The following is a 115,343-nucleotide window of genomic DNA, read 5'->3' as shown; positions in this document are numbered from 1 at the left end:
CAAGACTTTTCCAGACGCGGTATTTTTAGATGGTAAAAAGGCTGGCAATGTGATCACTGTAGGAGCATCTACCCCAGATGCAAAGACTGCTTCATTCAGCAATTATGGAAAAACTACCGTGGATCTGTTCGCGCCCGGAACGGAAATCTATTCTACTATACCAGGTAGTGAATATAAGAACATGCAGGGGACCAGTATGGCATGTCCTGTCGTGAGCGGGGTTGTAGCATTGGTTTGGTCTCGCTTTCCAAACCTAACTTACCTTCAGCTGAAGGAGATTTTACTTAAATCAGTTACCAAAGTATCAGGTACTACTTTATTGCCTGGCGCACAAAATCCAACTGAAGTGTCTTTTTCTACACTTTCGGTTACAGGTGGAATTGTAAATGCCTACGAAGCCTTAAAACTGGCTAAAACCTATAAATAATTTATGAAAAACAAAATTTACCTGGCAGCATTTTTTATGCTGTTGGGTTTTTCATGCGCTTATGCGCAGGGTGCGACAGTTAAGCCAGATACTATCCCTTTTCAATATCAGAACAATATGATCATTGTTAAAGCAGAAGTTAATGGTAAGCCCCGTAATTTCTTCTTTGATACAGGAGCTCCCACCTTGATTTCTAAAGAATTACAGCAGGAACTGAATGTTGAGCTTGGGGCAGGCAGGATAGTTACAGATGCCAGTAGTAAAAACATTGAAATGAGTGGTGTGGTGCTTCCGTCTTTAAAAATAGGCGGTTTAAAACTGAATGATGTATCTGTTACTGTCTTTGATATGCGGAGCAGCATTCCGCAATTGGCTTGCATGGACATAGAAGGCTTTTTAGGAGTGGATGTGTTTAAGCAAAAGGTTTTACAAATAGATCTGCAAAATAAAAGGTTGATTGTCTCGACCAGTTCAGCCGAATTAAAAGTGAATGAGCTGTTCGTAAGTAAAATGACTTTACTCAAAGTGCAGAACTCGCCATTAGTAGAAGTGAAGTTTGGGAAAGTTTTTGTTGAAAATGCATTGTTTGATACAGGTATGACGGGAGACTTATACAGTATTGCGAATCAAACCTATAAATATGTAAATCAGTCTAGCTCTTTAAATGAGTACATTGTGGCCAGGGGTTATGGCGGAGTTTCGAAAGTTGCTTCGGGTACCGAGACTGAAAGCGAAAAAATCAAACTGAAGTTTGATGAACTCAGCATTGGAAAGGCAATAATTAAAAATCCTGTCACCAATACAGGAAATCATCCTTATTCTTTGCTTGGAGTAAAACTGTTAAAATATGGTAAAGTGACTTTAGATTTTACCCATGAAAGATTTTACTTTGAGCCACTTGCCCAAAATAATGTCGCCTTAACCGAAAAAATAGCGGGTTTTGAGCTTAAAATAGAAGATAGTAAGTTTTTAGTCGGCATTGTCTGGAAAAACTCTCCTGCGGAAAAAGCGGGGCTCAAAACAGGCTATAAAATTATTGAATATGGCAGCAAAAACGTCGAAAATTTAAGTCAGGAAGATATGTGTAAGGTTTTGCTGGGCGATGCTAAGGATGAGCCTGTCAAGGAGAAGAAGGCATTAAAGCTAAAATTTATAGATGATAAGGGCGAGGTAAGGTCTCTTGCTTTACCAATGGTTGATATTACCAGTTTAAAGTTGTAATGTCTTATTTGCATCAAAGTTGCAATTAGTATTTGTATTGTCTTTGTAAATACGCAACTTCGTTGCAAAACAATATTGCAATGGAAAAGAATCAAAATTATGATGTAGTTATCATCGGCGGAAGTTATGCCGGGCTGTCGGCGGCTTTAGCGCTCGGGAGAGCAATAAGAAATGTACTGGTTATTGATAATGGAAATCCTTGTAACCGTCAGACACCGCATTCCCATAACTTTCTTACCCAGGATGGTAAGACTCCGGCAAATATAACCGCATTAGGGAAGGCCGAAGTTATGCGGTACCCGACAATAGAATTTTTAACGGATCTGGTGACTGCCGTAAAAGGCGAGAACAATAACTTTGATGTTATTACGAACTCCGGTAAAGCTATAAAAGCACGCAAGTTGCTATTCAGCACAGGTGTAAAAGATCTGATGCCAGATATTCCTGGTTTTGCGGATTGCTGGGGGATATCTGTGATTCACTGTCCTTATTGCCATGGTTATGAGTTTAAAGATCAGGCTACAGGTATTCTAGCCAATGGAGATACGGCCTATGAAATGGCATTAATGATTAATAATTGGACAAAGAAATTAACTGTTTTTACCAATGGGAAAGCAGAATTAACTGAAGCGCAGCAGCAACAGTTAACCAGTTTGAAAATAGATGTGATTGAAAAAAACTTGGAGGAGATTGAGCATCAAGCTGGTTCAATGAATCGAATCATGTTCACTGATGGCAGCAACCAGATCCTAAACGCACTATATGCTAGGCCACCATTTGAACAACATTGTCTCGTCCCAAAAGAAATTGGCTGCGAAATCAATAAAATGGGTTACATACAAATAGACGATCTTCAGAAAACAACTATTGCAGGTGTATTTGCTGCAGGTGATAACACCAGCAAGTTTCGTGCGGTTTCGGCTGCGGTAGCAGCGGGTGGTAAAGCCGGAGCTGTTATTAATCATGAGCTTGTAGCGGGTCTATGAAAAATGTTGTGGAGAGATATGCTAAATGCTCATCAAAGGCTGTTAACTATTAATTAAAGTCAACAACGGTGTCTGAGCCTATGTCAAGCGATTACCTCATAGGTACATGGTTGGTACATCAGCCCTACCTTGTAGGTGTAGACACCTAGCAGGTACCTAGCATGTACCTAGAAGGTACCTAGAAAGTACCTAGAAAGTACCTGTTTGTTATAGACCCCGAACGAAGCACAGGCAGAGCTTTACCGAAGCCGAATTTTAGTGATTGTGATTAGTTATTTTGTTGATTATTAGCTGTTTGAATTTTGTTTTTTGATGTGTGTCACAAAAAATAATGGAGTATATCGTAAAATGGTGTTTTACGTCGTAGTATGATGTTTTTGTTGTGTTTTTTTTACAATTTTATCTGATTTTTATCAAAAAACACATACAATATCTTAATAAAAATTCTTTTATACGATGAGTGAAATGACTGTTGTGATATTTAATTACAGAAAATGGTGTAAGTGTTCTACTTTAAAAGTATTTCGCTTTGTACTTTGGCTAGTTTACTCAATCTGGCAATCCCTTGTTTTATTGATACTGTGATATTTTTTCGGATATTGCTGCGGGAAATATAGTTAGCAAAGAATGCTTTTGACGGAAACCTTTGATGAACAATACTGGATAATCGCTTTTCGAAAGGGTAATGATCATGCGCTATCGCATTTCTTTGAATTGCATTATAGATCACTTTGTTATTTTGCCGGAAGGTTATTGCAGGATGATATGGAGGCCGAAGAGGTAGTTTCTGATTGTTTTTACAAGTTATGGGAGCGCCATCAAGATTTTGAAACTGCCCAAAATATCAAAGCATTTTTGTACATCAGCTGCCGCAATGCTTGTTTGAACCATCTTAAAAAGACGAAACGTAAAACGGCTATACAGCAGGAGTATATTAAGCACCTAGAAGAAGGTGAAGAAACCATCTTCTATGAGGTGATTGAAACGGAAATCTTGACCATACTGAGTCAGGAGATTGAAGGATTACCAGATAAATGTCGTGAGGTTTTTAAATTGATCTATCTGGAGAACCGTAAAACAGATGAAATAGCTGCAATGCTAGGCCTCTCGGTACAAACCGTAAGAAATCATAAAACAAGAGCTATAGAACTCCTTAAAACATCATTTTTGAAGAAAGGCGTGTCCGCCGCAATGACATTAGCATTCCTGTTATTTATAGATCGATAAAAAAAACAAAATTCTTTTGGTTGTTTTTTTAATATTGTTGTTTCTATAACAAAATAGGAATATAGATGATCCCTCAGCAAAAATTTGAAGTAGCATATGAAATCTCCATCCTTGTTGCGGGATATCTTAGAGGAGATTTAACCAAGGAGCAAGAAACTAAACTAAAGGAATGGCAACAGGCTTCAAATGACCATTTAAACTGGTTTAATGATTTTTGCCAGCAGGAAAAGATAGATCAGCAGTTAAAAATGTACCATGCCACAAATAAAGCCTCGGTATGGAATAAAACTCAGGATAAAATATTGGCTGCTGCCAAGGTTCGGACTAAGGGAAGAATGGGTTTATGGCAGAGAATAGCCGTAGCAGCTTCAATATTGCTTTGCTTAAGTATTGGTCTTCATTTTTATCTAACTAAGTATACCAGTTTCTTTTTGGAACAACAGGCATCCCGAAGTGGGATTACTGCAGGTGGAAATAAAGCATTTTTGACCTTAAGCGACGGAAAAAAGATCGTGCTGAGTGAGACTAAAAATGGAGTAACTATAGATGCAACCAAATTAGCCTACAGTGATGGTACTGAAATCCAGGCCATTTCTGCATCAGGAGATACTTCGCACTACGCTAAAGTAAGTACCCCACGAGGAGGAACTTATGAGGTTGTATTGCCTGATGGGACTAGAGTTTGGCTAAATGCCGCTTCGGGACTGAGCTTCCCTACTAAATTTATCGGGACATCGCGCAAGGTGGAATTGAGTGGCGAGGCTTACTTTGAGGTAGCAAAGGATAAAATGCACCCATTTATTGTGGAGAGTAAGGGACAGCAGGTAGAAGTATTAGGTACACACTTTAACATAAATGCCTATCAGGAAGAAGTAAATGTGAAAACTACTTTGCTGGAGGGTGCTGTAAAAATAACAACAAGTGGTGGAGCAAAATTACTGAAACCTGGGCAGCAGTCTGATTTGATCAACGGAGAAATAAGCATAAGGGAAGTAAATGTTGAAAATACTGTCGCTTGGAAAAATGGAGAATTTTCATTTAAGAACGAAGAGTTGGGAAGCATTATGAGAAAAATTGCAAGATGGTATAATGTTGAGGTTGTCTTTAATAATAAAGAACTCAGCAAAAAGACACTTAGTGGCAATATTTCCCGATTTGAACAAGTTTCTAAAGTACTTCGGATTTTAGAAATGACAGGAGATATAAAATTTAAAATTCAAGGAAAAACTGTAACTGTATACTAGCGCAATATAACCTAAACCAATAAAAACAAAACATGAAGAACCTTCAGATAGACCATTAGCAAAATCTAGAAAAGTTTTACAGAGAAAAAAGGACCCCGATCTTGCCATCGAAGCCCTTAATTACCTGGTAAAACCTAAAATCGTTGTAGAACACAAAATTTATCAACTTAACCAGACAAACAAATGTATAAAATTTATACTAAGATATTGTGTTGGCCGGAACGCCATATGCCTAAAATTCTGCAAATTATTGATTCGGTTTTTGACCAAATCGATGAGGACAGTAAAAATAAATGGATCATGCGAATTAACCTTATTACTGTTTTAATGATTGCAACTTTTTTACAAGTTAGTGCTGCGGGTTTTGCACAGCAGCTTACTTTAGCTAAAAAGAATGTTTCATTAGAGCAGGTATTCCAGGAAATTAAAAAACAAACGGGGTACAATGTCATTTACTTTGATAGCCAGTTGAATGATCAAAAAAAACTGGATGTTAACTTCAAGAGAACGGCGCTTAAAGATGTGCTGGAATATTGTCTTAAAAATCAATCCCTGGTTTTTGCAATTGATGAAAAAACGATAGTGATCAAAAAAGAAGACAAATCACTTTTTGATAGAGTGATTGATAAATTCAAATCTTTTGATGCGTACGGAACTGTCTTTGATGATGAAGGGAATGTCCTGCCTGGCGCAACGGTGCGCATAAAAGGTTCTTCCAAATCTATAGTTACACCTTCGGATGGTGTATTTGCCTTTTCGGAGGTAGATGAAAGCACTGTTTTAGTTTTTTCTTACGTTGGGTATAGGACTCAGGAAATTGCGGTAAAGGGGAAAAGGATGCCTTTAAAAGTAGTGCTTGTTTCGACAAAGAGTGATCTGGAAGAGGTGAATGTGACCTTTAGTACAGGTTATCAAAGTATTCCAAAAGATAGGGCAACAGGGGCTTATACTGTTATTTCTGGAGAGGAGATCGGGAAAAAGGTTGCACCAAATATGTTGGAGCGTCTGGAAGGAGCTGGTTCCGGTTTATTGGTTAATGTGGGCACGCCAGATCGTAGCCTTACTCAAGGCCGTGATAATTTTACGATACGGGGTACATCTACCATCAATTCTGAAAAGAAACCACTAATTGTTTTGGATGGTTTTCCTACAGAATTGGATCTGGTAAATATAAATCCTGATAATGTCGAAAACATCACGATCTTAAAGGATGCAGCTGCGGCGAGTATTTGGGGGGTAAGAGCCGCAAATGGTGTTATTGTTATTGAATCGAAAAAGGGGACTTATTCCAATAAACCACAGGTGAGTTTTTCTAGTGTTTTTTCGCTAACAGGCAGACCTCGATTAGATTACAGGAAAGTACTCAATTCTGCTCAATATTTAGATCTTGAAAAGGAGTTGGTAGACAAAGGGATTCTTCCTGGTCAAAAATTAGCGTTCTCTATTTATCCACTACCAGTAACCACCGGGGCAAACCTATACATGCAATTTAAGCGAGGAACTATTCCTCAGCAACAGTATAATGATGAGGTGGGGCGGCTTAGCAAAATTGATGTGAACGATCAGTATCAGCAATATCTTTTGCAGTCTCCATTTTCTCAGCAATATAATGTAAGCGTTAGTGGCGGATCGTCCATCACACGTAATTATCTCTCTGCTTCCTATACCGATGAACAGACCAATAATAAAGGTGATTATGGCAGCAGGATGGTTGTTAACTTTAGTAATGAGACCAAAATAACGCCAAAGCTTACTTTTTCTGCCGAAACCTTTGTTACACTAATGAAACAGGAAAATAACGGTATTGGATTGAGTGCCAATCAACCAGGAACAAATGCATTGTTGCCTTATGATCAGATTGTTGATGCAAATGGGAATGCAACCAATTTCTCTTATAAAGCAAAGGCACAAACACTGGATTCCTTGGAGAAACGTGATTATTTACCCTGGAAATATAATTATATAGATGAGCTAGCTAATGCTGATAATACCTTTAGATCTTTAGCTTATAGACTAACTGCGGGGTTAAATTATAAAATTATGCCTTGGATGAGTGCGGATTTGAAGTATATGACCGAGCGGGAATTTGATAAGACAAGGAATTATTACAGTCCCGACACTTATATGGCAAGAAATACCATTAACACCTATACGGTTGCAACTACGCATGTAAGAGGAGTTCCGATTGGTGGGATTCTTGACCTTAATGATGTAGAACAAAATAATTACAACATCAGGGGGCAATTGAATTTTAATCCTGATCTGGGAGCGGCAGGCCGTCTTGATGCCATCATAGGAGCCGAGTTTAGAGAAACCTTGCGCTCCGGCTATGGAAATCGTGCTTATGGTTATGATAACCGCTTGCTTAGCTCAATTCCTGTGAATTATACACAGGTTTATAAAACTGTTGATGGTGATGCGAAAGTTCCATACGGCCTTAACGTTATTAATCGAAAAGATAGATATGCTTCGATCTTTGGGAACTTTACCTATACCTATAAATCTAAATATTCGTTGTCTGGAAGTTTCCGTAAAGACGATTCTAATTTATTTGGTGCTTCAAAGGAGTTTCGTACAGTTCCTTTATGGTCGATTGGTGGAATGTGGCGGGCAAAAGATGAGGGTTTTATGGCTCCGGTAGAATGGCTTTCTAAATTGAATTTAAGGGCCACTGCGGGATACAATGGGAATCTAAATAAGGACACTTCCCCTTACCTGGTGATGCAGCAATCGGGCAATAACCTGATTAACAATGATCCTTATGGAAGTATTTATAACCCTGCAAACCCTCAACTACGATGGGAAAGGGTTCAAACCTATAATATTGGAACAGACTTTTCCTTATTTAATTCCAGAATTAGCGGAAGTGTGGATGCTTACTGGCGCAAAAGTCTGGATTTGCTTGGAAATGTAGACATCAATCCTACGTATGGTTTTACCTCACTATTGGCTAATAGGCTGGAAATGAAAAGCCGTGGAGTAGATGTTGAGCTGAGTGCCAGGGCAATCAATAATACAGGATTCAGTTGGACTCCATCTGTAAATGTTTCATTCAATACGAATAAGGTAACGAAGGCTTATTTTCAACAAGAAACCACTAGTTACTACACCAACACGAATAGCCCTAAACAGGGCCAAGAGCTAGGGAGTTTGTATACCTATAAGTATGCTGGACTTAATGAAAAGGGGAATGCAATGATTTACAATGGTAAGGGTGAAAAGGTTCTTGCCGATCTGGTGACTTTTGATGAGAAGGATCTAGGTGCTTTGCAATTTCAAGGAAATGTTACACCTCATTATTTTGGTGGAATATCAAACACATTTACTTATAAAGATTTTGAACTGTTTACGTTATTTACTTTTAAAGCAGGGCACAAATTTATGCGCCCAACTGCAAATGAGGTTTTTAAACTACCTTATACTAGGCTTGCGCAGGCTGATCTGGCAAATAGATGGAGGGTGCCTGGAGATGAGTCGAAGACGAATATCCCCGCTATAGATCCTCAACATACTGGAACTTTCCGCTACATTGATAGCGACTATTTCGTGGAAGATGCCAGCTATATCAGGTGGCGTGATGTTACTTTAACCTACCATATTCCAGTAAAGAAAATGAAGTGGAATGCCTTTCAAATGTTAAGCATTAGTGCAACTGGTAGAAATCTGGCACTTTGGACAGCTAACAAAGAACGAATAGACCCTGATTATCTTGATAATTTGAGTTTGACAACTTTACCACCGTCTAAATCCATTGTCTTTAGTGTAAAAGCGACTTTTTAAACTTTAATCCTGAAACTATGTACACTCAAAAATATTACTATATATTATTAATTGTCTTCTCAATTTCTGCCAGTTCGTGTAGGAAGTATGTGGAGCTTGAACCTCAAGGCAAAATTATACCCAGTACGGTAAATGATTATCAGTTGTTGTTAAACAACAGTGGGGTATTCAATTTGTCTTATGGAAGTGTGGATTATCCAACAGATGATATCGCTTTATTAAATGATGATTTCATCAATAGTTTTGATGTGCGATCTTTACAGATTTATAAATGGGCTGACTTGTTTTATCAGGCCAATGAAGATGATCCGGAATGGAACTTGTTTTACAAGCAAGTATACAATGCCAATGTGGCCATTCAGGGATTGCCGGAAGCAAAATCTGGCGATGCAAATTTAAAAACACAGCTAATTGCAGAAGCTAAAGTGCATCGCGCATATGCTTATTTGTGTCTGGTTAATCTATATGCAAAGGAATATCATGCAAGTAGTGCAGCAACCGATCTGGGCGTGCCTTTACTTACTGAGCCTGGTTATACACAGAGTCTGAAACGCGCTACTGTCAAAGCTGTTTATGATTTGATCTTAAGTGACCTAAATGCTGGAGTGGAAACACTTCCATCATTGTCTACAAGTAAAACTGCACCATCAAAATCTGCAGCATATGCATTATTGGCTCGTACTTATCTGTATATGGGTGAGTATCAGAAAGCTTTAGATAATGCCAATTTATCACTCGGTATACAGTCGGCTCTTTTTAATCTTAATCCTTATGTGAATATGGGAGCTGGGTCTGGTTATCCAGACGGTTTCTTTCTTCCAACTAGTCAGGATAATCCGGAAGTGATATGGATGAAAGCAAGTAGTGATGGTGGGGGTAATTTTCCGCTGAGTGATGAATTGATAACCTTGCTGGGCACAAAAGACCTGAGGACTCATTTCTTTACCTATTATGTTGGCCCAGATGGAGATCCTATTGGGATTTTTAACTATCCGGGTACCTATCACACCTACTTCGCTCCATTTGAAACGGTTCCTGGGAGTACTCAAATTGGCCCAACTGTGCCTGAAATGATGCTGATTAAGGCCGAATGTCTAGCAAGGACGCAGAAAGGGCAGGCAGGGTTAACTGTGGTGAATGAACTACGCAAATTCAGATTTAAGCCAGCCGAGTATACCAGTTTAACTGCAGCTAATGATGATGCAGCTTTGCTATTAATTTTACAGGAAAGAAGAAGAGAGCTTTTTTGCAAAGGGTTTCGTCTTTTCGATCTGAAAAGATTTAATACTGATCCAAAGTTGGCAAAGACAATCACACATCCGCTTAAAACACAACAGCTGACATTGGTACCAGGGAGTAACCGTTATGTATACCCGATTCCAACTAAAGTGATCAATGCTAATCAGGAAATAGATCAGAATCCAAGGTAATCCGGGCATTAAATAATTAGAGAAACATGAAAAAGTATATCACAATGTTGTTCCTGTTGACAGGAACAACACTTTCAGTTTGTGCACAAGGAATTGAGTTTAACCATGGGAATTGGACTGAAATTAAAGCACAAGCTAAAAAAGAAAATAAAATGGTTTTTTTAGACTTCTATACCGTTTGGTGTGCCCCCTGCAAAAAGATGGCTATGGAGGTTTTTCCATTACCCGAAGCGGGGGAGTTCTTTAACAAGCATTTTATCAATGTAAAGGTTGATGCAGAGAAAGGCGAGGGCGTAGATCTTGCGAAAACATATCGTCCGTCTGGTTATCCAACGTTGGTTTTTACGGATGCGGAAGGAAAGCAGCTTTATCGTACTGGCGGGGCCGAAAATGTATCGGAACTGATTAAGTATGCGAAAATTGCACTTAATCCACAGGGAAATTATGAGCGTTTAAAGGAACAGTATGTTAAAAATGAATTGAGTAAGGAGGAGCTGTACAATTACATGATCATCGTTAAAGCAAAAGGAAAGGACGCTGAAGTAAACGGAGTTTTTGATAGATATTTCGGATTGTTTAACCAGACCAGCAAGCAGGCTTTTGAAATGATAGAAGAATATGTGAGCTCGAGCGATTCCAAATCCTTTAAATACCTACAAGCACATCGGAATGATTTTTATCGTGCAGCAGGAAAAAAACAGGTCGATGATTTTATGAAAAAAGTACTGATCAGGGAATTGGGTGCACAGTTTTTTTATTACAACAAAAATGAGCCTTTAGCTCGCTATCTCGCAGCCAAGGAAGTACTAAAATTGAAGGTCAGTCTGACTGAAAAGGAGGAGCTACAGCTCGATAAATCCTATTATCAGCAGGTAAAGGATGAAGATAACTTTATTAAGACAGCTGCTGTTTTGGTGAAAAAGTATATCTATAAAAATGATGAAGAGATCAGCATGATCCTCGGTGGAGCCTATATGGTGAAAAAAGAAGAGAATTTGCTATTGCTTAAAAAATGGGCAGAAATGGCTGTGGCTATTAAAGATAATTCCTTAAACTATTTGTCGCTGGCCATGATTTGCGACAGCTTAAATGATAAAACCAATGCATTGAAATACATTGATCTCTGTATCGCTGTTTCTAAGCGGGATGACGATGGGAAAGCTGAGATGATCGGACAGTTTAAACAGCGGATCATACAACACAATTAATTCAAAAATATTCAAACCATAAATTATGAAAAAGCACTTATTTATTGCTCTAACTATAGTATTGACCGGAGTTGCGTCAATATCAGCCTTTGCACAAGGAATGACTTTTAACCATGGTACTTGGGCTGAGGTCAAAGCACTGGCAAAAGCACAAAACAAGCTGATATTTGTTGATTTTTATACGGTATGGTGTGCACCCTGTAAACAAATGACGATGAATGTATTTCCTCAAAAGGAAGCTGGAGATTTTTACAACAAGAACTTTATAGCTTATAAAGTTGATGCAGAGAAAGGTGAGGGGCCTGCGTTGGCCAAAGAATACAAAGTCTCCGGTTATCCGACTTTGGCATACATCAATTACAATGGAGAAGTAATTCACAGATTAACAAGTTCTACTGATGTTAAGGAACTGATTGAGCACGGTAAACTGGCGCTGACACCTCGCAATGATTATGAGCAGTTGAAAGGAAAGTTTGCTAAAAATGAGCTTAACAAAGAAGAATTGTATCATTACTTTGTTATTGTTAAAACTAAGGGCGATGACAAAGAAACCAATATGGTTTTCGATCGTTACTTTGATGCAGTTGCAAATGTTAGTGCCGAAACATTCAGTTTAATAACGGACAATGTAAGTTCAACAGATAGTAAACATTTTAAATATCTAGAAGCCCATACCAAAGAATTTGCCGCCCAGGTTGGAAAAGAAAAAGTGGAGAACTTTATCAGGAAGGAGTATCTACAGGAATTTCAAGCAAAGGTTTGGTATAAGTCTTTTCCAACATTTGCAGCATATCAGGATGCAAAAGCGATATTACAAAAACAGATCAATTTAACGGAGAAAGAAGCATTGGCTTTTGATACCGATTATTACTTGCGTGCAGAGGATGAAGAAAACTATATGGTTAATGCAAATAAGTTGGTTGAAAAGTTTTATTATAATGACGATCTGCAGATCAGTAATGTTCTTGGTGGAGGATCCAGGTTGGTTAAAAAGGAAAAGAATCTGCTGATTACAAAGGCCTGGGCGGAACGGGCATTGGCCATAAAAGATAATTTTATCAATAATGCAACATTGGCGATGATTTATAAAATCCTAAAAAATAAACCTATGGCCATAAAATATATTGATATATCTATTGAACAGTGCAAGAAAGAAAAAAATGGTTATGAGGATAGAGCGGGTATGCTTAAAAAAGAAATAGAAGACGCTACCTATTAATCGCCCCCCTGTTCCATACTACGGCAGTAAGTAGTAAAATTGGTTACTCCGAAAAGACCTTCTGAGCTTTGCTCCCTTTTTCAGGGAGCCTAAGATCAGGGAGTCTTAGGGGAGTATACCTATTTTACCTTTTACAGTGTTAATACCCCAATCCGCTCTTCAATCTTCTTCGCGCATTTAATCGCCTCAGCCAAAATATCTTCATTGTCCATATCCTTATTCACATTTAAAGCGGTAAGACTGGAAACGGTCAAACAAGCAATAATTCCGGTGCTTCCGCGACCAATAGGAACCGATACATCTACTACCCCTGCGGCCAGATCACTGGTTCTGATGTAAGCCCCCTTGTTTTGGATCCCCTGCAAAGAGTTTAAGAACTTTTTTTTATCCTTATCAGCATAGGTCTGGTATATCTCATTACCACTTAAGATAATTTCCTGCTCAGTTTCCGGCATGTAAGCGAGTAATACTTTTCCAGAAGCAGTTAAAGGCAAAGGGAAAAGGTTTCCTTCTTCAATAGACAGTGCTATTGGCCCTGGACTTTTAGCATGAATGATGACCATCACCTGGTTCATATATAATATACTAAGGTGACAGGATTGCATCACCGCATTGGCTAGTTCTTCTAGTGGATATTGTGCAGCCTTACGCAATTCATCAACAGGTGAGTGGCGATGCGAAAGGTAAAATAGCTTTAAAGAAAGTCTGTATTTTCCAGAAACCTCGTCCCTCAAAATATAACCTCTACTTTCCAAACTCATCAACATTCTGTAAATTTCATTTGGGCTTTTGTCTATACCAGTAGCAATCTCGGTCTGAGAAAGCGGTATAGATTGTGCAGAGAGATATTCAAGAATATCTAAACCTTTATCTAATGCTGGTGCCTGATATTTAATTTCCTTTTCCTTCATAGAAACAAGCGTGTAACTTTTTAATTGACAAACATACTAAATGCTTTTTAATCATTCTTCTATAGTGGGATGAGTAAAAAGATACCTAAATATATACTTTCATATTTGAAATAAATATTTATATTTGAATTAACAACCATTTGTAAACCCAATACCTTGTTAATCTTTAAACTAAAGAACTAATTTAGTTATAGCAGGTGTTAATCTTATCAACTGAATGAGCAAGCTACTATATTTCCTTGGTTTATTTCTTTTCACATTGCCTGTATTTTCGCAAGGTTTAACTGCGAATGATTTGCGGTGTGAGTATAGAGTGAATCCAATGGGGGTTGAAGCAGCTTCGCCTTCATTGAGCTGGAAAATAGGAGCTTCTGAAAGGAATGTTCAACAGTCAGCCTATCATATAATTGTAGCCGATGATGCTACTTTGTTAACTAAAAATATCGGAAACATATGGGACTCTAAAAAAGTCGGTTCAGGCAAATCTTTGCAAGTAAGTTATAAGGGGAAGCCTTTAGCTTCCGGGAAAACCTACTATTGGAAAGTAAAGGTTTGGGCCAATAAAGGCAATGCTTCAAGCTGGACTAATACAGCAAAATGGCAAATGGGACTTTTATCTGTCGCTGATTGGAAGAATGCCTCTTGGATTGCTTACGAGAAACTGGCAGATTCTAATGTAAGCGTGCTGCCGAAGGACAATAAAAAGGATACCTATTTTGGAAGTAATGTATTGCCGCTTTTAAGAAAGGATTTTGTCGTTAAAAAGCCGATAGCGAAAGCCAGCTTGTTTATCAGTGGTCTGGGGCATTTCGATCTGAGTTTGAACGGTAAAAAGCAGGGCGATCACTTTTTGGATGCCGGTTGGGTAAAATATGATAAGGAAGCTTTATATGTAACTTTTGATGTGACTAGCGACTTGCGTAAAGGAGCAAACACAATTGGTGTGATGCTGGGCAATGGTTTTTATTACGTACCACCTGTAAAAGGAAGGTTCAGGAAATCAAAACCAGCATTTGGCTATCCAAAAATGATATGCAGGTTGTTGCTTGAATATAAAGATGGTACTACAGAAAACATCATCAGCGATAAAAGCTGGAAAACAGCTTCGGGACCAATTACTTTTTCAAGTATATACGGCGGAGAGGATTATGATGCACGTTTAGAACAGCAAGGCTGGGATTCTTCATCTTTTAAAGATAGAGACTGGAAAAACGTGTTAATTGTAGATGGACCGCCCGCGATTAGATCGCAACAGGCAGAGCCACTTAAAATATTTGAAAACTTTACTGCACAAAAAATTACTAAAATCTCAGCAGGAGAATGGATCTACGATCTGGGACAAAATGCTTCTGGTATCATAAGTTTAAAAGTAAAGGGGAATAAGGGCGATACCATCAGAGTTTATCCTGCTGAATTACTTAAAGATGGAAGGGCTAACCAGAAGCCTACCGGAAGTCCGTTTTATTTCGAGTACGTATTAAAAGGTATTGGGGAAGAAATCTGGCAGCCACGTTTTACCTATTATGGTTTCAGGTATTTGGAAGTAAGAGGAGCTACGCCCACAGGAAATAAAAAAGAAAATAACTTGCCAGAAATATTGGAATTAAAAGGCTTGCATACCCGTAATGCAGCAGGCCGAGTGGGCGAGTTTGCCTCTTCAAATCAACTGTTCAATCAAACAGATAAACTGATCGATTGGGCTATAAAAAGCAATATGGCTAGCGTATTTACAGACTGCCCACATCGCGAGAAGCTGGGTTGGTTGGAAGAATCACATTTGATGGCTTCATCGGTTATGTATAATTATGATGTGACGACGTTGGCTACTAAAGTCGTAAATGACGTGATTACCTCACAATTGGATAATGGCCTGATTCCAGAAATTGCGCCTGAATATATCCAGTTCACCTGGGGTGGTGAGATGTTCCGAGATTCTCCGGAGTGGGGCAGTACAGGAATTATCCTTCCTTGGTATTTGTACGAATGGTATGGTAATACTGAAGTGATGAAAAATGCTTATCCAACCATGCAACGTTACTTGGCTTACTTACAAACTAAAGCAGAAAATAACATTTTAAAACAAGGCCTGGGGGATTGGTATGATATCGGTCCTAAACGTCCTGGCGTTTCACAGCAAACTCCAATGGGCGTAACCGGAACAGCTATTTACTATTATGATTTATGCTTGATGCAAAAAATGGCGACGCTAATGGGCAAACCTACAGATGCAGCAAAGTATGCTGCTTTGGCGACTGCGGTTAAACAAGCTTTCAATACTACCTTCTTTAAGAAGGAAACCAAGCAATATGCTACCGGCAGTCAAACTGCTAATGCTATGGCGATCTATATGCAATTGGTTGAGCCGCACTATAAGGATGCCGTTTTGGCTAACCTGATCAAAGATATCCGAGATAGGAACAATGCTTTAACCGCTGGTGATATTGGCTATCGCTATGTTTTGAGGGTTTTGGAACAGGAAAATCGTTCGGATGTGATCTTTGACATGAACAGCAGGAGCGATGTGCCGGGCTATGGTTATCAGTTGGCACATGGTGCAACAGCGCTAACAGAGTCTTGGGCAGCATTGCCCGAGGTTTCCAATAACCACTTTATGCTTGGACATATTATGGAGTGGTTTTATAGTGGGGTAGCGGGGATAAGGCAGGAAGCCGGATCGGTAGCCTTTAATCATATCCGTATTTATCCGGAACCTGTGGGAGATCTGACCTCAGCAAAAGGCAGTTATTTGTCGCCTTATGGACTGATTGCTACAGATTGGAAGAAATCTCCGAATGTATTTGAGCTTTCTGTTGTGGTTCCTGCAAACTCAAAAGCAACGGTATATCTTCCTGCAAAGGCAAATCAATTGATCAGCGAAAGTGGTATTGCTATAAAAAATAATACAGTGGTTAAGTTGGCTGGTTTTGAAAAGGACAGAGCTATTATTCATATCGGTTCCGGCATTTACAAATTTAAAGTACAATAGATTTTAGTCATGAAGCTTATACAGTTATCTATCCTTACTTTTTTTATTTCATCAACAGCTTTAGCGCAGTCGGGAAAACATGCGATCTCTACAGCTAAAATGCAGCAGATTTATGAGGAGGTTAAAACACCTTATAAATATGGATTGGTGATGGTGCCGGAGGATGAGCAGCATAAGATGGATTGTCCTACCGTTTTTCATGAAGGAAAGTTTTGGTACATGACCTACCTGATTTACAGCGGTCGTGGTTATGAGACCTGGTTGTCTAAAAGCAGCGATCTTTTGCATTGGGAAAATATGGGGCGTTTAATGTCTTTTGGTGATGCCGGTAAATGGGATGATAATCAGAAAGCAGGCTACAATGCTTTAACAAGTACCAAATGGGGCGGCGACTACAAGCTCGGCAAGTTTAATGGCAAATACTGGATGTCATATTTTGGAGGCAAAGAGAAAGGTTACGAAGTAGAACCATTGAGTATTGGAATGGCATATACCGATAAAAGTCCGGCTGTAGTTCAGGAATGGCAGCGCTTAGAAAACCCTGTTTTAAGTGCTACTGATGCAGAAGTAAGGTGGTGGGAAAACCGTCATAAGCTTTTTAAAAGTACGGTAATTGAAGATAAAAAGAGGTTGACCGGACATCCATTTGTGATGTATTACAACGCTGTTGGTGATTCATTGGAAAACAATAAAAAAACGAGGTGGTACGAGCGGATTGGAATGGCGGTGTCCGAAGATATGTTGCATTGGAAGAGGTTTGGTAAAGACCCTGTAGTGCATCAGCCTGTCGGGATTACCGGTGATGGCGTAATTCAGAAGATTAAAAATACTTGGGTGATGTTTTATTTCGGTGCGTTTTGGCAAGATAGAAAAGGAGCCTTTAATCGCTTTGCAGCTTCAGATGATTTGGTAAACTGGACGGATTGGACGGGAGATAATTTGATCCAATCCTCGGAACCTTATGATGCGTTGTATGCTCATAAATCATTCGTTTTAAAACATAAAGGGGTGGTTTATCATTTCTATTGTGCTGTAAATAAAAAAGATCAGCGTGGTATCGCTGTGGCAATTTCTAAAGATTTAGGAAAAAGTAAGCTTGACTTTGTTTCGGGTAATAATAAATAAAGAATATTAAAGTATGATGTTAAGAAAGAACCTGGTATTGCTTTTATTGATGCTGATTGTTGGTGTTAGGGCCAATAGCCAGTCTCGTATACACCAAAGTTTTAATCAGGACTGGAAGTTTTTTTTAGGTGATGTTACTGCGGCTAAATCGTCGGATTTTAGCGATTTAAGTTGGAGGAAGCTAAGCTTACCTCACGATTGGAGCATTGAAGGGAAGTTTGATCTAAAGAACCCAGCAAAGCCAGAAGGTGGAGGTTTGCCTACCGGAGTTGCCTGGTATAGAAAAACGTTTACATTACCTGCTAATTTGCAACAGAAAAACATATTCATCGAGTTTGATGGCGTATATAAGAATAGTGAGATATGGATAAATGGTCATTTATTGGGTAAACGTCCTTATGGCTATTCTTCATTTAACTACGAACTAACTAAGTATTTAAAGCCAGGTGAAAATGTGATTGCTGTACGGGTAGATAATTCTGCTCAGCCAGATTCCCGCTGGTATTCAGGATCGGGTATTTATCGTAACGTTTGGTTAACCGCAACAGAGAATATAGCTATTGATCATTGGGGGACATTTGTAAGCACATCTGCTGTAAGTAAAACTACTGCAAAGCTGAATTTTAAAACAGAGATCAGGAATAAAGCCGGATTAAAAGGGGAGATCGATGTGCAATCGCAGGTTTACGATGCAAAGGGCAAATTGGTAGCTGCGGTTAGAACTGACCATATCACATTGAATGATACATTGGTAACAGTAGCGCAATCTAGTACTGTCGATCAACCGGAACTGTGGTCTGTAAATAATCCTCATCTCTATAAAGTAGTAACGAAGGTTTTTTCGGGTAAGAGATTGGTAGACAACTATGAAACACCGCTTGGGATCCGCTATTTTAACTTTGATGCGGCAAAAGGCTTTACGCTTAATGGCGAATACCTAAAAATATTGGGTGTTTGTATGCACCATGATTTGGGAGCTTTAGGTGCCGCTGTTAATGTTAGGGCAATGGAACGCCAGCTGGAGATCATGAAAGATATGGGGGCGAACGCCATCCGTACTGCACATAATCCGCCTGCGCCTGAATTGCTTGATCTATGCGATAAAATGGGTTTCCTTGTAATGGATGAGGCTTTTGATATGTGGGCCAAAAAGAAGAACAAACAAGATTATCACCTGAACTGGAACGAATGGCATGTGAGGGATTTGCAGGATATGGTAAAACGCGATAGAAACCATCCCTCGATTATTGTATGGAGCATTGGAAACGAAATCCGTGAGCAGTTTGACAGTACTGGTGTTGCTATGACTAAAGAATTGGTGAAGTTTGTTAAGGATTTAGATACGACTCGTTTGGTTACCTCTGCATTGACAGAAACTGATGCTAAAAAGAATTTTATATACCAGTCGGGTGCATTAGATATCTATGGATTAAATTACAACCATAAGTTGTATAAGGATTTTCCTAAAAATTACCCCGGACAAAAGTTTATTGCTACAGAAACTACCTCTTCATTAGATACCCGAGGTTTTTATGAAATGCCATCTGATAGTATTCGTCGCTGGCCAAAAGATGGCAAAACGAAGTTTACAGAAGGTAATGCTGAGTTTGCCGCTTCGTCCTATGATAATGTTTCTGCTTACTGGGGTTCTACACACGAAGAAACCTGGAGAGAAGCTAAAAAATATGATCATGTTTCTGGCTTATTTGTATGGACAGGATTTGATTATTTAGGTGAGCCATTGCCTTACCCATGGCCTGCGAGAAGCTCTTATTTCGGTATCGTGGATCTGGCCGGATTCCCTAAGGATGCTTATTATATGTACCAAAGTGAGTGGACAAACAAGCCGGTATTACACCTCTTTCCACACTGGAATTGGACAGTAGGTAAAATGGTTGATGTTTGGGCTTATTACAACAATGCAGATGAGGTAGAGCTATTCTTGAATGGGAAATCATTAGGGAAAAGAACCAAACAAGGGGAGGACTTGCATGTGGTATGGTCGGTAAAATACGAACCAGGTACCTTAAAGGCTATTTCTAAAAAGAATGGGCAGGTGGTATTGGTTAAGGAGATTAACACTGCCGGTAAGCCGGCCAAAATAGAATTGCTTGCAGATAGAACTCAAATTGGAGCAGATGGAAAGGATCTTTCCTTTGTAACGGTAAGGATTTTGGATGCTCAGGGGAATTTAGTGCCCGATGCAGATAATCTGGTTCAGTTTAAACTGGAAGGTGAAGCTACAATTGCAGGTGTGGATAATGGTTTTCAGGCAAGTCTGGAACCTTTTAAAGCAGATTACCGCAAGGCGTATCGCGGCTTATGTCTGGCTATTGTACAGGCAAAAAACAAAGCAGGTAAATTAAAATTAACAGCAACATCTGCAGGACTAAAGTCCGCATTAGTATCGATTAGTGTAAAAGGAATAAAGTAAAAAGAGGTCATGAGTGACAAGATTAATTTAAAAGGAATAACGTGGAATCACAGTCGGGGCTTTGTACCCATGGTGGCTACGGCACAGCGGTTTTCGGAATTAAACCCATCAGTAGAAATTACCTGGGAAAAGAGAAGTTTGCAACAATTTGCTGATTTTTCAATACAAGAGTTGGCACAGCGTTTTGATCTGTTGGTAATCGATCACCCATGGGCAGGTTTTGCAGCTAAAACTGAATCTATCTTGCCGTTGGATACCTATCTGACGAAAGCTTACTTAGATGATCAGCGTGTAAATACAGTTGGACATTCGTTTGAGAGCTATTCGTATGACGGTCACCAATGGGCTTTGCCTATAGATGCGGCTACACCAGTGGCTTCGAGCAGACCTGATCTGTTGGAGAAACATGGCTTTGAATTGCCTGAGTCTTTTGCCGATTTGCTGAAATTGGCCGATAAAGGTCTAGTCGCTTTTGCGGGGATCCCTATTGATGTGTTGATGAATTTTTATACTTTCTGCTGTTCTCTGGGTGAAGACCCTTGTCAGCTAGAAGATTTGATTGTCTCCCGTTATATCGGTGTAAAAGCATTGCAAATGTACCGTGAACTGGCTTCAAAAATTCATCCGGATAACTTTAAAAGAAACCCGATACAAGTATATGAAGCGATGACCTTGGGCGATGACCTAGCTTACTGTCCATTTGCTTATGGTTACTCTAACTATTCAAGAAATGGTTATGCGCGTAAGCCGCTGCATTTTCATGATATGATTAGCTTGGATGGAGAGACTAATTTACGCAGCACACTAGGCGGTACAGGGTTAGCGGTATCATCTGGTTCGAAAAATATAGAAATGGCAGTGAAATATGCAGCTTATGTAGCTTCGCCAGCCTGTCAGCAAAGCGTTTTCTTTGAGAACGGTGGTCAACCCGGACATTTGAGTGCCTGGACAGCTCCTGATGTGAATGCCAAATCAAACAATTTCTTTGCGAATACATTACCTGCTTTGCAGCGTGCGTTTCTTCGTCCACGGTATCACGGACACATGTTTTTTCAGGATCATGCGGGAGATATCGTAAGAGATTACCTCATGAATGGAGGATCGGAATTACTGGTGTTGGAGCAGATGAATAAATTGTATGTGGAATCAAGAAGCTTAATATTATCATGAGAAGGCCACTTGAAGGAATACTAGTCTTAGAGTTTTGCCAGTTTTTAGCAGGACCTTCCGCTGGATTAAAACTGGCCGATTTAGGGGCTCGTGTGATTAAGATTGAGCGCCCGGTAAAAGGGGATGCTTGTAGACAACTGGCTATCAAAAACCTATTTGTTGATGAGGATAGCTTGCTTTTTCATACCATCAATAGAAATAAAGAATCATACGCGGCAGATTTGAAGAATCCTGAAGATCTGGATGTCATCAGGAAACTGATTGCCAGAGCTGATGTGATGACGCATAATTTCAGGCCCGGGGTAATGGAGAAAATCGGATTGGATTATCAGTCAGTACAAGCCCTTAACCCTAAAATTATATATGCTGCGGTAACAGGATATGGCAATGAGGGCCCTTGGGCAAATAAACCAGGACAGGATCTACTCGTGCAATCCGTTTCGGGATTAACCCATTTATCGGGTAGTAGTGAAGAAGGACCTGTGCCTTTCGGCTTATCGGTAACGGACATTATGTGCGGTAACCACCTTACGCAGGGGATTATTGCTGCTTTAATTAAGCGAGCCAAAACAAATAAAAGTGTGCTGGTAGAAGTGAGTTTGCTGGAATCGGCATTGGATGTGCAGTTTGAAGTACTGACGACCTACTTGAGCGATGGTGGTCAATTACCAAAAAGAAGTAAGGTGAAAGGAAGCGGACATGCTTATCTAAGTGCACCTTATGGAACTTATGAGACCAGTGATGGTTACATCGCATTAGCGATGGGCGATTTAGGTAAAATTAGTGAGCTGATTGGTTGTGATATTTCAGCTGTTTATATGAACGCTGGTGATTCTTTTGAAAATAGAGATGCATTGTTAGCGTTGCTAGGACAGACTTTTAAAACCAATACCAACCAACATTGGTTGAGTATATTGGAACCTCAGGATATCTGGTGTGCAAGTGTACTAAACTATAAAGAAGCGACAGAGTTGGAAGTGTTTAAAAAGATGGAAATCAGACAACTGCTAGATCTTGGGAATGGCAGAACACTGGATACCACAAGAGCACCGATGCAGATTGATGGGCGTAAATTATTTGCCAGTAAAGCGGCGCCTAAAATTGGTGCCGATAACGAAAAGATTAACAAAGAATTTGATTTGAAATAGTATATGAAACCCCTTGAAGAATATTTAGTAGTTGATTTTAGCCAGTTTCTGTCGGGCCCTTCTGCAAGTCTGCGATTGGCCGATATGGGTGCAAGGGTAATTAAAATAGAGCGGTTAGGTGTTGGCGATATTTGTCGTACTTTATATACGTCTAATGTGATCATGAACGGAGAATCTTCCGTATTTCATGCCATCAACCGCAATAAAGAAAGTTTTGAAGTAAACTTAAAGGACGAACAAGATTGCCAAATGGTACGTGAACTGTTGGCAAAGGCTGATGTGATGATCCATAACTTTCGTCCGGGTGTGATGGAAAGATTGGGCTTTGATTACGGATCTGTACAAGAAATTAACCCCGAAATTATTTATGCAGAACTTTCTGGCTATGGGGCAGAAGTTGACGGTAAAGGGAAACCTGGGCAAGACTTGTTGTTGCAATCTGTTACCGGCTTAACCTGGTTAAGTGGTAATGCAGATAGTGGGCCTGTCGCAATGGGCTTATCTATTGTAGATATGCTCGCCGGTTCGCACTTGGCACAGGGTATTTTAGCCTGTTTGTTCCGCAAAATAACGAGTAAAGTAGGGGCCTTGGTACAGGTGAGTATGATCGAGTCGGCTTATGATTTTCAGTTTGAAACCATTACCACTTTTATGAATGAAGGAGAGATCCTTCCAGAACGGACAGCGAAGAACAATGCAAATGCCTATTTGGGTGCTCCGTACGGTATTTATAAAACTGAGGGTGGATACATCGCACTGGCGATGGGCTCGATACCGGTTTTAGCTGATTTATTGGGTTGTGACGAATTAAAGAAATATACAGATCCAGCAGAAGCTTTTGATAAACGTGATGAGATTAAACCTATTCTCGCAGATCACTTGCTAACTGGGACTACGGAAAAATGGTTGGCGATTTTAGAGCCTGCAGACATATGGTGTGCAGATGTACTGAACTGGAAGCAACTGATAGATCATGAGGGTTTTAAAGCCTTAAATATGATTCAGGAGGTGAAAATGAACGATGGTTATCAGTATCAAACTACAAGATGTCCGATTAGGATTGATGGAGAATTGCTAACTTCCGCCAAAGGTTCACCTAAATTGGGACAGGATAATGAACAGATCATCCGCCAGTTTATTAATGTAAAATCAAGTATCCATGAGTAAAAATGAAGTATTCAGAATAGCCGTACGCAAGTTTGGCCCCTTTGAATCTGCCATGCAAAAAGTATGGGATCAATATTGTCTTAATTCCGGTTGTGAATTGAAGGCTGAACTGGTACCCCTGGATTTGCATGAACTTCATGAAACTACACTAGTGCAAAATGGCCTTAAAAATGGAGATTGGGATGTTGCACACATCAATACGGATTGGCTTTATGAAGGATATACCAGTGGTGCTTTTGAGGATTTGAAACCTTTTATAGCCGCAAAATCTCCTTCAGCATTTCCACAAGGATGGAGCAATTCCTTATTGGCTTCACAGCAATTTGAAGAGGCTATTGTTGGATTGCCATTTCATGATGGGCCAGAATGTCTGATCTATAGAAAGGACCTGTTTGATGATCCAGATGCACAAAAAAACTATTTAGAACAATATGGGAGGGCGTTAGTCGTGCCCCAAACATGGGCTGATTTCCAACAGGTAGCCCAGTTCTTTAACCGTCCGGAGCAAAACTTATATGGAAGCGTATTTGCCTGTTATCCTGACGGACACAATACTGTATTTGATTTTTGTCTGCAATTGTGGAGCCGAGGCGGAACGCTTGTGGACGAGCAAGACAGGGTTAACGTAAATACTCCGCAAGCTATCGAAGGACTTGAATTTTACCGAGAAATCATTAAAGATAAAAACGCAGTACATCCTGGCTCAGTAAGTTTTGACTCTGTGCAAGCAGGTGCGGCATTTGCAAGGGGTGAGGTGGCGATGATGATCAACTGGTTTGGCTTTGCCTCTGTTTGTGAGGTAGATTCGGCCTCTGCGGTAAAAGGGAAGGTAGAAGTTGGCTTGTTACCAGTTTCTTCGGGTAGCAAATCAGCATCTTTAAATGTTTACTGGTTGTATACTGTAGGGGCTGGTAGTAAGCATAAACAAACAGCTTACGATTTTATCCGGTTTGCTGTAAATGAAGAAAATGATAAACTGCTAACCCTTGAGGGCTGGATTGGTTGTCGGATTTCGACCTGGAAAGACGAAGAAGTAAACCAGATTGTTCCTTATTACCATAAACTGGAACAATTGCACGAATCTGCTAAAACACTACCGCAGAAGCACAATTGGGCAGACATCGCATCTTTAATTGATGAAATGGTACTGAGCACTGTAAATTCAGAACTACCTGTTGCTGAAATTGTAAAAAAGGCTCAGGATAAAATTAATTTAATAGACAAGTAGACCTATATGGACATCATATATCAACCTCAGCTACCTGAAACCAACCAACCCATTATTATTATTGGTGCTGGTGGTATTGTGGCTGATGCCCATCTTCCTGCTTATAGGAAGGCAGGTTTTACAGTTCATGGAATTGTAAACCGGACGAGAGCAAAAGCGGAGAAATTGGCTGAGGATTTTCAAATTCCTCATGTTTATGATTCGGTGGCAGAAGCAGTAGCAAATGCACCTGAAAATACGGTGTACGACCTGACCATTATGCCTGAACAGTATCTGGAGGTTTTAGCACAATTACCAGATGGAGTGGCAGTGCTGATCCAGAAGCCGATGGGCGACAATTTTGATCAGGCTAAAGAGATACTGGAGTTATGTAGGAAGAAAAAATTGATAGCAGCCATTAACTTCCAGCTTCGTTTTGCACCTTTTGTAAGTGCAGCGAGATATATGATAGAGCAGGGCATGATTGGCGAGCTTTATGATATGGAAGTTCGTGTGACCATTAAAACACCTTGGGAGATTTTTCCGCATGTGATGGTCCATCCTCGCCTGGAAATTCTTTACCATAGTATCCATTATGTTGACATGCTCCGTTCTTTTTTAGGGGATCCGGAAACAGTAATGGCGAAGACTTTAAAGCATCCTGCTAAAGCACTTTCATCTTCACGTTCTACCATTTTAATGGATTACGGAGATACCATGCACGCAGTGATTAATACCAATCATGACCATGATTTTGGTCCCCATAATCAGGAGTGTTTCATCAAATGGGAGGGGACAAAGGGTGCGATTAAGGCAAACGTAGGTTTACTCATGGATTATCCGCACGGCATTCCTGATGTGTTTGAATATTGCCTGATTGAAGCGGGTAAAGCCCCAGAATGGAAGCAGGTAGAACTGGAAGGTTCCTGGTTTCCAGAGGCATTTATAGGGACGATGGCAAGTTTAATGCGATATAAGGAAGGCTCATCTGATATTCTCCATACCAGTGTGGAAGATGTGATCAATACGATGGCAGTAGTAGAAAGTGCTTACCTATCCAGCGACAAAGGTGGGGTAAAGGTAAGCGAGCAGTTGAAAAATTAATAAAAGAGCAATGTATTTTAAATCAATATTTTTTGAAGATTACCAGTTAGGAGAGAAAAGGGTAACATTGGGACGTACCATTACAGAAACAGATTTTGTAGTTCATGCAGGCCATACAGGAGACTTTTTTCCGCACCATATGGACGAAGAATGGTGTAAAACTCAACCTTTTAAACATAGAATTGCCCATGGAACAATGATATTTAGCATCGGCATTGGGTTAACGGCATCGGAGATTAACCCTGAAGCTTTTTCTAAAGGTTACGACCGCCTTCGCTTTGTAAAACCGGTATTTATTGGAGATACCATTCATTCAGAGATTACTATCTCGGAGAAAGCCGAAGCTAAAAAACCGGAATACGGAACAATAACAGAGCATGTAGAAATTAAAAACCAGCATGGAGAAGTGGTACTAGTCTGTGATCACCTACTGCTCGTGAAAAAGAAATAACCCTATCAAGAACCAACCTAAAATTAACATATGAACCACATTACAGAAGCGGAAGCAATTGTCTTAATAGATCCGGCAGCGGGTAACAAAGGAGATACAGCCACAGGTAAAAAGTATCTAGTGCCATTTATTCTTGTTGTAAGCTTATTCTTCTTGTGGGGAATGGCACATAACCTCGATTCGATACTCATCCCGCATTTAAAAAAAGCCTGTAATCTCAACAATAGAGAATCCACCTTAATTGATACGTCAGTTTTCCTGGCTTACTTCTTAATGGCCATTCCGGCAGGCATGATCCTTAAAAAATGGGGGTATAAATCCACTATGATTACAGGTTTATTAGCCTTTGCTTTTGGTGCATTTCTATTTGTTCCGGCAGCAAACAACCTATCATACCTCACTTTTCTAACTGCACTTTTTATTATTGGCTGTGGCTTAACCCTACTGGAAACGTCAGCGAACCCTTATGCCGCTATATTGGGAAGTCCAGATAAGGCGGCCTGGAGGCTTAATCTTGCTGCTACATTCAATGGTTTGGCGGCACCATTAGCTACCATTGTTGGGCGATTTATCCTTTCAGGAAAATCCCATACACAAGATGAACTGGCAGCAATGACAGATACTGTTAGAAACAATTACTTCCTGACGGAAGCTGCAACTGTAAAGACTCCATACATTATCTTAGGAACTGTTTTGGTTTCTGTAGCCTTACTATTTTATTTTATGAAGCTGCCTGAAGTGAAAACCATAAGTAAAGATGGTATTTCAAAAGGTAGTTTCTTAGGCGCCTTAAAACACAAGCATTTAAGATGGGCAGTGATTGCTCAGTTTTTTTATGTAGGCGCTCAAGTATGTGTAACAAGTTTTTTTATTCGGGCTGCACAACAAGCAGGTGGATTTGACGAATATACTGCACTCTATTATTTAGGCCTTTATGGTACATTATTTCTAGTTGGACGTTTTGTTGGAACGTTATTACTTCGCTATATCTCATCAAACAAACTATTGGCAATTTATGCCGTAATCTCAGCTCTACTTAGCATTGTTGCCATTTTTGGAGACGGAGCATATGTAGTATATGCATTGGGTGGTCTTGGTTTCTTTATGTCTATTATGTTCCCGACTATATTCGCCCTAGGGATTGATGGTATTGGTGACGATACCAAACCTGGTTCTTCCTGGCTGATCATGTCGATAGTGGGGGGCGCAATCCTTCCTTATGCTATGGGGACGCTGATTGATTTTAACGGAGATAATATTCAGATCGGTTACAGTATTCCATTGGTTTGCTATCTGATCATCTTATATTTTGGATTAAAGGGGTACAAAATTGCCCATAAATAGAAATTAAGATATGAGTTTTAAAAGAAAAGGGATCTTGTTTGTTTTTATAATCTGGTGTATCCTGGCAGTAATGCCTGTTTATGCCCAGCAAAAAGAAACAACTAAACCCTGGGTGTTCTGGTACTGGATGCAGGCAGGTGTTTCTAAACCTGGTATTACCGCAGATTTGGAGGCTATGAAAGCCGCTGGAATAGGTGGTGCATACCTGATGCCAATTAAAGGTGCAGCTAATCCACCAATATTTACGCCTCCAGCAGAACAACTGAGTCCGCAATGGTGGACCATGGTAAAGTTTGCTATGGATGAAGCTAAACGCCTAGATCTAAAGCTGGGGATGCATGTGAGTGACGGTTTTGCCCTGGCAGGTGGACCATGGATTACACCTGAGTTATCTATGCAGAAAGTTGTGTCTACTCAATTGAATATCAAGGGAGCAACTTCTGGTCAGATTAAGTTAGCACAGCCCGAAACTATTGCGGGTTATTATAAAGACATTGCGGTGTATGCTTATCGTTCACCAGAAGGCGCAGGTATATCTACACAAACTATTGTTCCAATTGTTACGACAAGTAATGGTATTGATGCGAGTGGATTGGTAGTGCCTGGTAATAAAAAGAGCTTTGGCAGTAATGAACCTTGTTGGATTCAGTATGCCTTTGCGCAACCCTTTACCACACGTACTATTACAGTTCGAACTAGTGGGAATAACTATCAGGCAGAGCGACTGGAAGTTCAGGTGAGTGATGATGGAAAGGTGTTTAGGTCTGTAGGGCGATTAGAGCCGCCACGTCATGGCTGGCAAGATACAGATGCCGACGTAACGCATACCCTAGTTCCGGTTACGGCAAAGTATTATCGCTTTGTATATGATAAAAAAGGATCTGAGCCGGGGGCAGAAGACCTTGATGCAGCGAAATGGAAACCATCTTTAAAACTGGTTAATTTGGAACTTTCTGCCGAACCAAGAATCAATCAATACGAGGGAAAGGCTGCTGAGGTATGGAGAATCAGTAAACGTAGTACTGCAGCTCAGCTCCCAGATCGGCTTTGTGTGCCTTTAAATAAGATCATAGATCTGACCAGTAAATTAAATGCGGATGGTAGTTTAAACTGGAAAGCGCCTAAAGGAAATTGGACGATACTGAGAATCGGGCATACCTCTACTGGGCATAAAAATGCCACAGGTGGCGGAGGAATAGGTTTGGAGAGTGATAAGTTTAACCCAGTAGCGGTGAAATTACAGTTTGACAGCTGGTATGGAGAAGCTTTAAAGCATGGTGGTCCTGAGATTGCCTCGAAAGTTTTGAGCGTATTTCATGTAGATAGCTGGGAATGCGGCAGCCAAAACTGGTCGCCTTTATTTGCCGCAGAATTTAAGAAACGGAGAGGGTACGATATGATGCCTTATCTACCCGTAATGGCTGGCATTCCAGTGCAAAATGCAGCTGTTTCTGAAGGTTTTCTTTACGATTTACGTAGAACAATTGCTGAACTGGTAGTAGATCAGTTCTATAAAACACTGGCTGCGCTGGCTAAGGAAAAGAAAGTAGCCTTTACAGCAGAGAGTGTTGCACCAACCATGGTTAGCGATGGCCTAATGCATTATAAAACTGTGGATGTGCCAATGGGTGAGTTCTGGTTAAATAGCCCGACTCATGATAAGCCCAATGACATGATGGATGCGATTTCTGGTGCTCATATTTATGGTAAAAATATTATTCAGGCAGAAGCATTTACTACGGTACGTATGGACTGGAGTGAGCATCCCGGTAATATGAAAACTTTACAAGACAGGAATTATGCGCTGGGCATCAATAAGATGGTTTACCACGTGTTTACCCATAATCCATGGATGGATCGGAAACCGGGGATGACACTGGATGGTGTGGGTTTATACTTTCAACGTGATCAGACTTGGTGGAAGCCAGGCAAAGCATGGGTAGATTATGCAGAACGTGCTCAGACATTATTACAACAGGGAAATCCGGTAATAGATATCGCAGTTTTTACTGGCGATGAGATTCCTCGTAGATCAGTATTACCTGATCGATTGGTGTCCGTTTTACCAGGTGTTTTTGGAAAAGACGTAGTAGATAATGAGCAAAAACGGTTGATGAATGTTGGTGAGCCTTTGAGGATAAAACCGATGGGAGTAAGCCATTCCGCAAATATGGCTGATCCTGAAAACTGGGTTAACCCTTTACGGGGATATGCTTACGATTCTTTTAATCCTGATGTGCTAAGTACCGCAGTAGTTAAAAATAATAAAGTAGTTTTTGCATCTGGGGCAAGTTATGCCATATTGGTTATCCCTGGTAAAACGGCTATGAATCCAAACTACCAGTACATGAATTTTGAAACTGTAAAGCAATTGCTGGTTTTGGTAAAAGCAGGTGCAACGGTTCTGTTGAATGAAAAGCCACTTTATCAGTCGGGCTTAAGACAGGTTGCAGAAATTGAATTTAAAAAGGTAGTTGATGAATTATGGAAGCCAGGAAAAAATGGCGATGGTCAGGTGATTATCGGCCCTTATCAGGGAGAGACATTTAAACAATTAGGACTTGATCGTGATTTGCATATTGTAGAGGCAGGACAAAATGTTTATGCAAAATACATAGCATATGCCCACAGAAATACTGTTGATAAAGATATTTATTTTATTGCAAATCAGTTGGATAAAGAACGTTTGCTAGATCTTTCATTTCGTATTGCTGATCTGAAAACTGCACCCGAGTTTTATGATGCGGTTTCGGGTGAAACCTGGAAAGTGAAGAACTGGTCTGTTGTGGATGGAAGATTGGAATTACAGGTTAAACTGGAGCCTAATGCATCGGTATTTGTAATTTTTGATCGCAATGCTAACCCGGCTCATTCTGTTGAAGGGAAAAACAATTGGTCGGAATTTACGACCACTCAGGTATTGGATAAGGATTGGCAAGTGACCTTTGATCCTCAATATGGTGGCCCTTCGAAACCCGTGCTTTTTAAGGATTTAACCGATTGGAGTTTGAATCAAGATTCCTTAATCCGTTATTATTCGGGTACAGCAACCTATAACAAAAACATAAATATCAAGTCAAAGAAAACTGATCAAGTATGGCTTGATTTAGGCGCAGTTGCTAATATTGCTGATGTGAAAGTCAACAATATTTCTTGTGGGATAGTTTGGACGCCGCCATATCGTGTGGAGATCAGTAAAGCGCTTCGTAACGGCAACAACCAGATCAGTATCGAACTGAGTAATACCTGGGCAAACCGTTTAATTGGCGATCAACGCTTGCCTGAAAATAAACGGATTACAAAAACTACGGCGCCTTACCGCCTGGAAGGTAAACCTTTGCTAAAAGCTGGATTACTGGGGCCGGTAACGATCCAGACTATTAAGTAGATACTATTAACCGAATCATAAAAACCAAAATATAAACCATGAAAAGGATATTTATCATCTCTGCGTTGCTTTTTTCGGTACAGATGAGTTATGCACAGGACAAAAGCCTGGTTAACACAAAACAAAGTAGTCACGCTAAACTGCACAGTCCGAATATGAAGGATGTGAATTGGACAAAAGGTTTCTGGGCTGACCGATTTAAGGTAGCCAGGGAAACTATGGTGCCAAATATGTGGGACATCTATAACGATGAGCACATCAGTCATGCTTTTAAGAATTTTGAAATTGCTGCCGGACTGGATACCGGGTCACATAAAGGTCCTTCTTTTCATGATGGTGATTACTATAAAACACTAGAAGCCATGGCTAGTATGTATGCTTCAACTCATGATAAGAAATTGGAAGCTAAGATGGATAAGGCCATTGCCGTAATTGCAAAATCACAGCGGGAAGATGGCTATATCTACACAAAGGCAATGATTGAACAGCGTAAAACGGGCTCAAACAATCAGTTTCAGGATAGGTTGAGTTTTGAAGCTTACAATATTGGCCATTTAATGACTGCTGCTTGCGTGCATTATCGAGCCACGGGGAAAACCAATTTATTGGAAGTCGCTAAAAAAGCAACAGAATATCTGTACAATTTTTACCAAAAGGCATCCCCAGCATTGGCCAGAAATGCCATCTGTCCCTCTCATTACATGGGGGTAATTGAAATGTACCGAACTACTAAAGAACCACGATATCTGGAATTGGCTAAACACCTGATTGCCATTAAAGGTAAAATTGAAGATGGTACAGATGACAATCAAGATCGGATACCTTTTTTACAACAAACTAAAGCAATGGGACATGCGGTAAGAGCAAATTATCTCTACGCCGGTGTAGCTGATTTATATGCGGAAACTGGTAACGATTCCCTGATGCATACCTTGAATTTGATGTGGGATGATGTAAACCAGCACAAGATGTACATCACAGGAGGCTGTGGCTCTTTATATGATGGTACTTCTCCAGATGGGACATCCTACAACCCCGCCGAGGTTCAAAAGATCCACCAGGCTTTCGGTAGGGATTATCAGTTGCCAAACTTCACGGCTCATAATGAAACTTGTGCCAATATTGGTAATGTATTATGGAACTGGAGAATGCTGCAAATCAGTGGTGATGCAAAATATGCTGATGTAATGGAGCTGGCTTTACACAATAGTGTACTTTCAGGTATTAGTCTGGACGGTAAGAAATTTTTATACACCAATCCTTTAAGCTACTCTGATGATCTGCCTTTTAAACAACGTTGGTCAAAAGAGCGAGTGCCTTACATTGGTTTGTCAAATTGTTGCCCGCCAAATGTAGTCCGTACCATTGCAGAGGTTAGTGATTATGCCTATAGTATTTCTGATAAAGGTTTGTGGTTCAATCTTTATGGTGGTAATACCATTCAGACCAGCTTAAGTGATGGATCGAAAGTTAGCCTTGTTCAGGAAACTAATTACCCATGGGATGGCAACATCAAGATTAGTGTTAAAGCAACTGGTAATAAGCCTTATTCCATGTTTTTCCGTATTCCGGGCTGGACATCTAATGCGACTTTAAAGGTAAATGGACAAACTGAAAACCTGGTATTAACACCAGGGACTTATGCGGAATTGAACCGTAGATGGAAAGCCGGTGATCAGGTAGAACTGGTATTGCCTATGGAAGCGCAATTGGTAGAGTCAAATCCGCTTGTGGAAGAAACAAGGAACCAGGTAGCAGTTAAAAGGGGACCTGTAGTTTATTGCCTGGAATCTCAGGATTTGCCTGGTAAAAGAATCTTTAATGTCTTTATACCAGCTAAAATTGATTTAAAGGCCAGCCCTATTCAAATTGATGGAGCAAACATGATGAGTCTGGAAGGTAATGCGCAGCTTATTGAGAATAAAGACTGGAAAAATGTGTTATATCGTCCACTCAATGAATCAAATACCACTACGCCGATTAGGTTGGTGCCTTACTTCGCCTGGGGCAACCGTGGGCGTTCGGAAATGTCAGTTTGGTTACCCGTAAGTAGATAAGAACAAGAGAAATGGAAAGAGTAACTGCAAAATATTATATAGAAACACCACTTGATCTTGAAAAATCAGCTCAGGTATTGGCCGGAGAGCAGTCGTCGGGAACTTTTATTGCCGTTCCTGGTGAGACCGAGGAATTGAAACAACGTTTCGCCGCTAGAGTAGAAAATATCACTCTTATGGATGTGGCAGATAGCCCTGCTATTCCGGGTGTGCTTTCCTCGGGAGGAAAATACCAGCGAGCCATGATAGAGGTATCCTGGTCCGTAGAGAATTTTGGTTATAACCTGCCTGTTTTGGTATCAACTTTACAGGGGAATCTTTACGAACTAACCCAGTTTACCGGTCTAAAACTTATGGATCTAGAACTGCCGGCCTCTTATGCCAATGCTTATAAAGGACCAAAGTTTGGCATTGAGGGGTGTAGGAAGCTGACAGGAGTTTATGGTAGACCATTGATTGGTACGATCATTAAGCCGAGTATCGGTATGACACCCGAACAAACAGCTGAGCTGGTTAACACATTGGCAAAGGCTGGTATTGACTTTGTGAAGGATGATGAATTATTAGGCTCTTCTGCCAATTCTCCATTCGATATGCGTGTGGATGCGGTAATGGATGTGATCAATAGACATGCGGATCAAACTGGTAAAAAGGTGATGTATGCCTTTAATATCAGTGATGATATCGACCGGATGCAGCGCAATTATGAAAAGGTACTCCAATCTGGAGGAACTTCTGTAATGATTAGCCTGAATAGTGTGGGGCTGTCTGGCGTAAAGAAAATAGGAGATATGGGAGAACTAGCGATACATGGTCACCGCAATGGCTGGGGCATGCTCAATCGTCATCCTTTACTGGGGATCGAATTTCCGGCTTACCAGAAATTATGGAGATTGGCAGGTGTAGATCAGATTCATGTCAATGGGATTCAGAATAAGTTCTGGGAATCAGATGATTCAGTAGTTAAATCTATTGAAGCTTGTCTGACGCCCTTGTTAGGTGGCTATTCGGTATTGCCGGTGGTGTCTTCCGGACAATGGGGAGGCCAGGCACCTGAAACTTATCGACGCACTAAAACTGTCGATTTGCTGTATATGGCTGGCGGCGGTATTATGGCTCATCCTGATGGACCAGCTGGTGGAGTCGTTGCCTTGCAACAAGCCTGGCAGGCAGCAGTTGATGGTTTGTCTGTAGCCGAAGCTGCGTCAAAATACCTGGAGTTTGGTCATTCCGTATCTGTATTTGGTAAAAAATAACCGTAAGGGAAACATGGAAAATAACCGCTTACTTATTGCTTTTTACGGGGATGATTTTACCGGATCAACGGATGCACTGGAATTTTTAAGTAGAGCTGGTATCAAAACAGTCTTGTTTATTGAAGCCCCCTCCACAGCGCAACTATCGCGTTACCCAGGATTGCAAGCTATTGGTGTAGCAGGTAAGAGTCGTACACTTTCGCCAGTTGAAATGGAAGTAGTGCTAAGGCCTGCTTTTACCGCATTGCAGAAACTCAACCCGCGTCACGTGCACTATAAAGTTTGCTCAACCTTCGATTCATCGCCAGCTATTGGTAGCATTGGTAAGGCAATTGATATTGGTGCATCTGTATTTAAAACGGCGGTTGTTCCATTGCTGGCAGCAGCACCACATCTGGGACGGTATGGCTTATTTGGCAACCTTTTCGCCCGCATGGGCATAGGAACTGAAGGGGAAATTTATCGTCTGGATAGGCATCCCTCTATGCGAAATCATCCAACAACGCCGGCCGATGAAAGCGATATTCGTTTACATCTTGGCAAACAAACAGATAAAAATATAGGGTTGTTTAACATTCTTGAGCTCCATAAATACCAGGAACAGGCTTTCAATCCGGATTTTTCGACATATGAAATCGTATTATTTGATGCGCTCATAGAAGAAGATCTTAAAAGTGTCGGACAGCTGATAGACGGACAAGCGGGCGATGAACAAATTGTTTTCTCTGCAGGATCGTCAGCTATAGAAATGGCTCTGGGAAATCACTGGCAGGAGAGGGGGGTATTACAGGAACAGAAAGAATGGAAACTTATTAAAGCCGATGGGCCTATATTGGTTGTCTCAGGAAGTTGTTCTTCGGTAACTTCCGAACAGATCCGTTACGCCTTGAATCATGGTTTTACAGAATTGCCGATTGATACAGTAACGTTAGCAAGCCAGGCGACTGAGGCTGATCTTTTTATGGAAACAGGCTTTATCAAGGCTGCAGCTGAAAAGTATGCGCAGAAAGCTATCGGATTAATCAATGAAGGGAAAAAACCTTTGGTTCATACTAGTCTGGGTAATGATGATCCCCGTGTGGGCGATACTGATAAAATATTTAAAGAGAAAGGCTTTGGTAAGACTGCCACAGCACAATTGTATGGTCAGCTGCTTGGTCAGATTGCAAGGTTAACGGCAGAAAAAACTGAGCTTAAAAGAATCATTATTGCCGGTGGGGATACTTCAAGTTATGCGGCCAGGGCAATGGGGATAGAAGCCGTTGAGATGATTGCCCCACTCTCGCCCGGAGCGCCTTTGTGCCTTGCTTATGCCCCCGGATCTGCTGTTGACCACTTACAGCTAGTCTTTAAAGGGGGACAGGTCGGAAAAGAAGATTTTTTAACATTAACCTAATATAACCTAAAATATGAAAACTAAAACACTCGGACTTGTTCATACCTCAGCTACGTTGGTTCCTGTTTTTCAGAAACTTTGCAGTGATTATCTACCTGGCGTAAATGTATTTAATATAGTAGATGATAGTCTGATTAAAGATGTCATTAGTCGCAATGAACTGACAAAATTAACTTCCAGAAGGGTAGTAGATCATGTCGCCTCAGCAGAAGCTGCCGGGGCAGATTTTATTCTGGTTACTTGCTCTTCTATAGGTGCAGCCATCGAAGCCGCTGCTGGTTTAACTAGTGTTCCAGTTTTAAGAGTAGATCAACCTATGGCCGATCTTGCCGTGAAAACAGGTAAAAGAATTGGAGTGATCGCAACATTGCCTACTACACTTGGCCCAACAAGTGACCTTGTTAAACGCCGTGCAGCAATTGCAGGTAAAGAAATAGAGTTAACGTCTATATTATGTGAAGGCGCATTTGAAGCTTTAATGGGCGGACAGCCTGAAAAGCATGATGAAATGGTGGCTAAAGCATTGATCGAACTTTCTGCAAAAGTTGATGTAATTGTACTTGCACAAGCTTCTATGTCGCGCGTGGTTGATGGATTGCCTGATGCGGAAAAACGTATTCCAATACTTGCAAGTCCGGCTCTTGCCATTCAACACATTGCAGGTTTATTTAAATAGGACATCATGTATAATTTTCGCAGATTATGCCTGCTGTTTGCGCTGATTGCATTCGTAGTGCTGTTGGTTGGTCTTTTTAGATCAGATCCTGCACTATGGCAACCCGCTGCAGTCGTGATGGCAGTAACAGTCGCTATAGGAATTGGCGCGCTGGAAACCTTAAAAAATTACCAGTATACCGCCTGGATCATTACTGCTGTAGTTGCAGGAATGATTTATCCTGCTGCTTTTCTGAAATGGGGCGAGTTTGACCTCCGTAACAAATGGCTCATCCTCGTGGTGGTACAAATGGTGATGTTTGGTATGGGAATACACATGAGCCTTCGCGATTTTACTGGCTTGGGTAGCACAGGAAAAGGGGTGGTAATTGGCTTGTTGTGTCATTTTACCATTATGCCATTAATGGGGTATATGTTGACACGTGTGTTTCATTTTGAAACTGAAATTGCAGCGGGAATCATCTTAATCGGTTCCTGTTCTAGTGGCTTAGCCTCTAATGTGATGGTTTATATTGCTCGTGCAAATCTCGTATTATCGGTTGCTGTTACCGCAATGGCCACGCTGATCGCGCCATTTCTGACGCCGTTGCTGATGAAATTACTGGCGGGTACGCTGATTGAGATTAAATTCTTCAATATGATGATGGAGATCATTAAGATTGTGATCGTTCCTATCGGTGCGGCACTGGTTCATGATTATTTGAAACGGGCAACGCCAAAAGGTTGGAAGCGGATTAAACTGATTGCTGCGGTATGTGTGCTTTGGTTGCTGACTTTACCTTTGGGAATGTGGAGCGGGCTTGAACGTGTCTTTTCTACTGAGTGTATGGAATCTGTTGAGATCCTGAGCTTTTTTGCAGGCGCATTTCTTGTAGGATTGATTTATCACTTATTTACATTGAAATTTAATAATCTGGATCAGCTGATGCCTTATATTTCTATGTTCGGTATCGTTTATTTTACAACAGTTACAACTGCAGCCGGTAGAGATAACCTGTTAAAAGTCGGTTTTATTTTGTTTCTTGCATCTGTGATCCATAATGGAGCTGGTTACCTTTTTGGTTATTTGTTAAGCCGGATATTTGGTCTGGATAAGAGATCATCAAGGACCGTCGCCTTCGAAGTAGGTTTGCAGAATGGAGGTATGGCTTCAGGTTTAGCAGGTTCCATGGGTAAATTGGGAACCGTTGGACTTGCGGCAGCCGTATTTAGTCCATGGATGAACATTTCCGGGTCAATCCTAGCTAATTACTGGAGAAGACAGGCGCTAAAAGAAGAAGAACTAGAAAAATCAATTCAAAAAATATATGAAGAAGCTTAAAACCATTATTTCAAGATCAGGAACAACGGTTTTGTTCCTTGCCTTTTTTGTAGGTTCATCTTTTGCAGCCATAAAACCGGCCTCTATTTTTACGGACCACATGGTACTTCAGCAGAAAGCTGATGTTGCGATATGGGGTTGGGCTAATGCAGGTAGTGGTGTTACTTTAATTCCATCATGGGATAAAAAGAAATATACAATAAAAGCGGATGCCAACGGCAAATGGAAGCTGAAAATAGCGACTCCAAAAGCAGGTGGCCCTTATGAAATAAGTATAAGTGATGGTATTGCGCTTACCTTAAAAGATATTTTGATTGGTGAGGTTTGGTTTTGCGGCGGACAATCGAATATGGAGATGCCGATGAAAGGGTTTAAAAGTCAGCCTATTTTAGGATCAAATGAAGCCATTTTAAAATCTTCCAATTCTCAGATTCGATTGTATACTGTGCCAAGATCATCTATAACGGAAAGGCAAGACAATAGTAAACCGTCCGACTGGAAGCTTGCTGGACCAGAAGCTGTGTCTAACTTTAGTGCTACCGCTTATTATTTTGGTAAATTATTGAGTGAAATGCTTAACGTTCCAGTTGGACTGATTAACGATAGTTATGGCGGTTCAACAATAGAAGCATGGATGTCACCCGAATTGTTAAAGTCTTTTCCTGAAGTTAAAATTCCATCAAAAGGAGATGCGATTAAAGAGGTAAGTCGCACACCAACTACGCTATACAATGGAATGTTGTATCCTGCTATTGGTTACGGTATCCGTGGGGCGATTTGGTACCAGGGAGAATCTAATCAGACCCGACCGGATAGATATGGAGATTTATTTCCTGCAATGGTTAAGGAATGGCGAAATGTATGGGGAATGGGCGAGTTTCCATTTTACTATGCACAAATTGCACCTTTTAAATATGTAAAAGACCCGGCAACTCAGATGGGTAAGGAATTTAACTCAGCATTTATCAGAGATGTACAACGGAAATCCATTTCCAAAATATCCAATTCGGGGATGGCAGTGCTAATGGACATTGGTGAAGAACGTAATATTCATCCGGCAGATAAAGAAAAGGGAGGAGTACGATTAGCTTACCTGGCATTGGGCAATACTTATGGCGTTAAAGGTTTTAGTTATGCCAGTCCTGATTATGAATCTATGACTGTTATAGATGGTTCGGCAATCCTAAAATTTCAGAATGCATCAAATGGACTTACCTCATTTGGAAAGCCTTTGTCGGAGTTTGAAATTGCTGGGGAGGATAAGGTGTTTTATCCGGCAAAGGCAGTGCTTTCGGGAAGCAGCGTAACGGTTTCATCTGACGCTGTTAAAGCTCCGGTAGCGGTGCGTTATGCTTTTAAAGATTTTGTAATTGGCGATTTGTATGGAAATGAAGGTTTACCAGTTTCCTCATTTAGAACGGATGACTGGGAAAAGTAAACTTCTTTTTATTTGGATAATATTATCCAGCTGTTTATGGACTGCGCAAGCACAAAATAAGCAAGTTGAGGCTAATCTGGTATGGAACAGTCAGAGTGAAAACGCTGCTGGTTCTATGCCTTGCGGCGGCGGTGATATTGGGATGAATATCTGGGTGGAAAAAGGAGAACTACTTTTTTACATCTCCAGAAGCGGAACCTTCGACGAAAACAATACTTTGTTAAAAATGGGACGAGTAAGATTGAAGTTAAGCCCAAATCCTTTCGACGCAGGCAGTACTTTTAAGCAAGAGTTGGTTTTAAAAGAAGGCTATGTAAAAGTGACTGGTACAAAAGCAGGATTGCAGACGGAAGTAAAAATTTGGGTTGATGTTTTTAAACCCATCGTTCATCTTGAATTGAAAAGTAACCAGAAGACTTTTGCTGAGGCGGGTTTTGAAAGCTGGAGAAATGAAGATCGCTTGACCAAAGGAAAAGAAAACAACCAAAACTCTTATAAATGGGCACCGCAAGGAGAGGTGAAAACCTTTAAAGACAGCATTGCATTTAAAAATAATGGATTGCTGTTTTTCCATCAGAACAAAGACTTTTCTGTTTTTGATGTTACGGTGAAGCAGCAAGGAATGGACAGTGTTAAGGGTAAGTTGTTTAATCCGCTAAAGCACCTGGTATTTGGAGGCTCAATGCAAGGAGATGGCTTGATGCCCTCGGGAACTTATACTGGCAGTTATTCGGGAGTAGCCTTTAAAGGCTGGAAACTAAAAAATGCCAAGGCTTTAAATGCCATCAATATTACGATCACATTGCATACCGCTGAAGCCCAGCATATCAACAATTGGGAAAGTGAATTAAGAAAGACAGCAACCATTAAAAATAAACAAGCATTTGAAGCTACTAAAAACTGGTGGAAGAGCTACTGGGAACGCAGCTTTATAGAAATGAGTAGCCAACAGCAGCCCTTAGTTGCACAAGCAGGAAAGAACTATCAGTTATTTCGTTATATGTTGGGCTGTAATGCTTTTGGAACTTATCCCACTAAATTTAACGGCGGTCTGTTTACCTACGACCCAGGATTGATAGATTCAACGTTAAAATATACACCTGATTTTAGAAACTGGGGTGGAGGAACACATACTGCACAAAACCAACGATTGGTATACTGGCCAATGCTGAAAAGTGGGGATGCCGAAATGATGAAGCCGCAATTTGATTTCTATACTAATCTATTGCGCAATGCAGAGCTGCGAAGCGAATTTTATTGGGGTCATAAAGGGGCTGGTTTTACGGAGCAATTAGAGAACTTTGGCTTGCCAAATCCAGCTGAGTATGGCTGGAAGAGACCTGCAGGGTATGATAAAGGTATGGAATACAATGCCTGGCTGGAATACGAATGGGATACTGTACTTGAGTTTTGTATGATGATGCTGGAGACGGAAAGCTATGCGGGAAAAGATGTAAAACCATACCTTCCATTTATAGAAAGTTGTCTTAATTTTTTTGATACCCATTACAGCTATTTGGCTAGACAAAGGGGTAGCAAAGCACTGGATGGCAATGGCCATTTGGTTTTGTACCCCGGATCTGCAGCAGAGACCTATAAGATGGCTTACAATGCCACATCAACCATTGCCGCATTGAAAACCGTATTGGGGCGTTTACTGGAGCTCAAAGGTGGCTCTGAAGCACAAAGGGAAACATGGGCCGCAATGTTAAAACGTATTCCACCAATTAGCTTTAGGGAGTTTGATGGACATCCGACGATTGCTCCGGCGAAAGTATGGGAACGAGTAAATAATACGGAAAGTCCTCAATTATACCCTGTTTATCCATGGGGGATTTATGGAGTTGGCAAACCCGGATTGGATACCGCTATCAACACTTTTAAATACGATACCGATGTGCTGAAATTTAAGAGCCATGTGGGTTGGAAGCAGGATAATATTTTTGCAGCAAGGCTAGGGCTCGTAAAAGAAGCCGCGGAATTCACCCTGTTAAAATTAAAAGATTCGGGCAGAAGGTTTCCTGCATTTTGGGGACCTGGATTTGATTGGGTGCCCGACCATAACTGGGGCGGATCAGGAATGATTGGTTTACAGGAAATGCTATTGCAAACCCATAAGGAAAAGATTTTCTTATTCCCGGCATGGCCTAAAGAATGGGATGTCCATTTTAAATTGCATGCCCCTCATCAAACCACAGTAGAGGCCGTATGGAAGAATGGAAAGGTAGAATTGTTAAAAGTAATCCCCGAATCGAGAAGGAAAGATATCGTGATTTTAGTAAAATAAGGTTTTGGCAACGATTGCGTATTTATTTTGCAGACTTTACTAAAATCACTGTTTAAAACTATGTAGACTTGTATTGAAACCATTTATAACACACATGTATGAAAATGAGACCTCTTATATTTAGCTTAATAGCCTTTGTCATGTTGGCACCACAGGCTAATGCACAAAATGCCAATACAAAGGCTAAGCCTTTATCTGATCAGATGGCAGCTACGGTAATGGAAGTATGGAAGGAAAGATCCAAAAAATGGTCGTATGATGATGGAGTTGTTCAAGATGGAATGAACGAGATCTGGAGAAGAACCGGTAATGCGGTATACTTCAAATACGTTCAAGATAAAATGGATCAGTTTATTTCTGCAGAAGGAGTTATAGATACTTATAGCCAGGATCATTTTAACATTGACAACGTAAAAAACGGTACGGTTTTACTCGATCTTTATAAAGTAACCGGACAACAGAAATATTTTAAGGCAGCAACTACACTATGGGAGCAATTGCAAAAACACCCGAGAACAAAAGAAGGCGGTTTCTGGCACAAAAAAATATATCCTAACCAGATGTGGCTGGATGGCTTGTACATGGGACAGCCTTTTTATGCGGAGTATGCAGCATTAATTAATAATAAAGCGGCCTTTGATGACATTGCGAACCAATTCATCTTTATGGAGAAAAATGCCAGGGATGCAAAGACTGGATTGTTGTACCATGGCTGGGATGAATCAAAAGTAGAGCGTTGGGCCGATCCAAAAACGGGTTTATCGCCACATATTTGGGCCAGAGCAATGGGCTGGTATGCGATGGCACTGGTAGATGCATTGGATAATTTCCCTAAGGATCATCCGCAAAGAAAGGAATTGATTAATATTTTGAACCGATTGGCTGTTGCCATCAAAAGTGTACAAAACAATAAAACGGGTGTATGGTACGATATTTTAGACCGTCCAAATGATAAAGGTAATTACTTTGAGTCCTCAGCTTCCGCTATGTTTGTGTATGCTATTGCTAAAGGTGTAAGAATGCAATACTTACCACAATCGTACTTTGCAGTGGCTGATAAAGGTTACAAAGGGATGCAACAGGAATTTGTTGAACAACGTGCGGAGAACATGGTGAACCTTAAAGGTACAGTTACTGTATCTGGTTTGGGTGGTAAACCTTATCGTGATGGTAGTTATGCTTATTATTTAAGCGAAAAAGTAATCACCAATGATCCAAAAGGTGTTGGCGCTTTTTTAAAGGCGATCAACGAAATGGAGATTGCAGCTATGCCTAAACCAGGTTTAGGGAAAACAGTCATGTTGGATTCGTATTTTAATCATGAAACGAAGAAAGATCAAAGCGGTAATGTGGTTTCATGGCATTACAAATGGGAAGAAATGTCCAACGGAGGTTTTTCTATGTGGGGAGAGCAATTTAACAATGCAGGTTTTAAAACTTCAGCCTTGTACAATGCGCCTACAGCTACAAATCTTAAAAAGGCTTCAGTATACATCATCGTAGATCCCGATACGGAAAAAGAAACAGCTAAGCCGAATTTTATTGCTGCCAATGACATTAAGAATATTACGGACTGGGTTAAAGCAGGTGGTATCTTGATATTGATGGGGAACGATACCGGAAATGTAGAATTTGATCATTTTAACCAGCTGGCTAAGAACTTCGGTGTTCAATTCAACAAAGACAGCAAGGGCAGAGTAGTTGGCAATAAGTTCGAAATGGGCAAGGCAATTGTTCCTGCTGGCAATGAGCTTTTTAAAACTTCGCAACAATTGTACATAAAGGAGTATAGTACGTTAAAACTAGTGGCGCCGGCTAAACCCGTGCTTAAAGATAAGGATGGAAATAATATGATGGCTGTGGCCAAACTAGGTAAAGGTGCTGTATTTGTTATTGGCGATCCATGGTTGTACAATGAGTATGTAGATGGAAGAAAATTGCCTGCTGAATACGATAATTTTAAAGCTGGACAAGATTTAGTGAACTGGGTTGGTAAACAGCTCATGAAGAAATAATTTTAGAGATATAAATGAAGACACTCGTTTGCAGTACACCAGGTACATTTGAATACACTACAAGTGAAAAACCTGTATTAACAGCCGGCAACGCAATTATAAAAATTAAACGCATCGGTATCTGCGGTACGGATTTACATGCTTTTGAAGGTACACAACCTTTTTTTAATTACCCAAGAATCTTGGGTCACGAACTTTCTGGTGAATTACAAGAGTTTGATGGGGCTGAGGGCTTTGAAAAAGGAGAAACCGTTACATTTATTCCTTATTTTAACTGTGGCGTATGTATTGCCTGTAGATCAGGCAAGCCAAACTGCTGTACGGATATTAAAGTTTGCGGGGTGCATGTAGATGGTGGAATGGCTGAATACCTTTCGGTTCCTTCACATACGCTGATCCATGGTGAAGGCTTAAGTTTTGATGAACTGGCATTGGTAGAGCCACTGGCTATTGGAGCCCATGGTGTGCGTAGAGCTGCTATTGAAAAGGATGAATTTGTGTTGGTAATAGGAGCGGGACCGATAGGTTTAGGAACTATGGAGTTTTCCAGAATTGCCGGAGCTAAAGTGATTGCGCTGGATATTAACGATGCACGTTTACAGTTTTGCAAGGATAAGTTGAATATACCTTATGTAGTGAATGCCCTTGCTTCTGATGTTTTAGAGCAATTGCAGGCAATTACAGACGGTGATATGCCAACAGTAGTCATAGATGCTACAGGAAGTTTAAAAGCGATTAATAATGCCTTTCAGTATATGGCACACGGTGCGCGTTTTGTATTGATTGGCTTGCAGAAAGAAAACATTTCCTTTAGTCACCCTGAGTTTCATAAACGCGAAGCCACTTTGATGAGCAGTCGAAATGCAACAAGAACCGATTTTGAGCATGTAATTGCTTCCATGAAAGCGGGTTTGGTAAAGCCAACCACTTACATCACACATAAAGTTCAGTTTGCTGAAGTAAAAGACGAGTTTCAAAGTTGGCTTGATCCTGCAAATGGGGTGATCAAGGCGATGGTAGAAGTATAATCATTATAGGCTCCAATTTAGCGGATTGAACTAATTGGAGCCTATAAAATTTAGTCTCTGTTCCAAAATGCAGGTGGCTCTATGCCTAAGCTGCGTAAATAAACAGTACCCTGTGCACGATGATGAATCTCGTTGTCGATGAAATATAAAATGGTGGAATAAACAGGCCCTTCATATTGACCAAAAGCTAAAACCACTTCCTGAAACCGGGCTTCAGAAATCTCTGGCCAAAATGCAATGATCACTTCGGTGGATTGATCCCATAATTTAAGTAAGCCTTCCTTAGTGCGGTCTTCCTTGTTTAAAGAATGTTGATCAAAGCCACTTGCGTTTTCCCAATTGTCGGTTGCAATGCCTCTTATACCAGGACCTGCGATGTCTATAATTTCCTTCATCATCTCAGCAAATGGACGCATACCGCCAATGCTGTAATCAAATAATTTATCTTCAGGAAAGGCTTCAATTACACGTCTGGTAAGGCGACGGTGGCCTAGCCATTCATTTAAAAAATTTTCTGTAGAAACGAATGGCATAGTTTCGGTGGTGGTTGTCGTTGTCATAATCTTATTTTTTTATGGGTGTATGTATTTTCTAATACAAAGAAAACACAGCCCACTGACAACCCTATGGCAGCGCGTTTTTTAAATTTTAATTGTTACCGGTTCATCTTTTCCGTTATGACAAGTTACACAAGAAATATTCATTAATTTCCTTCTTTGTCTTTTTCGTGGAAATATTTCTTGTTGATCTTGTTAGTCATTCGCATCATATCCCTTGCAATTTCCTTTTTAGGATTTTCATCACTTGCAAAGTCAAGCTTTTTAGGGTTGTCTTTGCGTGGAGAGTGGCAGTAATTACATTTTACACCTAATGCAAGTTTAAAGCCATCCATAACTTTATCAAGGTCATCATGACTGATGTTCTTTGGAAGTACTTTAAGGTTTGTCGCTTTAGGTTCTTGTTTAGGTTCTTGTTGCGGCATAAAAGCACTTAGCATCACAACTGTACCTAATATTAGAGAAAAAGTAATCGTCTTTTTATAGCGCATAAATAATGATTTAATGTATGAACCAATATAGATAGATTAGATTACTATGACAAAACTATTGTTTATTGGGAATTAATCTTAATAATCTACTGTCCATTAGCATGGAATGGGGGCATTTCTAAAGTATAGGCCAGTTCTCTTTTAGCTTCATTAATCACAAACTGGCTACGCACAGTCCCTACATCTGGCAGGTTGGCTAATCTATTTACTACAAACTCCTTGTAAGCCTGCATGTTGCTAACCACGATTTTTAAGATAAAATCGAAATCTCCTGTCATGTGATAGCATTCCATTACTTCGGTAAATTTAACTACTTCCTGCTCAAAGTTTTTTAAGGACTGGGTACTATGGTCTTTCAGTTGAATCGAGGTGAAGGAGGTCAACATTTCACCCAGTTTTTCTCGGTTAATGATGGTGAGTGTACCAATAATATAGCCGATCTCTTTGAGTCGCTCCACTCGATTGAAAATGGTATTTCCGGCTTTATGTAGCTTTAAACCAAGTTGTTTGTTGGTCAACGAGGCATCTTTTTGAATGAGGCGTAAAAGTTGTAGATCAGTCTGATCCAAAGTTGTAGTAGTCATATAACCATAGTTTTTTACGCTTGTTTTTTGCAAATTAAATCTATTCTGTTCAGATTGTCAAGTAGTTAGCTTTAATTCTGTCAGATAGATACTTTGTTACACTTTAAAGAATTTAATTCTGTTTGAAAGGTGTTTAATGGAAGATTTTTCCAAATTAGCTACTGTGTATGGATTTATCAATCATGCTGATCAAATTTGTGTACATTCTATACCGCGACTACTTTGCTAGTAGTCAACTAATTTCTGAAAAATGAGTTTAAATTTTTTAAGTATCAATCGCCTGGATGAGTATAAGCGCGACGCAAAGTTGCAAAGTACCATTAGTTTCCGCTTAATGTGGTTAGATGAAGGCGAAAGTATGGTTTTTGTACCATCTGGTGTTTCTTTTGATCTGGATATTTATCCTTCAACAGGATGGATTTTTTCGTTCAATGAGCTTTTTTATAGGGACTTTTTGGATCGGTACCCTCAGGATTACAACTGTGCTTTGATGGCGAAAAGGTCGTCTGATTATGTGTTTATTCCATTAGCTGTGAAGTTACGAATGGAAATGTCTGAATTGGCAGATTTGTTGGTAAGGGCACTAAAGGAAGGGCAATCAGAATTGTTCTTGCAGGCCTATGCAGATTTGATTCTGCTAAATGCCAATCAGGCATATGTGGGGATACATAGTAAATAAAGCAGGTATTTATATAACAAAGGGGTATTTGTTTTTACAAATACCCCTTTGTTATTTCCATTCGAGATCGCGAATTATTCTTAATAATTGCTTTCGTTTGCCATTGGAATAAAATTGCTTTTTTGTTATCCTTATGAATAATAGGATATTATTTTTTAGTAATTTTACAAAAGGGGAAATCTTCATGGCCATTTATAGTTCATATACTGATTTGGAACTTATTGCTTTGTTAAAAAAAGGTGAGAAGGTTGCGCTTGCCGAGATTTACAGAAGGTATCAGGGCGTTTTGTATAGCCATGCCTACCGTCGCTTGCCGGACAGAGAGGAAGTAAGAGATATCATACAGGAATTGTTTGTTTACCTCTGGACTAGCAGGGAGCAACTTCATATGACCAGTCTTTCTTCCTATCTTTATGCTGCAGTTCGAAATCGCGTATTAAACCAGTATAGAAATAAAAAGGTAAGGGATAATTTTGCTGCTTCATTACAGGAATTTATAGATCAGGGCGAAAATGTGATTGAAGATCAGCTGAGGGAAAAGGAGCTTGCCTTACTTGTTGAAAAGGAAATTGCCGCCTTACCCGATCAAATGCGCCTTGTTTTTGAAATGAGCCGTAAGCTGGAGATGAGCCATAATGAAATTGCCGAGGCACTTAATTTATCGCCGCATACCGTTCGTAATCAGGTGCATAATGCCTTGAAAATTTTACGTGTTAAACTAGGCGCCAACATCCTGTTTATATTATTTTAACTTTTTTTAAATACTGTCTAGTCTATAGCCTGCTTAGCCGTGTCTTATCATTATAGCGTGAAATTTCGCTTAACGTGAACATGGAATTTAAGCAAGCTGAAAAAATAATTGAAGTATACAATAACGGAACTGCAAGTGCTGAGGAAAGGGATTTGGTGGAAAGTTGGTATTTGAAACATAAAACGGGGAATACATTAAGTGCTGTAGAGATACAGGAGGAGCATGATTTGGGTTTCCAAGCATTGAATGCTTATTTAAATGAACCCCGTAAAATCAGTTTATGGCCTCGTATCGCAAGTGTGGCCGCTATTTTATTGGTGATGGGATCAGGATTTTATTTTTATAGAATTCAGAACAGAGGTATAAAGGATAAAATTTCTTTGGCGCAGGATATCCCACCTGGTAGAAACACTGCGATACTAACATTGGCAGGTGGTAAAACCATCAATTTAAGTGATGCAAAGAATGGAGTAGTTATAGCGGCCGGAAAAGTGGCTTATAGTGACGGTACCCGTGTTGCTGTACCTGAAGCAGTCGAATCCTATGTGCCTCTGGAAATGACCGCTAGTACACCACGCGGTGGCATTTATAATGTGACTTTACCGGATGGGACTACTGTTATGCTCAATGCGGAAAGTAGTTTGAAATTCCCTTCCGTTTTCAAAGGGAAAAATCGGAAAGTGGAATTACGTGGAGAAGCCTACTTTGAAGTCGCTAAAGATAAGTCGCATCCTTTTGTCGTACAATCAGAGGGACAGACTGTTGAAGTATTGGGTACACATTTCAATATCAATAGTTATGTTTCTAACCGTTACATAAAAACAACCCTACTGGAAGGGAGTGTAAAGGTAACTGGAAAGGATAATGAACTGGTACTGCTGCCAGGAGAGCAGTCTAAATTAACCGCCGGACAGTTGAATGTACAGATAGTTGACATTGAAGAAGCTGTTTCCTGGAAGAATGGGTATTTCCGGTTCAACGATGAAAATATTGTTGATGTGATGCAGAAAATTGCGCGCTGGTATGATATAGAAGTGGTTTATAAAGATAAACCAACGTTAGAAGGATTTACAGGAACTATTTCACGAAAATCAAATATCAGTGATGTACTGGATATGCTGGAAAGGACAAAAATCGTTCACTTTGAGATCGAAGGAAGGAGGGTTATGGTAATGAATTAAACTTTTACTACCTGAACCCTTAAAAAAGGTTACCCTGGCTTCGGAACCAGGATAACCCAATAAGCGGTTTACATCAATAATCTAAACTATCAACTAAGCGACATGCCAGTCCATCTTCGAAAATGTAGGCCTGTCGTTTCTAAACCATGCTAAGCAAATGTACAATTTTTACACAAAAAGGTTGATACAGCTTTTGGGCTGTATTTCCAAAATCCAGTTGATGATGTGCCGGGCCATGGGGCCGGTAAGTGAAACGGGAAAAAGAAAATGGATTATGCGAGTTAACCTAACCACTTTACTCTTAATCACAGTTATCCTGCAGGTAAGTGCGGGAAGCTATGCGCAAAAAATCACGCTATCTGAAAATAATGCGCCCATTAAATATGTTCTTGATAAAATCAGAACTCAAAGCGGGTACGACTTTCTGTTTACTACTACCAATTTAAAAAATGCAAAACCTGTTACTATACAGGTGAAGAACGCAGATCTGAAAGTGGTATTGGAACAGGTTTTTGAAGGACAGCCCTTTGATTATTCCGTAGCTAAAAACTCTGTTGTAGTGTCCAAAAAAGAATCTTCCTTTCTGGATAAACTCAAGAATGTTTTTTCTGCTATTGATGTTCGCGGTCGTGTTGTGGATGAAAACGGGAAGCCCATGGCGGGAGTGAGCATCAAATTAAAAAACAACTCCGGAAGACCCATTGTTAGCAATGAACAAGGTTTTTTTACCACTACGGTGCCAGATAATTCTGTGCTTGTTTTTTCTTACGTCGGCTATGTAACACTAGAGTTGCCTGTTCGCCCCAGTATGCTTATTGTTATGCAATTCGGCCAGAACAAGCTGGAGGAAACCGTTGTGGTAGGTTATGGAACAACTAAAAGAAAGGATTTAACAGGTTCTGTTGCATCAGTAAATATCTCTGAAGTAAGGGATGTGCCTTTTGCTACCTTTGATCAGGCATTGAGCGGTAAGGCTGCCGGGGTACAAGTGGTGCAGGCTGATGGCTCCCCTGGTGGTGTGGCTAAGATCAGGATCAGGGGCGGGACCTCCCTGATGGGGGGAAATGACCCATTATACATTATCGACGGAGTGCAGATACAAGTTCAGAATCGTTACCAGCAAGGTGCGTCTGATATTGTGAGCCCGGTGGAAAGAGGTGGAAATGACGACCCGAATTTTTCGGTGGCAGGTTCTTTTGCCCGCGGATTGAATAGTTTGGGTGGACTGAATATCAATGATATTGAAACAATAGACATCCTTAAAGATGCTTCCGCTACAGCTATATATGGTTCAAGAGCGGCAAATGGGGTAGTGATCATTACCACCAAGAAGGGTAAAATGAACCAGAAGCCAGTCTTTGAAGCAAATTATTACACAGGAGTAAGCCTGGCGGAAAACGAAAAGGTATTGAACAGAGACCAATATATCATGATTGTCAAAGAGGCTGCTAAAAACCTGAATGATGCACGTGCAGCCAAAATTCCGGTGCTTGCACCAAATGCGCTGGCTACACAGATACTTACTGATCCAGGTTATTTTGGAACAGCAAATACGGACTGGCTTGACCTGGTGACCCGTACCGGGATCACTCAAAATGCAGACCTTTCTGTGAGGGGTGGTGGTGCTGGTTCGCGTTATTATACCTCACTTAGCTACAACAGTTCAGAAGGAACGGTACTAGGAACAGATTTCAAGCGTATTGCAGGAAAGGTAAGTCTGGATAATGACATCACCAGCAAACTACGTTTCAATACCAATCTGGATTATGGCTTCAGTACCAATAACATCACCAACGGACTATATACACAGGCTATATTTGCACCTCCTACTGTAGATCCATACAATGCAGACGGCAGTATTAAAATTATTGATCCTGCATCACTCGGTGCCTATGCGTATGAAGGATTTCAAAACCCGCTTTTACTTACAAAAGGAATTAATAAGTCTAACAACTTTTTCCTAATTGGTAGTCTGACAGGTGAATATGATATCATAAAAGACCTCACCTTTAGAAGCTCAGTTTCCGTAAATTACAATAATTACCGTCAGAACAACTATATTCCGAGTACTGTGGCAATAGCCACACCAAATGGAACAGGAAGCTCGGGTAATGGTACCGCTACACAGGCACAGGCTGAACAGGTAAATACCTTCATCCAGAATACAATAACCTGGAATAAAGAATTCAATGAAAATCACCGTTTGAATGTCGTTGCCGGTACAGATTGGCAGATTACCAAAGGAAATGCTTTTTCTGCAAGCGGACAGGGCTTTCCCGATGATGAATATTTAAATAACCTGTCTTCAGCGGCTGTAACTTTACCTTCAACGGGTACATCAGATCAGAATTCATTATTGAGTTTTTACATGAGAGCGAATTATAGCCTGATGGATAAATATGTGTTTACATTTACGGGGAGATCGGATGCTTCTTCAAAATTTCCCATAGCTAACCGTGTAGGTTATTTCCCTTCGGGAGGTGTGGCCTGGAGGATTTCGCAGGAGAATTTTTTAAAGAATGTGAAATGGATAAGTGAGATCAAACTTAGAGCGAGTGCCGGGTATACAGGTACTCAGAACATCGGTAATAATCTGTTCTATACACTTTATTCACCTGTGTCATATGCCGGATTAAACGGGCTTTCTCCCTCGCAGCTTGGTAATGAACGGCTTAAGTGGGAGTCTACCTTGCAAAAAGATGGAGGTATAGATTTTTCTTTTTTTAATTCCCGTCTTCGCGGAGGTGTAGGTTATTATGAAAAAAACACCAGTGGCGTTTTGTTCCCCACCACAGTAGCGGGAAGTTCCGGTTTTAATCAGGTGACTTCAAATATTGCCAACATTCGTAACCGCGGACTGGAAATTGAATTAAGTGGAGATATTATCAGAGGAAAAAATTTCCAATGGTCGGGTAGTATTAATGTGTCCGGCAACCGTTCCAAAGTACTTGCAATTTCTAACCAAGTTGACGATCCAAACAATCCGGGCATCTATCAATTTGGAAATACAGTGCTGAAAGTGGGAGAACCGGTAGGTCTGCTGTACGGAAGGGTGTTCGATAAAATCCTTAAAACACAGGCCGAAGTGGATGCTTATAAAGTAGGAAATGTACTTGCCGGCAGTTATCCATACCTCGGCATCGGTGATCCTAGTTATATATTGGACCCTGATGCTTTTGGTCCTGGACTCCGTTATTTTGCGGACGATATCATTGGAAAGGCAGAACCTAAATTTTACGGGGGTTATACCAACAGGATGAGCTATAAAGATTTCAGTTTGACCACACTGGCAACTTTCTCTTATGGTGGCGACATTTATTACCTGGCAGATGTACAGAACCAGGATATGGCAAAAAGGACAAACAAAGGTGTTAGAATTCTTGACCGCTGGACTCCGGAAAATACTGATGCTACAAGGCCACGCCTGATTCAGGGCCAGGGCTCTTACGCTTACGCTGCCAGTAACAATGTATATGACGCTTCGTTCATCAAGCTAAAATCGGTAACCATTGCCTATCAGTTTCCAAAAAGCCTGACGAGCAAATGGAAACTGAATGGAATATCTGCATACGTTTCCGCAACTAACCTGTTCACCATCACGAACTATCCGGGTGTAGATCCTGAGACAAGTAATGATCCGTACAGTCTGATTGGCGGATATAGTGATTCAGGAGGTTATCCATACGTCAGACAGTTCAGCCTGGGAATCCGGGTAGGTTTATAGTATAGGGGAATAGAATTTAATTATAACAAAGGACATGAAAACATTATATAAATTTCTGACAGTTGGTATCATGCTCATTGGGGCCTACGGCTGTAAAAAAGAACTTAGTGCACCACCTAAAAATGCCAAAGTTGAAGGAAATACCATTTTAGACCAGGCCACATCACAGATTGCTTTGAATGGTGCTTATTACAATTTTGCTAATGCAACGAATATCAAAACCGGCTGGCAGCAACACCAGATTCTTCCAGCACAATTTGCAGGCTATTTAGGCTACGGTTTTGGTGCGAGCGCTTCTGAGGAAAATATGACTGAAGGTGCGGCTGGTAGTTATTGGGATGAATCTTACAAAGCACTGAATAGTACTAATGGTGTGATCAAAGGAGTTAATGAGCTTGCAGATAATAAGTTCACAGGCAACAGAAAAAAAGAAATAATTGCAGAAGCGAAATTCATTCGTGCTTATTCACACTTCAAACTGTTGAGTTACTATGGAGAATGGTACAAGATTGGCAGTGCGCAGGGAGTTTTATTGAGGGATGAGCTCTCAACATTGACTAATATCACTAAAAAGCGCAGCACCGTTAAGGAAAGCTATGATTTCATCATTGCTGATTTAAATGAAGTGATCGCTAATGGTCCGGTAAGCAATCCAAACCATTATGCAACCAAATGGGCGGCAATGTTGTTGAAAATGCGTGTATTGATGAGCCGGGCAGGAACCGGAAATTATACTGAGGTAATAGCTCTTGCAGATAACATCATGCAGAACAGCCCTTATGTATTGGAAGCCAGTCAGCAAAACCTGTTTCATACCATTGGTTTGTCAAGTAAGGAAGTGATTTTAGGAATTAAGCCCCAGGCGCTTCAGTCTAGCGATCCGTATTCCAAAACCAGGCAATACTATCCCGGTGCTTCATCTCTTTATGTGGCCAAATCGGCTTTAAAAGATCTTTATGCCAATGATCCTAGGGGAAGCTGGGTGATTGGTACGGCAAGTGCTTATTCACAATATTCGCCAAATACCTTCTATTTCAATAAATATAATGCACAAGGTTCTACTCCTTCGGCATTGACTGAAACAGATTATGCCATGCGGCTGACGGAAGTTTACTTACTGAAAGCGGAAGCTATAATAAGATCGGGAGGAAGCCTGGGCACAGCAAAAACACTGATCCATCAGATACAGGAAAAGGCGGGAATCACTGCAGTTTCCAATAATTTCCATTATTTAGCTGTCGAGGCTGCAAATACTCCTGATGCACTATTATTGGAGCTATATAAAGAAACCTCAAAAAGTATGGTGGGAGAGGATGGCAGCGAATGGATGGCATTATTGCGTTTCCCGTTAGTCACTGTGATGCAGTTAAAACCCACAATTACCAGCCAGATTCAGTATATCATTCCTGTTCCAAAGAGCGAATTTATTTACAATCCGCAATTTGGAGATCAAAATACCGGATACAGCGCAAACTAATATACCATTGCATAGTGCGGTGCCCCGATAGGGTGGCGCACTGATTTGACCAGGATATATACGATTGAAAACAAATTTATACAGATGAAAAATTATTTATTGACATTGTTATTGCTTGCCTGTATTCATCAGGTAATGGCGCAGGATGGCTCATTTACGTTGCAGGGCAAAATTAAAGGACAAAGTACTGGAATTTTAAAATTGTCATACCCTACTGCAGATGGAGGATATGTCCAGGACAGCACCGCGATTCAGAATGGGAAATTTGAATTCAAAGGTAAAGTGGCCGATCCGGTTATGGCTTATATTATGGGAGCTGTAAAAAGCCAAGGTTTCGACGATCCCAATATGGCTACCTTTTTTATCGAGCCCGGAAAACTGAGCATGGCGTTAACTGCTGGTGATTTCAAAAACCTAAAATTAACAGGTTCTAAAACCCATGATGAATTGGTTGTACTGAACCTTCGTAAAAAATCACAGCTAGAGCAAATGCGTGTTTTGTCGGCTGCCTATGACAAAGCCAATATGGCATATATAGCTGCAAGGAAAGCCGGAAAGCCTGAAGGTGAACTGGAAGTGCTGAAGGAAGCTGCGAATGCAGAAAAGGATAAGATGGATCCTTTAAGGGAGGAAATGGATAAAATTGACATGGAATATATCAGGACTCACCCTGATTCAGATTATTCGGCCTATGCCTTAAGTTGGAAGGTATCTTCGCTGCCACTTGCTGAATCAAAGCTGCTTTATGCAAAACTATCAGACCGTATAAAGCAAAGCAGCTACGGAAAAAAAATTGCAGATGAGATCAAGAGCCTGGAAGGCGGATCGCCCGGAAGTCCGGCCTCGGTATTTAGTTCAACGGACATCAACGGACAGCCCTTAAGTCTGGCAGATTTTAAAGGTAAAAAATATGTATTGCTCGATTTCTGGGCCAGCTGGTGTGTACCTTGTCGTAAAGGAAACCCACATTTGTTGTCGTTGTACAGTAAATATAAAGACAAAGGTTTGGAAATTATTGGTGTATCTGATGACGACAGTAACAATGAAGCCTGGAAAAAGGCCGTTGCACAGGACAAGATCGGTGTGTGGAAACACGTTCTGAGAGGATTGAAAAGAACTGCCACGGGATATGATAAAACGAACGACATTACTGAACCTTATGCCATTCATTCGCTACCAACCAAAATCCTCGTAGATAAAAATGGAATGATCATCGGCCGCTATGGTGGAGGTGGCGAAAATGACGAAGCTATGGATAAGAAACTGGCTGAAATTTTTAACTAGTAAATCAATAAAAAACTATGAAATCACTTAAAATTTTAACTGCTGCCGCGATGTTCTGCATGGCTGGTACAGCTTTAGGTCAGCAGGTCCGGGTCAATGGAAACATTAAAGGACTGGGCGATGCTGAACTGAATTTTCATTATTACGATGGTAATGAACCTAAAACTAGTAATGTGAAAGTAACAGGTGATAAATTTACCTGGACTGCCCCTATGCCCAACCCACAAAAAATCACCATCATGTTCCCCAAAAGAGCGGTATGGGTCTTTGTTGAGCCTGGAAATATCGAAATGAACGGGAGTGCCGATTCGCTCGACAAGATTAGATTAAGCGGCTCAAAAATACAAACGGAGGCAGACACTTATGACAAGTTGCTGGAGCCATTTTCATCTCAGGAAATGCCCTTATACCAGAAATATGGTAAGGTTAGTAAAGAAGAGCAGTTGCAACTGGAGCAAAAGCTTGCCGATATCAGGAAACAAAAACGTGTTGTAGCCAATAACTATATTGCATCACATCCTGAAAGTCCGTTTAGCTTAAGTTTAGTTACAGACCGTGCAGGAATGGGTGAATACAAAGATATACAGGCTATATATGATCAGCTGGGTAAAAACATAAAAGCAACCCCGGAAGGAAAACGTTTGAATGAACGTCTTGTGATACTAAAACGGAGCGCAATTGGAACCCCGATGTTAAATTTTACACAAAATGATACAGAAGGAAAACCAGTTAACTTTGCAGCATTTAAAGGGAAGTACGTACTGATCGATTTCTGGGCAAGCTGGTGTGGGCCATGTCGGGCAGAGAACCCGAATGTATTGAAAGCGTACAATAAATACAAAGATCAGAACTTCACCGTTGTCGGCGTTTCTCTTGATGACAAGGGCGATAATTGGAAAAAAGCAATAAAAGATGACGGAATGCCATGGACACAGCTTTCAGATCTGAAAGGTTGGAAAAATGAAGTGTCTACTTATTACGGAATTATGGGCATCCCAAGTACATTACTGGTTGATCCGCAGGGAAAAATTATTGCAAAAGATTTAAGAGGTGAAATCCTGAACAAGAAACTCGAAGAAATATTTAATAACTAACCTAATGAACATAAGATATTTAACTCTTGTTGCGCTGTTGTTTGCACAAACAGTTAGTGGGATTGCGCAAACTAAATCGGCTGGCTATAAGCTAACAGGCACTGTAAAAGGAATTGCCGATGGTGAGGTGGAACTTACAAGCTATGATTCCCGGACCAGGACAAACAAAAAACTCAATACCGCAAAAGTTAAGAACGGTAAGTTCACAATGACCGGAAAATTGAATACTCCGGAACTTATGGGGCTTTCTTTTACCCCTGGCAACTGGGGAACGCGGGTTTTTCTGGAAAATGTCCCTGTTAACATTAGCATTGATACCGCAGGCTCAACGCATTATGATTATACCAAATATGGGGATAAAAAAGGTGCCACGCTCCAGCAGGTTAAAGTAAGCGGATCTGTAAGTCATGCTGATTACGAAGATTACGAAAACAAGACGAAGGGCAGCAAAAAAAGAGATGAGGTATTTTCACGGCAATTGGATTACATCCGACCCTTTATTGCTAAAAAACCTTCATCTGTTGCAGGCGTCTATATGCTCAGCACGCATTATATGTTTAATTCGGATATGCCACTTAACGATCTGGAACAATTGATGGCGAAATTTACTGGTGAGGCAAAAAAAACGCTCTATTTCAATAATCTTCAAAAAGAAATTGCTGAAAGAAGGGCTGTATTGCCCGGTAATTTTGCGGAAGATTTTACTTTGCTGCAAAGGGACAGTACAAAATTCACGCTTTCATCCACCAGAGGTAAATATGTGATGATCGATTTCTGGGCGAGCTGGTGCAAACCCTGCAGGGAGGCCATCCCGCATTGGAAAGAGGTATACGCAAAATATAAAGGTAAAGGTTTTGAGATTGTGAGTGTAACGAACGACAGCAGATGGAATGACTGGGTCAAAGCTATGGATGTAGAAAAAATGCCATGGATACAGACCATTGATGAATTTCCAGTAAAAAACATGCCGGCAAGGGTAGTAAGTAAGTATAAACATGGTACGATACCGCTTTATGTATTGCTGGATAAAGAAGGTAAGATATTAGTGAAATCTGGCAATGAAGAAGATATTGATCATAAATTGGCTGAGCTATTGGGCAATTAAAATTAATGTATTCTCTTGTAAATGGGTAATTACTATGTAATTAGAACGGGGATTTGTGATAAACAAATCCCCGTTCTAATTGATGTATAATCTGCTTACCAGAACTTCACATACAGCGCTGCAATGATCAACAGCGTAACCACTATTAATGCCATCGTAGATGGAGCAACTTTGAACATCGCTTTATCCAGTTCGAAAGCTTTAGGATTAACTTTAGGTCCTGCCAAACTCATGACAATCATGATCGCCATGGTAAAGAAGAAGGAGAGTCCCATACAGATGTGGAAAGGAATCTCAAAGCCACCCTTGCCATTAGGATAGGCAGTATATAATAGCGTATCGTTTCCTAATAAACCCGGCGCCATCTCGTTAAAGAAAACAGACAAAAGGAAACCAGATAAAACACCTGCGATAGCTGCTGCACCTGTAGTTCTTTTCCAGAACATACCTAGGATGAACATCGCAAAAACACCCGGACTGATAAAGCCTGTATATTTTTGAATAAAGGTGAAACCACCTTCTCCGCCGATGCCTAAAAGGTCGTTCCAAGTAAACAACACCGCTAGGATCATTCCTACAAATACGGTTGTCCTACCTACAAAAACCAGGTTCTTTTGTTCTGTACCTTTCTTAAAGTACTTCGAATAGATGTCTAGTGTAAAGATTGTAGAGATACTATTTACTTTGCCAGCCAGTGAAGCTACAATCGCCGCGGTAAGTGCTGCTACAGATAAACCTTTAAGGCCCGTCGGTAAAAAGGTCAGTACCGCTGAGTAAGCACCATCTTTACCGCCAATCAGTTGTGGTAAATGTCCACCTTTATACAAAACATAGGCTGCGATACCGGGTAGCATTACAATTAAAGGCATCAGGAGCTTTAAAAAGCCCGCAAATAAAATACCTGTTCTGGCAGTTTGCAGGTCGGCGCCTAAAGCACGTTGTGTGATGTACTGGTTACAGCCCCAATAGTTCAGATTGATGATCCAGATACCGGCAACATAGGAGGCCAGCCCGGGGAAAGTAAGGTATTTGCTGATTTCATTTTGTGTAGATTCAGCTGTTGGCTTCGGAATGATCATCTTAAAATGCTCCGGAGCCTGCTCCATTAAAACATTAAAACCCGCGATGGCATTGGCACCTACACCAAATTTTTGTCCCACTACAGTTAAGGCAATATAGGTGGTCACCAGTCCGCCGAAAATTAAAACACCTACTTGAATTACGTCTGTATAGGCAACTACCTTCATTCCACCCAGCGAAATAATCAGGGCAAAAACGGCAAGTCCAATCATAATGACGTGCAGATAATCGCCACCGGTTAATCCGTTAATGGCAACAGCACCTAAATAAAGTATGGAGGTCAGGTTTACGAATACATATAAAAACAACCAGAATATGGCCATAATCAAAGCGACAGATTCATTATACCTGGTTTTGAGGAACTGTGGCATGGTGTAGATCTTATTTTTAAGATATACGGGGATGAACCATACAGCAACAATGATCAATGCGATCGCAGCGATCCATTCATAAGCGGCTACTGCAATACCAAGGAAAAATCCTTCACCACTCATGCCGATAAATTGTTCGGCAGAGATATTAGAAGCGATGAGTGAGGCCCCAATGGCCCACCAGGTTAAAGTACCTTCGGCTAGAAAGAAGGCCTTGGCGTCATGCTCGTCCTTTTTGCGCTGGCGGTAAATGTAATACCCATAGCCGGATACGACTAAAAAGTAGATGATGAAAACTACATAATCTGTAGTTACTAGACTATTGTTCATAGTAGGTCATTTGGTTATTTACTTATAAAAGACTTCGTTCCATTGTAGCTCATTTCTGAACTGATTGATTTTAGTATCAGCACCGATATTTACATATTCGATACCTGCAATATTGGCGAAATCCAAAAGATGCGCTGTCGTTAGGTTCTGACTGTACGCCGTATGGTGCGCACCACCTGCGTAAATCCAGGCTGCACATCCGGTTTTCATATCAGGAAGTGGTTTCCATAATACCTGTGCTACAGGTAGATTTGGAAGTTGATGTTCAGGCTCAACGGCTTTAACTTCATTAACCAGTAAACGGAAGCGGTTACCCATATCAATAATAGAGGCATTGAGTGCGTCGCCACCGGCTACGTTAAATATAAGCCTGGCGGGATCTGCCTTACCACCAATTCCAAGTGGATGTACTTCAAGGCGCGCTTTGCCATTGGCAAGTGAAGCATCTACTTCAAGCATGTGCGAACCCAACACCATTGAATTAGCAGGATCGAAATGATAAGTATAATCTTCCATGAAAGCGTTAGCACCTGGAAGTCCGGCACCCATTACTTTACAGGCTCTTACTAAGGCTGTGGTTTTCCAGTCACCCTCTCCAGCAAAGCCATAGCCTGCAGCCATCAAACGTTGTGCTGCGATGCCGGGTAACTGTACCATACCATGCAGATCTTCAAAAGTATCACTGAAGCCTTTGAATCCTCCATCTTCCAGGAATTTCTTTAAACCAAGCTCTATTTTTGCAGCTTCATACACTGAAGCATGTCTGTCTCCACCACGAAGAAGGTCTGCTGTCATCGTATAGGTAGCTTCATATTCTGTCAGCAATTCCTGAATAGCTGTTTCTGGGATACTGTTGATTATCGCAACCAGATCTCCTATACCATAGGTATTTACTTCAAAACCGAATTTAAGTTCAGCTTCAACTTTATCGCCGTCCGTAACTGCTACATAACGCATGTTATCTCCAAAACGAGCGAATTTGGCACCCTGCCAGTCATGCCATCCGGCAGCGGCACGTGTCCATGTGTCAATTTCTTGTACTACCTCTTCATCCTGCCAGTGCCCAACAACTACCTTACGGTCTTTACGCATTCTGGTCACCATAAATCCAAATTCACGGTCTCCATGCGCACTTTGGTTCAGGTTCATGAAATCCATATCAATGGTATCCCATGGAATATCGCGGTTAAACTGTGTATGTAGGTGCAATAGTGGTTTCTGAAGGATATTTAATCCCCTGATCCACATCTTGGCCGGAGAAAAAGTATGCATCCAGGTAATTACACCGATACAATTGGCACTAATGTTGGCCTGCTGAAGTGTTCCGAAGATTTCGTCCGCTGTTTTTACAATTGGCTTATACACAATGCGGACATGGATAGCCTGCGCCGCATCTAATGATGCCGCCACCTGTTGTGCATGTGATGCTACTTGTTTTAAGGTTTCTTCACCATAAAGGTGCTGAGTTCCGGTGATGAACCATACCTCTAAATTTTTTAAATTGATCATATTAAATGTAATTATCTAATTATTCTGTTATTGTCCGTAATAAGAATCAGCACCATGTTTTCTTTCATAATGCTTTTTAATTAATGAATCTTTTAATTTGGGTACGTCTTTGCGTATTTGTTCAGTAAGAAAGGCCATTCTTGCCAGTTCTTCTACTACCGCACTATTGTATACCGCTTTTTCAGCTGTTTTTGCCCAGGTAAAAGGCGCATGGTTGCCAACGAGGATCATTTCTACCTCTTTGTAGCTTAGTCCAGCCGCTTTTAAATGGTTCATGATCTGGAATCCGGTTTCGTATTCATAGTTTCCAGTGATCATGTCATCCTGCATAGGAGGGGCGCAGGGAATGTCGACCGTTAGGTGATCCGCATGCGTGGTTCCATAAATCGGAATTGCCCTTTGCGATTGCGCCCATGCCGTTCCATAAGTAGAATGCGTGTGTACAATCCCGCCAATCTCTTCCCAATGCTTATACAATACTGCATGTGTTTTTGTATCAGATGAGGGGCGAAGTGTTCCTTCAACGGTATTCCCATCAAAGTCTACAATCACCATTTTCTCTGGCGAGAGTTCTTCATAAGGTACACCGCTCGGTTTTATGGCAAATACACCCGCAGCTCTATCTGCCGCGCTGGCATTACCAAAGGTGAAAAGTACCAGCCCTAGTTTAGGGAGTTGCATATTTGCCAGGTACGCTTTTTCTTTAATTTCCTGATAGTTGTTCATGGTGATTATTTTATAGTACTAGCTTCGATAAATCCGCCAAGCGTTTTATATTGTAAAAAGCGGGCTTCATAATAAGCGATGGTTTCTGCTTCTGGGGTATATTCTTTGTCGAAACCACTACCCATACCCAGCATCGCGGCTTCAACGTTCGGATAAATGCCTGCTACAACGGCCGCAAACATGGCTGCACCTAAAGCACAAGTATGTTCAAACTGATGGATACGGATCGGCATATTCAATACATTCGCCATAGTTTGCATTACGAAAGGTGATTTTTTAGCTACACCGCCAATACCGATGATACCTTTTACCGGAATACCTTCGGCTATAAAACGGTCGACAATATTTTTAGCGCCAAAGCAAGTCGCCTCTACCAATGCTCTAAATACGCGAGGGGCATCAGAAGCTAAATCAAGGTTGCTGAGCGCACCCTTCAATTCCTGATTGGCATCAGGGGTTCTTCTTCCATTTAACCAGTCAATCGCCAGTTCATCCTCCTCTGTTCTTGGCAGCAAAGCAGCTTGCTTACTCAGTTCCGGAATAAGCTGATCTAAAAGTTCTTTTTCCAATGCAGCAGCCGTATGGCTATCTAGCAGTGCCGAATTCCTTAATAAGTTTTTTATTGGCCAGGCCAGCACTTCTTTAAACCAGGCATATACATCGCCAAAGGCCGATTGTCCGGCTTCAAGACCAGGCATTCCCGGGATCACAGAACCATTCACTTGTCCACAAATCCCCTTGATGAGTTTACCCTCCATATCGGCTTGTGGCACCACTAAAATATCGCAGGTAGAAGTACCCATCACTTTGCTTAAATGATAAGGTTCAATTTGGCCACCAACAGCACCCATATGTGCATCAAAGGCGCCAACACCTACCACGACATCTGTATTTAAGCCTAAACGTTCGGCCCATTCTGTACTGAGGTTTCCGGCGGATACATCAGAAGTGAACGTATCTTTAAACAAACGGTCTGTAAAACCATCCAAGATTGGATCTAATGCCGTAAAGAATTCATTTGGGGGCAAACCGCCAAACTCTTCAGCCCAAAGGGCTTTGTGTCCGGCTGCACAACGACTTCTTTTCATTTCCGAAATGTCGTTTCCTCCAGTAAGTAGGAACGGTACCCAGTCGCAATGCTCTACCCAGGAATAGCAAGCCTTCTTTACAGCTACATCAGCACGTAAAATGTGCAATAACTTAGCCCAGAACCATTCTGACGAATAGATGCCACCACAATATTTAAGATAGTTGATGTCATATTTTGCCGCATGGTTGTTGATTTGCATGGCTTCCTTTACAGAAGTATGGTCTTTCCATAGCACAAACATTGCATTAGGATTTTGCTCAAATTCAGGTAAAAGGGCAAGCGGTGTACCTGCTTGATTTACCGCCACTGGTGAAGAACCGGTGGTATCCACTGCAATTGCTTTTATAGCAGCAGCGATGCTATCGCCACCGGCTTTAAGGATACAGTCTTTTATGCTTTGTTCTAGACCTTCAATATAGTCTAAGGGATGTTGTCTGAACTGATTTTTTGCAGGATTGCAGAATAACCCTTTCTGCCAGCGGGGGTAATAGAAAACGGATGAAGCCAGTTCTGCTCCATTGTTTGCGTTGATAATTACTGAACGCACAGAATCCGATCCATAATCAACCCCTATAACGTATTGATCTTTGCTCATATTTAGTTAAATAAATGTCTAATTAACGTTTATTTAATTTAATAAAAGAATTTATTTTAAGAATCCTTCTTTATGAGCTAAAGGGTTCTTATACAGATATTAGTTTGTCCGGGTTTGGAATGAAGTTTAGGAATGCCTGGAAGTTTGCTTTATACTTTTTCTTATCCAACTTAAAATAAAACGCACCTTTTTTAGAACCAGATTTATCTTTTTCAGCAAGTTTGATCAGCAACTTAGTTGCCGTTAATTTTCGGATAAAGTTGCGGTTGTCTATTTGTGTATTGTACACATCTTCATACAAGTTTTGAAGTTGCGGAATGGTGAATTTTTTAGGTAAAAGTTCGAAAAGAATAGGGTGTAAGGCCGCTTTATATCTTATTTTCTTTTTTGCCGCTTCCACCATTTCACCATGGTCAAAGATCAATTCAGGTGCATCTTTCAAGAGGAACCATTCGGCATGATACTGATCGCTAATCTGTGTTTCGTATTTATGAATGTCGATTAATGCAAAATAAGTAACCGATAAGGTTCTTTCAATGGGATCCCTTAAGGGGTCACCATATGCCTGGATTTGCTCCAGGTAAACACCCTCAAGTCCGGTAAGCTGAGTAAGTACCCGGTTGGCTGCACCATCCAGACTCTCCTCGGGCCTAACAAAACCTCCCATCAAACTCCATTTATCCTTTTCCGGTTCAAAGCCTCGTTTAATTAGGAGAATCTTTAAATGCTCTCCATCAAATCCAAAAACAATGCAATCAACGGCAATTAAAAAACGAGTCTGATCAGTATATTTTTTCATTAGTTCTTTGGGCTAAATATCTATAGTTGTAAATGTATCATATTTTGAATATTAATAGTTGTTTTGACATTTAATATTCTTTTTATACATTAGTAATAAGATCAAATATATAAAAACGCATTATGAACAAAAATTTCAAATCCATTTGTTTAATTTTTATTTCGGTATGGACATTAAGCGGTTGTAGCAATGGAAACAATCATCAATCTACCGGAAATGACGCTTTGGCTGTTTCGACTGCCCATATACCAGATGCAAACGGATTTAAGGCCAGCATAGCGGGGAAGAATGTTGAACTTTTTGTATTAAAAAATAAAAACGGAGTAGAAGCTGCAATTACCAATTATGGTGGACGAGTGGTATCCTTGTTGGTGCCGGATAAACATATGGCACTTCAAGATGTCGTATTAGGTTATGATAGCCTGAAAGCTTATCAGAAAAAAGGAGAACCATTCTTTGGGGCATTAATTGGTCGTTATGGAAATCGTATCGGGCAAGGAAAGTTTACATTAGAAGGCAAAACTTATCAATTGGAACTGAATGATGGCGTGAATACGCTTCATGGTGGATTTGACGGTTTTTTTGGTAAGGTTTGGGATGCTAAGAAAGTGAACGATCAAACTCTCGAATTGAGTTATTTCTCTAAAGATGGAGAAGCAGGGTATCCGGGAAATTTAACGGTTAAGGTAACCTATGAATTAACCGATGAGAATGCTTTGAAAATAAGCTATAACGCAACTACAGATAAGCATACTGTATTGAACCTAACCAACCATGCCTATTTTAATTTGAATGGGGCAGGAGATTCAACAATTACAGATCATTTGCTGTCAATTGATGCAGATACGTATACTCCAGTTGATTCTACTTTAATTCCTACAGGAAAATTGGAACAAGTTGCAGGGACACCATTTGATTTTAACAAACCAACCTTAATTGGTGCAAGGATCAATGATCAAAACGAGCAGTTGAAATTTGGAAAGGGCTACGATCATAATTTTGTATTGAGAAAAGGTAAAGGGCTTCAGAAGGTGGCTACAGTTGTCAGTTCTAAAACTGGTATTGTGATGGATATTTTAACGGAAGAACCAGGATTACAGTTTTATAGTGGTAATTTCTTAATTGGGGCTGACCATGATGGTAAAGGTCAGGTGAGTTATCCGCACCGTTCAGCTTTTTGTTTGGAAACCCAACATTTCCCTGATTCACCGAATCAATCTACGTTTCCTACAACGGAATTAAAACCAGGACAAGCGTATAAAACGGTAACCGTTTATAAGTTTAGCGTTCAGAAATAACGAATAGACATTATTCATACAGGCTCTTTTTGTTTAGCTGCCGTAACAAATATGAAAGTAAAATCATATTTTTACGCTAAACCAAATGAGCCTGTACAATGTCACCATCATTTTTTTGGATTAAACTGTCCCTGTTATTCATGCTATTGTGTGGATATAGGTCAGCCATTGCCCAAAAAGACAAGATTACTTTTAAACACCTTACTGTTGAAGATGGGCTTTCTCAAAGCAGTGTGCTTTCTATTGCGCAAGACAGCATGGGCTTCATGTGGTTTGGAACAAAGGATGGCTTAAATAAGTATAATACCAGAAATTTTGAGGTCTATAAACGCGAAAGAGGAAACAGTTCCTCATTAAGTAGTGGGCAGAATATTAATGCTTTATTGACCGATACCAAAGGTAATTTATGGGTAGCTACACAAAAAGGATTGAGTAGGTATTTGCCTGAAACCAACTCTTTTCAACGCTACCAATATGATCCCAAACGGAAAAATAGCCTTAGCAATAATATTGTAAGAAGTATTTTTGAAGACAATAAGGGGCATATTTGGGTAGGAACGGATAGCGGATTAAATAAGTTAATTGGTGGTAACAGTTTTGTTCGATTTATGCCTGGTAAAGGGAGCAGCCCTGGCTTAGCAAATCAGCTGGTTAAATCTGTTCATCAGGATCATAAAGGTGTGATGTGGATCGGAACTATCCAGGGGCTAACAAGATTAGAATTCAAAAATGGGAAATATAACTATCAATCTTATTTCCATAAGCCCGGAGATCCGGAAAGTCTTATTGATGATGACATCAGTGTGGTTTTTGAAGATCCACAGCATAACCTGTGGGTAGGAACACATAATGATGGCCTGGACTTAATGGATCGCGAGAAGGGAACTTTTAGGCATTTCGTGACTAAAAAAGGAGATCCCAATAGCATTAGTAGCAATGTAATTCGTAAGATTAAAACAGATCAGAATGGTCGATTGTGGATTTCTACCCTTCATGGTATAAACATATTAGATCTGAATACTTTTAAATTCAAAGTGTTAAACCATAATCCCGAAGATCCTACAAGTTTAAATCACAATTCTATCTATGATATGGTGAAGGATGCGACTGAATCGATGTGGGTGGGTACCTATTTCGGCGGCGTAAACTTTTATCATCCCAATGCAACACCATTTAGAGAATACAAGACCAGCTTAGGCAAAAATGGGATCAGTAGTAATGTCGTAAGTTCCATTGTTGAAGATAAATACCACAACTTATGGATCGGAACTGAGGCCGAAGGACTCAATTATTTCGATCGTAAAACAGGTAAGTTTACCAGCTTTAAGCACGATTCAGAAAATATCAATTCACTTAGCTCAAATTTGGTTAAAGCAGTTTCAATTGATCAAAATGGGGAGGTTTGGATAGGTACCTATGAGGGAGGGCTTGATGTTTATTTGCCTGAGACAAAAACCTTTAGGCATTATAAGCCAAATTATACTGACCCTAAAGCTTTAAATTCTAATCGGATTGTCTGTTTGTTACACGATAGTAAAAACAGACTCTGGATAGGCACACGGGCACAAGGTATTTTTATATATAACGAAAAGGAAAATAACTTCGCGCCCTATAGCAGTCCCGGAAATCATCATGATTTAAAGTTTCTTAGGTATTTATTTGAAGATTCTAAGAAAAACATCTGGATCGCCACTAATTCAGGAACCTATATTCTTGATCCCGTAACCAACAAAATAAAAACGTTTAAGATTGATGACAACAGCACAAAATTTGATGACATCAACCTTATTCAGGAAGATTCACGTGGGATAATTTGGCTGGGAAGTTATGATGCAGGACTAATTCGTTATCAGCCAGCAACTCATAAAATTCGTTTTTACACCATGAAAAATGGATTGCCGAGCAATGTTATTCTGGGGATTTTAGAAGATGAGGTTGGAAATCTGTGGATCAGTACTGACAACGGATTGGCTAAATTTGATCGAAAATCTTTCAAAACCTATACTGTCGAAGATGGATTGCCGGGTAACGTATTTAATTACAATTCGTTTTATAAAGATACCCAAGGGCAGCTTTATTTTGGGGGATACAATGGCCTAGTGAGTTTCTATCCTAACCAAATCAAAGAAAATAAAAAAATCCCAAAAGTTATTTTTACCCGATTGAGGCTTTTTAACAAGACAGTTGCTATAGGTGATGAAAGTAACTTGTTGAGTCGCAACATTAGCTTGACCAAAGAACTTACTTTTTCACATGCTCAGAATATTTTTAGTGTAGAGTTTGCTGTCCTTAATTACATCAAATCGGAGAAAAACAAATATGCTTATAAACTTGAGGGGCTTGATAAAGAGTGGAACTATGTAACTACTCCAACGGCTACATTTTACAATCTTCCATCTGGTACGTATAAATTATTGATCAAGGGATCAAATAATGATGGGGTTTGGAGCGATCAGCCAGAAGAAATGATCATCCATATTGCTCCCCCGTTTTGGAAAACCTGGTGGGCTTATCTGATTTATATAATTTTATTTTCTGCGATCTTATTTCTTGTATTTAGGTTTCTATGGATCAGGGCTTTATTGAGGAAGGAACATGAAGTTTACCAAATGAAAATGGACTTCTTTACCAATGTTTCTCATGAGATCAGAACGCCTTTGACGCTGATTATAGGCCCTTTAGAGAATTTAATTAATGATACAAAAGAATATCCTGGGATAAATCGTCGATTGCTTACCGTAAGAAAGAATGCCGGAAGGTTAACCCGTTTAGTTAACGAGTTGATGGATTTCAGAAAGCAGGAGGCAGGTAAATTGACTTTAAATGTGTCTCCAGAAGATATAGTGGAATTTGCAAAAGAGATCTTTTTATCATTCCAGTACCTGGCGATAAAACATCATATTGATTATCAGTTTATCAGCAACGACGATCATATAGAGGTGTATTTTGATTCGGAACAACTGGAAAAGGTGTTTTTTAATTTATTATCAAATGCATTTAAGTTTACCCCCGAATATGGTATCATAAATCTATCGGTAAATCGGACAGAAAATGGATTTGTAGAAATAACTGTATGTGACAATGGTAAGGGGATTCCTGAAGAAAGTAGAGCTAAATTGTTTACCAATTTTTACCAGGTAAAAGATCCGCTTTCAAGAAACAATGGAACAGGGATTGGACTGGCCTTATCAAAAAAAATAGCCCGATTACATCATGGTGATCTAATTCTTTTGCCAAGTCCTGCGCTTAGTGAAGCAAATGTTCAAACTTGTTTTAGCTTAAAACTACGAACTGGCTGCAGTCATTTTAAAAAGAGCGAACTTAGTCCACAGTTTGTAAACGTGGAGAGTCCTGTGTTGTACCAGTTGCCACAAGAGTTTGAGGAGATGCCGGATCTGGAGTTGACGAAAGAGCTGCCTGCTGAAGATAGGATTACAATATTGATTGTGGAAGATAACCGTGAAATACGCGATTTTATTAAGCAGTCGTTAAAACACGCCTATCACATCATTGAAGCCGAGGATGGCCAACAGGGCACGCAGATCGCATTTGAAAAAATACCCGACATTATCGTTAGTGATGTGATGATGCCTGTTATGGATGGATTGGAGTTGTGTCGTGTACTTAAAACAGATCCACGAACCAGCCATATTCCTATCATTCTGTTAACTGCACGCTCAGGAAATATACACGAGGTGAGCGGACTAAAAACGGGTGCAGAGGCTTATATCACCAAGCCTTTCAGTATTGATGTGTTACTGCTTAACATTAACAACCTGCTCACACTGCAAAATAATATGCGCAGAAAGTTTAGTCAGCAAATTACCTTGCAGCCTTCCAATGTACTCATTGAATCTACAGACGAAGAGTTCTTAAATAAAATCATGACCATCATCGAGCATAATTTTAGTATTGATGAGTTTAATGTAAATGTGCTGGCTGCTGATGTAGGAATGAGCACGCCAATTCTGTATAAAAAGATTAAAGCGCTGACGGGCTTAACTGTTAATAATTTCATTAAATCAGTGCGCTTAAAAAGGGCAGCCCAGTTGTTGCAACAACAAACTTATACTGTATATGAAGTGGCTTATATGGTAGGTTTTAGCGATAGTAAATATTTCAGTAAGGAATTCGCTAAGCAATTTGGACGCACGCCAAGTGATTATGCCGAAGAGGTCTAGGTATAACCAAATCCATCTGATCGTATGAGGTTGTAATCATAGATATTTTGCCTAGGTGTTGGCAGGGCACCAGTTGGGATAACCGTCCTATCTGATGTCAAAAAAGTTTAATAGAATGCCAATTATTTCGCAGATGGGAGGCCTTGTAATCTCCTATATTTGATGGAGATGCTAACCAGATATTACATCCCAATATACATATTTATCGCCGTGTTCTTTTGGCTCCAGAGCGCTAGTGCCCAAATAAAGGGGACAATTTGGGATACAAAAGAAATTTATAAGGTGCCCAACTATGAAACCATAAGTACGGATTCGGCAATTGGAATAGTGTATCAGGGTTTGACTTATAAAGGTCAGTCAAAAAACGTATTTGCTTATTACGCCAGTCCCGGAACATTAAGTGGCGACCGATCAAAAGATAAAAATTTACCGGCAGTAGTATTGGTTCATGGTGGTGGTGGGACAGCATTTAAAGCCTGGGCAATTTTATGGGCTAAAAAAGGATATGCAGCCATAGCTATGGATTTGCGAGGTAACGACGCTAAGAAACAACATCTAGCTGGTGGCTTTGATGAGCCGGGTTCGTTAACTCCATACTTTACCATTACCCCCAATTTGAATGAGCAATGGATGTATCAGGCGGTAGGAGATGTGATATTGGCACATAACCTAATCAGGAGTTTTGCAGCGGTAGATAGTAATAGAACGGCCCTTACAGGCATTAGTTGGGGTGGGATCATTAGCTGTTCATTGGCTGGTATTGATAATCGCTTTAAAGCCGTTGTGCCTGTATATGGCTGCGGTTATCTATTTCACAACAGTGCAATGCTTAAAGAATTGGACAAATTGAGCGCATCAGATAAGGCTACATGGGTTAAGCAATACGACCCTTCTCAATATGTAGGAAAAGCGAAGATGCCTGTGTTGTTTATAAATGGAACAAACGATGGACATTTTTATTTGGATAGTTATGCCAAGACCTACAACATGGTGAAAGATAAAAACCTTTCTATAAAAATTGGCCTTAAACATAACCATAGTTATGGCTGGGGGAATGACGAAATTTATCATTTTATCAATAGTTATCTAAATGGTACTGCCTCTTTGCCAAAGTTAGGTGCCATTGAAATGAAAAAGGGTTCAATAACCTCAAAAATTAAAACCGTTGTTCCTATTGATCAAGCTTATCTTAATTATACAATGGATACGACATCGGTATTAAAAGATAGAAAATGGGAACGCAAGGTGGTAACAATAAAAGATCATAAGGTGTGGTTATCGGGACTTCCTGATGGAATTACGATTTGGTATTTTTCGGTAATTGATAAAAGAGGATTACAGGTTTCTGGTGAATTGCAGTGGATGGTTGTCAATTAAAATGCTTAATTTTAGTTACAACTTGAGCTATGCCATACAACCAGTTAAGCGACGAAGAATTGGCCGATCTTTTAAAAGAGGGAGATCGGGATGCTTATACTGTGATTTTTGATCGTTTTTATGGTTTGTTGTTCATCCATGCCTGCAAGTTATTGCGTAATGAGGATGAGGCGAAAGATGTAGTTCAGGAACTGTTTGAAGTGCTGTGGACACGTCGGGAAGGCCTTTCATTTGAACATAGCTTGTCAGCTTATCTGTATGCATCAATAAGAAACCGTATCATCAACCGAATTTCACATCATGAAGTTGAACATAAGTACATCAATTCCTTACGCGGATTTATAGATCGTGATACTTATTTTGCAGATTATAGGGTAAGGGAGCATGAAATGAAGAAGATGATTGAGGAAGAAATCTCTGCCTTGCCCTCAAAAATGAGAGAGATTTTTGAATTGAGTAGGAGGGATTACCTTTCCCATAAAGAGATTGCTGAAAAATTGCAGATATCTGAGCACACCGTACGTACCCACGTTAAAAAAGCTTTACGAATACTCAAACCAAAACTAGGGATCATCGCGTATTTATTTCTGTATTCTAACAGCCTTTAAGTACTATTAAAAGCTTTTTTTATTTTTATTTTCAAAAGGAGTACCCTATACCCCCTACGTTTCCTGTTATAATAGCATAAAGTTAAAATACCAAATATACTGTATGCGTAGAGACCCAAAAAGATTGTTGGAGAAGTACAAAGCCGGCAACTGTTCAGATCAAGAAAAGGCAATTGTAGAAAGCTGGTACCTGGAATTAAAATCCGAGGAGGGGACGCCAACGCATACCATTATAGAAAATACTAAGGATAAAGTTTGGGCAGCCTTGTCTGCTGCTGAAGACACTACGACAAAAAGGCCAAACATAAAAACAATTTACCTGCGTAAAGCTGCAGCCTGGGCTGCTGTTATTTTTATAATTGGGGCGGTCGGATTGTTTTTTCTAAACAAATCAAAGGTGCAGCAAGTCGCTAATCATACCGTAAAAAAGAACGATGTACTTCCTGGTGGTAATAAAGCATTTTTGACCTTGGCTGATGGTAGGAAAATATCATTAACTGATGCCGCGAATGGGGAGCTTGCCAAACAAGAGGGACTAGTGATCAAGAAAACTGCTGATGGGCAATTGGTATATACCGTAGCTGGTTCTGATAAAGAAGGGGAAAATGGAGCCCCACTATTTAATACCATTGAGACTCCTAACGGCGGGAAATATCAGATTAATTTGCCTGACGGCACTAAAGTATGGCTAAATGCAGCCTCATCTTTGCGGTATCCAACAAAGTTTACAGGCAGTACAAGGACTGTGGAGTTGAAAGGTGAAGGGTATTTTGAAGTAGCGAAAGTAACGGTCAAAAGCAGTTCTGCTGGCATTAAGGCAGGTTCTAGGGTGCCTTTTATTGTTAAAACGGCCTACCAGGAAGTGGAAGTATTGGGAACACATTTTAACATCAATGGTTATAAAGATGAAGCCGATATTAAAACAACCTTATTAGAAGGTTCTGTGCGTGTCTCATTAAAAGGAGATTGGAATAATCCATCCAAAATTAACGATTCAAAATTGTTAAGTCCTGGTGAGCAAAGCCAGTTAAATGAAAAAAACATTAATGTAAAAGCTGTGGATATCGAAAGTGTGATGGCCTGGAAAGCAGGTGATTTTATTTTTGATGGTGATGATTTGAAAAGCATCATGCGCAAAATAGCTCGATGGTATGATGTAGAAGTGATTTATAAAGGAGAATTCGAGAATTTGAAGTTCGGTGGATTAATGTCTCGCTCTAAAAATATTTCCTCGGTATTGGGGATTATGGAATCGACCGGAAGGATTCATTTTGCTATTGAAGGCACGCGGATTACTGTGTTACACAATGAAAAGTAAATGAGCAAATAATATACTAACCAAATATAATTAAAAACGTAACGCCTATGAAAAGAGAAAAAGACCCAGAATAAGCATCTTATTTGAGGTACTAAAGCCAAAGATTTTCGCCTGTTGCGAATTCTAATAAAAACCGGAAGTGACTGGAATCACTCCCGGTAAAAATGGCTGGGATACCCTCCAACAGTTAATTTTTCGTTTAACCCAACTAACCAAATGTATGAACTTTTACAAACAATCTGTATGTAAGCCACGGGGCTTTGTGCATAAATTTCTGGTAATCATGAAATTTACTACAATTCTACTGGTCACCGCCTTTTTACAACTTGCTCAGGCCAGTAACGCGCAGCGCATCACTATTTCCAAAAAGAATGCTACGCTGCAACAGTTATTTAAAGAAATCCGTAAACAAAGTGGTTACGATTTCTTTTACAATCAAGAAGACATCAAAAAAGCTAAAAGAATTGATATTTCAGTTCAGAATCAGACGCTGGAAGATGTTTTAAGGCTTTGTTTTGAAGACCAACCTTTTACTTTTATGTTTAAGGACCGAACGGTAGTTGTCAAAGAAAGTAAGCCAAATGAAGTATTATGGAGTAATTTTATTCAAAAAGTAGAGCTGAAAGGAAAGGTGACCGATGAAAAAGGAGGTCCTATGCCCGGCGTAAGTATAAAACTTAAAGGTAGTAATGTTGCTACCATGACCGATTGGAACGGTAGTTATGCTTTAACCTTGCCGGATGGAAATGGTACCCTTGTTTTTAGTTTCGTAGGCTATGCTTCACAAGAGATTAAGGTAGATAATAGGACCTGGATTAGTGTGGTGTTGAAAGAAGAGGATAGTGCCCTTTCTGAAATTGTGGTGGTAGGTTATGGTACACAGAAGAAAAAGGATTTAACCGGTGCAGTGTCTTCTATTTCGGCTAAAAGTGTAGAGAATCTACCAATTGCCCGTGCAGATCAGATGATTCAGGGTAGAGCAAGTGGGGTACAGGTTACGCAAACCCAATCACAACCCGGTGGAGTATCGAGTTTAAGGATTCGCGGTACAAATTCTATCAATACAAGCAATGAACCACTATTTGTGGTGGATGGATTTCCTGGAGCAGGTAATTTAAACACCATTAATCCCAACGATATACAGTCCATCGATATCTTAAAAGATGCCTCATCAATTGCTATTTATGGGAGCAGAGGTGCGAATGGAGTTGTGATCATAACGACTAAAAAAGGAACAGCCGGTCAGTCTGCCATTAATTTCGAAGCATATTACGGATTACAAAAAGTAAGAAAGCCTTATAAAATGATGAATGCCACCGAGTTTGGTACTTATCTGAACGATGCACAAAAATTAACGAATATAGAAACTCCGACCTTGGCAAAGGCCTTACCTTATACTGATGCACAGATTGCTGCATTGGGTGAGGGAACTGATTGGCAAAATGAGCTTTTTCAAACAGCTCCAATTAGTAATTACCAGCTAAATTTTATAGGTGGAACTCCAGAAACCAAATACAACCTGAGCATGAACTATTTCGACCAACAGGGAATTATTATCAATTCCGGTTATAAGAGAGCCTCTATTAGATTTAACCTCGATAAAAAGGTTGGTGAAAAGTTGAATTTTGGCTTTAGTTCTCAGCTGACTGGCAGTATTGACAATAGGGCACTTGTTAACACCGGTGGTGGCTCAGCAGGAGGTGTTTTGTTGGATGCTTTAAGAATTAATCCTGCTGTTCCTGTGGTGACGAATGGCGATTATACCTATCAAAATGGACCAACGGGGTATACTTTTGCATTGGGCAATCCAATCGCTTATGCGAACAAAACAACGAACCAATATAAAGACTTGCGCGGTTTGATTAATTTTTATGGAGAATATGAAATTATCAAAGGGCTAAAATTTAAAACCACAGCTGGAACAGATTTCGATTTTCTAACAAGAAATCTCTATATCCCTTCCGATATATTTTTGGGTAGCAACACATTGGGGTCGGCAAGAAAAGAGTATGCAAACGCTGTAAGTTGGGTAAATGAAAATACGCTAACTTATGATAAACAGCTGAATGAAAATAATGCTATTAACATTATCGGTGGCTTTAGTATGCAACAATTTGATACTAACGATTTTTTCTCTGCCAGTACAAACTTTTTCACCAATGTACTTGGATATGATAATATTGGGCTAGGCGCTAATGTGTTAACTCCAGGCTCTACCCACAATAAAAATACGTTGGCTTCTTTCTTTGGTCGTGCAAATTACCGTTTAATGGATAAATACCTGTTTACGTTTACTATGCGGGCAGATGGTTCTTCTAAATTCGGCAAAAATAACAAATGGGGATATTTTCCTTCCGGAGCAATTGCATGGCGGATTATTGAAGAAGATTTTATGAAATCGCTTCCTTTTATCAGCGATTTAAAGCTACGCGGTAGTTTGGGCGTATCCGGTAATCAGGAAATTGACCCATATCAATCCATCGGACGCTATCCAACAAATAGTGCAACTTTAGGCGGCAGTACTCGTGTGGTTGGCGTATCGCCAGCCAATATTGCTAACCCGAATCTTTCATGGGAATCAACTTCGTCGTTCGACATTGGTTTAGATCTGGCCTTCTTTAAAAATAGAATTACTATGACGGCCGATTATTACAGCAAGCATACTAAAGATTTGTTGTTGAATGTTGCTGTGCCACGTACTACTGGTTATGCAAGTATCTTATTGAATGCGGGAGGTGTCGATAATAAAGGCTTTGAGTTCGCTATTAACAGTGAAAATATCAACGGAAAATCTTTCCAATGGACAACCAACTTAAATTTCTCATTGAACCGCAATAAGGTTACTGATCTTGCTGGTGAGAAAGAACGTTTTGTGGGGGATGCCAGTAGCAGTCTTTTCCCATCAGGAACCGGCGGAACCAATGTTTTAAGAGTAGGTGAGTCTATTGGTTCATTTTATGGTTATCGTTTTGTTGGCATCTGGCAAACAAAAGAGGAGATTGCTGCCAGTGGTATTAGTGGTGTATTGCCTGGTGACCCAAGGTATGCTGATTTGAACAATGACAAGGTAATTGATGCGAAGGATCGTGAAATTGTGGGACATGCACAACCTAAGTTTATTTATGGAGTGACCAATAATTTCACTTATGGTCGTTTAAACCTAAATCTATTTATACAGGGGGTGCAAGGAGATGATGTGTTGAATTTAAATAAATATGAGTTGGAATCAGGCGATTTTACGACCAATAAACTGGCCACTGTAAACGACAGATGGACTGGGCCAAACACCAGTAACACTATTCCAAAGGCCAACAGTACCTTACGTAGAAGAACTGGTATTACAAGTGATGTAGTAGAAAATGGAAGTTTTCTACGCTTGAAAACGGTATCCTTATCTTATAACCTACCGCTTGGCAAAGGATTGGGTAAAACCATTAAATCAGCTAGTATTTATGTGACTGGGACTAATCTTTTAACTTTTACAAAGTATAGTGGTTATGACCCTGAGGTGAACTCATTTGTAAATACAAATGTTTTGAGTTTAAATACAGATTATAACGCTTACCCGACAACCAAAATGTACACTGCTGGGGTAAGAGTTGGGTTTTAATTGATTTATTTATTAAGAACAAGACAATGAAGAAGATATATATAATATTAGCTATGCTGATGGTAATCAGTACTTCATCCTGTAAAAAGTTTTTGGAGGAAGATCCTTATGATTTTATCTCAGAAGAGAAATTTTATAAAACTGAAGGTGATGCACTCGCTGCTTTGAATGGGGTAATAAACATTATGCAATTGCAACAGTATTACGGTCGTACTGTTTGGATTGTGAATGATTTAACCGGCGATCAAATGAAAGTTGGTGCGCCACAAACCAACCGACCTGAATTGTATAGCCAGACCTATACCTCAACCAATGGCGAGATCAGCAACTGGTGGAACAATTCTTACGTGTTGATTAATCGAGCAAATGATGTGATCAAAAATGTTGAAGGTGGACCAATTCCTGCTGTCTCAAGAGACAATATTGTTGGTAATGCAAAATTTTTGCGGGCACTGGCTTATTTTGATTTAATAAGGAGTTTTGGTGATATACCTTTGATTACGAAACCTACAGTGGGAACAGACGATTTCAAGCCTGTACGTACGCCGATTAAAACGGTATATGCTCAGGTTATTGAAGATTTAATATTTGCCGAAACCAATTGTACAAAGGAGGATAAGATTCCGGCAGCGAGTAAAGGCAGAGTTTCGAGTGGTGCTGCCAGCGCTTTATTGGCCAAGGTTTATTTAACCAGAGCATCAAGTACAGCGGCAGAACCTACTGATTATCAAAATGCCCTTACGCAATGTAATAAGGTAATTGCAGTAAGTCCAGCAGTATACACCTTGTTGCCTTTTGCGGATGTGTTTGATCCGAATAAGAAAGCTGCAAATAAAGAAGAGATTTTTGCTGTTCAGTTTGGTTTGCCACCTAATACAGGCAATATTACCCCTCGTATGCACTTACCAAAAGCTGTTGCGCCTTTTGATGGAAATGAAGCTTTTTATGTGGAGAATTCTTTTGCACTATCTTATGCGGTAACAGACACAAGGAGAGCCGCAACCATTGGAGCAGTACCAGCAAGCAGTAATTTCTATTACCTTAAATTTACTGATCCATCTAGACAAGGAAATAGTGCCAGAAATAACTGGGTTATTTTACGCTATGCTGATGTTTTGTTGATGCAGTCTGAAGCGATGAACCAGATTAACACCGGCGATCCTAATAAATTTAATGGTATCAATGCAGTTAGGGGTAGAGCGGGGCTGTTACCTTTAAGTTTTGTAACTACACCGGGTAAGGATGATTTTATCACCGCACTGGTAAATGAAAGAGGTTGGGAGTTTGCAGCTGAGGGGCAAAGACGATATGATTTGCTTAGACTTGGCAGAATGAAGGACCAGCAATTAAAAGTGCATAATATTCTGCTAGCTGATAAGTATCTGTTGATGCCGATTCCTGAAACGGAAAGAACGGCAAATGGTAACCTGACTCAGAATCCAGATTTTTAATAAATCAAAAATAATTAGAAATGGCAACGGTTATAATAACTGTTGCCATTTTTAGTTTTGCAATTTGCCAAGAAAATTGAATAAAATGCTAGTCTGATATGTACTAATTGTATTACATTTGTTATACACTAACCAAATGCAATATTATCTGAGCCTGTTTATGTCAGTTTTTGACATATCATCCGTCGGTAATAGATAGTTTTTACTGTTATATGTCAGGATATCACTTACATACAGATGAAGAATTGTTTGTTCTGATTAAGGAAGGGAATCATAGGGCCTACACGCAAGTCTTTGATCGTTTCTATTCACTATTATACCTGCATGCCTTAAAAATTCTTTTAGATGAGGATGAGGCAAAGGATTTAGTTCAGGAATTGTTCGAAATGATATGGCTGAAACGTGATTCATTAACAGTGAATGGAAGTGTATCTGCTTACCTATATGCATCCACGCGGAATATGGTGTTAAATCAGATTGCACACAAAAAAGTAAAAACCAAATACTTAGACTCTCTTGGCGAATTTATTGGACAGGAGGATTATCTCACTGATTTTTATGTTAGGGAAAAAGAATTAAAACGCATCATCGAAAAGGAGATCTCGGCTTTACCTCAAAAAATGAGTGAGATTTTTAAGTTAAGCCGTACAGAATATCTGTCCCACAAAGAAATCGCTTCACGATTACATTTGTCAGAATTGACAGTTAAAACACAGGTGAAAAGGGCTTTAAGGATACTGAAGCCTAAGCTGGGGTTTATCATTGGACTGATGCTATTATTTATTTTATAATTTTTTTCTTCGCACATACCCCCAAGCCTTATAGCTTCTTGTCTTATGACTGAAAAAAGCTAAAGGGTATAGTTATGATGGACGATCCGCAGAAATTATTAGATAAATACAACGCAGGTTTATGTACGGAGGAAGAAAAGGCCGCTGTTGAAAGTTGGTATCTGAAGTTGAGTTCGACTGACGTTGAAGGCTTGGATATTGCATCCGCTGCACGTACAAAGGCAATGGTTTGGTCATCTTTAATAGCAAACGAACCAGTGCTGAAAATACGGCGCCAATGGTATCTGGCCTCAGCAGCAGCTGTATTTGTAATTGGTTTTGCGGGCTACTTTTATTTAAGTCCTGCTACAACAGCACAGCAATTGGCTGTTCATCAACCAAAGAACAATAAGATCGTTCCCGGAAGTAACAAAGCTTTTTTAACCTTGGCCGATGGGCGTAAAATTTCATTGACTGATGCCAATAGTGGTGAAATTGTTAAACAGGAAGGATTGTCTATCAATAAAACTGCTGATGGGAAAATCGTTTATACTGTTGTTGATCAAGGAAAAAATGGGGGGCTAGAGAAAATAGCTTTCAATACAATTGAAACTCCCAAAGGCGGACAATATCAGATTAATTTACCCGATGGTACCAAGGTGTGGCTAAACGCGGCCTCATCCCTTCGATATCCCACAAAATTTGCTGCAAATATTAGAAAAGTAGAACTTACCGGAGAAGGGTACTTTGAAGTAGCAAAGGTGCATATTCCTTTTGTGGTTAAGACCGCAGGACAGGAGGTAGAGGTGCTAGGTACCCATTTCAACATCAATAGCTACAAAGATGAAGACGATATCAAAACGACTTTGTTGGAAGGATCGGTACGTGTAATTCCATTTGGTACTCATAAAAACAACTCTTCTAAGTTATTGAAACCGGGCGAACAAAGTCAGTTAAATGAAAGTGATATCAAGGTTAAGGCAGTAGACACAGAATCTATTGTTGCCTGGAAAAATGGTGATTTTGTATTCAAGGGAGATGATTTCAGGACCATAATGAATAAGGTAGCAAGATGGTATGATGTAGAGGTGATTTACAAAGGGGATTTCGATAATTTGAAATTCGGGGGCTATATATCCCGTTCCAAAGACATTTCTGCAGTATTAAACATTATGGAATCAACAGGTAAAGTTCGTTTTACTGTAGCAGGAAAGAAGATTACAGTTTTTAAGTAGCATAAAAATAAACAAGCAAATAATACAACCAAAAAATTAAACAACATGAAAAAGCAATACACTAAACAACAAGTACCTTAATTATGGTGTAAAGGCCTGAAAAACCGAGAGTGCTTCGAACCACTCCCGGTAAAAATGGCTGGGATACCCGCAAACAGTTAATTTTTTTCGTTTAACCCCAACTAACCAAATGTATGAACTTTTATAAACAATCTGTAGGTAAGCCACCGGGCTTAGTACATAAATTTCTGTTGATAATGAAATTTACCACAATTTTGTTGGTCACAGCCTTTTTGCAATTTGCACAGGCAAGTAAGGCACAACGCATTACTTTTTCACAAAAGAATGTGACGCTGGAAGAGGTCTTTAAGGAAATCCGTAAGCAAAGCGGTTATGATTTCTTTTATGATATTGAAGATCTTAAAAAAGCAAAAAGAGTTGATCTTTCTGTAAAAAATGAGACGCTAGATGAGGTGTTGAAGCGTTGCTTCGAAAACCAGCCTTTTACTTATCTGTTAAGTAATAAAACGGTTATCATTAAGGAAAACCGACAACCAGCCATTCGTACGAATAGTTCAATTCAGAAAGTAGAACTGAAAGGAAAAGTGACCGACGAAAAGGGCGGAGGATTACCGGGCGTAAGTATAAAACTGAAAGGTAGTAATGTCGGGACCATGACGGATGCGAATGGTAATTATGCATTAACATTACCTGATGGATCTGGAACACTTGTTTTTAGCTTCGTAGGCTTTGCCACACAAGAGATTGCTATAGGTAATAGAACAAACATCAATGTGGTCTTAAAAGAAGAGAATAGTGCCCTCTCTGAGATTGTGGTAGTGGGTTACGGTACACAAAAGAAAGTGAACTTAACTGGAGCTGTAAGTAATGTTTCCGGTACTGAGTTAACCAGCAGACAAGCGCCAAATACCACTTCGTTATTGCAGGGTAGAATGCCTGGTGTTCAGGTGGTACAAAACTCTGGTCAGCCCGGAGCCGAAAGTGCAACGATCCAGATACGCGGTATGGGGACTTTTAGTAAGGCTTCCAATGACCCATTGGTTTTGATTGATGGAATTGAGGGGAACTTAAATAATGTAAACCCTAATCAGATAGAAAGCATTTCTGTATTAAAGGATGCAGCTTCGGCAGCAATTTATGGCTCAAGAGCAGCCAACGGTGTTATCCTGGTAACCACTAAAATGGGTAAAGCTGGAAGACTAAATATCGATTACAGTTATAATTATGGCAGTCAGCGGGCCACTTCTGTTTACGATAGGATCACCAATTCTGTTCAGTTTATGGAGTTGTTGAATAAGGCTATCGATCATACGGGTACAAGTGCTAACCAGAGATACTCAGCTGCACAGATTGAAGAATATCGTCAAGGAGCGATTACTAATCCGGCTCAATATCCAAGTTACGATTGGATGGACGCAATATTTCGCACAGCGCCAATGCAACAGCATTACCTGAGTGTAAATGGGGGTAAAGAAGGTACAACCTATAATTTTGGCGCCGGGTACCTAAATCAGGATGGAATACTGATTGCTACAGGATATAAAAGGTATGATGCTCAGTTTAACTTTAAAACGGATCTGAACAAGAAGGTAACTTTTGGTACTAACATTTCCTTCTCAAAAGGCAAGCGGAATGAAACTGCCTTGAATGGTAATTTTGATGGTAATTCTACTGAAGATCAGATTCTGAGTGCGCTTGCTGCTCACCCTACTTTTACGCCTAAATTGCCAGATGGAAGTGGAAGGTATGCTGCTAAAGCCTATATTTTTGAAGGTGGAAATAAAAACCCTGTTGCTACAGCCGAAAATGGTGGTAGATATGTGAACAATCATTATGCTTTGGCTTCTGCCTATTTAAACGTAGATATTCTTCCTGGATTGAAAGGAGAAATCAAAGGTGCGGTTAAATACAATGAAAGAGAAACCAAGGTACATGTAGTTGGTATTCCTGGATATATGTTTTTACCTGACAATACTGGGGCGTATGCGTTCAATACGCAATGGAACGGTACCGTTGGTGAAAATAACTTAACTGTACGTGATGATAAAGATGTACAGTATACCATTTTTGGAACATTAAACTACACTAAAAAAATTGCGGAAAATCATAATTTCAGTGCATTACTGGGTGCTAGCCAGGAAACCTTTAGATACGATCGTTTACAGGGATTTAAAAGAAATGCACCGTCAGATGATCTGTTAGACCCGAGCATTTATGAACCAGGTGGTCAGACTGTCGACGGCTTTAGTTATGAATGGGCATTGCAGTCACTTTTTGGCAGGGTAAACTATGATTATAAAGAGAAGTATCTATTGGAAGCGAATTTCCGTTATGATGGTTCTTCTCGTTTTCCAACCGGAAATAAATGGGGCTTTTTCCCTTCTGCTTCGGCTGGGTGGAGAATCTCTCAGGAAGATTTCTTAAAAGATGTGAGTTGGGTGAGTAACCTTAAGGCCAGAGTATCATGGGGACAGGTCGGTAACCAGAACGTGAACAGAACGCTTTTAGGTGAGTCAATGCCATATCCTTATCAGTCTGTATTAAATCCTTACTTATATTTCATCGGCGGAAGTTTGCAACAAGGTGTAACGCAGACAGATTTAATCAGAAGGGATGTGAAATGGGAAACTACTACAGTGACCAATTTAGGTCTGGATTTTAACCTTTTTGGCTCTCGCTTATTTGGCTCTGTAGATTGGTATACTAAAAGAACAACCGATATCTTAAGAGAGCTTCAGGTTCCTGATTTTATTGGATTAGTTGGACCAACAGTAAATAGCGGTGAAATGAAAAACACCGGTTTGGAGTTTCTCTTGGGCTATGAAGGTAAAATAAATGATTTCCGCTATAAGGTACAGGGGAACTTCGAAACCTATAAAAATAAAGTAGTAAAATTTGGTGCCCGAGAGATTAATAGTGCCAATGGAACCATTACACAAGAAGGATTGCCTTATCAGTCTTACCTCATGTATATTTTTGATGGTATATATCAAAATCAAAGCGAAATTGATAATGGACCAACGCCAATAGTGAAACCTAAACCGGGCGACATGAAGTATAGAGATGTGAGCGGGCCAAATGGTGTACCAGATGGAAAAATAACAACTGATGACCGTATGGTTGTAGGTGGTGCTTTTCCTAAATTTAACTATGGACTTACCGTTAATGCAGAGTACAAGAATTTTGACTTAAGTTTCTTTCTTCAAGGTGTTCAAGGAAGAAAAATTTATGTGAGAGAATGGGGTATTGCACCATTTAGACAAGCTGGTCCACCTCCAACATTCTGGAAAGATGCATGGGATGGAGAAGGTACTTCCAACACGATACCACATATCTTTAATGAAGTGTATGCGCCTAATACGCAGGTGTCTGACTGGTGGTTACAAGATGCTTCCTACATTAGGTTAAAGAACCTGCAGTTGGGGTATAATTTTCCTGCTAAGTGGATCAATAAAGCTAAAATGCAAGGTTTGCGTTTATATGTTTCAGGTGATAACCTGTTTACAATCACTGACTTTTTTGATGGAAGTGATCCTGAGCGTGCAGCTGCAAGTGGCAGGGCTGCGATATATCCACAGGCTAAAATTTATTCGTTTGGACTTAAAGTTACTTTTTAATCCTAGATAAGATGAAAACATATATAAAAATAGGGCTTCTTCTGATGTCAGCAGTTTTTGTGACTTCATGTAAAAAGACACTTGATAAAGATCCGCTTTCAAATCCCAAAGAAGAGAATTTTTGGAGAACAGAAGCCGAGGCGGGCAAGGCTTTAGTAGCTTGCTACGCAAAACTAAAAGAACCAATTTTCTCGAATGGAAAAACTCAGAGTGGTAACTCTTTGTATTGGGAAGCGCTTTCTGATAATGCATCAAATACCTCTAATTATGAATCTTTTGATGTGGTGATGAGAGGTGATCATAATCAGGCAACAACAGGTATTGTGAGTAAAACCTTTACGTTCGGTTTTCAGGGCATTGCGTCTTGTAATTATTTCCTGGCCAATGTAGATAGGGTTCCTAATCTGTTGGAGGTTACGAAGAAAAGGATGATAGGTGAAGCTTTATTCTTAAGAGCCTTTTACTATAATGAGTTGACTCAGTTGTATGGGGATCTTCCTATAATTCTGCAACCTGCAGAGCTTGATGGTGATTATTTGAATACCCCCAGGTCACCAAAGGCGGCAGTGGTTACTCAAATTCTTAAGGATCTGGATCTGGCTATTTCTTATTTAGAACAGAAAGCTTATACAGATGGACGTGCGGTTAAAGGAACGGCTATTGCATTAAAAACAAAAGTATTGTTAAATAATGAACGATATGGAGAGGCTGCTGATGCCGCATGGACTTTGATAGGGGATGCTGCAAATCCGTTTCAACTTTCTGATAATTATGCTGGTATTTTCTTTGGCAATCAGCTCAATAATAAGGAAATCATGTTTTCTGTCCAGTTTAGGGCTCCGGATGATTTTCACTCTTTAGATCAGGTGATAGGGGGTAGGATGTCTATATTTCCAACTGTAGAATTAAGAAATGCCTATGAAGCAAATGATCCAAGAAGAAAAATGACCATTTTCGAAGCCGGAGATCCATGGGCTTATAATCCAGGAGGTTTTAAACAGGCTGGAAGTACTGCAGAAGGCCAAATTCCTTATACAGGTATGGCCATTAAAAAGTGGGTAAATACATCGATTAATAATGCTTCTGGAGCGACCTTAAGTGATCAGCATATGGTTAAAATCAGATATGCCGATTTACTATTGATGTATGCTGAAGCTATGTTTGAAAGTGGTCAGGGGACAGATCTTCGTGCCTTAAAAGCGCTAAATGATGTCAGAGCAAGGCCGGGTGTAAATATGCCTGCAAAATTGGTACTTACAAGGGATGTTATTAGAAATGAACGCAGGATAGAGTTGGCTTTTGAAGGTTTGCGCTACAATGATTTAATCAGATGGAAAGTAGCAGATCAGGTTATTCCTTTAGTCCCTTATGACGCAAAAGGAACAAAGAGAAAGTTCAAATCTTATCTCTTCCCAATTCCTCTTGGACAAATGGATATCATGAGAGGTGTGTGGACGCAAAACACTGGGTTTTAAATTGTGAAGGAACATAATCAAAATATATGACCAGATCTCTGTTAATGCTAATGGTACTTATGCTGGGGTTCTTCAGCAGAGTTTATGCTCAGGAAATATATGCCGGGCGATATAGGGCTGTTTTTACAAAGGCACCAGAGTTGGTGCCAACCAAGAAAACGCCTGATGGACCATTAGCTGGAAATGGAGATATTGGTCTTACCCTTGGTGGTAGCCCAGATCAATTGTCTTTCTATCTGGGTAAAAATGACTTCTGGCGGGCATATCCGGTTTACCCTGGTGGTGGGATTGCCTTGCCTGGTTGGTTAGAAGTGAATATTAGCGCCCTAAAGGGCGCTAATTATTATGCCGAGCAAGTGCAGGACAAGGCCTTCATAAAGGGAGAGTTTACGAAGAATCAACTTAAAGTGTCATTGAAAGCCTGGGTAGCAGCCACGCGCAATACTGTAGTGGCCGAGTTTACAGCGAACAATGCCTGTAATTTGAAACTTGGACTGAAATCTACGGAAGGCAACACATCTGTTAATACCGCGGGAGTAGATGGGGACGTGATTTGGGTAACCCGATCATTTGAAAATACTCCTTTACTGGAATGGCCGTCTAATGTAGCCATGGCCTTAAAAGTATTAGGTGCAAACCTCGAAAAGGATGGAAGTGTAGATTTGAAACCAAACGAAAAGGTTACGCTTACCATTACGATGTACACCAATCAAGATCGTAAAGATTGGAAAGCGGCCACTATAAAAGAGGCTCATAGTCTTACAGAAAATAAGGTTACTGAAATAAAAGAGGAGCACGAGGCATGGTGGAAAGACTTCTGGAGTCAATCTAAAGTTGAGATTGGAGATCCATTTATAGAAAAGTATTATTACGCATCACAGTATTTATTTGGTGCTACATCTAGAGGAGATAAGTTTGCTCCTGGAATTTGGGGGCCTTTTGTGACTCGTGATTCTGCAGCATGGGGTGGTGACTATCACCTCAATTACAATTATCAGGCTCCTTATTGGGCAGCTTACTCATCCAATCACATTGATGAAACGGCTAATTTTGATCAGCCCTTGCTGGATTATATGGACAAGGGAAAGCAACATGCAAAAGCCTTGTTGCATCAGAAAGGAATCTATTATCCTGTTGGCATGGGGCCAAAAGGATTGGTAACCACACGATGGCCACTAACTCCTGAAGAGATGGAAAAGCGTTATGCAACAAGGGAAAATACCATAGATGGTGGTTACAAATTTTTGGGACAGAAGATCAATGCGGTATTTAGTGTAGGGAATATGCTAATGCGTTTTTACAGTACTTATGATAAAGCTTATACCCAAAAGATCTATCCCTATATGCTTGAATGTGCAAACTTCTGGGAAGACTACCTAAAATTTGAGAACGGACGATACGTGATTTACATGGACCATTATGGAGAGGTGATGCCGAACTTGAAAAACAATGGTAAATGGCGCGATCAGCTCGGTGATTTTAATTCTACACTTTCAGTGGGGCTCGTGAAAATGCTTTTTAAGGGAATGATAGATGTCAGTAGTTTTTTAAATGTAGATGCTTCAAGAATTCCTAAATGGAAGCATATTGTTCAGCATATGAGTGATTTTACGGTTGGCGAAGTTGATGGTAAATTGAGCTTGAAGGGGGTAGAGAAAAGTCCTTCGGCATGGCATAGCCGTATTGCGGGATTGGCCAGGGTTTCGATTCATGGCTTAATCCTTCCGGGGGGTGTCTGTGGTCCAAAAACGGATTCTGCTTTTAACCAAATTTTATTGAGTGATGTAAGCAGATGGAAAGAAAGAATGAAGGGGTCAGGAGAATGGGGCAATACGCTAGGCAATGGAATTGAAACTTGTTTTCCGGCGGCAGTACGCGTAGGCTATGATTCAGATGAGATTCTTAAACAATTAAAGGACAGGATTAATATACAATCGTTGCCCAACCTATGGATTACTGCTGAAGGTGGTGGAATAGAGACATTGTCAGCTGTTCCGCTAACTATAAATGAGATGATGATGCAGAGCTATGAGCAGACTATCAGAATTTTTCCCAATTGGAATAGGTTCAAAGATGCGAGTTTTGAGCAATTAAGAGCTTATGGCGCATTTTTAGTAAGCAGTCGCTTAGAAAAAAGTGAAATTGAGTATGTGGAATTGTTAAGCGAGGCGGGACGTGTATGTACGATTGACAATCCATGGCCAGTGAAAAAGGTGCAGTTGCTGAGAAATGGACAAAAAGCTGAGGTGCTTTCTGGTAAGACCTTTGTTTTTGATACAAAAGTTGGTGAATCCATACATATGACTGCTAAATAGCACAACAATTAAAGAAAAATAAAATGAATCTTATTCGTAAAACTATCCTTGTATTTGCCTTAGCTGGTAGCACTATAACCACAATTCATGCACAAACGATGGATGAGATGTGGGATAGCAGCATTTCTGGCAAAGAGAATCCTAATTTAAAATGGTTTAAAGAAGCTAAGTTCGGTATGTTCATTCATTGGGGGCTGTATGCCAAACTTGCTGGTGAGTGGAAGGATAAGCGCTATTATGGAAGTGGGGAATGGATTATGAATCAGGCTAGGATACCCGTTGCAGAATATAAGCAGGTGGCTCAAACTTTCAACCCGGTTAAATTTAATGCGGATGAATGGGCACAGTTGGCAAAAGAAGCGGGGATTAAATACATGGTAATTACGGCGAAGCATCATGAAGGTTTTTCCATGTATGATTCCAAAGTGAGTGATTTTGATATTGTCGATGCTACGCCTTATAAAAAGGATCCGATGAAAGCGCTTTCTGAAGCGACACGCAAAAGAGGAATTCAGTTTGGGTTTTATTATTCTCAGTTTCAAGATTGGTATGAGCCAAATGGGGGTAGAAATACATGGGACTTTGAGGAGTCTAAAAAAGACTATCAAAAGTACTATAGGGAAAAAGCTGTTCCACAGTTGAAAGAGTTACTAACCAATTATGGCCCTTTGGGTATTGTATGGTTTGATACCCCTGGTGGGATGACTAAAGCGCAAACGCAAAGCTTTGTAAATGAGTTACGTGTTTTACAGCCTAAAAGTTTGTTTAGCAGTCGTGTAGGGCAAGGGTTGGGTGATTATCGCGATTTTGGAGATTCTGAAGTACCGGCAACACCAATTAAAGGAGCTTGGGAGTCTATCTATACACACAACGACTCATGGGGTTACATCAAGCATGATATGAACTTCAAAACACCTACTGAAATTATCAGATTGCTGGCCAATGTAGCTTCTAAAGGTGGAAACCTAATGTTGAATGTCGGGCCTGATGGTGAGGGTAATATTCCTGAATATTCAGTTAAGTTTTTACGGGAAACCGGTAAATGGTTAGACAAAAATGGAGAGAGCATTTATAGTAGTACCTATGGATTGATTCCTGCGCAACCATGGGGTGTAAGCACTTCAAAACTGGGTAAACAGTATTTACATGTATGGCAAAGACCTGAAAACGGTAAGTTACTGGTTCCGGGCTTTAAGGGTAAGGTTGCTAAAGTATATGCTTTAGCAGACCATAAAAACCTGGTATGGAAAAAATCTGGTGATGATATTTTGATTGACTTACCTGCATTTGATGCTGAAGCTGCAAATACTGTTTTTGTAATGGAGTACTCTGGTAAAATTGCTGATTATGATTTAAACGTTCCAACTACTGTTTCTAATCAATTTAAAGAGAATATCGTAGAGGCTACGTTTGCAAAATTAAAAGGCAACGCTCAAATAAAGAGTTTAACCTACAGTCACTATTATGGCGACTGGAAGCATACAATTTGTGTTACCGATATGAAAGACAAAGCCGATGAAGCTGATTTTAGCATTCGTGTAACGGAGCCTGGAGTATATAAAATTACTTTGGAATATTCTTGCTCCCCAGAAAGTTCAAAACAGGAAGGAAGTATGAAAGTCAACAATCAAGCGTTTCTTTTCCGGACTTTGCGTACCTCAGAGTTTGACAAAAAAGCGCCATTGCCTTTTATTAAACATACGGTTGCAACAACTACCTTTAGTAAGGCTGGGGTTTACACAATAACGTTGAGTCCTTTACAAAATGGAGTGGAACTGTTTAAATTAAAGTCAGTTAATTTTGCTCCTATAAGATAAATACTGATCCACCATACTGGTAAAGCCTCTTAAGCTATGGTTTAAGAGGCTTTTTTGTTGCTCAAAGTTGTGTACTTTTTTATAAACATTGCGCAACTTAATAAATTATTTAAAAAGATTTGGAAAGTATTGTTTTAAATTATTAAGTTTGTTTAAGCAACCTAACCAAATACACTATGATAGAGAAGGCACCTTCATTAAGATCGGATATCATAAAGCATCTTTACTATAAGAATTCACTTTCACTTGCTCAATTAAGTAAACTGAGTACCAAAAGTTTGCCTCTGGTTACCAAGGTTGTAAATGAGTTGATAGCAGATGGCTATATTAAAGATCAGGGACTAGCGCAATCTACCGGTGGTAGGAGGGCTTCTTTATTTCTTCTTAACCCGTTAATGCAAAAGTATATTGTCTCTGTCGCAATGGATCAGTTCACTACGAGGATGGCGATATATGATCTATCTCGTACAATTGTTTTTCCAACTAAAACGCTTGAACTTATTATTCCCGGTGAAGCTAAGGCAGTCGATAAATTAGTGGCCTTTATTGAGGAAAATATTAAAGCTTCCGGTATTGATATTGAAAAAATTCTAGGAGTAGGCATTGGTATCCCTGGTTTTATTGATGTTGAAGAGGGGATAAATAATTCTCATTTAAGAGCTAAAGATGGTGAGCCTCTTGGGAAATACATGTTGGGCAAATTGCGGCTTCCAATATTTATGGATAATGACTCCAGTTTAATTGCCCTTGCCGAGCTAAATTTTGGTGCGGCCGTAGGGAAACAAGATGTGATGGTAGCTAACATAGGCTGGGGAACAGGATTGGGGATGATTGTAAATGGAAAGCTATATAGAGGAAGCAGCGGTTATGCTGGTGAGTTCAGTCACATTCCACTTTCTAAAACTAACAATTTATGCTCTTGTGGTAAACGTGGTTGTCTGGAAGTAGAGACTTCGCTGTTAGTAATGACAGAAAGAGCTAAAGAAGAAATAAAGAACGGGGCTGCAACAAGTATGACTCAGTTGTTTAAAGAGAACGGCCGGAATGTTGGTGAGATTTTTCTTGAAGCTGCAAGCAATCATGATCCGCTTGCAGTATCTATCCTGTCTGATGCAGCTTTTCTTATTGGAAAAGGATTGGCTACGCTAATCCATATTATGAATCCTGAACGTATTGTGTTGAGCGGTCGCGGTGCTATAGCTGGCAAAATATTGTTACCATCAGTACAACAAGCTGTAAACGAATTCTGCATCCCAAGGATTGCAGAGCAAACAACTATTGTCGTTTCAGAATTAGCCGCAGATGCGGAATTGCTTGCTGCTGCAAGCTTGGTTATTGAGAACACCCAATTTGATGAATAAAAAATATTATTAATTATTAACTAACCTAAATTACTAACCAAAACTTAATCAACATGAAAAAGATCTACTCCCGGTGTTTAAGTGTTTTATTGTTAAGCCTATTAACAGTAGCCGCTTATGCGCAAAAAAACATTTCGGGAACCGTAAAGGACGTAGCAGGCGCTCCAATACCTGCGGTAAGTGTCCTGGTAAAAGGTACTAAAATTGGTGTAAGTACAGATGCTGCAGGAAGGTATTCTATTGCAGCAACACAAGGCGATGTACTTGTTTTCCGCTATCTTGGATACACGGCCCAGGAAGCTACAGTGGGTTCTTCGGCTTCGATAAATATTGTACTGCAGGAAGAGGACAATAGTTTGAACGAAGTGGTGGTTACTGCCCTCGGTATAAAACGAGAGAAAAAAGCTTTAGGCTATGCTTTACAGGAAGTAAAAGGGGAAACATTGGTCGAAGCAAGAGAGCCGAACCTGGTTAATACCCTATCGGGTAAAGTCGCCGGTTTACAAGTAACACGGTCAGGTAACGGACCCGCGGGATCCTCAAGGATCAATTTAAGGGGAAGTAACTCTTTAACGGGAGATAACCAGCCTTTAATTGTAGTAGATGGGGTGCCAGTCAGTAATTTTACTGGTGCTGTTAATTCTGAAGGAAAACAAAACAACGACTTTTATAATCCAGCAACAGATATGGGAAACGGACTTTCTGATATCAATCCGGAAGACATAGAAAGTGTTACCGTTTTAAAAGGTCCAACGGCATCTGCTTTGTATGGATCAAGAGCTGGAAATGGAGTAATCCTCATAACCACTAAATCTGGTAAGGCGCAAAAAGGGTTAGGCATAACGGTTTCTTCAACCCTTGGTGTGGAAAGCATATTTGCGCAAGCTAAACTGCAAAATGATTACGGGCAGGGTACTGAGAATGTATTTGATAAGATTTCAACATCAAGTTGGGGACCAAAAATTGAAGGTCAGAAAATTACAGACTGGACTGGAAAAGAAGTTTCAATGGCTGCATATGATAATATTGCAAACTATGTTCAGAAGGGAATCAGTTCTAATCAGAGTGTTACTTTTCAGCAACAGTTCAATAATACTTCAGTATATACTTCTTTTAATCGTTTAGATGATAAAAGTCTTATTCCAGGTGCAAAATTACAACGTACTAGTTTACTGGCCAGAGCGGTAAGTAAGTTTGGAAAAGACGAGAGGTGGACAACAGATACAAAAATTCAATACACCAACAATGCAGCCTATAACAGGCCAAATAGCGGTTCAAATGATGGCAATACATTTAGAACATTGTACCTACTGCCGAGATCTTTAGATATAAGAGGTTTTAATCCTTCTGTGGGGCCTGATGACAAGATGATCTGGTATAATACCAGTAATACCATTAATCCTTATTGGGGTAAAGACTACAATCTTAACCAGGATATCAGGGATAGATTTTTAATGAACGGTTCATTAAAATACAAATTCAACAGCTGGTTAAACGCTGAGGTTAAGGCAGGTGCCGATAAATATAGCACAACAACAGAATCAAAGCGATATGCCGGAAGCCCAGATAATGTTACTGGTTCTTATGCATTGGGTAAAACAACATTTACGGAAACAAATTTAAGCGCATTGGTTTCTGGTCAAAAGGATAACCTGTTTGGTCGTTTAGGTGGTGGTTTTTCTGTTGGTGGTAACTTAATGTCACAGGAAAATAGCGGACTTACCAATACTGTCGGTAAGTTGTATGTGCCCAATTACTTCTCTGTTAAGAATGGAGTAGATCCAACAGATCTAAAACAATTGTTCAATGAGAAAAAAATTAACTCTTTGTATGGTACGCTTCAGTTAAACTGGGATGGATATTTATTTTTAGATGCTACACTTAGAAATGACTGGACATCGGCATTGAGCAAAGCGAACAGATCTTATTCTTATCCTTCAATAAGTCTTTCTTATGTGCTGTCTGAAATGATTTCCAAAAATGGAGAATTGCCAGGTTGGTTAAGCTACGCCAAATTAAGGGCTTCGGCTGCTTCAGTAGGAAATGATTTAAAAGCTTACGAATTATACAATACTTACACCATTGATAAAGATGCTAATGGCAATATTACAGCATCCAGAGGAGATGTTTTGTATGATCCAAATGTGAAAAATGAGCTGATCAAATCTTATGAAGCGGGATTTGAAGCCAGATTCTTCAAAAGCAGAGTAGGTATCGATCTTGCTGTTTATAAGTCAAATGCAACCCAGCAATTGATCGAGCTTCCTATGGATCCTCTAAGTGGCTATAAGTTTAAGAAAATCAATAGTGGAGATATCCAAAATACAGGGATAGAGATTATGTTGGACGGAAAGATATTTGAGAATCCTGATGGTTTTAACTGGAATGCAACGGTGAATTATTCGCACAATAATAATACGGTGAAATCTATTTATCAAAATACACCTCAATATTCATTAGGTGGATTTGATAATATTACTGTTTTTGCTGTTGAAAACGCTAAGTACGGTGAAATATACGGAACTGCTTTTAAAAGGGTTAAAGATGCTGGTAGTCCATTTAATGGACAGTTGCTATTAACGGAAGAAGGATTGCCGCAAGCTGACGAACAGAGTGCAAGATTGGGTAATCAGCAAGCGACATCGCTGGTAGGTGTAACTAATAGCTTTGCCTATAAAGGTTTCAACTTGTCATTCCTGGTTGATGGTCGTTTTGGTGGAAAAGTATTTTCTGCTTCAAATGCAATCCTACAACGCAACGGAACTGGTGCCGTTACAGTTGTAAATGGTTCAAGAGATGTTATTGCTGACGGAGTTATTTTTAATACTGCGACAAGTACCTATGAGAAAAATACGAAAACCGTATCCTCACAACACTATTGGGCCGCTGTCGCGGGCCCGGGTAACCTTGGAATTACAGAAGCAAATCTTTATGATGCCACTAACATCCGACTTAGAAATATCAACCTGAGCTATAACCTGTCTTCTAAATTTTTAAGTAAGACACCAATCCAACGAGCAAAAATTGGCGTATCATGTAATAACGTATGGTTAATTACAAGTCACATGAATGGTGTAGATCCTGAAAGTGTGTTTGCAACAGGTAATAATGCAACAGGATTCGAAAATGCAAGTGCACCAACTACGCGTACTGTGTCATTTAATTTAACCTTAGGCTTTTAATCTTAATATTCATATTACGATGAAAAATATATTAAAAAAATCATGTATGCTAATAGCGGCAACAGTTGTGCTGGCATCATGTAAGAAATTTGAAGAAATGAATGTGAGCCCTACTGCAGCCAGCGGAGAGCAAGTTCAACCAGAGTATTTTATCAACAGCTCTATTGTTGGCGCCCAAATGGATCCGGGGGTGGCCGAAAGATCTTTTGTCTTGTATTGGAAACCAGCAGGCCGCCAGGCAGCTGATGTCGATGGAGGGAAAATTTCTTTTGGAGATTACAGTGATGAATGGAGTAGTGTGTATTACGGAGAGATTTCTAAATGGCTAAACGCTGCCAATACCGCTATCCAGATTGGACAAGAGAGAATTGATGGGGGTAAGGTCGAACCGCATACCAATAACATGATACAGGTAGCCAGGATCTGGAGAGCTTATCTGTTAAGTGAAATGTCTGATAACTTTGGACCAATCCCTGTTACAGGCTTTCAGGGGACAAATCCAGAATTTACAGATGTAAAAACGGTATATTATTATATTTTAAGCGAATTGAAAGATGCGGGCGCTAAATTGGAACTTTCAGTAACAAGAAGTGATGCTTTGAAAAAGCTAGATCCTGCTTATGAATATGATTTCGCCAAATGGAGAAAATATGCAAATTCTATGCGCTTAAGATATGCCATGAGGTTGTCGGAAGTTGATGCATCAAAAGCAAAAACTGAATTTGAAGCTGCTGCAGCTACAAATGACTTTATAACCTTGCAGGAAGAAGCCTTTGCTGTACAGGAAAAAGATGGATGGAGTCCGCTTACAGGCGTAATGACAAGAAGTTGGGATACACAGCCAATGTCAGCCACATTAAATAACGTTTTTGTAGGTTTAGGTGGTGTAAAAAGTGCCGATCAACTAGGTGCGGCATTTCAAAGCTTTATTAAACCAGCTGATTGGTTAGGACAAAAATTTCCGGATCAATTTAGTACAAAAACAAATGATCCGCAGGCAGGATACTGGTTTAACGGATTACCATATACCATTGATCCGCGTGCTTATGTATTGTTCAGTATTCCGGGCGATTTGACCAATACCAATTATCCAAAGCAGAACGGTAATTATGACACTGTTACTCAAAGGCTCTTGAAAAATGCTGCAGGAGCAACTGTTAAAACAATTGATGCTAAAAACACCTGGAACGCTAAAACAGATGGTGCATGGGGAGAGAAAGATCCGATGAACGAATTGATTAACTACGGAGGTACTATGCCACGTATCAATAACCAGTTCAGAAACAGTTCACAAAAACGTCTTTTCTTTGGACCATGGGAAACCTATTTTCTACTGGCAGAAGGTGCTGTACGTGGATGGGCATCTCCTGTAACTGCACAGACTGCTTATGAAACGGGTATTTCCAAAAGTTTTGAATATTGGAAAGTATCGTTGGGCTCCTACCTGACCTCTCAAGACTACAACAGGGTTGGGACTTCGGTAAGCTGGACACATACAACTGAGCCATCGCCACGTGTGATGAAATATGAAGATGGAATGACTGGAGCGCCGGGTACACTAACTTTAGCTTATCCTAAAAATGATCTTTATAAAAGTGGTACAGTTAAAAATGACCATTTAACTAAAATCATTACCCAGAAATTCATTGCACAAACCCCATGGCAACCATTGGAAGCCTGGAATGACCACAGAAGATTAGGATTGCCTTTCTTTGAAAATCCTGTAGTAGAGGTAAGCATTTCAACTTTGCCGGCCTTAAATAGCTCAAACTATATGACTGGAAACATTAAATTCCTTCCTCAGCGTTTGAGGTATCCTTCAGGTTTAAGAAATAATAGCCCTGCCGGTTACGGACAAGCTGTTAGTGCTTTAAATGGCCCTGATGAAGTGCTTACACCGCTTTGGTGGGCACAGAAGTAATTCAAACGAATTGAAATTAAAGCGGGGTGTTCTTGGACATCCCGCTTTATAATTTTGGAGCCTGGCTTATGATGAAGAAGATATTTTCCTTTACGCTGATCTGTGGGTTTGTTGCCAATTACTGTGCAACGGCGCAAACAAATCTGACCAAATATGTAGACCCGCTTATTGGTTCTGCAGCACATGGACACGTATTTGTAGGTGCGAACGTTCCTTTTGGGGCCCTGCAGCTAGGACCAGCGAATGTTTTTGGCGGATGGGATTGGTGCAGTGGTTATAATTATGTAAGCAACACCATTACAGGTTTCACCCATACCCATTTAAGTGGAACAGGGATAGGCGACTTGAATGATATTCTGATTATGCCGGCTACCGGTCCGGCTCAGGCTGATTATGTATCTACTTTTTCACATGAGAATGAGGTTAGTCGTGCCGGATATTACAGCGTGCAACTAGATAAATATCAGATAAAGGCCGAGTTAACAGCCTCGGAAAGGGTAGGCTTTCATCAATACACTTTTAAAACGCAGGATAATCCGCATATCATGCTCGATTTAAGTACGGGGTTGGGCTGGGATACACCTACAAAGACCTTTGTAAAACAAATCGATGCAACTACACTGGTTGGCTACCGTTTTTCTAAAGGTTGGGCAAATGATCAACGCTTGTATTTCGCAGTTAAATTATCCCAACCACTTTCTGGTATAAAGCTAACGGATAGCCTTACTATATTAAGTGGTACTGAAGGGGAAGGCAAGCGAATTAAAGCTGTGATAAATTTTAACACCATAAATAATGGAGTTTTAAAACTGAAAGTAGGTCTGTCGCCTGTAAGTTATGAAAACGCATTACTAAACTTAAATACAGAGATTCCTCATTGGGATTTTGATAAAGTAAGGGTGGCTGCGGATCGTAAATGGAATAAAGAACTGAGTAAAATAGAGATCAAGGCAGATGCTTCAACGCTTAAAAAGTTTTATACGGCAATGTACCATGCGATGTTCGCGCCATCTTTATTTAATGATGTAAACGGCGACTATAGAGGTACAGACAAAAAAGCATATCCTAAAGCTAATTTCACCAATTATACTACTTTCTCATTATGGGATACTTATAGGGCTTTTCATCCTTTGTACACCATTTTACACCCGGAAAAGGTATCAGATATTGTTAATTCGTTTCTTGCCATTTATAAGCAGCAGGGAAAACTTCCTGTATGGCATTTAATGGGGAATGAAACAAATACAATGATCGGTTATCATGCCGTTCCAATTATTGCTGATGCTTATTTAAAAGGCTTTAAGGGTTTTGATACGAATCTTGCTTATGAGGCTGCAAAACATAGCGCAATGCAAAAGGTTGATGGTATAGATTACGCCCAAAAGCTAGCATATATCCCAGCAGATAAAGTAATTGAGGCTGTAGCTAAAGGTCTAGAGTATGCAGTAGATGACTGGTGTATCGCCCAGATGGCAAAACGCATGGGTAAAACTGATGATTACGTTTATTTTAGTAAAAGAGCAGGTTTGTATGCCTTGTATTTTGATAAGCAGACAGGATTTATGCGCGGTAAGCTAGAGGATGGCAGTTGGCGTACTCCTTTTGATCCTGTTGCTTCTAAGCATAGAGAGGATGACTACACCGAAGGAAATGCATGGCAATATACCTGGTTGGTTCCTCAGGACCCTAAAGGTCTAATCAAGTTGTTTGGTGGAGAAAGAGGCTTTATTAGTAAATTGGATTCATTGTTTAGTATTAGCTCTGAAATGGCTGAAGGGAGCTCACCAGATATTACCGGTTTAATTGGGCAGTATGCGCATGGCAATGAACCTAACCATCACATTCCTTATTTGTATGCTTTTGCGGGCCAGCCATGGAAAACAGCAAATATCGTTCGTAAAATAACAGACTCTTTGTATACTGTAAAACCTGATGGTTTATGTGGTAACGAAGATTTAGGGCAAATGTCGTCGTGGTATATTTATTCTGCGCTTGGTTTTTATCCTGTTAACCCTGCAAACGGTGTTTATATTTTTGGATCTCCTGCAATCAATGACGCAGTGATCAGTTTAGCTGACAATAAAAAGTTTCACATTAAGGTAGTTGGAAACAGTAATCGTAATAAATACATCGCTAAGGCGGTTTTAAATGGTAAAAACTATACCAGATCTTATTTGTTGCATCAAACCATTATTAATGGGGGGGCGCTGGTACTTTATATGAGTGACAAGCCATCTAGCACCTGGGGTGTTGCGCCAAAAGATCGACCAATTAGATAATATAAATGCTATTCGCATAAAGTCAGTTAATTTGGCTCCAATAAGATAAACATAGACCAATAGGTGCCAAAATTCCATAGCCTAATGGCAAATTGATTTAATAATTTGCCATTAGGCTATGTTATCTTTATTCATAACCAAGTATAACCACGGTTTCAGTTAAATGGAAACGGTCGTATGAATAAAGAACACCACAAGGATTTTACAGCCACACAGTGGTTGATAAAGTTGATTAATAATGATCATTTCGCTTTTCAGGTACTTTACGATCTGTACAGTACACAGCTTTATAGCAATCTTTTAAGGATCGTTAAGGATACAGATATTGCTCAGGATTTATTGCAGCTTGCTTTTGTGAAAATTTGGGAGAAGCGTCATTTAATAGATCCTGAAAAGGATTTTTTGGCTTATCTTATTCAAATTACCAGAAATTTGGCTTACGATCATTTTAGAAAAGTAGCCCTTGATAGGAAGTTGGAAACCCATATTTTGTCCCTCACTAACGAAGCGTACAGCCATATTGAAGAGGAGCTAATTTATAAGGAAAGTAACCAACTTTTTTTGAGTGCAGTAGCCAAACTCTCTCCTCAACGAAAACAGGTATTCACTTTATGTAAAATGGAAGGCAAAAGTTATCATGAAGTAAGTAATATGCTTAACATTTCTACCTCAACCATTAGTGATCATTTATTGAAATCCAATAAGTTTATCCGGGCTCAGATGTCAATTCCTGAGGTTTTGGTTTCTATTTTTCTTATGTTTTTGTGCTGAGTTATTGCTGTTTTTTGGTTACAAAGAAGCTTTTGTTCAATATTTCTCTCTCGCATACTCCATCGCAAATAGTTGTCCCGTTGTGTTTTGCTCTGGTTCTATTATAAAGCAACTTAATTCACAGTGTATTAACGGATGTTAACCGGACACTACGCGGGTGGAGCCGAGTAGTGTCCGAGTAATGTCCGAGTAACGTCCGGGTAATGTCCGGGTATATAGCGGTTTCAAACGGTTTGCGTAGTGTTAACTATAAGGAAACTTTTGGGACGGAAAAGGACAAATAAAAAAAATGTAATTCCGAGCAGGGACTTTGTTCAGGAGGACCGTATTATCTCTAAAGGCCATATTTTAAAGCCTAATGCGCCCATTGTGGAACTATTATAAGCTAATGAAAAAAGAAGAAGAGATCATAAGATTATTTAAGCGGTATCTGGCAAATGAATGTTCTGAAGAGGAAACGAAATCATTTTTAGAATTGTTTCATTCAAAAGAACATGAATCGTTTTTTAAAGAATTGATTGATGCTGAATTATCGAAGAAAGCTGATGCTGAATTTAAGAATATGCCTAATATTAAAGCGGAGTTAAGTCAGGTTCGTGAAAAGGTAATTCAGGAAACTACACCTTCTTTTCATAGAGAACCTATTCAGCTAAAATTATGGAGCAGAAGGATAGTTGTAGCTGCCATGCTAATATTGTGTAGCAGTGCAGGGCTTTATTTTTACCTACGGAATCAAACATCGAACAATGGCCAACTTGTTGGAGATATTGGTCCGGGCAGTAACAAAGCGCTATTGACTTTAGCCGATGGATCACAAATTGTTTTAGATGAAGCTTTGAAGGGTAATTTAACTAACCAGAATGGTGTTCGGATTACCAAGGCTGATGATGGACAGTTGGTCTACACCATAAATGAAACTGCTCAGGCTCAAAATTTAAATGATGGGTCAGGGAAAATGTTAACCAATACAATTTCTACCCCGAGGGGAGGGCAGTACCAGGTAAATTTACCGGATGGTACCCGTGTGTGGCTCAATGCCGAATCAGTAATTAAGTTTCCCATTAGCTTTGTTGATTTGAAAGAGCGGAGAGTTGAGTTGCAGGGGGAGGCTTATTTTGAAGTAGAAAAGGATGCGACTAAGCCATTTTTTGTGAGCACTGATAAACAAGAGGTTCGGGTATTGGGAACCCATTTTAACATCAGTTCGTATAAGAATGAGTTAGATACGAAAACAACTTTGCTGGAAGGGTCTGTTAAAGTAAGGCTATTAAACACAAAACGAGTAAGTCAGAAAGTATTAAAGCCTGGAGATCAGTCCCAAATCAGGGCTACATCTGCTCAGATCAATGTTGTAACTGTTGATCCTCAATCCGAAATAGCATGGAAAAATGGTCGTTTCTTTTTCGAAAATGAACCCATCGAAGATATTATGAAGCAAATTAAACGCTGGTATGATGTAGATGTTGAGTATGAGGATAACATGGCCGGTAAAACCATTTGGGGATCTGTTACTCGCTATGGAAACGTATCTAAGGTGTTATCTGTATTAGAGTCAACAGGAGGAGTTCACTTTAAAATTGAAGGAAGGAGGATCATTGTGCGAAAATAGTTTTACTCACAAATGAGAAAATACCGTGACTCCGATTGCCCTCGTAGCCACGGTTAGCATCAGGTTCATCCCTTGAAAAATGTACTTAATCAATCAACAATAAACCCAATAACCAAATGTATGAATTTTTACGATCTATTTAGGTCTAAACGCTTTGTTTACAGACCTAATCAAACATTGCGTATTATGAAGTTGATCATCATCATCATGACTACTTTATTAATGGACGTTACTGCCTCAGGCTTTGCTCAGAAGATTACTTTCTCACAAAAGGGGGCATCCATTAAAACTATATTTAAGGAAATTACGAGACAGACTGGATACCAGGTTGTCTGTGATGGAGATTTAATTAACAATGCACCAGCAACTGATGTTAATTTTAGAGAAGCCTCTTTGCAGGAAGTCTTTGATCAGTTTTTTTTAAAAAAATCGATTAAATGGATTCTCGAGGATAAAACGTTAATCATCAGCAAGGATAAGCTAGTCGTTGAAACCGGCTCAATGCCAAGGCACAAAATCGAGGTTAACCGGTTGGTTAAAGAAATAAGGGGGACTGTTCGAGATACCGTAGGTCCGTTACCTGGGGCTTCTGTTTCCGTTAAAGGTAAAAAGCAGATTGGAACCACCACGGATCTAAATGGTAAATATATGCTGGATGTTATAGATGAAAGCGCTGTTTTAGTTTTCAGTATGGTGGGCTATGTGACAGAGGAAGTTCCTGTAAGAGGTAAAACAATGATCAATGTAACTTTAAAGGCAAAGAATAATGATCTTGATGAAACAGTGATTGTTGCCTTTGGTAAACAGAAAAAGGAATCGGTAATTGGATCTATTACTACCATCAATCCAGGTGAATTAAAAATACCTTCGAGTAACCTTACAACGGCCCTTGCTGGGCGTTTAGCTGGCGTTATTGCTTACCAGAGAAGCGGGGAGCCGGGAAGAGATGATGCAGAGTTCTTCATCAGGGGAGCAACAACCTTTGGCTATAAGAAGTCACCATTGATCCTTATTGATAACATGGAATATACCACTACCGATCTGGCACGTTTGCAACCAGATGATATCGAAACTTTTTCCATTTTAAAGGACGCATCGGCAAGTGCTTTATATGGTGCAAGGGGTGCGAATGGTGTTATTTTGATTACGACAAAACAAGGTAAGGAAGGGAAGCCGAGAATTAATGCCAGATTTGAAAATACCATTTCTCAGCCCACTCGCGATATTGAGTTGGCCAATCCAATTGATTACATGATGCTTCATAGTGAAGCTGCATTAACACGTAATCCAACGGCTTCAACAATTTATACCCAGAGCCAGATAGACAATACGATAGCAGGAACTAATCCTATTGCATTTCCAATGGTTGACTGGCAGCAAGAGTTGCTGAAGAAGCGTACGATTAACCAAAGGCTAAATATGAGTTTAAGCGGTGGGGGTCAGGTAGCAACCTATTTTGTATCTGGAACCTATAATCAGGATAATGGGTTGCTTAAAGTTGATCCACGCAATAATTTTAATAATAATATTGACCTCAAATATTTCAATCTCAGGTCAAATGTGATTGTAAATGTATCCAAAACAACCAAAATGACTGTTCGTTTGAATGGTGGTTTTGATGAATATCAAGGGCCGATTGCCAATGGAGAGGATACTTATAAAGCCATCATGCGCACCCCTCAAACGCAATTCTTGCCTTACTATCCTAATGAAGGAATTTATAAGAACGTGAACCATATTATGTTTGGAAATATTCAGGCGGGAGGAGCAAATAATCCTTATGCTGATTTAGTGAAAGGATATAAAGAATACTCAAGATCGCTTATGGTTGCGCAATTGGAGTTTACTCAGGACTTGGCTTTTTTAACTCCCGGACTTTCCATTAATGGTATGATGAATACGAACAGACGTTCTTATTTTGATGTCGTTCGTCAGTATAAGCCATTCTGGTACGCAGTAAGCTCTTATGATAAGGTTGAAAATTCGTATAGATTAAGTCCATTGAATCCGGAAGGTGGTACAAATTTTCTGGATTTTATACGTGGAGGTAATCAGTCGGTTGCTTCTAATTTTCATACGCAGGTTGCGGCCAACTGGAACAAAAGCTTTAAAGCAAAACACAATGTGAGTTTAATGTCGGTCGTAGTTATGCGATCCGAGGGACAAGGAAATGCCAAAACTTTACAAGAATCCTTGCCTTCCAGAAACCTGGGTGTTTCAGGAAGAGCAACGTACAACTATGATGACCGATACTTTGCAGAATTTAACTATGCGTATAATGGTTCTGAACGTTTCTCTACCTCAGAGCGGTTTGGTTTCTTTCCAACCATTGGAGGTGCCTGGGCAATTTCTAATGAAAAGTTCTTTAAACCGTTATTGCCGGTAGTTAATAAATTAAGAATCCGCGGCAATATAGGCTTAGTTGGAAATGATGAAATTGGTAGTGATGCAGAACGGTTCTTTTACTTGTCTGAAGTAGAAATGAACTCGGGTGCAACCGCTGCTAGTTTTGGTACAAACTCGGGAACCAGCAGGCCAGGAATATCTGTGCTTAGATATGAAAATCCGTTTGTAACCTGGGAAACTTCAAGGAATTCAACTTTTGGGTTAGAGGTGGGTCTATGGAATAAACTGGATATTATTGCGGAATATTTTATAGATCATCGTTATAATATTTTGATGACCAGAGCTTCAATTCCGGCAACAATGGGCTTGCAGGCTGCAATCAAAGCAAATGTTGGAGAAGTTAGATCGAGGTCTTCAGAAATTCAGCTTACCTATAATGATCGTATAGGAAAAGACTTTACCATACAGCTGAGAGGTAATTTTACTTTTTCAAGGAATAGGTTTGAGGCCTATGAAGAACCGGACTATGCACAAGAATGGCTCTATAAGAAAGGACAATCTACGAGTCAACAATGGGGCTATATTGCCGAGCGTCTATTTGTAGATGAGGAGGAGGTACGAAGCTCCCCAAGTCAAAACTTTGGCGGCTTTAAGGTAATGGGTGGTGACATTAAATTTAGGGATGTCAACAATGATGGTCAGGTTAATTCACTGGACATGGTGCCAATCGGTCATCCAACTACTCCAGAAATTATTTATGGATTTGGGCCGGCGATGTCATTTAAAAATTTCGATCTGAATTTCTTTTTTCAAGGTTCAGCAAGGTCTTCATTTTGGATTGATGCTGCTGCAACGGCTCCTTTCGTGGGTAACAACCAATTGCTTAAAGTATATGCTGAAGATCATTGGTCTGAGCAGAATAGAAACTTATATGCGCTTTGGCCACGTTTATCTCCAATTGCAAATGCAAACAGTAACGCCCCTAATACATGGTTTATGCGTAACGGCGCTTTTTTACGTCTAAAACAAGTTGAAGCTGGGTACACGCTGCCAAAAAAAATAATGCAAAGATTGAGGGTGAGTAATCTTCGTTTGTATGGCTCGGCAACGAATTTGTTTACCCTGAGCAAATTTAAAATGTGGGATGTGGAGATGGCAGGCAATGGGCTTGGTTATCCGGTTCAGCGTGTAATTAATTTTGGTATTCAGCTAGGTCTTTAAAAACATTAAACATGAAAAAAATTAAAATCATATTAATTGTGATCTTGATGGGCACATTTGGCTCATGTAAGAAGTATTTAGATGTTATTCCTGATGATGTTCCGACCATAGATCATGCATTTAGCTTGAGAACTTCTGCGGAGAAATTTCTTTATACCTGTTATTCATATATGCCTGAGACAGGGAGTTACGCCACAAATCCGGCTTTTCATACTGTAGATGAAGTGTGGAATCCCGATCCCCAGATTGATATTAATGCCAACATGTTCAATATCGCGAAGGGACTTCAGAATAATACGAATCCTTTTGCAGATTACTGGACCGGTGGCGGTAGTGGGAAAAAGTTATGGCAAGGTATCCGTGACTGTAATATCTTTCTGGAAAATATAGATAAAACACCTGAACTTGAAGATTGGGAAAAAGAAAGATGGAAGGCCGAAGTACTATTTTTAAAAGCTTACTATCATTTTTTCCTGTTGAGAATGTATGGTCCTATTCCCATAGTCAGGAAAAACCTACCATTAGGGGCAACACCGGATGAAGTTAAGGTTTATAGAGAGCCGGTGGATGAGGTGGTGAAATATATTGTGGAATTATTGGATGAATCAGCGGCTATAGTTGATATGCCCGATGTATTGGTAGGAACAGAATTAACCGAATTGGGAAGAATAACCAGGTCTATCGTATTGTCTTTCAAAGCTCGTGTATTGGTTACAGCGGCGAGCCCATTATTTAATGGAAATCCTGAATATGCGGGATTTAGAGATAAAAGGGGTGTTTTGCTATTTGATCCAAACTATTCAACACAAAAATGGAGCGATGCCGTTGATGCTTGTAAAACCGGAATTGATTTTCTACATGCAAAAAACTTTAAGCTTTATCATTTCGTTGCACCAACTTCTTATGTCATCAATGATACCATACAAAGGGAGCTGGATCTTCGTTGTGCGATAAGCGATAAAGAAAGGAATACAGAAATGATTTGGGTAAATACATCCAGTACAGCAACTGATATTCAACGTATGGCTATGCCATTGCTGGCGCCGGGTACCAGTGGTTCGGGACCTAAGGGACTACTTGCTCCTCCAATTAGTTTTGTCAGTAAGTTTTACACCAAAAATGGTGTTCCGATTAATGAAGATAAAACCTGGGACTTTAATGGCAAATACAATTTAAGAGAGGCTGGATTTGATCATCTGTTTTACATTGGAAAGGGTGAGCGAACCATAAAGTTTCATTTTGACAGGGAGCCTAGGTTTTATGCATTTATTGGTTTCGATAGGGGAGTCTGGTATGGGAACTGGATCAATAACTATAATAAAGAGTCTCTATTTTATGTAAAAGGAAGAAAATCTGAAACAGCTGCGAGACAGGGAATAAGTAATTATTCGATTACGGGATATACTGTTAAAAAACTGGTTAAGATTGAAACACAGGCGGCGGCAGATGGAAATGTTACGGGAAATAACCAAGCTGCCTATCCTTGGCCAGAAATGAGACTTTCTGATTTATACCTGATGTATTCTGAAGCATTGAATGAGCTTAATGGTTACAGCCCGGAGGCCACACATTGGATTAATCTGGTTAGAGAGCGGGCAGGACTTGGAACTATAGAGGATTCCTGGAGGCTATATTCTACTAACCCTTCTAAATACACTACAAAAGATGGATTAAGAGAGATTATTCAACAAGAAAGAACCATAGAACTTGCTTTCGAAGGCCAAAGGTTTTGGGACTTGAGGCGTTGGAAAAAAGCACATGTGGATTTAAATCAGGTTATCAGAGGTTGGGACATCACTCAACAAGAGCCGGAAGCGTACTACAGGGAGGTGGTATTATGGAATCAGAGATTTGGGGTAAAGGATTATTTAATGCCCATTAAGCTCACTGAGCTGCAGACAAATAATCACTTAACTCAAAATCCTGGATGGTAAGCACTTAATTTAAAACAAAATGAAAAAAGTTAAAATATTTATATACGCGCTAATTAGTCTCTCCATATTTTCATGTAAGGAAGATCTCAGAGCGCCTTTATATGATGGACAAAATCCACCTCCACCAATAAGCAGTGCAAGTGTTGAAGCGATACCAGGAGGGGTTAAAATAACTTACAGACTACCAGACGATCCCGGGTTGTTGTATGTAAAGGCAACTTATGATTTGAAAGGGGTAAAAATGGAGGCTAAATCCTCCTATTACAATAATTTTATTATTGTAGAGGGGTTTGGAGATACGAAGGAAAAAGAAGTAAGTCTTTATGCAGTCAGTCGCTCCGAAAAACTTTCTACACCAGTAACGCTTAAAGTTACTCCTTTACCTGCGCCAGTTTATGATGTATACAATAGCCTGCAAGTAAATGAAAGTTTTGGCGGATTTACCATTGCGTTTGAAAATCCGGCAGCCCTGGGCGGTGGTGTTAACAGTAACATTACTATGGGCGTTGTGAGATGGGACGATATTTTGAAAGAGTGGGTACGCTTTGATAGCTTTTATAGTGGATTAGCCAAGGGAATATTTTCGGTAAGGCGTCAACCTCCGGTATTGACACAATTTGGGGTGTTTTTAAAGGACAGATGGGGAAATTATACGGATACGCTTAAGAAGACATTAACCCCATGGCCTGAGGTCGAGTTAGATCGTACGAAATTTAAGGATGCGAGGAAAAACCCAGTGCCGCAACGTGCTCCTTTTCCAGAACTTACAGGGATCGTAAAAGATGCAGAACATGAAGGAAGTTATCCCTGGGATAAGATGTTTGATGGAGATATCACTACTTTTTTCCATACAAAGCAGCGCTATGACATGCCGATCTGGATGCCGGTTGATCTTGGGGTGACAGCTAAATTAAGCCGATATGTATTATGGCAAAGGACAGGCAGCGGCTGGCCGTTTACGCATGGTAATCCTCATGAATGGGAGATCTGGGGGACAAATAATGTTGCAGATCCAAATAGTTGGATTAAACTGGATCATCAGGTGATGGTAAAACCATCAGGTTCGCCAATTGGGGTACTCACTAATGACGACAAGGCCGTGGCTGAATTGGGAATGGAATATAACATTGATCCGGCTTTGCCTGCCGTTAGGTATGTTGCTTTTAAACTTATTGACAATTGGGCTTCAATAGGGGGAGCAACGGGATTTATGCATGTTGCTGAGCTTAAATTTTACGGTCAGTTAAAATAGTTTTTTTAGATAAATAAGATTTTGATTATGAAACGATATATTAAACAATATCTCTTTCTTTTACTAGCTGGAGCAATGATAACTTCTTGCAGTAAGATGGACGAATCTTACAGCGGATTCTTAAAGGATGGAGAAAGACTTTACACAGGAAGACCGGATAGTTTACTAGTTTCGCCGGGAAATGGGAGGTTGAAAGTAAGCTGGAAATTGCCAGCCGATCCTAAAATAACTACCATTAAACTACTTTGGAATAGGAGGGCTGATTCTCTGGTTCTTCCGGTGGAAAGAACCACCGGCGATAAAATGGAACAGATTGTATCTGGCCTGCCTCAAGGTATTTATACATTTGAAATTTTTGCGTATGATAAAAACGGCAATACTTCAATCAGATCCGAAGCAATAGGCGAGGTATTTGGTTCTAATTATCAAAGTATCATTACAAACAGGCCGGTTGAAAAGGCGATTCATAGGGTTGTTGAAGATCCCATAAGCCATGTCATTCTGTCTGAAGATCCCTATTTGGATTGGTTTGGTGCCAGTGGACAGGTTTCTGAGGTAACAGTTGAATATATTGATAAGTCGAATTCGAAGCGGGTAAGGAAAATCAGGCAGGTTCCTAATCCCATTAATCCGGAAAGAAGTAAGATTTGGGCTGATACAACTAAGCTTCCCGGTTACAAGGCTAATTCCATCATCCGGTGGAGAACTTCTTATTTGCCAACGCCCTTGGCTATAGATACTTTTTTTACAGCATGGAATGAAATAATAGCAGAGCGAATAACCATTGATCCTAATTATAAAGATCCGATAGTATTTCCTAATGATTATCAGATTATTGCCAAACATAGTAACAAACCGCTTGCTATAAAAACGGCAAATAATAGTAATAGTACCGAGGTGGTGCAGAAAGCGTTACCGGCTACTGATTTGTCTGCAGTATGGATTGTTAAACAAATTCCGGGAGAAAACAGTACGACCAACAATACCATAACCAATAAATGGAATGGGGCTAAGGATATGGCAGTAAGTGGGGGATCTATTGATGATAATGCTAAGATTATCCAATATACAAAAGCTGCCGGAGGTACTAATGATACCTGGATCATTAAGTCAGCTAATGCAAACAATACGTATTATTACATCCTCAATTTGAAGAGCAATAAGGCCATTACTATAACGGGTTCGGGTACTGGTGATAATGTAAATGCAGTGCAGGCTACCTATACTGGTGCCGATAATCAATTGTTTAAGTTTGTATTAGTCGGTCCATAGTTTTAATAAGTTCTCAATCAATTAGGGGATATAAAATTTTTTATATCCCCTTTTTTATCTAAAAGGCGTAAAAATGGTTTTTTTTAAGATTTTCACCCCCTTCTTTTAAGATTTTACCCCCTTTTCTATTTCGTTCAGTAGTAGTTTAGCCTTACCAAATATAATGTTAGTAAGACATTAGAAGTCTTTAACCTGTAAAGCTAAATGAGCCATGAACGAAATTTATGTTACCTTTTTACTGCTTACACTTTTATTAAGTGCGTTTCGCAGTTTATTTTCAAACAAACATTCCGAACTATCTCTGTCGCTGATCGTGAGTCATCAGGTGAAAGGGAATTTATTGTTCAATTAATTTTAATCTAACCAAATTTTTAATCTAACCAAATATATTGATCATGAAAGCACAACTACTTAAAGTATCAATGGAGCCTGCACAATCATTTAGTGTAAGACAAGATCTGGAGCCTTCTATTAATAACAAATGGCACTATCATCAAGAGATTGAATTGATTTATTTCAATAAAGGAGACGGTACCCAATTTATAGGAGATAGTATTAAAAGGTTTAAATCAGGAGACATCGTATTGTTAGGGGCTAACTTACCACACTATTGGAGATTTGATGATGCTTATTTTACTACAGATGTAGAACCTGCGCCTGCTGATGTAAGAGTTGCTCATTTTAGTGAGCAATTATTTGGTGATTGTTTTATCAACCTGCCTGAGAATAAGCAATTGAAAGATATCTTAGAGAAGGCCAAAAGAGGCGTTAAGGTTACCGGTAAAAATAAAGAGCAGGTAGCAGAGTTAATTACAAGAATGCTAAAGGCGGAAGGAACGGAAAGGATTATCATTTTGATGCAAGCCCTGGTAGAAATTGCAAAATCAAGTCAACTGGAAGTACTTTCATCTGTTGGATTCCATTATGATCTGGAGATGATTGAAAAAGACAGGATCAACGACATTTATGATTATACCTACGCTAATTTCAAAAATAAAATATACCTGGAAGAGATTGCAGAAGTAGCCCGGATTAGTCCGAACTCTTTCTGCCGTTATTTTAAATCCCGGACCCGTAAAACCTATTCGCAATTCTTAATAGAAGTAAAAGTTGGGCAGGCCTGTAAGTTACTTATAGAGCACAGCCTTAATCTTAAACAGGTGTGTTATAACAGTGGTTTTAACAACTTTGCGAGTTTTCATAAATGTTTTAAAAAGATTACAGGAAAAAGTCCGCTTTGCTATCAAAAGGAATTTGTTAGCGCTTGCGCTTAGACCTTATTAATTCTTTTTTTGTTGATCCGCAATGCGGGTTTAAGTATCTTTTTTTGCCAAAATTGCTGATGAATAAGCTAAAAGGGTGAATCAATATACTGATGCTATTGAGCAATTTAGCAATACTTAAAAAGAGCGCCAAACAACCATATTTTAAAGTTACATAGATTAAGAAGTGAAGAGAGTCAAGCTGGTATTTTTTATAGGATTGCTTATTTGCAGTCAGTATATTTCTGCGCAAAATAAGCAAAGGTTAGTGCACAATTGGGAGTATTTGAAAGGCGATTTGGGAGGTGTTTGGGAAGCGATCAGGCCAGTTAAAGAAGGTAATCCTGAGAGTGTTCCATTGTGGCAAAACGTAAGTTTACCACATTGTTTTAATGCATTAAATTCAGTTGACCCGGATGAGAATTATTACCAGGGACCAGGTTGGTACCGCACACAGCTGGCGGTAAGTAATCCATATAACGACGGAAGAACCTTACTCCATTTTGAAGGAGCAGGCCAGAAAACACAGGTATATATATATGATAAAAAAGTAGGGGAGCACGTTGGTGGTTACGATGAGTGGACTGTAGATATTACGGATGCCGTTAATGCATTTAAAAAAACTGATATTTTTCAAAAACAGTTTAAAGGGAAAGTACCCTTAGAGATCAGATGCGATAATAGTCGTGATCTGGAAATGATTCCTTCTGATTTATCTGATTTTAACGTTTATGGAGGTCTATATCGGTATTTGAATTTAGTTTATGTGCCAAAGGTATCTGTTGATAAAATTTTTGCTGCTGCATCGGTTGATGTGAAGGGCGCATTAGGAAAACTTAATATTTCAGGAAGGCTTCTTAATCCAGATGGAGTGGATACCATTTCTGTCAAAATAGAAGTAAAAGACCCGGAAGGCAAAGTTGTAGCCAGCTGGGGAAATCAGATGAAAGCATTTCATGGTGATAAAGCCCTTTGGGAAACTAGCTTGAAATCGCCAAAACTGTGGTCGCCACAAGCTCCAAATCTTTATACTGTTCAAACCAGCATCACTGTCAAAGGAGATACACACGTACATCAGGAGAAAATTGGCTTCAGGAATTTTGAATTTGTTAAAAAAGGCCCTTTTATGCTGAACGGCAAACGTTTACTTTTAAGAGGAACACATCGTCATGAAGATCATGCAGGTGTAGCAGCAGCAATGACAGAAGGAATGATCCGTGAGGAAATGCTGCTGATGAAAGATATGGGCGTCAATTTCATTCGCCTTGGCCATTATCAGCAATCGCGCATTGTATTGAATTTATGTGATAGTCTTGGTATTATGGTTTGGGAGGAGATTCCTTGGTGCCGTGGTGGTCTTGGTGGTGATGTTTATAAAGATCAGGCGCGCAGAATGCTAACCAATATGATTGAACAGCATTATAATCATGCTGCAGTGATTATTTGGGGGCTTGGAAATGAAAATGACTGGCCAGGAGACTTTAATGAGTTCGATGAGCAAAAGATCAGAACCTTTATGAAGGAGCTAAATGATTTTTCGCATAAATTGGATGCTTCGAGAAAAACAGCGATCAGAAGATGTGATTTCTGTAAAGATATTGTAGATGTTTATTCACCATCCATTTGGGCTGGTTGGTATAGAGGTATTTATACGGAATACAAGGAAGCTTCTAAAAAGGAATTTGATAGCGTAGATCACTTCCTGCATGTAGAATGGGGTGGTGATAGTCATGCTGGCAGACATTCTGAGACCCCGGATAAAGCCTTGAGTGAGGTGGAAACAGGGGTAGGAACTGATGAACGTGATGGAGATGCATCCCTATTTGGTGGAAGTGCAAGGGTTTCTAAAGATGGTGACTGGAGTGAAAGTTACATTGTTAACTTAATTGATTGGCATTTGAAAGAGCAGGAAAATATGCCTTGGTTAACTGGAGCAGCTTATTGGCCTTTTAAAGATTTCTCTACTCCTGTACGTCCTGATAACCCTGTTCCATACATGAACCAAAAGGGCGTAATTGAACGGGATTTTACTAAAAAGGAAGCTTATTATGTGTTCCAGTCGTACTGGACACAATCACCTATGGTTCATATCTACGGACATTCATGGCCGGTTAGATGGGGAGCTGCGGGCGAAAAGAAAATGGTAAAGGTTTATTCTAACTGTACAGAAGCCGAGCTTTTTCTGAATGGAAAAAGCATGGGTAAAAAGAAGCGTAACAGTCAGAATTTCCCGGCAGCAGGATTAAGGTGGATGGTCCAATATAATGAAGGACCAAACCAAATCAAGGTAATTGCGAAAACAAAGGAAGGCAAAGAGATTACGGATGAAATTACTCAGGAATATCAAACTGCAAAATGGAGCAAGCCTGCTAAATTGGTGTTAGAAAAGATATCCGAAAAAGATAACATTGCTGTTATACAAGTGAAATTATTTGATGGAAACAATATCTTGTGTTTGGATGCCCGTGATTATGTGACATTTGGATTAACCGGAGAGGGAACGCTTATTGATGATCAAGGTACTTCAGATGGCTCCCGTAAGGTGCAGCTTTACAACGGAAGGGCAGTGATCAGCGTAAATCTCAATAAAGGTAAAAGCGTGGCCAGCGTAAAAGCGGAGGGTTTACCAGTTAGCTTCCTTACGCTTTAATTAATTTGTAATTATCATGATCAGAAAACTATTTGTACTCTTATCCCTCAGCTATAGCGCTCTTGCTTTTGGCCAGGTGAAAAAAATCGACGGTACACTAAAACTGTGGTATAACAGACCCGCCGAAAACTGGAATGAAGCTTTGCCAATAGGCAACGGGAGATTAGGAGCCATGGTTTTTGGTGATCCTGCTAAAGAGCAACTACAGTTAAATGAAGAAACTATTTGGTCTGGTGGGCCAAACAGTAACATTACTTCAGAATCGGGAGCCGCTATTCCAGAGTTGAGGAAATTACTATTTGAAGGTAAATTTGAGGAGGCTCAGGCCATTGCTGATGTTAAGATATTCCCTAAAAAGAATAGTGGAATGATCTATCAGCCAGCTGGCAACCTCTTTCTTAAGTTTGATGGCCATGAAAAGGCGACTAACTATTACCGTGATTTGAATATTGAAAAAGCCGTAGCCACGGTTACTTATGAAGTGGATGGCGTAAAGTATAAAAGGGAAATATTTTCTTCATTTTCAGATCAGGTGATGATGGTCCGGTTAACGGCCAATAAGCCTGGTAAGATATCTTTCAGTGCAACAATGGATTCTCCGCAAAATGGAGTGCTGAAAATTGAGAATGGTAAACTCGTGTTTTCTGGCCTCACATCAGATCATGAAGGAGAGAAAGGTCAAATAAAATTTGATTCTCAAGTAAAAGCGGTAGCCGAAGGTGGGAAAGTTGCTTTGCAAAACAATACCTGGACCGTTAAGAATGCCAATTCTGCAACGGTTTATGTTTCAATAGCGACTAATTTCAAGAATTACCATGACATCAGTGGAAATGCAGGTGCTAAAGCAGCTTCATTTTTAGATAAGGCTGTTCAAAAGAATTATGCAACGGCATTGGCAGCACATATTAAATTTTATCAGCAATATTTTAATCGTGTTAAGTTTAACATAGGTGTAAATGAGGCTGTAAATAAACCAACAGACCAGCGTATCGCTGAATTTGCCACAGGCAATGACCCACATTTAACCGCGCTTTATTTCCAGTTTGGTCGATACTTACTCATTTCGAGTTCACAACCCGGAAATCAGCCACCAACTTTGCAAGGTATTTGGAATGATAAAATGTTGGCCTCTTGGGACAGTAAGTATACCATCAATATCAATACGGAGATGAACTATTGGCCAGCAGAGGTCACAAATCTGTCGGAATTGCATGACCCTTTGTTTAAGATGTTAAAAGACCTTTCTGTTACCGGTAAGGAGACTGCTAAAGTCATGTATGGTGCAAAAGGCTGGGTTACCCATCATAATACGGATCTGTGGCGTATTACAGGCCCTGTAGACCGTCCATATGCTGGTTTGTGGCCAATGGGTGGGAACTGGTTAAGTCAGCATTTGTGGGATCATTATATGTTTACTGGTGATCAAAAGTTTTTGAAAGAATATTATCCTGTATTGAAGGGCGCTTGTGAGTTTTACCTGGATGTATTGCAAGAAGAGCCTACACATAAATGGTTGGTGGTATCTCCTTCAAATTCTCCTGAAAATACTTATGTTCCGGGCAAGCGAGTTTCTATTGCAGCTGGTACGACAATGGATAATCAGCTTTTATTTGACCTGTTTACCAAAACCAGTAAAGCTGCAGAGATTTTAAACTTTGATCCTGATTTCCGTAAGGTACTGAAAACTACAATAGCCAGATTAGCGCCTATGCAAATAGGAAAAAATAGTCAACTACAGGAATGGATGCACGATTCAGATCGTCCAGATGATAAACATCGTCACGTTTCACACCTATATGGATTATATCCTGGTAATCAGATTTCTCCTTCAAGAACACCAGAACTATTTGATGCTGCCAGAACGTCTTTAACCTATCGTGGAGATCCGGCAACGGGTTGGTCTATGGGGTGGAAGGTTAACTTCTGGGCCCGTTTCCTTGATGGAAACCATGCTTATAAATTGATCACTGATCAGTTGAAATTGGTAGGCGGTCGAATTGAAGGAGTGAGTACAACTGGTGGCGGAACTTATCCAAATCTATTTGATGCACATCCGCCATTTCAAATTGATGGTAATTTTGGCTGTACAGCTGGTATTGCCGAAATGTTATTGCAGTCACATGATGGAGTGGTACACTTGTTACCTGCATTGCCTGATAACTGGCCAACGGGTCAAATTACAGGTTTGGTGGCTCGTGGTGGATATGTGGTAGATATTACCTGGGACAATAATCAAATTACGCAGCTTAAAATAAAGTCTAAACTTGGTGGCAATTGCAGATTGCGTATCAACGACAATATGAAGTTTAATGCTGGTAAAATTCCTACAGCTAAGGGGATAAATGCTAATCCTTTTTATGAAACGCCACAGGTTAAAGCACCTTTAATTTCTGCACTGGCGAAATTGAATCCAGTGGGAGTTGCAGCGTCAAAAGACTATGATCTTAAAACAGAAGCGGGCAAGGAATACATTTTTAAATTGAATTGATATGATCAGATATAGTCTTCTTTTTCTTGGGGTATTTGTTGGTGCATCAGCTGCATTGGCTCAGAAGAAGCAAGAATTTTTAAGGCTGTGGTATAATCAGCCCGCTAAGATATGGGAAGAGGCTTTGCCATTAGGTAATGGAAAAACCGGAGCCATGGTATTCGGGCGTGTAAACAAAGAGCGTTTTCAATTAAATGACAATACCCTTTGGTCGGGGGCTCCTGATGCGGGGAACAATCCCAAAGCTCAGGCAAATTTACCATTGGTAAGAGCGGCAGTTTTTGCCGGTGATTATGGCAAAGCAGCGGAAATATGGAAAAAGAATATGCAGGGACCGTATTCTGCCCGCTATTTGACTATGGCTGATCTCTTTTTGGACTTTAACCTTAAAGATTCGGTGCCTACAGCATACCATCGCGAGTTAGATATCAATAATGCAATTAGTACGGTTACCTATAAGATCGGTGGTATTACTTATAAACGTGAAACCCTGATGAGCTACCCTGATAAGGTAATGGTTATTCGCTTAACGGCTAATAAAATGCATGCCATAAGCTTTACAACTAGCATCACTAGTAAGTTAAAGTATGGTGTAAGTTCAATAGATTCTAATTACCTCATCCTA

Annotated in this window: 73 protein-coding genes (2 of these 73 only partly in view); 64 read left to right on the top strand and 9 right to left on the bottom strand. The window is 39.9% G+C overall.

The window, feature by feature from the left end; genetic code table 11:
- The 9 genes from EZ444_RS01360 to EZ444_RS01320 form a co-directional block, all read left to right on the top strand.
- Nucleotides 1-427, top strand: partial view of a S8 family serine peptidase gene (locus tag EZ444_RS01360; protein WP_131606472.1) — the end only. It extends 1,226 nt beyond the left edge of the window; the window shows 427 of its 1,653 coding nt (coding positions 1,227-1,653); its start codon lies beyond the left edge, outside the window; it ends in the stop codon at nt 425-427.
- 3 nt (nt 428-430) lie between these two features.
- Entirely contained in the window at nt 431-1,648 is a 1,218-nt protein-coding gene (locus tag EZ444_RS01355) for an aspartyl protease family protein (protein WP_131606470.1), read from the top strand.
- Between the two features lie 80 nt (nt 1,649-1,728).
- Nucleotides 1,729-2,634: an NAD(P)/FAD-dependent oxidoreductase gene (locus EZ444_RS01350; protein WP_131606468.1), complete on the top strand. Its 906-nt coding sequence runs from the start codon at nt 1,729-1,731 to the stop codon at nt 2,632-2,634.
- Between the two features lie 627 nt (nt 2,635-3,261).
- On the top strand, nt 3,262-3,861 hold the full coding sequence (locus tag EZ444_RS01345; protein ID WP_131606466.1) for an RNA polymerase sigma factor: 600 nt from the start codon (nt 3,262-3,264) through the stop codon (nt 3,859-3,861).
- 65 nt (nt 3,862-3,926) lie between these two features.
- Entirely contained in the window at nt 3,927-5,105 is a 1,179-nt protein-coding gene (locus EZ444_RS01340) for a FecR family protein (protein WP_131606464.1), read from the top strand.
- Between the two features lie 183 nt (nt 5,106-5,288).
- The gene (locus tag EZ444_RS01335) at nt 5,289-8,885 is read left to right on the top strand and encodes a SusC/RagA family TonB-linked outer membrane protein (protein ID WP_131606462.1); all 3,597 of its coding nucleotides are present in this window, start codon (nt 5,289-5,291) and stop codon (nt 8,883-8,885) included.
- A gap of 17 nt (nt 8,886-8,902) precedes the next feature.
- A complete protein-coding gene (locus EZ444_RS01330; RefSeq protein ID WP_131606460.1) occupies nt 8,903-10,315 on the top strand; it encodes a RagB/SusD family nutrient uptake outer membrane protein in 1,413 nt (470 codons plus the stop codon).
- A gap of 26 nt (nt 10,316-10,341) precedes the next feature.
- Nucleotides 10,342-11,523, top strand: a complete 1,182-nt coding sequence (locus tag EZ444_RS01325; protein ID WP_131606458.1) for a thioredoxin family protein — start codon at nt 10,342-10,344, stop codon at nt 11,521-11,523.
- Between the two features lie 25 nt (nt 11,524-11,548).
- Nucleotides 11,549-12,742, top strand: a complete 1,194-nt coding sequence (locus tag EZ444_RS01320; protein ID WP_131606456.1) for a thioredoxin domain-containing protein — start codon at nt 11,549-11,551, stop codon at nt 12,740-12,742.
- Nucleotides 12,743-12,873: 131 nt separating this feature from the next.
- On the opposite strand, the gene EZ444_RS01315 is transcribed toward EZ444_RS01320, so the two are convergent.
- Nucleotides 12,874-13,653 carry an IclR family transcriptional regulator gene (locus tag EZ444_RS01315; protein WP_131606454.1) on the bottom strand — a complete coding sequence of 260 codons (780 nt, stop codon included), beginning with the start codon at nt 13,651-13,653 and terminating at the stop codon, nt 12,874-12,876.
- Nucleotides 13,654-13,870: 217 nt separating this feature from the next.
- Here EZ444_RS01315 and EZ444_RS01310 point away from each other — a divergent pair, with 217 nt between their 5' ends.
- The 20 genes from EZ444_RS01310 (at nt 13,871) to EZ444_RS01215 (ending at nt 44,650) form a co-directional block, all read left to right on the top strand.
- Nucleotides 13,871-16,639, top strand: coding sequence for a family 78 glycoside hydrolase catalytic domain (locus EZ444_RS01310; protein WP_131606452.1), 2,769 nt, complete (start codon nt 13,871-13,873; stop codon nt 16,637-16,639).
- Nucleotides 16,640-16,648: 9 nt separating this feature from the next.
- Nucleotides 16,649-17,764, top strand: a complete 1,116-nt coding sequence (locus EZ444_RS01305; RefSeq protein ID WP_131606450.1) for a glycoside hydrolase family protein — start codon at nt 16,649-16,651, stop codon at nt 17,762-17,764.
- Nucleotides 17,765-17,777: 13 nt separating this feature from the next.
- A complete protein-coding gene (galB, locus tag EZ444_RS01300; protein ID WP_131606448.1) occupies nt 17,778-20,198 on the top strand; it encodes a beta-galactosidase GalB in 2,421 nt (806 codons plus the stop codon).
- A gap of 9 nt (nt 20,199-20,207) precedes the next feature.
- Entirely contained in the window at nt 20,208-21,368 is a 1,161-nt protein-coding gene (locus EZ444_RS01295) for an ABC transporter substrate-binding protein (RefSeq protein WP_131606446.1), read from the top strand.
- A complete protein-coding gene (locus EZ444_RS01290) occupies nt 21,365-22,516 on the top strand; it encodes a CaiB/BaiF CoA transferase family protein (RefSeq protein ID WP_131606444.1) in 1,152 nt (383 codons plus the stop codon). Before EZ444_RS01295 ends, EZ444_RS01290 begins: the two co-directional genes overlap by 4 nt.
- 3 nt (nt 22,517-22,519) lie before the next feature.
- On the top strand, nt 22,520-23,683 hold the full coding sequence (locus EZ444_RS01285; protein WP_131606442.1) for a CaiB/BaiF CoA transferase family protein: 1,164 nt from the start codon (nt 22,520-22,522) through the stop codon (nt 23,681-23,683).
- Nucleotides 23,676-24,911: an extracellular solute-binding protein gene (locus EZ444_RS01280; RefSeq protein ID WP_131606440.1), complete on the top strand. Its 1,236-nt coding sequence runs from the start codon at nt 23,676-23,678 to the stop codon at nt 24,909-24,911. The genes EZ444_RS01285 and EZ444_RS01280 overlap by 8 nt, the downstream gene beginning before the upstream one ends.
- A gap of 6 nt (nt 24,912-24,917) precedes the next feature.
- Complete coding sequence (locus EZ444_RS01275) at nt 24,918-25,994, top strand: Gfo/Idh/MocA family protein (RefSeq protein ID WP_131606438.1); 1,077 nt, start codon at nt 24,918-24,920, stop codon at nt 25,992-25,994.
- Nucleotides 25,995-26,004: 10 nt separating this feature from the next.
- On the top strand, nt 26,005-26,445 hold the full coding sequence (locus EZ444_RS01270; RefSeq protein WP_131606436.1) for a MaoC family dehydratase: 441 nt from the start codon (nt 26,005-26,007) through the stop codon (nt 26,443-26,445).
- Nucleotides 26,446-26,475: 30 nt separating this feature from the next.
- Nucleotides 26,476-27,789, top strand: coding sequence for an L-fucose:H+ symporter permease (fucP, locus tag EZ444_RS01265; protein ID WP_131606434.1), 1,314 nt, complete (start codon nt 26,476-26,478; stop codon nt 27,787-27,789).
- A gap of 10 nt (nt 27,790-27,799) precedes the next feature.
- Nucleotides 27,800-31,177: a glycosyl hydrolase gene (locus EZ444_RS01260; RefSeq protein ID WP_131606432.1), complete on the top strand. Its 3,378-nt coding sequence runs from the start codon at nt 27,800-27,802 to the stop codon at nt 31,175-31,177.
- Between the two features lie 38 nt (nt 31,178-31,215).
- The gene (locus EZ444_RS01255; RefSeq protein WP_131606430.1) at nt 31,216-33,234 is read left to right on the top strand and encodes an aceric acid hydrolase; all 2,019 of its coding nucleotides are present in this window, start codon (nt 31,216-31,218) and stop codon (nt 33,232-33,234) included.
- 11 nt (nt 33,235-33,245) lie between these two features.
- On the top strand, nt 33,246-34,490 hold the full coding sequence (locus EZ444_RS01250) for a ribulose-bisphosphate carboxylase large subunit family protein (RefSeq protein ID WP_131606428.1): 1,245 nt from the start codon (nt 33,246-33,248) through the stop codon (nt 34,488-34,490).
- A gap of 13 nt (nt 34,491-34,503) precedes the next feature.
- Nucleotides 34,504-35,886, top strand: a complete 1,383-nt coding sequence (locus EZ444_RS01245) for a four-carbon acid sugar kinase family protein (protein WP_131606426.1) — start codon at nt 34,504-34,506, stop codon at nt 35,884-35,886.
- Between the two features lie 13 nt (nt 35,887-35,899).
- Nucleotides 35,900-36,562 (top strand): aspartate/glutamate racemase family protein, encoded by a 663-nt coding sequence (locus EZ444_RS01240; RefSeq protein WP_131606424.1) that lies wholly within the window; start codon nt 35,900-35,902, stop codon nt 36,560-36,562.
- A 6-nt stretch (nt 36,563-36,568) separates the two neighbouring features.
- A complete protein-coding gene (locus tag EZ444_RS01235) occupies nt 36,569-37,882 on the top strand; it encodes a bile acid:sodium symporter family protein (protein WP_131606422.1) in 1,314 nt (437 codons plus the stop codon).
- Nucleotides 37,869-39,320 carry a sialate O-acetylesterase gene (locus EZ444_RS01230; RefSeq protein ID WP_131606420.1) on the top strand — a complete coding sequence of 484 codons (1,452 nt, stop codon included), beginning with the start codon at nt 37,869-37,871 and terminating at the stop codon, nt 39,318-39,320. Before EZ444_RS01235 ends, EZ444_RS01230 begins: the two co-directional genes overlap by 14 nt.
- Nucleotides 39,265-41,607 (top strand): DUF5703 domain-containing protein, encoded by a 2,343-nt coding sequence (locus EZ444_RS01225; RefSeq protein ID WP_225874593.1) that lies wholly within the window; start codon nt 39,265-39,267, stop codon nt 41,605-41,607. Before EZ444_RS01230 ends, EZ444_RS01225 begins: the two co-directional genes overlap by 56 nt.
- A gap of 98 nt (nt 41,608-41,705) precedes the next feature.
- Entirely contained in the window at nt 41,706-43,622 is a 1,917-nt protein-coding gene (locus EZ444_RS01220; protein ID WP_205945185.1) for a glycoside hydrolase family 88/105 protein, read from the top strand.
- Between the two features lie 14 nt (nt 43,623-43,636).
- Nucleotides 43,637-44,650: a zinc-binding alcohol dehydrogenase family protein gene (locus EZ444_RS01215; protein ID WP_131606416.1), complete on the top strand. Its 1,014-nt coding sequence runs from the start codon at nt 43,637-43,639 to the stop codon at nt 44,648-44,650.
- A 50-nt stretch (nt 44,651-44,700) separates the two neighbouring features.
- On the opposite strand, the gene EZ444_RS01210 is transcribed toward EZ444_RS01215, so the two are convergent.
- The 3 genes from EZ444_RS01210 to EZ444_RS01200 all read right to left on the bottom strand — a co-directional run bounded on the left by EZ444_RS01210 (nt 44,701) and on the right by EZ444_RS01200 (nt 46,282).
- Nucleotides 44,701-45,210, bottom strand: a complete 510-nt coding sequence (locus tag EZ444_RS01210; RefSeq protein WP_131606414.1) for a DinB family protein — start codon at nt 45,208-45,210, stop codon at nt 44,701-44,703.
- A gap of 143 nt (nt 45,211-45,353) precedes the next feature.
- Entirely contained in the window at nt 45,354-45,698 is a 345-nt protein-coding gene (locus EZ444_RS01205) for a c-type cytochrome (protein ID WP_225874592.1), read from the bottom strand.
- 86 nt (nt 45,699-45,784) lie between these two features.
- Complete coding sequence (locus EZ444_RS01200; protein WP_131606412.1) at nt 45,785-46,282, bottom strand: Lrp/AsnC family transcriptional regulator; 498 nt, start codon at nt 46,280-46,282, stop codon at nt 45,785-45,787.
- 250 nt (nt 46,283-46,532) lie between these two features.
- Here EZ444_RS01200 and EZ444_RS01195 point away from each other — a divergent pair, with 250 nt between their 5' ends.
- From EZ444_RS01195 to EZ444_RS01160, 8 genes are all read left to right on the top strand, one after another.
- Nucleotides 46,533-46,961 (top strand): hypothetical protein, encoded by a 429-nt coding sequence (locus EZ444_RS01195; protein WP_131606410.1) that lies wholly within the window; start codon nt 46,533-46,535, stop codon nt 46,959-46,961.
- Nucleotides 46,962-47,145: 184 nt separating this feature from the next.
- The gene (locus tag EZ444_RS01190; RefSeq protein WP_131606408.1) at nt 47,146-47,712 is read left to right on the top strand and encodes an RNA polymerase sigma factor; all 567 of its coding nucleotides are present in this window, start codon (nt 47,146-47,148) and stop codon (nt 47,710-47,712) included.
- An 80-nt stretch (nt 47,713-47,792) separates the two neighbouring features.
- Nucleotides 47,793-48,893 (top strand): FecR family protein, encoded by a 1,101-nt coding sequence (locus tag EZ444_RS01185; protein WP_131606406.1) that lies wholly within the window; start codon nt 47,793-47,795, stop codon nt 48,891-48,893.
- A 157-nt stretch (nt 48,894-49,050) separates the two neighbouring features.
- Nucleotides 49,051-52,617 (top strand): TonB-dependent receptor, encoded by a 3,567-nt coding sequence (locus EZ444_RS01180; RefSeq protein WP_131606404.1) that lies wholly within the window; start codon nt 49,051-49,053, stop codon nt 52,615-52,617.
- 34 nt (nt 52,618-52,651) lie between these two features.
- Complete coding sequence (locus tag EZ444_RS01175) at nt 52,652-54,094, top strand: RagB/SusD family nutrient uptake outer membrane protein (protein ID WP_131606402.1); 1,443 nt, start codon at nt 52,652-52,654, stop codon at nt 54,092-54,094.
- Between the two features lie 84 nt (nt 54,095-54,178).
- On the top strand, nt 54,179-55,378 hold the full coding sequence (locus EZ444_RS01170) for a TlpA disulfide reductase family protein (protein ID WP_131606400.1): 1,200 nt from the start codon (nt 54,179-54,181) through the stop codon (nt 55,376-55,378).
- A 17-nt stretch (nt 55,379-55,395) separates the two neighbouring features.
- Nucleotides 55,396-56,472 carry a TlpA disulfide reductase family protein gene (locus EZ444_RS01165; RefSeq protein WP_131606398.1) on the top strand — a complete coding sequence of 359 codons (1,077 nt, stop codon included), beginning with the start codon at nt 55,396-55,398 and terminating at the stop codon, nt 56,470-56,472.
- A 4-nt stretch (nt 56,473-56,476) separates the two neighbouring features.
- On the top strand, nt 56,477-57,577 hold the full coding sequence (locus EZ444_RS01160; protein ID WP_131606396.1) for a TlpA disulfide reductase family protein: 1,101 nt from the start codon (nt 56,477-56,479) through the stop codon (nt 57,575-57,577).
- Between the two features lie 95 nt (nt 57,578-57,672).
- Here the strand turns inward: EZ444_RS01160 and EZ444_RS01155 are convergent, their stop codons facing one another.
- The 5 genes from EZ444_RS01155 to EZ444_RS01135 all read right to left on the bottom strand — a co-directional run bounded on the left by EZ444_RS01155 (nt 57,673) and on the right by EZ444_RS01135 (nt 64,077).
- Entirely contained in the window at nt 57,673-59,358 is a 1,686-nt protein-coding gene (locus EZ444_RS01155; RefSeq protein ID WP_131606394.1) for a sodium/sugar symporter, read from the bottom strand.
- 18 nt (nt 59,359-59,376) lie between these two features.
- Nucleotides 59,377-60,867: an L-arabinose isomerase gene (gene araA, locus EZ444_RS01150; protein ID WP_131606392.1), complete on the bottom strand. Its 1,491-nt coding sequence runs from the start codon at nt 60,865-60,867 to the stop codon at nt 59,377-59,379.
- Nucleotides 60,868-60,894: 27 nt separating this feature from the next.
- On the bottom strand, nt 60,895-61,593 hold the full coding sequence (locus EZ444_RS01145; RefSeq protein ID WP_131606390.1) for an L-ribulose-5-phosphate 4-epimerase: 699 nt from the start codon (nt 61,591-61,593) through the stop codon (nt 60,895-60,897).
- 5 nt (nt 61,594-61,598) lie between these two features.
- Nucleotides 61,599-63,278 carry a ribulokinase gene (locus tag EZ444_RS01140; RefSeq protein WP_131606388.1) on the bottom strand — a complete coding sequence of 560 codons (1,680 nt, stop codon included), beginning with the start codon at nt 63,276-63,278 and terminating at the stop codon, nt 61,599-61,601.
- An 88-nt stretch (nt 63,279-63,366) separates the two neighbouring features.
- On the bottom strand, nt 63,367-64,077 hold the full coding sequence (locus EZ444_RS01135; RefSeq protein WP_131606386.1) for an NUDIX hydrolase: 711 nt from the start codon (nt 64,075-64,077) through the stop codon (nt 63,367-63,369).
- 122 nt (nt 64,078-64,199) lie between these two features.
- On the opposite strand from EZ444_RS01135, the gene EZ444_RS01130 reads away from it, so the two are divergent.
- The 27 genes from EZ444_RS01130 to EZ444_RS01000 all read left to right on the top strand — a co-directional run.
- Nucleotides 64,200-65,375, top strand: coding sequence for an aldose epimerase family protein (locus EZ444_RS01130; RefSeq protein WP_131606384.1), 1,176 nt, complete (start codon nt 64,200-64,202; stop codon nt 65,373-65,375).
- Nucleotides 65,376-65,473: 98 nt separating this feature from the next.
- Nucleotides 65,474-69,556, top strand: a complete 4,083-nt coding sequence (locus EZ444_RS01125) for a hybrid sensor histidine kinase/response regulator transcription factor (protein WP_131606382.1) — start codon at nt 65,474-65,476, stop codon at nt 69,554-69,556.
- A gap of 168 nt (nt 69,557-69,724) precedes the next feature.
- Nucleotides 69,725-70,933: an alpha/beta hydrolase family protein gene (locus EZ444_RS01120; RefSeq protein ID WP_165503488.1), complete on the top strand. Its 1,209-nt coding sequence runs from the start codon at nt 69,725-69,727 to the stop codon at nt 70,931-70,933.
- Between the two features lie 29 nt (nt 70,934-70,962).
- Nucleotides 70,963-71,541, top strand: a complete 579-nt coding sequence (locus EZ444_RS01115; RefSeq protein ID WP_131606378.1) for an RNA polymerase sigma factor — start codon at nt 70,963-70,965, stop codon at nt 71,539-71,541.
- A gap of 103 nt (nt 71,542-71,644) precedes the next feature.
- Nucleotides 71,645-72,859, top strand: coding sequence for a FecR family protein (locus EZ444_RS01110; RefSeq protein ID WP_131606376.1), 1,215 nt, complete (start codon nt 71,645-71,647; stop codon nt 72,857-72,859).
- Between the two features lie 283 nt (nt 72,860-73,142).
- Nucleotides 73,143-76,469 (top strand): TonB-dependent receptor, encoded by a 3,327-nt coding sequence (locus tag EZ444_RS01105; protein WP_165503487.1) that lies wholly within the window; start codon nt 73,143-73,145, stop codon nt 76,467-76,469.
- A 26-nt stretch (nt 76,470-76,495) separates the two neighbouring features.
- Nucleotides 76,496-77,920, top strand: a complete 1,425-nt coding sequence (locus EZ444_RS01100) for a RagB/SusD family nutrient uptake outer membrane protein (RefSeq protein ID WP_131606372.1) — start codon at nt 76,496-76,498, stop codon at nt 77,918-77,920.
- A gap of 212 nt (nt 77,921-78,132) precedes the next feature.
- The gene (locus tag EZ444_RS01095; RefSeq protein WP_131606370.1) at nt 78,133-78,711 is read left to right on the top strand and encodes an RNA polymerase sigma factor; all 579 of its coding nucleotides are present in this window, start codon (nt 78,133-78,135) and stop codon (nt 78,709-78,711) included.
- Between the two features lie 74 nt (nt 78,712-78,785).
- Nucleotides 78,786-79,925, top strand: a complete 1,140-nt coding sequence (locus EZ444_RS01090) for a FecR family protein (protein ID WP_131606368.1) — start codon at nt 78,786-78,788, stop codon at nt 79,923-79,925.
- Between the two features lie 194 nt (nt 79,926-80,119).
- Nucleotides 80,120-83,563 carry a TonB-dependent receptor gene (locus EZ444_RS01085; RefSeq protein WP_225874591.1) on the top strand — a complete coding sequence of 1,148 codons (3,444 nt, stop codon included), beginning with the start codon at nt 80,120-80,122 and terminating at the stop codon, nt 83,561-83,563.
- An 11-nt stretch (nt 83,564-83,574) separates the two neighbouring features.
- The gene (locus EZ444_RS01080; protein ID WP_131606366.1) at nt 83,575-85,038 is read left to right on the top strand and encodes a RagB/SusD family nutrient uptake outer membrane protein; all 1,464 of its coding nucleotides are present in this window, start codon (nt 83,575-83,577) and stop codon (nt 85,036-85,038) included.
- A 26-nt stretch (nt 85,039-85,064) separates the two neighbouring features.
- Nucleotides 85,065-87,353: a glycosyl hydrolase family 95 catalytic domain-containing protein gene (locus EZ444_RS01075; protein WP_131606364.1), complete on the top strand. Its 2,289-nt coding sequence runs from the start codon at nt 85,065-85,067 to the stop codon at nt 87,351-87,353.
- Between the two features lie 23 nt (nt 87,354-87,376).
- The gene (locus tag EZ444_RS01070) at nt 87,377-89,170 is read left to right on the top strand and encodes an alpha-L-fucosidase (protein WP_131606362.1); all 1,794 of its coding nucleotides are present in this window, start codon (nt 87,377-87,379) and stop codon (nt 89,168-89,170) included.
- Nucleotides 89,171-89,346: 176 nt separating this feature from the next.
- Entirely contained in the window at nt 89,347-90,531 is a 1,185-nt protein-coding gene (locus EZ444_RS01065; RefSeq protein ID WP_131606360.1) for an ROK family protein, read from the top strand.
- A gap of 53 nt (nt 90,532-90,584) precedes the next feature.
- A complete protein-coding gene (locus EZ444_RS01060; protein WP_131606358.1) occupies nt 90,585-93,713 on the top strand; it encodes a SusC/RagA family TonB-linked outer membrane protein in 3,129 nt (1,042 codons plus the stop codon).
- Nucleotides 93,714-93,732: 19 nt separating this feature from the next.
- The gene (locus tag EZ444_RS01055; RefSeq protein ID WP_131606356.1) at nt 93,733-95,634 is read left to right on the top strand and encodes a SusD/RagB family nutrient-binding outer membrane lipoprotein; all 1,902 of its coding nucleotides are present in this window, start codon (nt 93,733-93,735) and stop codon (nt 95,632-95,634) included.
- Between the two features lie 68 nt (nt 95,635-95,702).
- Nucleotides 95,703-97,913: a GH92 family glycosyl hydrolase gene (locus EZ444_RS01050; protein WP_205945184.1), complete on the top strand. Its 2,211-nt coding sequence runs from the start codon at nt 95,703-95,705 to the stop codon at nt 97,911-97,913.
- Between the two features lie 177 nt (nt 97,914-98,090).
- Entirely contained in the window at nt 98,091-98,684 is a 594-nt protein-coding gene (locus EZ444_RS01045) for an RNA polymerase sigma factor (RefSeq protein ID WP_131606354.1), read from the top strand.
- A gap of 388 nt (nt 98,685-99,072) precedes the next feature.
- Nucleotides 99,073-100,293: a FecR family protein gene (locus EZ444_RS01040; protein ID WP_165503486.1), complete on the top strand. Its 1,221-nt coding sequence runs from the start codon at nt 99,073-99,075 to the stop codon at nt 100,291-100,293.
- A gap of 120 nt (nt 100,294-100,413) precedes the next feature.
- Entirely contained in the window at nt 100,414-103,860 is a 3,447-nt protein-coding gene (locus EZ444_RS01035; protein WP_131606350.1) for a SusC/RagA family TonB-linked outer membrane protein, read from the top strand.
- A gap of 11 nt (nt 103,861-103,871) precedes the next feature.
- Nucleotides 103,872-105,794 (top strand): RagB/SusD family nutrient uptake outer membrane protein, encoded by a 1,923-nt coding sequence (locus tag EZ444_RS01030; protein WP_131606348.1) that lies wholly within the window; start codon nt 103,872-103,874, stop codon nt 105,792-105,794.
- 19 nt (nt 105,795-105,813) lie between these two features.
- Nucleotides 105,814-107,046, top strand: coding sequence for a DUF4959 domain-containing protein (locus EZ444_RS01025; protein WP_131606346.1), 1,233 nt, complete (start codon nt 105,814-105,816; stop codon nt 107,044-107,046).
- 27 nt (nt 107,047-107,073) lie between these two features.
- Nucleotides 107,074-108,318: a DUF4998 domain-containing protein gene (locus tag EZ444_RS01020; protein ID WP_131606344.1), complete on the top strand. Its 1,245-nt coding sequence runs from the start codon at nt 107,074-107,076 to the stop codon at nt 108,316-108,318.
- 395 nt (nt 108,319-108,713) lie between these two features.
- Entirely contained in the window at nt 108,714-109,592 is an 879-nt protein-coding gene (locus EZ444_RS01015; protein ID WP_131606342.1) for an AraC family transcriptional regulator, read from the top strand.
- A 175-nt stretch (nt 109,593-109,767) separates the two neighbouring features.
- Nucleotides 109,768-112,230, top strand: coding sequence for a glycoside hydrolase family 2 TIM barrel-domain containing protein (locus tag EZ444_RS01010; protein ID WP_131606340.1), 2,463 nt, complete (start codon nt 109,768-109,770; stop codon nt 112,228-112,230).
- A 16-nt stretch (nt 112,231-112,246) separates the two neighbouring features.
- The gene (locus EZ444_RS01005; RefSeq protein WP_165503485.1) at nt 112,247-114,718 is read left to right on the top strand and encodes a glycoside hydrolase family 95 protein; all 2,472 of its coding nucleotides are present in this window, start codon (nt 112,247-112,249) and stop codon (nt 114,716-114,718) included.
- A gap of 1 nt (nt 114,719) precedes the next feature.
- Nucleotides 114,720-115,343: the start of a glycoside hydrolase family 95 protein gene (locus EZ444_RS01000; RefSeq protein WP_131606336.1), read on the top strand. It continues 1,974 nt past the right edge of the window; 624 of the gene's 2,598 nt are visible here — the first part of the coding sequence; it begins with the start codon at nt 114,720-114,722; the stop codon falls past the right edge of the window.

It is taken from the genome of Pedobacter hiemivivus (genome assembly GCF_004331685.1).
Taxonomy (GTDB): domain Bacteria; phylum Bacteroidota; class Bacteroidia; order Sphingobacteriales; family Sphingobacteriaceae; genus Pedobacter; species Pedobacter hiemivivus.
This window is presented reverse-complemented; position numbering and strand designations above follow the sequence as displayed.

What these genes read in the sequence shown, in the direction of transcription:
- EZ444_RS01125 (WP_131606382.1), top strand. Translation starts at nt 65,474, where the DNA reads ATGTCACCATCATTTTTTTGGATTAAACTGTCCCTGTTATTCATGCTA.
- EZ444_RS01295 (WP_131606446.1), top strand. Translation starts at nt 20,208, where the DNA reads ATGAGTGACAAGATTAATTTAAAAGGAATAACGTGGAATCACAGTCGG.
- EZ444_RS01215 (WP_131606416.1), top strand. Translation starts at nt 43,637, where the DNA reads ATGAAGACACTCGTTTGCAGTACACCAGGTACATTTGAATACACTACA.
- EZ444_RS01345 (WP_131606466.1), top strand. Translation starts at nt 3,262, where the DNA reads ATGCTTTTGACGGAAACCTTTGATGAACAATACTGGATAATCGCTTTT.
- EZ444_RS01320 (WP_131606456.1), top strand. Translation starts at nt 11,549, where the DNA reads ATGAAAAAGCACTTATTTATTGCTCTAACTATAGTATTGACCGGAGTT.
- EZ444_RS01030 (WP_131606348.1), top strand. Translation starts at nt 103,872, where the DNA reads ATGAAAAAAATTAAAATCATATTAATTGTGATCTTGATGGGCACATTT.
- EZ444_RS01245 (WP_131606426.1), top strand. Translation starts at nt 34,504, where the DNA reads ATGGAAAATAACCGCTTACTTATTGCTTTTTACGGGGATGATTTTACC.
- EZ444_RS01100 (WP_131606372.1), top strand. Translation starts at nt 76,496, where the DNA reads ATGAAGAAGATATATATAATATTAGCTATGCTGATGGTAATCAGTACT.
- EZ444_RS01270 (WP_131606436.1), top strand. Translation starts at nt 26,005, where the DNA reads ATGTATTTTAAATCAATATTTTTTGAAGATTACCAGTTAGGAGAGAAA.
- EZ444_RS01090 (WP_131606368.1), top strand. Translation starts at nt 78,786, where the DNA reads ATGATGGACGATCCGCAGAAATTATTAGATAAATACAACGCAGGTTTA.
- EZ444_RS01260 (WP_131606432.1), top strand. Translation starts at nt 27,800, where the DNA reads ATGAGTTTTAAAAGAAAAGGGATCTTGTTTGTTTTTATAATCTGGTGT.
- EZ444_RS01350 (WP_131606468.1), top strand. Translation starts at nt 1,729, where the DNA reads ATGGAAAAGAATCAAAATTATGATGTAGTTATCATCGGCGGAAGTTAT.
- EZ444_RS01005 (WP_165503485.1), top strand. Translation starts at nt 112,247, where the DNA reads ATGATCAGAAAACTATTTGTACTCTTATCCCTCAGCTATAGCGCTCTT.
- EZ444_RS01095 (WP_131606370.1), top strand. Translation starts at nt 78,133, where the DNA reads ATGTCAGGATATCACTTACATACAGATGAAGAATTGTTTGTTCTGATT.
- EZ444_RS01290 (WP_131606444.1), top strand. Translation starts at nt 21,365, where the DNA reads ATGAGAAGGCCACTTGAAGGAATACTAGTCTTAGAGTTTTGCCAGTTT.
- EZ444_RS01315 (WP_131606454.1), bottom strand. Translation starts at nt 13,653, where the DNA reads ATGAAGGAAAAGGAAATTAAATATCAGGCACCAGCATTAGATAAAGGT.
- EZ444_RS01070 (WP_131606362.1), top strand. Translation starts at nt 87,377, where the DNA reads ATGAATCTTATTCGTAAAACTATCCTTGTATTTGCCTTAGCTGGTAGC.
- EZ444_RS01015 (WP_131606342.1), top strand. Translation starts at nt 108,714, where the DNA reads ATGAAAGCACAACTACTTAAAGTATCAATGGAGCCTGCACAATCATTT.
- EZ444_RS01140 (WP_131606388.1), bottom strand. Translation starts at nt 63,278, where the DNA reads ATGAGCAAAGATCAATACGTTATAGGGGTTGATTATGGATCGGATTCT.
- EZ444_RS01130 (WP_131606384.1), top strand. Translation starts at nt 64,200, where the DNA reads ATGAACAAAAATTTCAAATCCATTTGTTTAATTTTTATTTCGGTATGG.
- fucP (WP_131606434.1), top strand. Translation starts at nt 26,476, where the DNA reads ATGAACCACATTACAGAAGCGGAAGCAATTGTCTTAATAGATCCGGCA.
- EZ444_RS01340 (WP_131606464.1), top strand. Translation starts at nt 3,927, where the DNA reads ATGATCCCTCAGCAAAAATTTGAAGTAGCATATGAAATCTCCATCCTT.
- EZ444_RS01075 (WP_131606364.1), top strand. Translation starts at nt 85,065, where the DNA reads ATGACCAGATCTCTGTTAATGCTAATGGTACTTATGCTGGGGTTCTTC.
- EZ444_RS01110 (WP_131606376.1), top strand. Translation starts at nt 71,645, where the DNA reads ATGCGTAGAGACCCAAAAAGATTGTTGGAGAAGTACAAAGCCGGCAAC.
- EZ444_RS01115 (WP_131606378.1), top strand. Translation starts at nt 70,963, where the DNA reads ATGCCATACAACCAGTTAAGCGACGAAGAATTGGCCGATCTTTTAAAA.
- EZ444_RS01205 (WP_225874592.1), bottom strand. Translation starts at nt 45,698, where the DNA reads ATGCGCTATAAAAAGACGATTACTTTTTCTCTAATATTAGGTACAGTT.
- EZ444_RS01065 (WP_131606360.1), top strand. Translation starts at nt 89,347, where the DNA reads ATGATAGAGAAGGCACCTTCATTAAGATCGGATATCATAAAGCATCTT.
- EZ444_RS01165 (WP_131606398.1), top strand. Translation starts at nt 55,396, where the DNA reads ATGAAATCACTTAAAATTTTAACTGCTGCCGCGATGTTCTGCATGGCT.
- EZ444_RS01040 (WP_165503486.1), top strand. Translation starts at nt 99,073, where the DNA reads ATGAAAAAAGAAGAAGAGATCATAAGATTATTTAAGCGGTATCTGGCA.
- EZ444_RS01020 (WP_131606344.1), top strand. Translation starts at nt 107,074, where the DNA reads ATGAAACGATATATTAAACAATATCTCTTTCTTTTACTAGCTGGAGCA.
- EZ444_RS01285 (WP_131606442.1), top strand. Translation starts at nt 22,520, where the DNA reads ATGAAACCCCTTGAAGAATATTTAGTAGTTGATTTTAGCCAGTTTCTG.
- EZ444_RS01195 (WP_131606410.1), top strand. Translation starts at nt 46,533, where the DNA reads ATGAGTTTAAATTTTTTAAGTATCAATCGCCTGGATGAGTATAAGCGC.
- EZ444_RS01355 (WP_131606470.1), top strand. Translation starts at nt 431, where the DNA reads ATGAAAAACAAAATTTACCTGGCAGCATTTTTTATGCTGTTGGGTTTT.
- EZ444_RS01160 (WP_131606396.1), top strand. Translation starts at nt 56,477, where the DNA reads ATGAACATAAGATATTTAACTCTTGTTGCGCTGTTGTTTGCACAAACA.
- EZ444_RS01055 (WP_131606356.1), top strand. Translation starts at nt 93,733, where the DNA reads ATGAAAAATATATTAAAAAAATCATGTATGCTAATAGCGGCAACAGTT.
- EZ444_RS01025 (WP_131606346.1), top strand. Translation starts at nt 105,814, where the DNA reads ATGAAAAAAGTTAAAATATTTATATACGCGCTAATTAGTCTCTCCATA.
- EZ444_RS01210 (WP_131606414.1), bottom strand. Translation starts at nt 45,210, where the DNA reads ATGACAACGACAACCACCACCGAAACTATGCCATTCGTTTCTACAGAA.
- EZ444_RS01155 (WP_131606394.1), bottom strand. Translation starts at nt 59,358, where the DNA reads ATGAACAATAGTCTAGTAACTACAGATTATGTAGTTTTCATCATCTAC.
- EZ444_RS01145 (WP_131606390.1), bottom strand. Translation starts at nt 61,593, where the DNA reads ATGAACAACTATCAGGAAATTAAAGAAAAAGCGTACCTGGCAAATATG.
- EZ444_RS01280 (WP_131606440.1), top strand. Translation starts at nt 23,676, where the DNA reads ATGAGTAAAAATGAAGTATTCAGAATAGCCGTACGCAAGTTTGGCCCC.
- EZ444_RS01240 (WP_131606424.1), top strand. Translation starts at nt 35,900, where the DNA reads ATGAAAACTAAAACACTCGGACTTGTTCATACCTCAGCTACGTTGGTT.
- EZ444_RS01255 (WP_131606430.1), top strand. Translation starts at nt 31,216, where the DNA reads ATGAAAAGGATATTTATCATCTCTGCGTTGCTTTTTTCGGTACAGATG.
- EZ444_RS01060 (WP_131606358.1), top strand. Translation starts at nt 90,585, where the DNA reads ATGAAAAAGATCTACTCCCGGTGTTTAAGTGTTTTATTGTTAAGCCTA.
- EZ444_RS01035 (WP_131606350.1), top strand. Translation starts at nt 100,414, where the DNA reads ATGAATTTTTACGATCTATTTAGGTCTAAACGCTTTGTTTACAGACCT.
- EZ444_RS01235 (WP_131606422.1), top strand. Translation starts at nt 36,569, where the DNA reads ATGTATAATTTTCGCAGATTATGCCTGCTGTTTGCGCTGATTGCATTC.
- EZ444_RS01175 (WP_131606402.1), top strand. Translation starts at nt 52,652, where the DNA reads ATGAAAACATTATATAAATTTCTGACAGTTGGTATCATGCTCATTGGG.
- EZ444_RS01230 (WP_131606420.1), top strand. Translation starts at nt 37,869, where the DNA reads ATGAAGAAGCTTAAAACCATTATTTCAAGATCAGGAACAACGGTTTTG.
- EZ444_RS01305 (WP_131606450.1), top strand. Translation starts at nt 16,649, where the DNA reads ATGAAGCTTATACAGTTATCTATCCTTACTTTTTTTATTTCATCAACA.
- galB (WP_131606448.1), top strand. Translation starts at nt 17,778, where the DNA reads ATGATGTTAAGAAAGAACCTGGTATTGCTTTTATTGATGCTGATTGTT.
- EZ444_RS01045 (WP_131606354.1), top strand. Translation starts at nt 98,091, where the DNA reads ATGAATAAAGAACACCACAAGGATTTTACAGCCACACAGTGGTTGATA.
- EZ444_RS01120 (WP_165503488.1), top strand. Translation starts at nt 69,725, where the DNA reads ATGCTAACCAGATATTACATCCCAATATACATATTTATCGCCGTGTTC.
- EZ444_RS01330 (WP_131606460.1), top strand. Translation starts at nt 8,903, where the DNA reads ATGTACACTCAAAAATATTACTATATATTATTAATTGTCTTCTCAATT.
- EZ444_RS01325 (WP_131606458.1), top strand. Translation starts at nt 10,342, where the DNA reads ATGAAAAAGTATATCACAATGTTGTTCCTGTTGACAGGAACAACACTT.
- EZ444_RS01180 (WP_131606404.1), top strand. Translation starts at nt 49,051, where the DNA reads ATGTACAATTTTTACACAAAAAGGTTGATACAGCTTTTGGGCTGTATT.
- EZ444_RS01225 (WP_225874593.1), top strand. Translation starts at nt 39,265, where the DNA reads ATGGAAATGAAGGTTTACCAGTTTCCTCATTTAGAACGGATGACTGGG.
- EZ444_RS01275 (WP_131606438.1), top strand. Translation starts at nt 24,918, where the DNA reads ATGGACATCATATATCAACCTCAGCTACCTGAAACCAACCAACCCATT.
- EZ444_RS01190 (WP_131606408.1), top strand. Translation starts at nt 47,146, where the DNA reads ATGGCCATTTATAGTTCATATACTGATTTGGAACTTATTGCTTTGTTA.
- EZ444_RS01105 (WP_165503487.1), top strand. Translation starts at nt 73,143, where the DNA reads ATGAAATTTACTACAATTCTACTGGTCACCGCCTTTTTACAACTTGCT.
- EZ444_RS01080 (WP_131606366.1), top strand. Translation starts at nt 83,575, where the DNA reads ATGAAAACATATATAAAAATAGGGCTTCTTCTGATGTCAGCAGTTTTT.
- EZ444_RS01200 (WP_131606412.1), bottom strand. Translation starts at nt 46,282, where the DNA reads ATGACTACTACAACTTTGGATCAGACTGATCTACAACTTTTACGCCTC.
- EZ444_RS01170 (WP_131606400.1), top strand. Translation starts at nt 54,179, where the DNA reads ATGAAAAATTATTTATTGACATTGTTATTGCTTGCCTGTATTCATCAG.
- EZ444_RS01220 (WP_205945185.1), top strand. Translation starts at nt 41,706, where the DNA reads ATGAAAATGAGACCTCTTATATTTAGCTTAATAGCCTTTGTCATGTTG.
- EZ444_RS01050 (WP_205945184.1), top strand. Translation starts at nt 95,703, where the DNA reads ATGATGAAGAAGATATTTTCCTTTACGCTGATCTGTGGGTTTGTTGCC.
- EZ444_RS01185 (WP_131606406.1), top strand. Translation starts at nt 47,793, where the DNA reads ATGGAATTTAAGCAAGCTGAAAAAATAATTGAAGTATACAATAACGGA.
- araA (WP_131606392.1), bottom strand. Translation starts at nt 60,867, where the DNA reads ATGATCAATTTAAAAAATTTAGAGGTATGGTTCATCACCGGAACTCAG.
- EZ444_RS01335 (WP_131606462.1), top strand. Translation starts at nt 5,289, where the DNA reads ATGTATAAAATTTATACTAAGATATTGTGTTGGCCGGAACGCCATATG.
- EZ444_RS01310 (WP_131606452.1), top strand. Translation starts at nt 13,871, where the DNA reads ATGAGCAAGCTACTATATTTCCTTGGTTTATTTCTTTTCACATTGCCT.
- EZ444_RS01135 (WP_131606386.1), bottom strand. Translation starts at nt 64,077, where the DNA reads ATGAAAAAATATACTGATCAGACTCGTTTTTTAATTGCCGTTGATTGC.
- EZ444_RS01085 (WP_225874591.1), top strand. Translation starts at nt 80,120, where the DNA reads ATGAACTTTTATAAACAATCTGTAGGTAAGCCACCGGGCTTAGTACAT.
- EZ444_RS01250 (WP_131606428.1), top strand. Translation starts at nt 33,246, where the DNA reads ATGGAAAGAGTAACTGCAAAATATTATATAGAAACACCACTTGATCTT.